Genomic DNA, 115,343 nt, shown 5'->3' on the forward strand with positions numbered 1-115,343 from the left:
ACAATCTGGGGAATTTCCTTACGCCTAGATTTCACTTGAGACACTCCCTTTGGGACAAGGCCAGTTTTCGGGCATCGTTTGGGCGAGGAAAAAGAGGAGCCAATATTTTTGCCGAAAACCAACAGCTATTTGCTTCGTCCAGAGCAATAAACATCAACAACGCAAACAACGGAAATTACTATGATCTGAATCCCGAAAAAGCTTGGAACTATGGCCTAAGCTTCATTCAAAAACTTTATATCTGGGATAGGGTCATGGATTTTTCAATCGATTTTTATCGGACCCAATTCACGGATCAAGTTATCGTAGACTGGGAGAATCCAAGAGAGGTCTCCTTCTACAACCTAGAAGGAACCAGTTATTCCAACAGTTTGCAAATCGATTTGAACTATGAGGTCTTGCAAGATTTCCATATTCGGGCTACATACAAATACTTCGATGTAGAAACGGATTATGAAAGTGGCAGATTGGATAAACCGTTGCAACCCAGGTATCGATTTTTTACCAACCTGAACTATGAGACCTTAATGGACGAACACGGGCAATGGCGTTTTGACTTTACCGCCAATTGGCTGGGTAGGCAAAGATTACCGAATACCTCGGATAACCCCCTGGAATTTCAACTGGACGGTCATTCCCCTTCCTATGTATTGATCAACGCACAGGTGACAAAGGTATTCTCAAAGAAATTTGAGGTATATGTGGGTGGAGAAAACATAAACAATTTTACACAGACCAATCCAATATTGGCGGCCAATGATCCCTTTGGAACCTATTTTGATAGTGTTATCTCTTATGCTCCGGTTTTGGAAAGTGCTTATTACATCGGATTTAGATATAAAATTTAATTTTGAACCATGAAAAAAACAGTATTTCTCTTTTTTATTCTATTGGGATTAAACCTTGCCCATAGCCAAGACAAGAACAAGTCGGTTACGTTTGAAGTAAAGGGCAATTGCTGGATGTGCAAAAATCGAATTGAAAAGACCGCTATAAAAATGAAGGGCGTTAAGTTTGCGTCCTGGAATTCTGAAAGCAAAGTGTTCAAGGCCATTATCGATGAGCGTAAATGCACCGTTGCCGATGTACAGGAAAAAATAGCTTCAGTAGGGCATGATTCGGGTGAATATGTAGCGCCTGAGGAAGTTTACCAAAACCTGCCAACCTGCTGCAAATATAGAGATCCGGCAACCTCCGAAATGGACCACGGAAACCACAAATAAAAAAGCCCCGAAACGGGGCCTTTTTTATATATAAAAGTTTGTTCTCTTCTTACATCTTGATAACTCGTTTGGCTATAAGGAGCTTTCCTGTACCATCCGTTACGCGAATTACATAAAAGCCCGAGGATAAACCGTAAAGGTTTTTAATAACCAGAGTATTGGTATTCTGAAATGCCTCTTCCCTGATTTTCATTCCCATCATATTAAATACCTCGATGATGCAATCCGTTCTTTTACTTAGGTTGATCGTAATCTTTTCGGTAAATGGATTTGGATGTGCAGTGATGATTACGGGCATATCGTCCACCAACGAATCCGTGTCTTCCCAAACAATAGGTTCAAACAATTTTTCCGAATACGGGTATGGTTTGACAACCCGGACAGGTCCTGCCTTGCTTGTTCCTCCATTCTCGGTATCTATCAAAGCTTCAAAAGTAGAACCAGCAACAGCTTCAAATCCGGGCTGCAGGTTAATCTCGTTCACAGATTCAAACCTTGCCACCGTACCATTGGGTACTAGGAAATTATCGCCCGCTTGGATATTAAATTGGTAGTAAAAAATTTCTTCAGGATTATACGTGTTGCTCACTATATAGTTGTCCAGCTCGGCCAATCCACCATCCGCGTAGAAAACTCCTAGCGATCTTGTATCCGTAATATCATTCGGATCTACGAGTGGTAAGGTTTGACCATCAAAAACGTAGGTTCCATCATAACGCAGCATGGAAGTAGTAATGTAAGAGGAACTCTGGTGAATCTCTTCCCAATCGTCCCATACTTTATCAACATGCGAGTGGTGAAAGTAGAAAACAGGGTCTCTGGGAGACAATGGGGTCGGCATGGCACCGCCTACCCAAACGTGTGCTCCCCTGTGCACAGCCTGTCTTTCCAAAATGTTTGAAAAAGTAAAGAAATCAGTTTCCGCCAATAAATTGGTAATATCCGCCGGAGTAGGCATTGGGCCGTTTCCTCCAAGGTTTCTATTGAGCGACCAATCCGCATCAAAAGGTCCAAGTAAGTCGGCTGCCCAAAGGGGTCCTGTTGTACTTTGATTGACAGCAGAATTCCAATAAGCCAAACTAATTTCTGGATTTATATCCTGTACAGCCTGTTCCATCTCGAACATCTGTCGTCTGTGCCAGGCCAAAAATATTTCCCGTTCCTGCTCTCCAGGGAGGTTAAAGTGTAAGTCGAGAGCCTCCGGAGTTGCCGTATTGTCAAAATTAAAGAACTGAGCATGGAAATCTGCCAGGTCGTTGAATAGGTCCGGCCCTGTGCGCAATTGATAAAAAGCACTGACCAATTCAGCCTTTTCATAATCCGTCATCTCGGTAAAATTCTTTCGAATACTCTGGCCCATAATTGGTTGAAAGGCGAGTATGCCAAAAATCAGGGCTATTGTACTATATATTTTTCCCATGGGGCGGTAGCTGAAATTTTTGTTGTAAATAATTTTCTTCGGTAACATCGAATGGTATCCAATTTTGAATATTATGTTTTACTGGTCTCCAGCCTTTCTGTCCAATTGGGTTTCAATCTTTTCCAATCTTTCCAAAATACTCTTGATTGCTTCATTCTCTTCCTTCAATCGGGAAATTTCCTCTTCCTGTTCCAATAAATAAAGCGTGAGCTCTTCAATTTTTCGAAGTAGTTTAGCATCCATGTTACCCAAATCGATACCATCCTCTTTTACCTTTTGGGCACTTGGGATATTAGGCAAATGTCCAAATTCACGAATAAATTCCCTTACTTCATTCAATCGCATCAAGTCATAGTCCTTTAGGAAAACAAAGTCCGGCCAGTTACCCTGCAACTCTACTTTTACTCCTTCAGCAATAACATTTCCAGCTACAGCTAGACGATATCCTTGGGTATTGGTCGTTCCGATTCCAACATTTCTATCCGCGAATAAATCCCGTGCGGTCCAATCAACAGTTGTGAGGTTGGAATTTTCAGAAGTATAGTCAATAACGCCACCTCCGGCATTGGTCAAAACAGTCTCTGTATTACTGGCAGGGGAAGTATTTCCCGCTGCATCTTCTGCCACTACTGTAAAATCATAGCTCGTACTCGGAGTAAGTCCCGTTACATTAAAGTTGGTGTTCACTCCTGAATTTCCGATGCTCACCCCATCTTGGAAAATTTCGTAATTGGTAACCCCAATATTATCTGTGGACGCATTCCAATTTAAATCTGTGCTGGTGGAGGTTGTATTGGAAGCGGTAAGGTTGGTGGGTGCCGTTGGATCTTCAGTATCCGGTACACCAGGGGTGTTAACAGTTTCCGTGTTACTGGCAGGGGAAGTATTCCCTGCAGCATCCTCTGCCACTACCGTAAAGTCATAACTATTACTGGGAGATAACCCAGTTACATTAAAGTTGGTGTTTACGCCAGAATTACCAATGCTAACTCCATCTTGGAAAATCTCATAGTTTGTAACACCTACATTGTCCGTCGAGGCGGTCCAAGTCAAATCTGTGGTTGTAGCTGTAGTATTGGATGACGTAAGATTCGTCGGTGCAGTTGGGTCTTCCGTATCGGGAGCTGCGTTGGTTACGACCGTCTCCGTATTACTCACTGGAGAAGTGTTACCCGCGGCATCCTCTGCAAAAACCGTAAAATCATAACTTATTTCTGGGGTAAGGCCTGTTACATTAAAATTCGTTGTTACACCAGTGTTCGCAATACTTACTCCATCTTGGAAAACCTCATAATTGGTAACTCCAATATTATCAGTTGATGCGCTCCAGGACAAATCCGTGGTTGTATCGGTAGTATTGGCAGAACTCAAGTCAACAATTGCCGTTGGTGCCTGACCATCTGCAAGCGTGTTAACAGTCTCTGTATTGCTAATTGCAGAAGTGTTACCTGCAGCATCTTCAGCAACAACTGTAAAATCATAACTTGTATTTGGTGTAAGGCCAGTCACGTTAAAATTTGTATTTACTCCAGAATTCCCAATGCTCACACCATCTTGAAAAATCTCATAATTGGTAACGCCAACATTATCGGTAGAGGCACTCCAAGATAAATCTGTGGTGGTTTCCGTGGTATTGGATGAGGTTAAATCACTAACCGCTGTAGGAGCCTCGGTATCGCTACCATCGGCGGTAATGGAAACGCTGTCAACTATCACAGTGTTCCCCGCAACAAACCTTTGGTTAAAGGGACTGGTGTAAATCCTGATAATTGGATTTGTGGCGGTGGCCGTAACGTTAAAAACATATTCTACCCAGTCGGTGCCTAAAATTGTCGTTGTTCCAAATCCATTCATTCCAACCCAATTGGCAAAAGCCGGGTTACCAGTTGTGGAAACCATAGGGCCTTGTTTTGCCCAAATGCTTATGGTATAATCCACTCCAATGGTAGCATTAAAGGAGTATTCCAAGGTTCTTCCATTGTTGGCAGTGGACTCCACCCTGATGGCAAAGTTTCCAGTTTGTGCTTCGGTATTGTCCGATGTTACAACTCCCAAACCTGCCCAACCAGTTGTGGCATCGGCTTCATTTTCAATCGAGGCAGCATTGGCTTGAGAATGTAAATTTTGTGAGGTTGCAGTAAATATTCCTAAACAAAAAAGAAAGGAAAAAAGTAGTAATTTCTTGTCCATACAGAACTGGCTTTAAGGTTGAATAAAAGGGAGAACAAAACAAAAGTATAGTACCTATTATAGAATCGATTATTTTGATTTAAATTATCGATGAAACGCAAAAAAATACTTTGACTGAATCATTAACCCCTGGGAGACTGGAAGAGCCAACATTCTAAACATTAATCCAAGAAGAATCCAATATTAGTTTTGGCTCAATTGACTGAGATATAGAGTTCTATCCAAGAAAACCGAACATCAATTTTATATCAATAAAATTTGGTGGGTCATTCGGACGTTGTATCTTTATCCATATTAGCCCCAGACCCTTACGCTACTTCAAATAGTGGACGTATTGCAGATAAATGATCAGTTTGGATCATTAACTTTTATGCCCCATATAAACCAAGAACTTACCCCAGTCTCTCATGAACCTTCTTTTCTCCAAACTCAGGTATATTGCCTTTTGGGCAATTGATGCCATTAAAGGTGGAACTATTCGAAAGAATCTCCAAGACATAAAACACTCCCTTTCGCTGGATTCTTACCATCTTTTACAACAAAAAAATGAGCCCGTTCTTAGGGAGTTGTTGGACAGTGCTTCCCAGCGATTTTCGTACTACGCTCACTTGAAGACTTATAAATCACTTCATGATTTTCCGGTGGTAAATAAAAACATCATTAGAGACAACCCAGCCCTAAAACTTAAAAAACCATCCAAGTTGGGAAAACTTCATTCCACTTTTACAAGCGGATCAACCGGTACACCTTTCATGGTCTATAGAACTACGCGAAAACTTAAAAGAAACATAGCCGATACCATTTACTTCGCAGGTAGATCCGGGTACACCTTAGGGGACAAATTACTATACTTAAGGCATTGGAATAGTAGCCTCAAAAAAAACAAACTAGTGGCATTTGCCCAAAATATTGAACTACTTGAAGTTGATGAACTAGAACCAAATGAAATTCAAGAACTATTAACTAAACTTGAAAAAGACAAATCTCCAAAGGGATGGCTTGCATATACTTCCGCACTAGAAAAAATCTGTGATTATTTGGACTCCATAAATTCCAAGCCCATAGAGTGCAACGTAAAATCCATAATAGGCATGTCTGAAGGTCTTAGTCCATATGTGAGAAGTAGAATGTGGTACTACTTTAATACCCCGATGGTGTCTAGGTACTCCAATTTTGAAAATGGGATACTAGCACAACAGACAACCCATAGCAACCACTTTGAAGTCAATTGGGCCAGTTATCATCTGGAAATTTTGGATTTCGAGGAGGATGTACCGGTAGAGCACGGGGCTCTTGGCAGAATAGTGGTCACTGACCTTTATAACCATGCTATGCCCATGATCAGGTACGACACCGGGGATATTGGGGCCATGATTTTTACCCCTGGTAGTAAATTCCCAGTACTAAAAACAGTCGAAGGCCGAAAACTGGATATCCTTTTGAATTCCCAAGGGGAAATGATCAGTCCCTTTAAACTAATGGCCATTCTTCCAAATTTTTCCGAACTAAAGCAAATTCAGTTTCTACAGACTGAAAAAACCACCTATGTGATTAAAATTAACATAGATGTTCCCTTTCCAAGGGAAAATGAACTCGTGAACGAAACACGTAGAATTTTGGGCAAGGATGCCCAAATTCAAGTGGAATATGTGGATGAAATTCCCTTGTTGAACTCCAGAAAAAGAAAATTTACACGAAATTTGTATACGGAACGTAGCCTACAATACGTTTAAAAGGTTCATTATTATCCACCAATCCGTTAAATGAAACATACCAACATACTTTTTACCTGTGCGGGACGAAGAAATTATTTGATCAACTACTTTAAAGATGCCTTGGGCGATAATGGTAATATCGTAGCCGTGGACATGCAGCTTACGGCACCAGCATTGGTTGATGCCGATATCGCCAAGAAAGTTCCCGGCATTTATGACCCAGGTTATATTCCCGCTCTCAAGGAAATTATTGAAAGTGAAAACATCGATGCGGTCATCTCCCTGAACGATTTGGAATTGCCCATACTGTCAAAGCACAAAGCCGAATTGGAAGCTTTGGGTGCCAGAATCATAATTTCCGACCCTGAAGTAATCTCCATTGCTTTTGACAAATGGGAGACCTTCACCTTCTTTCAAGAAATTGGTGTCGATACACCAGCAACTTACCTTAATTTGGACGATGCCCTCGCTGCTATTTCTGCTGGGAATCTAAGCTACCCGGTGATTGTTAAGCCAAGATGGGGAAGCGCCTCCATAGCCATCGATATTGCAGAAAATGAAGAAGAGCTAAGATTGGCCTATCAACTCCAACATATCAAGGTTAAAAAATCAATTTTAAGCACTGCAAGCGCCTCGGATATGGATCAGAGCATCTTAATCCAGGAAAAGATTGATGGTGAGGAATATGGGATAGATATCCTGAACGATCTTGAAGGCAACCACTACAATTCCTTCGTGCGTAAAAAAATGGCCATGCGATCGGGAGAGACGGATAAGGCCTCATCAGTTATCAATCCCGAATATGCCGAAATTGCCAAGAAAATAGCCGAAAATACCAAACATGTTGGAAATATGGATTGCGACTTCTTTGTGAAAGGAGACAAGGTGTACTATCTCGAAATGAATCCTAGATTCGGGGGTGGTTACCCATTTTCCCATGAAGCCGGAATAAACACTCCTGCTATTTATCTAGCTTGGTTGAACGGTGATTCCAATGTTGACCAATTCAATAATTTTAAGGCAGGACTCATGTTCTCCAAATGTGACCGCATGATGCCCATCAAAAACTAATCTGCGTCACATTAGAAAAGATTCAAATAAAAAGGGGAGAAAGTGCTACTTTCTCCCCTTTTTTGGCACTAATATTCCAAATCAAAATTCAATTATTTCCATCTCGGACCTTCGGTTCTTGGAATGCTTGGACTCTGGGCATCGTACCCCGTCCCCACATTCATTGGTCAACTGTTCTTCACCGAAGCCACCAAACCGTATCCTATTTTCCGGAATTCCCTGGGATTTAACATACTCCACGGTGCGTTCTGCCCGTCTTTCCGATAGCCATTGGTTATAATTACTACTACCACGGGAATCTGTATGTCCGGCAACCTTGACCACTAGGGTTGGGTTGTCTTTCAAAATTGTAACCAATTGATCCAGTAAACCTTTGTCCGTTCTAGTCAAATACGAGGAATTAAGGCTGAAGTAGATGTTTCCTAACTGCTCTATTTCGCTTCTGATCTTGGCACGCTTGGCCTCCTCAGCTTCCCGTTTTGCTTTTTCGGCAGCTGCCAGTTCAGCGGCCTCTTTTTCTTTTCTCACCTGCTCAGCCAATCGCTGGGCCTCCTCCTCTGCCCTTTTTTGGGCAATGGAATCCTGGACACGTTGCTGTTCTTTTTCCAGCTCTTCCAAGAGGGCCAACTTCTCTTCCCCTTTTCTGGAAAGTCCTTTTTTAACGTTAAATCGATAGGCCACGCCTATCGCATGTTGAATATGGTTGGTGGAGTTATCAGTATTCATGGTCCATTTTCCGGTGGAGTTAAAATCCAATCCCCAATGGTCCGAGAACCAAGTCCTGAAACCAACAACTGCATTATAGGTTCCCCTACCTTGATTATTTGCATCGGTGTATCCAACCCCGATACCTACATAAGGGTCAAAAAATCCGGTTTCCCCCAAAATCATGTTCAGGTCGTAGCTGATCCGAAAATCCAACCCCAAATAGTCCACATCTTCAGGATTAACCGCATTATCCACTATTTTTCCTTGCTTATACCGGTTGTAAGTTGCTATGGCCTCAAGTCCAACACCGCTTTCAAAGTAGCGGCCCACACTTATTCTCGAAGGGTAAGGAACCGCGTTCCATCCATCTTGTAGATCCAACAGTTTACCAAATTCGTCACCGGAATCGTCCACAATATTGGTTCCAAGGGAAACCAACCAAAAACTGTTAACAATACTGTCTTTTTTTGTCAATTGGACGTCTTGGGCGGTCAATGCCCAGGTGAATAGCACGGCCAAGGCCGTTAGTGTAGGTTTTGAAGCTTTCATTCTGTTTAGATTTGAGGTTTCCTAGAACAAAACTACACCAAGGTTTGAAGAACATGAATTTTGTGCTTTCAAATGCCTTAATTCTCGATAAGAAGATGAAGTGTTACAAAGTGCCGATAAGCTACCATCCCTTTTTCTGGATGTCCATTTTTTTGCTGGAAAGCGGCATTTTATAAACGTAAAATGGATAAGAAACAACTTCGGATTCCAAACCTTTATCCGAAGCGTTGTTGGATAGTTCCAAAGCCAGGGAAACCCCTGTTTCGGATTCATTTGACCTAGACAATACTGGCACTTTTTCTCCTTTTTGGCTCCCCAGGCACAATACCACGACCATTTCCTTTGAAAAATCGATTGTGGGCACGGGAAGACCCGGTTTACGGGTCCTGTTGATTCGGGAATAGAACTTGTTCAAAGATTTAACATCCCTAATTACCCCGGCTTCATAGTCCAAAATGCCACTAAAACCATCCTGGGCCACCAAAACAATGTCTGGGTCACCTTGGGGCTGTGCTTCTTTTTGCACCTTACAGGACATTATGCAAACCAATATTGGGACAAGTACGTATCTCATTTATCAATAGGAATTTTTGAACCTGTATTTATAGGCCTTTTCGTAAACCTCTTCGTACAAGGGCAATATATTCAGAATGTCAAACTTGGATGCCACCTTGTATGCATTTTCCTTGAACCTGTCCAATACCTGATCATCTTGAAGGATTTCAATCGCTTTTCTGGCCATTTCGTCCACATCGCCTACGTTGGCAAGGTAACCAGATATGCCATTTTTGTTCACTTCCGGAATACCTCCTGTATTGCTGGAAATAACGGCTACTTTGTTAATCATGGCCTCCAGTGCTGCCAAGCCAAAACTTTCCGATTCCGATGGAAGTAAAAATAGGTCAGAGAAGCAAAGTACCCGGTCTATTTCCCTACTATTCCCCAAAAACACCACTTTTTCCTTAATTCCCAAATCCTCGCATTGCTGCTCGGCATATTCCTTTTCGGGTCCTTCCCCAACCATGATCAATTTAGCTGGGATTTGTTGTTGGACCTTGTGAAAAATATTGATCACGTCGGGAATACGCTTTACTTTCCTAAAGTTACTGATATGCGTAATGATTCGCTCATCCTCTTTGGCCATGAGCGATCGTTGGCAATCGGTAAAATCTTGTTTGTACTTGGTGGTATCGATAAAATTGGGAATAACCTCGATCTCCTTTTCAATATCAAAGGTGTCCAAAGTATTTTGTTTCAATGCCTCTGAGACGGAAGTAACGACATCAGATTTGTTAATGCTGAAGGTAACGGCAGGCTTATAGAACGGATGTTTCCCTACCAAGGTAATATCGGTTCCGTGCAGTGTGGTGATCATCGGAATAAAAATTCCTTCTTCCTGAAGCATTTTTTTGGCCATAAAACCCGCATAGGCATGGGGAATGGCATAATGTACATGCAATAATTCTATCCCGTAAAACTTAACGGTATCCACTAATTTACTGGATAAGGCTAGCTCGTAGGGCTGATAGTGGAACAACGGATATTCAGGCACATGCACCTCATGAAAATGGATGTTATTACCCAGCAGCTCCAACCGTACTGGCTGTTTATAGGTTATAAAATGAATTTCATGACCCCTTTCAGCAAGGGCTATTCCCAATTCTGTTGCCACAACTCCACTACCACCAAAGGTGGGATAACAAACTATTGCAATTTTCATAAGAACAAATCTAAAGCAATATTTACTTTCTAATTTATAATAGAATCATAAATAGCTTTCTGGATTCTGGTTCGTAACCCAGATTTTACCAAAAGGGTATTGGAAGCGGACGGATAGGTCCGATTGGATAAAAAGACATAGACCAGCTCCTCATCTGGGTCTGCCCAAGTGTAGGTTCCTGTGAATCCACTGTGCCCAAAGCTTTTACGCGAAACACATCCACAAGTAGGCCCTTTCTCCTTTAATTGTGGCTTGTCAAAACCAACTCCGCGCCTTACATCTTTATGGCAGAAATAACAGGTGTTGAATTTTTTTATGGTCCGTTCATTCAAGAAACGGACTCCTCCATACACCCCGCCTTGTAAATACATTTGCATGATTTTGGCCACATCGTTGGCATTGCTGAACAAACCTGCGTGCCCTCCTACCCCGCCTTGCATGGCCGCACCCATATCGTGCACATATCCCTGTATGGTTTGGTGGCGGTAATAGTTATCTTCTTCTGTTGGAACAATTTCTTCTTTTTCAAACTTGTCCAAAGGATTAAAAGAAGTCCTTTGCAATCCCATCGGAACATACAGAAAATCATTCACCAATTTATCGATGGACTCCCCATAGGTTTCTTCAATATATTTTTTGAAGACATAATAGGCCACATCGCTATAGCGATACCTGTTAGACTTTAGCTCTTGTCTTCCAATACGATTATAAATGGAGTCCTTATAAGCATCCGTTAAATACAGATTATCTGCTACTTTATACGAAAATCCCTCGGTCGGTTGGTTCCGATAAAAGTCAGGTGAAGGTGTTCGGTTTTTGGTAAGCGTTTTAATGTAAAAGGCAATCCAAGCCGGGAGTCGGCCATAGTGGGACAAGGCCTTCAATACCGTGACATCCTTGAGTTCGGTCTCCTCGTATTCCGGGACCAATTCCTTAAAGGTATTGTTTAAAGCAATCTTTCCCTCCTCTTCCATCTTCATGATCAAGGGCAAGGTAGACAGAATCTTGGTCAATGAGGCCAAATCATAGATATGGGTTTGGCCAATTTCGTTTTCGGAATTGTAGGTTGGTTTCCCAAAATTCTTATGATACACAACCTTTCCCTTTTTGGCAATCAACACCTGGGCTCCGGGATACATCAACGAATCCAGACCAGCCTTGACCAGACTATCCACAGCGGCCAGTTTTCCCGAGCTCATACCAACCCTTTCTGGAATGCTATAGCCCAATCGCTGTAAAGGTTTTAGCTCGATGCCGGTATTCACCGGAAAATCCGAATGGGCCGAAACGGGAAGCTTCCCTTTTGCGCCAATGGCGCCAAAAATAACCTCGGCCACATTTTCTTGGCTGATCTTACTGTTCTGATAACCTACCACAAGTCCATCAATGGTGTCAAAATTGGGGATATCCAATAGTGCATACGGCTTTGCGAATACGGCCAATATGGTATTGCTGGTTCGCATTCGGCTGATTTCCTGTAACCAGAAAAGTTCGTTTTCCGAGAATTTGTACCCTTTCCAAGGGCTCGAATTGTCCTTGTGGAAACCGATGATCACTAAATTAAACCGCGCCAATTCCTTGCGATAACCAGACAAGTCCTTTGCTTGTATCGCAGTCACTTCGGAATATTGCTTCAAGGTTTGTAAAAAAGGTAATCCAGAGGCATCGCCAAAATGTACATAGGCGATTTTTTTGTTTTCCAATTTTTTAATGGGAAGCAAGGAAAAATTGTTCTTGACAACGGTAATGGCGTTCTCCATGGCCTCTTCATAAAGCGCATCGTTATCTACGGTGTTCAGGTCCTCGTAGAGATGCTCAAGTTCCACGGGTTTATAATCATGCAGGCCTGCCTTGTATTTGGCCATCAATATTTTCTTGACCGATGCCGCCAACCGCACTTCGGTAACAATGCCACGGTTATACGCTTCCATGAGCTTTTCCTTTGCCTGAAGTACATTTTCAGGCATGAGCAACATATCGTTTCCAGCAAGAAAAGCGTTGAGCTCCACTTCTCCCTCCGGCGCAAATTCGGAGACTGCCTTCATATTTAGGGCATCCGTAATAACAAGTCCTTCAAAGCCCATTTCGTGCTTCAATAATTCCGTGACTACCTGGTCGGAGAGTGTTGAGGGTAGCCCTTTTCTAAGAAATTCCACCTGCGGAACGTCCAAATGCGCCACCATTACGGAACTAAGTCCATTGTTTATCAACGATTTAAAGGGATATAATTCTATGGAATCCAATCGCTGTCGTGTTGATGCTATTATCGGAAGGGACTTATGCGAATCGGTTGCTGTATCGCCATGGCCAGGAAAGTGTTTTCCACAAGACAACACACCGGCCCGCTCCATACCATCCATAAAGGCAATTCCTTTGTTGGCCACATTTTTTGGGTCTTCGCCAAACGAGCGATTCCCAATTATAGGATTTTGCGGATTGTTATTGACGTCCAAGTCGGGCGCAAAATTAATGTGCACGCCCAATCGTTTTGCCTGTTTTCCAATCTGATAGCCAATCTTTTCAACAATACAACTGTCCTTTATGGCTCCCAAGGTCATATTCCATGGAAAGGCGTAGGTAGAGTCCAATCGCATTGCGAGTCCCCATTCGGCATCCAAGGCAATCAGCAAGGGAGTTTTGGAAACAGATTGGAAATCATTGGTCATTTTGGCCTGCCTACCTGGTCCGCCCGGCAAGAATACCACGCCTCCTATATGATGTTGTTTGATTAGTTCCTTTATTTTTTCTTCAGAAGAACTCCCTTTCTTGGAGGTAGTGCTGACCATGAATAATTGACCAATGCGCTCTTCCAGCGTCATATTGTTGTACTGCGTATCAACCCATGCTTTCTGAGCCAAGGTATCCCTGGTTATCAAAGGGTTGTGCTGCCCGAAGGCATTAAGGAAAACAAACAAAAATAGGGGGAAGTAGTAGTTTATCCGCATAAGCAAATGATCTAGGGGCATGAACTTATCGCTGATAAATGTATTGCATTTCGTCGAAGAATGCACTGAAATCGGGTTAATTTACAGATTTCTTCTATAAAAAACGCGAATGCCAGCTTTCGGATGCCGGTACTTCCCAGTGTTCGGAATACTCCAATTTATTGGCTACAAGGTTGTTGAAAACAGTGGTATTTTTTGAAATGGACTTGGCTTTTGCCATTTTTTTGAAGTCTTTTAGCGACTTATACGCAATGTATTCACCCTGCTTAAAAGAGACGTTCATCCGATCCATGAGCTCAACCCCATATTTTTGCTCCAGACCTTGGATAAAATGCACCGATGCATCTATGGAACAACCCGAAGCACTTGCTTGGGACTGATCCAATCCGATAACAATAAACCGCTTGTATTTTACCTCGAACCCTGCTTGTAGGGTACTTCCGTGCGCTGTCCACTCATTTAAGAACTGGGACAGTGCTTGATTTATTTCTTCCAGCTCTTCAGGCGAAAAACTGCGATTGGATTGATAAATCCATATTCTGGCCGTATCTGGAAGGGTTTCAAAATCAACTAACATTTTATAAAGAATTTGCGATAAGTTCAGCTACATCCAAAACAGTGACACTGTCTTCCTTTTCATGTGCTTTAATACCATCCGTCATCATGGTATTACAATAAGGACAACCGGTTGCGATAATGTTGGGGTTGGTCTCCAATGCGTCTTTTGTGCGCAATACGTTTATATCCATATCTCCCTTTTCAGGTTCCTTGAACATTTGGGCTCCACCCGCACCACAACATAGTGCCGTTTTTTTATGACGCTTCATCTCAACGATCTCCGCATTGGTTTTCTGCAACACCGCTCTGGGAGCATCGAAGATAGTGTTTGCCCTTCCCAAATAACAAGGGTCGTGGAATGTAATCCGCTTCTCTTTATACACTTGGCCCTTCAGGGTGAGGCGGCCGGCATCAATCAGTTGTTTGATGTACTGCGTATGGTGAAAAACCTCATAATTTCCCCCTAAACTTGGGTATTCGTTTTTTAAGGTATTGAAGGAATGTGGGTCACAGGTTACAATGCGTTTTATCTCATAACCATTCAAAACTTCAATGTTCATCATGGCCTGCATCTGAAACAGGAACTCGTTTCCGGCGCGTTTTGCAACATCTCCGGTGCAACTTTCTTCTGGCCCCAGTACGGCAAAATCCACTTTGGCTCTATTCAATATTTTTACGAATGCCCTGGAAATCTTTTTGGCCCTATCATCATAACTGCCTGCAGAACCCACCCAAAATAATATTTCCGGCTGTTTTCCCTCAGCCAAAAATTCTTCCATGGTCTTCACTGTAAGTGCTTCACTCATAGTTTTGGATTATTCGTTTACCCAGTTTAAGCGGTCCATTTGATTATATGGCCACGGTGCTCCATTGTTTTCAATGTTGGACATCATATTATTTAGTTCTGTAGGAGCAGCCGACTGTTCCATTACCAAATACCGTCTCATTTCCAAAATAATGGAAAGTGGGTCGATACTAACCGGACAGGCCTCAACACAAGCATTGCAAGTGGTACAGGCCCACAGTTCCTCGCGACTAATGTAATCGTCCAATAACTGTTTGCCATCCGGTGTAAACTCCCCATTGTTGGCATCCATTTGTTTTCCCACTTCTACCAAGCGATCTCGGGTATCCATCATTATCTTTCGAGGGGAAAGCTTTTTCCCTGTCTGATTGGCCGGACATTCTGAGGTACATCGACCACATTCGGTACAGGTATAGGCATTCATGAGTTGCACCCAATTCAGGTCCATGACATCGGAAGCGCCAAACTTTTCTGGTTCCGTCGCACCTTCTTCCGGTGCTGCATAGGGGTCAGCACTAGGGTCCATCATTAATTTAACCTCATTGGTTACGGCCTCTAGGTTGTTGAATTGCCCCTGTGGTTTAAGCTTTCCATAAAAGGTATTTGGAAAGGCCAGTATTATATGAAGGTGCTTGGAATAGTAGAGATAATTTAAAAAGGCAAGAATTCCCAAAATGTGTATCCACCAGGCACTTCGCTCAATCAAAATCAAAGTAGAGATGGAAAGATCCTGGAACAAACCTGCAATATATTGGCTTACCGGGAAGGCTCCCGCTTTGGTATAATGTGGAGCATCCAATTGCTGTAATTGAAAATCCGCAGCGTTCATGGTAAGGAACAGACACATCAACACCATTTCAATGTAGAGAATCATGTTCCCATCTTTTTTGGGCCACCCTTCCATTTCCGGCTTAATAAAACGCTGGAGTTTGATCGTATTTCTTCGTAGCCAAAACACAACCACGGCAACTATCACCAAAATGGCTAAGATTTCAAAAGAGCCGATCAAAACATCGTAGACCACTCCCAAAGGTGCAAAAACCCTATGCGTGCCCAAGATACCGTCCACGATGATCTCCAATACTTCAATATTGATGATCAAAAAACCAGCATACACAATAAGGTGCAAAAATCCGGCTACGGGTCGAACCACCATTTTGGTCTGGCCAAGGGCGATACGCAACATGTTTTTCCAACGCTGCGGTCTGTTATCGCTAACATCCACTTCTTTCCCAAGTTTGATGTTTCTGCTGAGCTTTTTTACATTTCTAGTGAAAAACCCAATCCCAATCACAAGGGCCACACCGAACAAAATATTGGGTAGGTACTCCATATTCTAATTCTGTTTTTCTGCCGCGGGATCGTTCTCCGGAAGTTCGTATTCCTTTTGTTTTTTTCCGAAAACGGAAACATTAACGTAGCGTTTGGGGTTCAATCGGAAATCCTGTAGCAATAAATCCAACTCTCGCGAGGCTGCAGCAAGATTATCATATAGCTGCTCATCGTGGGCCAGCTTGCCCAGTGACCCCTCGCCTTTTTCTATTTTCATCAAAACCGAATTCAGTTTTTCCACTGTTGTTTTAAAGTTGGACACCGTGCTTGCCAATCCTGCATTGGCCAAGGAATCGGAAAGTTTGGAAAAGTTGGATGTGATTTTGTCCACATTCTTTAAGGAATTATCAAGTTGTTCCTTGTTGTTTTCCAATAGCACGTTTAGCTTGTCTGCACTCGTCTTAAAGGAGCTAATCAACTCATTGAGCCCAGCGATACTTTGTCGCAGTTCTATTCTGGTTTGGTCGTCCAAGACCTTATTTACATTCATTAGCAAAGTGTCTGCATGGGATACGGCCCCCTCCACCTTCATTTGCAAGGGAGTCAATTTTTCCTGTACCAAAGCTGTGATCCCTGGTTTTGTATTCGATTGTAAGGTATCCCCCGACTTCGCCATTGGGGCACCGTCAAAAACAGGGTGAATCTGCACTCCCTTTCCTCCTATGATTCCCGTATCATAAATTTCAGCACTACTATTTTTAGAGAATTCATGCCCCTCATCAACCGAAAAGGTCACCACAGATTGAAATCGGGCGTTCTTGAACTCGATTCCTGTAACGTTGCCCACGACCACTCCGTTAATGGTCACCTGGGTGCCAGATTGTATTCCGCCCACATGGTCATAGACGGCATAGAGCGTTTTGGTATTTTCAAATATGGACGATGATTTTAGGTAACTAAGACCAAATATGAACGCCAGGATTCCAGTAAGTACAATAATCCCAGTCTTGATTTCCCTTGATAGTTTCAAAAGGTTCGGTTTACGGTTCTAAACAAAATTAGGAATAATTTTGACAAGGCTGCCAAGCTTTTTATCCCCTTCTACAACACCGACTTTAACGGCACCCTAGTGCCATTTTTATAGGCAACAATATACGAAGTAGTATATCCCCTAGCATCAGCACGGGACTTAAGAAGTTTAGCCTCGCTATACGAACTTGCGCTGCCGTACATATATCTGTAGAGGTTTTTATACGGTTCTTTGGACAAGGTTTCCAGTCCGTTGAAATTCTCTCCCTTAAGTGGAATATTCTTGGCGCTGGCCATAAGTTGTACCTTAAAGGTCACCCCTGATGCCGCTGCGGGTTTCTTTTCCTCTTTTTGAGCAACAACAACCTCCTTGGCCGGGACCTTTTCCTCCGCTGTTTCCTGTTTGGGCTCATCCTCCTTCTTGGTGGTCATGTGGACTGCACCCGAGGAATCCTCAATTACCACAGCGCTGGAAGCTGTCTCAATTCCAGTGGTCATATCCCTTTTATAACCCAAAACAGCATCGGCGATGGCCTTGCCCATTTCGTTTTGTCCTTTGGATGAGTTTAAATAGCTCCCTTCATTTTTATTGGTCAGGAAACCAGCCTCCACCAAAACGCTCGGCATAAAGGTCTGGTGCAGAACGATGAAACCTGCTTGTTTCACTTTTCGGTCCTTTCTTTGCAATTGTTTGGTAAAATTATCTTGAAGTCGTTTGCCCAGCAATATGCTATGCTCCAAAAACTCTTCCTGCATAATGGTAAGACCTATTACCGATTCCGGGGAATTGATGTCGTATTCCGCATAGCGTTGCTCATAGTTGTCCTCAAGGTAAATCACGGAATTCTCCTTTTTGGCAACTTCAAAATTCTGTCGGTTTTTATGCAATCCCAAAACAAAAGTTCCTGCTCCATGTGCATCGGAGTTATGGGAATCGCAATGTACCGAAACAAAGAGGTCGGCATTGGCCTGGTTCGCTATTTCCCCACGAACAAACAAATCCACAAAACTATCGTCCTTACGGGTATAAATCACTTTAACATCGGCATGTTTTTCGAGTTCGGCACCGGCTTTTAACACAATGCCCAGGGCAATGTTCTTCTCTAGATATCCATTACCCAAGTTACCAGGATCATGTCCTCCATGGCCCGCATCCAGGACTACAACAAATTTATCTTTGGGCGGTACTTCGATATCATTTTTGGTAAACGAAGTCAGGGGAACAACCACGAATAGAACGATAAGAAAAGATAACCAACTTTTATTCATAAGAACTGTACAATAAAGGCGCTCCGCTATGGTTAAAATTATTGTAATCCCCAATCAACAGAACAAAAAATATATGTAAGTTTGAGCCCAAAAACTGAGCCAAACTAGCACAAAAATAGGATTTATCGCGTTGCAATCAAATAAACATTTTTTAGTTTTCCTATTTGTTCTTCTTGGTAACACCCTAATTCTAAGAGCTCAGGAAGACCCTATAATCCCTTTGCCCATACATCCTATACAGGATAGTATAACGGCTCCTTTGATGCCCGCCAATATCCTTAACGACTCCATAGTTGTCGATTCTGTAGCGGTTGATACCGTTGCCGGCAACCAACCCTTTCTTTTGGATAAAATAAAATACAAGGCCAAGGATTACGTACGATTGAGCCAAAAGGAAAATAAAATATACCTGTTCAACGAAGCAGAAATCTATTATCAGGATACAGAACTGAAAGCAGGGGTGATCGTAATGGATTATATTAAAAATGAGGTATATGCGGGCCGAATGAAGGATTCCACGGGTACCTATAGCCAATTACCCTTCTTTAAACAAGGTACCCAAGAGGTAAGACCCGATTCCATCCGATTTAATTTTGATACCCAAAAAGCCTTGATTTGGAATTCCAGAACGGAACAACAAGCCGGTCTTGGGCAATTGGGCAGCGATGCTATGAAGGTATATGCCGAGATTACCAAAAAAGAAAACGATTCGGTCTACTTCTTGAGCGAAGGTAAACTCACCACCTCAAAAGATACAGTAGATCCCGATTATTACATCAGAATCAGAAAGGCCAAATTTGTACCAAAAAAGAAGATAATTGCCGGGTTCAGTAATATTTACATTGTGGACGTGCCCACCCCTGTGGCTTTGCCCTTTGCCTATTTCCCATTAAGTGTGGGAAGGACTGCGGGCTTAATATTCCCGACTTTCGGTAATGATCCCCAAAGGGGATATTTCCTTCAGAATGGTGGCTATTACCTCCCTATAAGTGAATATGTGGACCTGCAGGTCACGGGAGATTTCTATACCAACGGCAGCTATGGTTTCAAAGCGAATTCAATTTATATGAAGCGATATAAATTTCGGGGCAATGTGAACTTTAGCTATGAAAACCTGATTCGGAGCCAAAAGGGATTCGATGATTTTAGCCGGACCAGTAATTACAACATTCGAATACAGCATACCCAAGACCCCAAGGCAAGTCCCTATTCCAGATTTTCCGCTTCGGTTAACCTTGGTAGTAGCCAGTTCTTTACCAACTCCCTGAATCAGGTAAACCGGTCCAACACCCAGACCAATACCTTTGCCTCATCCATAAGTTATTCCAAGACCTTTCCGGCTTACCCATCGGTGAACACCAGTTTAACCTTGACCCACTCGCAAAACTCGAGAACCCAGGCCATAAACATGTCCTTGCCAACCTTTCAGGCCAGTATGGAGCGAATTTTTCCGTTTGCCAAACGGGATGGTATCAAAAAGGGTATTTTTCAGAACATCAACTTTCAATACGATGTTAACGCCCAAAACAGCATCACCACTACGGAAGAGGACTTTTTTACCAGCAAAATGTTTGAGGATGCCCGGGTGGGAGCCAGACATCGTATTCCTCTAGGCACCAACTTTAAAATTGCCAAATATCTCAGTGTTAGTTTGAACGGAAACTACGAGGATGTATGGACCTTGGAAACCATCAATCGTAGGTTCGATGAAGAAGAGCAGACCGTAGTAACAGATACCATTGCCGGATTCGACCGATTTAATAGGTATAGCATGGGAGCGAGTATCGGGACGGTCATGTACGGAACCTTCAACTTTGGGGAGGATAAAAAAATCCAGGCCATTAGGCATACGATACGCCCCTCCATTAGCTACAACTACGCACCTTCGTTTGAGAAGTTCTATGAGACCTATACGGATGGTGATGACAATGAGGTGCAGTACACCCCATTCGAATCCAGTATTTATGGGCGACCTTCCTTAAGCCGAGGAAATTCCATCGGGTTTTCCTTGCAGAACACCTTGGAAGCCAAGGTACGGGATAAGGATTCAACGGTATTGGAACCCCGGAAAGTACAGATATTGAGCAACCTTACGTTTTCCACCAATTACAACTTTGAGGCAGATTCCCTGAAGTTGAGTCCGGTCAACATCAGTGGGGCCACCCAGATTATTAAAAATGTCCCCATAAATTTCTCGGCCACATTAGATCCGTATGCGATAGACAACAACGGAAGAAGAATAAATACGTTCAACATCAACAATGGGGGAAGTCTTTTTAGGTTGACATCCGCTAGGTTGAACACTGGGTTTAGATTGGACAGCGAAATGTTCAAAAAAGGAGGCAGCAAAACCAAGGAGGACTCAAAATCCCGAGATCCAGATTACAGCTCCAACCTCTTTGAATTAAAAGGTGCCCGGGACGGAAAATCCAATTTTGGCCGGGAAGAGGAAGAGGATCCGGACGATGCGAACAACCCACTTTATGCCAACCAAGTACCTTGGGATATGCGGGTAACCTATGTAGCCACCTATAACAACAGCAACCGGCAAAAGGAGATTACCAACCACTCCATAATGTTCAATGGCAATGTGAAACTAACCCCCAAATGGGAAGTAGGTGTCACTTCGGGCTACGACCTAAAGAACAAGGGATTTGCGGATACTCGATTCGCATTTAAACGCGACTTGAACAGTTTTAGGTTGAGTTTTGACTGGACGCCCTTTGGCCGCTTTGAAAGATGGTACTTTTTTATTGGTATAAAGGCCTCTATTCTTAGCGACCTTAAATGGGAAAACCGAAGTCAACCCTTCAGGAGCGTAAGGTAATTTTGCTATCTTGGCGCCCTAGTCTTTTCAATCCTTTACTTCATGAAAAAAATTATAAATACCCCTAATGCTCCGGCACCAATCGGTCCTTACAACCAGGCTGTTATGATCAAGGACACCCTATACATTTCAGGTCAGATTCCAATAGACCCAAAAACTGGGGATTTGGTGGAAGGGGATATCAAAAAAGAGACCCGGCAGTCCATGGAGAACCTAAAGGCCATTCTGCAAGAGGTGGGAATGACTTTTGAGCAGGTGGTGAAAGCTTCGATTTTCGTCAAGGACATGCACCAATTTGCACAAATCAATGAGGTGTACGGTTCCTATTTTGATACAGATACCGCACCAGCTAGGGAGACTGTGGAGGTTGCCAACCTACCCAAGTTTGTGAATGTGGAAATTTCTATGATCGCGGTTAAATAGTATCGCGGTGGAATTCCATAAGTCCCTCAATGGGTTTTTGACGGATTACGCCCAGGATCAAATCATTGCGCTCGAGTACTGTGGCAAGTTCATCTCGTAAAAAGTGAGCGATGCTCCCCACAAAATTGATGGGCACTTTGGTGGCCAATTCAAATTGCATGATGTAATTGTTGACAAACTGCTGTAGTCCTTTGTCAATTACACCTCGGCAATAGGGATGATCCTTGTTCTCGATTATAAACCGTGCAAATGTGGCCAAATAGGTATTGGGGTTGGGTTGTTTGTACAGATTCTCCTTGATCACGTCTGCCTCCAAATTGTATTCTTTGGCAAACTTAATACCCAAATCCTGTGGCATTTTATGGAAATAATAATCCCTAAGCAGTTTTCTACCGAAGAAGTTACCACTACCATCGTCCATTAAAATATATCCTAAAGAAGTTACTTTTTGGAACAATTGGTGCCCATCGTAATAACTGCAATTGGATCCCGTACCTAGAATACATACGATACCCTGATGCCCAATTTTTGTTGTGGAATAAATAGCAGCAAAGGTGTCTTCCCTTACTTCGGTTTTGGCATTAGGGAAAAAATTCTTGAAAATATCCTTAAGGAAATTCTTCATTCTATCGGTTCCACACCCGGCACCGTAGAAATACAACTGACTAACGACATCCTTGTTTTTGGCAAGCTCAAAGTTATTGGCCAGACGGTCCTCGATAACCTCTCTGGTAAGCACCTCAGGACTAAGACCCAATGTCTGGGTCAAGAACAATTGTTCTCCTTTATCATCCAAGGCAATCCAATCTGCTTTGGTCGCGCCACTGTCAACAATCAATATCATAAGCCGTTATTTAGTTGGATTCGGGAAGAGGGGATTTCTCTTCCCGAATTCTATATTAAAGTAGTAATTTATAGACTAGCTACGTGCTCTGCTAGGTCAACCAATTTATTGGAGTACCCAGTTTCGTTATCGTACCAGGAAACCACTTTGAAAAAGGTGGAGTTTAACTCCATCCCAGCGCCAGCATCAAAAACACTTGTTCTTGCATCGGCCACAAAATCCTGGGATACCACGGCTTCATCAGTGTAACCCAAAATACCGTCCAAATCTCCTTCAGAGGCATCCTTGAACGCTTTTTTGATCTCGTCATAGGAAGTTTCTTTATCCAACTTCACGGTCAAATCAACAACGGAAACATCTGCAGTTGGAACCCTGAACGCCATTCCAGTAAGTTTTCCTTCAAGCTCTGGGATTACCTTGGTTACCGCTTTTGCAGCTCCAGTAGAGGCAGGAATAATGTTCAATAGTGCACTTCTTCCACCTCTGTAATCTTTTCTAGAAGGACCATCAACGGTCATTTGCGTAGCAGTTGTCGCGTGTACCGTGGTCATCAATCCTTCCACAATACCAAACTTGTCGTTCAACACTTTGGCCATCGGCGCCAAGCAGTTGGTGGTACAGGAAGCGTTGGACACGATATTGTCTGAAGCTTTTACATCCTGGTGGTTTACACCCATTACAAACATTGGGGCATCTTTGGAAGGTGCAGAAATAACAACCTTCTTTGCTCCACCATCAATGTGGTATTGAGCGGTTTCCAAAGTTGTGAAAATACCGGTACATTCAGCTACGATATCCGCACCTACTTCGTCCCACTTCAAGTTCTTCGGGTCTCTTTCCGCAGTAATCCTAATGGTTTTTCCATTAACAACCAGGTGACCATCCTTTACCTCTATTGTACCATCGAACTTTCCATGTACAGAGTCATACTCCAACAAATATGCTAGATGCTCCACATCCAACAAATCGTTAATGGCCACAACGTCAACGTTGTCCCTTTCTACGGTTGCCCTAAAGACCAATCTTCCAATTCTCCCGAATCCGTTGATTCCTATTTTCAAATTTGACATTTTTACTTTATTTGGTTTAAATTATGTAGTCATTATATCTGACACACGGATGAGCTCTTCATCTATGTCGGTATGCGCTTTAATAGCTTCACTTATAGGAGTAAGAATCAAGTTGTTGTCTCGAATCCCAACCATATAATTTGATTTTCCTTCCAACAGGCTTTCCACGGCCTTTACTCCCATCCTACTCGCCAAAACTCGGTCAAAGCAAGTTGGGTTTCCTCCACGTTGCATGTGGCCAAGCACGGAAACTCGAACATCATAAATAGGAAGGTGTTCCTCCACATATTCCTTGAGTTCAAAAACGTTCTTTCCAATTCTATCCCCTTCGGCGACAATGACAATACTGGAGGATTTACCAGATTTTTTACTTCGCTTTAGGGATTCGACCAATCGTTCCAGTCCCAAGTTTTGTTCGGGAATCAAAATTTCCTCGGCTCCTGCTCCCACTCCAGCATTAAGGGCAATATGACCTACATCGCGGCCCATCACCTCAACAAAGAATAGTCGATTATGGGAACTTGCCGTATCCCTGATTTTATCTATTGCCTCAACAACGGTATTGATTGCGGTATCGAACCCTATTGTATAGGTAGAGCCTAAAATATCGTTGTCTATGGTTCCTGGGATTCCCATAACCGGGAAGTTGTATTCCTCGTTGAAAATCAAAGCTCCACTGAAACTACCATTACCTCCGATAACTACAAAGGCGTCTATGCCTTCCTTCACCAGTTGATCGTGGGCTTTTTTGCGCCCTTCCTTGGTCCTGAACTCATCACAACGGGCAGATTTAAGAATGGTGCCCCCCTTATTGATAATATTATTGACACTACGGGCGTCCAATGTTTTGAAATCACCTTCAATCATTCCCTGATAACCCCGATAAATGGCCACACACTCAATTTCCAAATATGCGCAAGTACGCACCACTGAGCGAATGGCTGCATTCATTCCCGGAGAATCGCCTCCCGACGTGAACACGCCTATTTTCTTAATTTCTAAAGCCATTAAAAGATTTAAAAAGCCAAAACTAGGAAACTTTATTTAATTTACGAATGACATACCAACTAATTTGATTTCCATAAAATTCTCAAACGTTTTCGTGAAATTTTTATTGAATAATCAAAAAAAATAGGCCTATTTGAATGACTTTTTGGTAACGCTGTTTTTTGGGGTAAACCGAATTAGACTATCCTTCCCCATAATTTCCGTGGATTGTTCTTGTTTTATTTCCTCCTTTGGGGCCTGTCCTTCTTCTTTTTTACTGAAAATCCGTTGCATTAGCTCTTTAAAGCTATTGAAGTCCACTTGGTACGAAAGTCCCACGCCTTGGGTGTATCCCTGCCGTTCCACCAAAAATTGTTGTATTTGATTTTCCCGATTGAAGATTTTGGCACTCAAGGTCCCTTCGTCGTTCAAGATCACCTGGACTTCAACATCGCCTGCCACCACGGATTCCGACAATCCCCCGCCCCCAACAGGAACACCTACCCGTCCATTTACTAGGATGCGGTCGGATATTTGGGTGGAAACGGTCACCCCTATGCGGTCTTCCGTTCGCACAGCCGTTGGGTCCTCGCCACCAAAACCCTGTTCATAGGAAAGTCCTAGATTGAATTTGTCATTTTCACCCGCTAAAATCTGATTGAGCAATCCGGATGCTGTTTGAATAAGGTTCCCCGTAACTGCCTGTTGGCTTATGCCGGTGTTTTCATCCACAAAGGTGCCTTGGGCCAAAAGGAAAAAGGCATTACGTTCCTTAACCGTGGGGTCTTGGAGTCGATATTCGAGCTCTGCTTGGCGCACGGAATTGGTTCCCGGAAAATCGATGTCGAATGAGATATTCGGGCTTTCCAACTCCCCATCCAATCGAACTACCACCTCTGTGGGAATCCTAGATTGGTAAGCTTGATCATCCAACAAGGGTGCGGGATTGGCATTCAAACGATACACGGCTTCCAGGTCAAGCTGCGCTTCCAAGGGGTCTCGCTCCCATAAAATGGTTCCCCCAGGACGCACCTGGAATTTTTTATCTATAACTCCCCCATATTTGAAATTGTATTCCCCGGTCACGGCGACAAATTCACCATACATATTAAATTTTCCATTGGTATTGATCTCGATCAGAAGGATTCCTTCCCCTGTACCCTTCAAGGAGCTTCTCGTATCTTGGTCCACCACAATTTCCACCTCTGCATCTGGTGTTACTACTAGGTCAAACGCCATTTCTAAGCCTTGGTAATCTTCCAGTACCCGTTCTTTCTTGGATGCCTCGGAACTCCCCTTTTCAATAAAGTTGATAAAGGAATAGTCCCCTACGGTGGTAACATCGCTCAAGGGGATTTTTAAGGAAGTCCCTCTAGCTGTTGTGGCATCCACCGCTATGGTCAATGCATCTGTGGGGCCATAAATGCTCCCTGTTCCGTTTATAAATCCGGTTCCATAATACAGGGCTTCCTCCTCAAAGTCCGTGTTCAATATCATGAGGCGGTCATTGTTGGTATCCACATCCAAATCCAAAGACCAATCCCCAAATGCCGTATGGTTTATGGTTCCGTCCAAAGTGGCCCGGGTACCTTCGACCACATCAGAAATCCTGACTTCTTCAAAATAAAAGGTCTGATCAAATAGGCGAACCCTGGAATAGGGAGCAAAGTCATAATCCACGTTTAAGTAGGGTATGCCCAACCCGGCATCATTAAGACTGAGGATTCCATTAATAGAGGGGTTGTCCAGGTTTCCGACAATACGTGTATTGCCATTGACCTTGCCCCGGATATTGGAAATGACCCCATCGCCCAAGGGACTAAAGGGTTCCAGTTCAAAATCGGTAAAATTGGCAAAGAGATTGAGTTCTTGCTGCTTGTTCCTGTTGAACACCTTTCCGTTGACACTCATGATTTCGCGGCCATCGTTTATCAACCATGAACTGACTCCAAATTGGGTAAGGTCGTTGTTCCCAAAAATTCCAATTTCCAAATCCCCCATCCGGTTTTTGTTGATGCTAAAATCACGGACGTTTAGGCTTGAAGTCGGTAAATAGTTACCATCTTTTTGAAGGATGTTGAGGAATCCATCGACCGACCCATCCAGTCGCAAACTGTCTATGTGAGGGGTAATCTTATTCAGGGAAACAATTTTAAATTGCAGATCCAAGTCCTTATAGGTAGAATCGGCCAATTCGCCCCGGAGCCGAATCTGTTCTCTATTGTTATTGTCCATTACAACATCCTCGATACGGATACTGTCCAAGGTTTTGTTCAGGATTACCTTGTTCTTGCTATCCCCGTCTTTATTCAATACCCAAGTATTTCCTTTAAAGTTGATATCCGAAGTCTTCAACCCGATCACCGACTTGTTCTCATTGTTGAAGGTATGGTAAAAATTGAGGTTATAGCTATCGTCGTATCCCCTACCGCCCTTAAATTCCGTTCTAAAGAAAAGGGTGTCTTTCAGGGTGGTATTGATCATATTAAAATCCTTGACATCGTAATATATGGTGGACATATCGGCCACCGAAAGGAAGGTATTGAACAAGGGGTTCTTGTTATCGATTTTCAATTCGATATCATCCATGTGGTTTCCGTAGGCATGGATGCTTGGGGACTTGAAGGTAAGTTTAAAATCCCCTTCGTCCGACACAATATCGCCCCGGATAAAGGTGTTGGGGTCAAAGGCAACCTCGGGGAAAAAGACATCCACAATTTTATTGTAGATCTTAAAATTAAAACTGAGTTCCTGCCCCTCGGAAATTTCGAAGGGTTTATAATTGGTATAGATGCTTCCGATGGAATTCTGCACCAACCTGCCCAACTCGTTCACCTTAAATTTCCCACTTACATAGCCCGTTATGATATCCGGAGAATTTATTTCCACAGTACGTACCGTATCCTGGTCGAAAGAGGAAGTGATGGCAAAGTCGTCGAAGTAATAGGTTTCGTTCTTATTCTGATATATGGTATTGGAAAAGCGTACTTGCCCCACAATGTTATCCAAGGTGCTTCCCTCCACATTCATATTAAGGTCTCCTTTAAAAATGGAAACGCTGTCCTTGATGAAGTTCATTTTTTTAAGGTCCATATGATCTACGGAAGCAATAAAATTGAACTTGTTCTCGTCATCCGCAAAATCGGCCAATCCTTTAAAACTGAATTTCACATTTTGATCGTTGCTCACCAGAGAGCCATCAAAAAGCTGTTCCTTCAGTATTCCCGAAACCCTGAGGTTGGTATACATATAATCGTTGTACTCTAACTTGTACACCTGTCCAATAACCTCGGTATTGAGGTACTCGGAATTGAACCCTTTCCCCTCAACGTTCACATCCAAGGAAGTCAAGCCCAATTGCTCTTCCTCCGTAAAATTGCCCAAGTCAAAATCAATCAAGGAAATAAAACCAATATAGGATGCATTTTCATTGGTCTGGATGTTGGTCATCTGAAGATCGGCATAACTGCTTCCTATAGCTGTATTTAGGTTCACCTGTACGTCCAGGGAGGTTTCGGTGACCTCTGCATCTCCCCGAATGGTAAACTGACCCAATTTTTGAAGGGGCGGTGGTATGGTCTTCCCCAAAATATTGGGCAAAATGGCTCTCAATTGATAGTAACTCGAGGTCAAATTTTTCATCTCCGCTTGCATCACAAAGGGAGCATCCTTGCTGAACATATTGTTGAATTGGAAATCGCCCCGGATTCCCGTCCGATCGGATTCCAGAAAGAGATTGTTCACTTCCAAGGCATTCAATACACCACCAAAGTCGCCAGAAAATGTAACAGACCTATCCTTTCCAAATTCGTTATAAAAGCTATTGACATCATTCAGCGATACAGTGGACTCGGTAAACTGCGCTTTTATGTTGACTTTGTCCAAGAATTCCTTAAAGTCCTCACGGTCATATTCAAAAACCAATTGCCCCTGCAATTCAGATTCGTTGGTGCGGATATTCAAATCTTCAAACCGCATATACTCCTTGGTGTAGGTGAACTCGGTGGATAAATTTTCAAGTCTTACTCCCTTTTTACTGAGCAACGACAGCTGTTCTATATCCAAGGTGACATCAGGGCCAAGAATCTGAAAATCCTTTGCCACAACAGCTAAGTCGGCAAAATCCAAAACTTCCTGTTTTTCGGCATTCTCATCCGTAAGCTTGAATTTTCCGTCGGCAATCTCGATTTCATCCGAAGCCATAAAAAATGGCGGCGTCCCTGGAGCACGGGGCTTTCCATCGTCCAATTTTTCCACAAAAACATCAAGATTGGTATCCCGTTCCCCCTCATAGGTCTTCAGGTTAAAGAAAAGTCCGTCTATTGCTATATCCCCAAACTCCAATCTTCCATCTGTCATGTTTTTCAGGTTCAGGATGGAGGTGGTGAGCTTTTCGATGTAGACGAGTGTATCCTTTTTATAGTCCTCCACATAAATTCCCTTGATACCCGTGTTCAAGCTAAAGAGGGATAGGCTTACGCGATCAATATTGATATTGGTTCCAAACTCCGTGTTGAGGGTTTCAGTGGCATATCGGGCCATTCGGGTCTGAACAGCTGGAATGGATAAAATTAAGGACCCCAAGACCATGATCAGCAGAATTGCCAATACCAAGCGCAACAGTATTTTCCTTAATTTTTTGATAGGGCTTTATGTTTTACCTTTGCTCGACCAATTTTTGTTCCAAAACCCGTGGCTACAGAAAAAAAATACATCCTTGCCATAGAATCTTCATGTGATGACACTTCGGCGGCCGTACTTTGCAACACCGAAGTGCTTAGCAATGTGGTAGCAACTCAGGAAATCCACAAGCAATATGGAGGTGTTGTCCCAGAATTGGCATCAAGGGCGCATCAGCAAAATATTGTTCCGGTGGTTCACCAGGCCTTAGCCAAAGCAAATATCGATAAAAATCAACTATCGGCCATAGCTTTTACACGCGGCCCAGGACTTATGGGTTCATTGTTGGTGGGGACTTCTTTTGCCAAGTCCCTGGCGTTGGGGCTAAACATTCCCCTGATAGAAGTAAATCACATGGAAGCCCATATTTTGGCCCATTTTATTGCCGACGAGGATACCCGAAGACCAGAATTTCCCTTTTTGGCCATGACCATTAGTGGTGGGCATACGCAAATTGTACAGGTAAACCATTATTTTGATATGAAGGTTCTCGGGGAAACCCTGGATGATGCTGTTGGGGAAGCCTTCGATAAAAGTGCCAAACTTATGGGATTGCCCTACCCGGGCGGACCTTTGGTGGATAAATACGCAAAAGAAGGAAATCCCAAAGCCTTTCCCTTTCCCAAACCAAAGGTGGATGGACTCAACTTCAGCTTTAGCGGATTAAAAACGAGCATTCTCTACTTTTTACAACGGGAGACCCAAAAAAATCCTGAGTTCGTGCAGGAAAACATCAAGGATATTTGCGCTTCGGTACAGCACACCATCTTGGAAATATTGATGGGCAAGTTAAAGTTGGCTGTAAAACAAACCGGGATAAAGCAAGTTGCCATTGGGGGTGGTGTAGCAGCCAATTCCGGTATTAGGGCTAGGCTTAAAGGGGCCGAGGAAACCCTGGGATGGAAAACCTATATTCCAAAATTTGCTTACTGTACCGACAATGCCGCCATGATAGGAATTGTAGGTTACTTAAAATTTCTGGAGGGCAGGTTTACGGACCAAAGTGTAGCGGCCAAAGCGAGATACGCAATCGGTAGTTGATTTTCAATTAGTCATTAGCAATGTTTAATGTTCAATTTTGAATGTTGGGTGTTGGATGCCAGATGTTCCGGGATGGATTTCAGAAGTCAGTAGACAGAATTTTTGTGTTTGAGCTTGAGATTGAACTTATCTGAGTTAATCTATAGTCTTTAGGAAAATAGTCATTGATTACTGATAATTGTTCATTGTTTATTGGCAAAAAGAAAAGCCCCAGAAACAAAATTCCAGGGCCATTTTGGTAGGTTTGAAAAACTAGTTGTTATTGTTAGGTGTGGAGCGGGTATAGGAGAATGCTCCACCCGGCATTTCAAATCCTGTATCCCACGAGTTAAATGTTAGAATAAGATAAATATTATCTTTAACAAGCCATAAGGCTAATTTTTTTCCTTCTAATCTGTTGAAGCTCTTAGCTACTGCTATGTTTAGGCTTTTTTCCAATGTAAAATCATCAATAACCCCAGTAATTATGTCTTTGTCATACTCTAGCAAATTAATCATACTAAATATGTTATTAAAACTATAAAAATTGGATTTGATACCAGGAATTCCATAAAATTTAAAATTTTCCCAAGCGGTATTGTCATAATTTCCTTCTCCAGGGTCTAATATTGCCCACCTAACTCTTTGTGTCCCTCCTTGTAGATGACCTTCTGTTAAATCTTGATTAATCGCATAATCCAAATCTCCCCAGAATATGGCATCGATGTCTGATGATTCCAAAGATTCGACATGTACTGCATCCTCTCCAAAAGTTTCCTGCCACCATTGGTAATTGTAAATAGGCCCATCATTTTGGCGCGTAATTGCAACATTTTCTGTTAGTATGTCTTGATTATCAGGATCAGTCCAATCTGCATTGGCCTCCTTTTCGAAATCAAAATCAGGGCCATCCCAAATGGTAGGAGGTGTTTCCTCCGTTCCATCACAGTCAGAGTCTATCCCATCATAGGGGTCTTCATCTGCTCCAGGATGGATGTTATTGTCCGAATCATTGCAATCACCACTAATCAACACATAGTCCTTGGGGATATCACAAGAAGTGGCATCCGTGGAGACCTCCAGGCTGCCGTAACCATCTCCATCAAGGTCTTGGTATGCTGTGGTTTCATCTTGGTTTTTGTTGGCATCGGAATCATCGCAATCTGTATTGTCCGCTACATAACCATCTGGAATTGCAACATTAGGGCATTGTTTAATAGTGTTGTTTGGATCACCATAGTCATCCCCATCCTCATCAGCATAGTATGTTATTTTATCGGCTTCGGTACATTGTTCTGTGGGTTCATCATCGACTTTGTCATCATCTTTCCCACAGGAGCTATATGTAAATAGCAACAGGGTAAGGATAGCAAGAGCCAAAAATGAAGAAATCTGTTTTATTTTTTTCGATTTTCTCATAACACATAGAATTTAAATTGGAACATGAATATTTTATTTTCAAACAAAGTATTGCTGTTCCCATATTTAATTAGTTCCAAATTGACGAATGCCCATTTTGAATTGACGGATATGGGATTAGATTTGAGATTTGAGATGCTAGACATAAGATTTTCAAAACTGGATATCAGAGGTCTGAAGTCTGAACTATTGTGTTTGAACTTGAACTTGAGCTTGAGCTTGAGCTTGAACCTGGCAATTTTTAATTCTCAATTTTTAAATGTTGAATGGGAAATGAATTGAACATTTAAAATTTAAAACTCAAAATCAAACCTTCGACTTTAGGCTTTGGACTTTCAACTTCCAACCTTTAACTTTACTCCATGGCTTATAACGAAGCACTGGCAGAGCGAATTCGAGCGGCAATAAAACTTTTCCCAGAAACTTTTACCGAAAAGAAGATGTTTGGGGGCATTGCTTTTTTACATGGCGGAAAAATGACCGTGGGACCGGTTAAGGACGATTTGATGGTACGGGTAATCTCCCCAAAAATGGAAGCTACATTGCAGCAGGATTTTGTAAGGCCAATGGATTTTACAGGCAAACCCATGAAGGAATTCATCTTTGTGTCCCCAGAGGGTTTTAAAACTGAAGAGCAACTACAAGGCTGGATTGAATTGGGATTGGAACACGCCAAAAGTAAATTGTAATCCATGCAGCTATTCTACAACCCCTCTTTGGACAACAGTTTTAAACAGTTCTTTTTTAGCCCAGAAGAAAGCAAGCACATTGCCAAAGTACTTCGTAAGAAAGAAGGCGACATTCTTCAGATCACCAATGGGAATGGGTATTTGTACGAGGCCGAAATCCTGATTGCGGACCCCCGTAAATGCAAAGCACAGATTGTTTCGGAAAAGAAAAGTGTGCCCAAACGCTATAGACTACATTTGGCCGTTGCACCAACCAAAATGAACGACCGCTACGAATGGTTTTTGGAAAAGGCTGCAGAAATCGGAGTGGACGAGATCACCCCCATTATTTGCGATCGGTCCGAACGCAAGGTAATCAAACAGGATCGGATGGAGCGAGTGCTCCAATCGGCCATGAAACAATCCCTTCAGACATTTCTACCCAAATTAAATCCGGCCATTTCATATAAAAAGTACATGGAGCAGCAGTTTGGGGGCCTCACCTTTATTGCCCATTGTGACGAGGGTGAAAAAATGGAATTAAAACGAAGAGTGGCCGCAGATAAGGATGTCACTATTCTAATTGGTCCGGAAGGGGATTTTACCCAGAATGAAATCCTTCTGGCCCGTGATAAAGGGTTCGTTCCTGTTTCCCTTGGCAATAATCGGCTACGTACCGAAACGGCCGCTATTGTGGCTTGCACCACAGTGGCCATTATCAATAATTAGTACAAAGGTTCTTTGTCTGCGGCGGTAATGTCCATATTATCAGCTTCCACTATGGCCATTACGCTCATTTTATCCGAAGACACAACCACGGGCGGTTTGGGAAGGGTGGCCCTTCCGTTTTTTACTTCCAACGGAATGTACTTTTCGGAAATTACAATATTGCTATTCTTGAGCGCCCTATTTCTGTTTTCTCCTCTTTTGACTTGGGTTGTACGTTCTTCCAACACCAGCACAACCCGAAGCTTTTTATCCTCAATCTGTCCAGAAACGGCATAATCAAATTTTACTTCGGACGTAGTGGATTGCACATTCTTGAGCCTAACTTTATTGGAAGGATTTTCTGCTGCATATTTATTGATACTGGCATATAGTTTAAGGGCATCGGAACCAACAAAATGTTCCCTTCCATTCACCACCAACTGGGGTGTATAATCCGTGTAGTGGTTAAACTTCTTGGTATAACTGCTCTGCTTATCTGTATACTCCGCTTTGCTAAATGGGTCTTCCCATCCTATATAATTCCAATAATCCACATGGTAGGAAAGTGCAAAAACCTCATCGGGGAACTGGGTCTTGACCTTGTCCAAAAGCCAATCCGCGGGGGGACAACTCGAACATCCTTGGGAAGTGAAAAGTTCCAAAACCACTATGGGCTCATAGACCATGCTATCCACCCTATCCTCCACCACGGGAACGATTTCCATGCTGTCTGCTTGGTACAAAGTCGCCAAAGACATGCCCAAAAAGGCCATGGAAGAAATTATGATTTTTTTAATCATGAATACTGTACATTTGGTCCATAGGTTAATCGGAGGATTATGAAACTACTTACGGCCCGCTTGCTCTTTTTAACTTTTTTTATGACGGCCATGTGCTATGCCCAGGACATTGCCGTACTAAAATATGGAGGGGGTGGCGATTGGTATTCCAACCCTACTGCCCTACCCAATTTAATTGCTTTTTGCAATTCGAACATTGGGACCAAGATGGGTTCCGAACCCCAAACGGTTGAGGCAGGTAGTATATCCATTTTCCAATATCCCTATATTCATATGACGGGGCACGGCAATGTATTCTTCACACAGGAGGAAGCAGAGAACTTGCGGACTTATTTACTGGCAGGTGGTTTTTTGCATGTGGATGATAACTATGGCATGGAGCCATATTTGGTACGGGAATTAAAAAAGGTGTTTCCAGAAAAACAATTGCAAGAGCTCGGGGCGGACCATCCTTTGTTTGATCAAAAGTTTAAGTTTCCGGAAGGATTGCCAAAGGTACATGAGCACGACGGAAAAAGGCCGCAGGCCCTGGGCATCTTTGATCAAGGTAGATTACTGCTGTTGTTTACCTTTGAAAGCGACCTCGGGGATGGCTGGGAGGATCCATCCGTACATAACGACCCGGAAGATGTTAGGTTAAAAGCCCTGCAAATGGGATCCAACATCATAGAATACGTATTTAAAAGCTAAGCGAATGACTTCGAAAACCATTGCAAACGGAATTTTAAGGGCAGTTGCCATAATCGTAGGTGTAGTATTGATTGCCTATCTGTTATTGAAAATACAATCGGTTCTGGCCTATTTGGCCATTGCAGCGGTAATCGCATTATTAGGGAGGCCCGTTGTCCTGTTCCTCAGAAGAAAACTCAAGTTCCCCAATACCCTGGCGGTAATTGCAACCATGGTTTTTATGTTGGCGATATTTCTAGGGATCTTGGCCTTGTTCATCCCTTTGATCAACGAGCAAAGTAAAAACCTCTCCTTGTTGGATATTGATTCTTTAAAAGCGGATGTTAACACTTTATACCTCCAAATTTTGGAATACTTCGGTGCCACTACGGATAGTGTTAGCCATTTGATAGAAGATTCAGATTTGGAGAAAAATGTGCTCGAAGGTTTGGATCTTGGGTTTATTCCAAACGTACTCAATTCTTTTATGAATGCTTTGAGCAGTTTTAGCATTGGACTTTTCTCGGTACTCTTTATCTCATTCTTCTTTTTAAAGGATAGCAAACTTTTTCAGAATGGGATGTTGACCTTTGTTCCGGATGATAAGGAAAGTAACTTGGTAAAATCCGTTGACAAAATCAACAATTTATTGTCCAGATACTTCGCAGGTATCCTTTTACAATTGTTCATCCTTTTTGTGATTTACACCGTCGCCTTATTAATTGTCGGCGTGGAAAATGCCATAGTAATCGCTTTCCTTTGTGCGCTGTTCAACATCATTCCATACATAGGTCCGATCATCGGAGGAGCCATTATGCTAACGCTTACAATGACCAGTTTTTTAGGAGCAGATTTCAGTACCGTTATTCTACCCAAAGCACTCTATGTTTTAATCGGTTTGGTGATTGGCCAATTGATAGATAATTTCTTTTCCCAACCCTTTATTTTTTCCACAAGCGTGAAATCCCATCCCTTGGAAATCTTCTTGGTCATCATTATTGCCGGACTACTTTTTGGGGTCGTTGGGATGGTGGTCGCGGTGCCGGGATATACCGCAATCAAGGTTATTTTAAAGGAGTTTTTGGCTGAAAACGATGTGGTGAAAAAGCTTACAAAAAACTTATAGTATCAGTTTGAATAAATTGATATTAAATACTGGTGTTCAAGGATTTATAGAAAAAAATTGGAATACTGACATCGTGTCAGTTTTGCTTAAGAAACCTCTTTTTGAGGGCATTTCGCAAAAAGAGCTGGTTGCTCAGCTTGAGACCAAAAAGAAATGCCATAAAAAACTACCTTCCTGGTTTAACACTCCCAACATTTACTACCCCAACAAACTGAATATAGAACAGACCAGTTCGGAACGGACCGCTGCCTACAAAGCGGGTCTTATGCATGGAAAAAGGTTGTTGGACCTAACAGGTGGATTGGGAGTGGACTGCTATTATTTTGCGAAAAAAATGGAGACTGTTTTCCATTGCGAAATGGACTCAAATCTGAGCGAAATTGCCAACCATAATTTTCAGGTTTTGGGGCAAAACAATATTCACTGTATTGCTGGAAATGGGTTGGAGATTTTGGTAAGTATCCACGAAAAGTTCGATTGGGTTTTTGTCGACCCATCCCGAAGGGATGATGTAAAAGGAAGAGTCTTTTTACTGAAGGATTGTTTGCCGAATATTCCCGAGGCGCTTTCCATGATTTTTCAGAAAACTTCCAAAGTCTTAATCAAAACTTCTCCCCTACTTGATATCACCCAGGGGATAGCAGAACTAAAATTCGTAAAAGAAATTCATGTGGTCGCTGTTCAAAACGAAGTAAAGGAACTCCTGTATTTTTTGGAACATGGGTATTCGGGAGAGGTACAAATAAAAACCGTAAACCTACTTCAAGATCGGGAAGTTGCTTTCAATTTCACCTTTTCGGATGAACAACAAACCGCAGTTCAGTTTGGCAAACCTGAAGCATATTTATACGAACCCAATGCGGCGGTTTTAAAATCGGGTGGCTTCAAATCTGTAGCAGCTTCTTTTGGGCTTAAAAAATTGCACCAACATTCTCATCTTTACACCACTGATAAACAAATAGATTTTCCGGGCAGGGCTTTTAAAATTGAGCGGGTTTTGCCCTATTCCAAAAAGGAATTAAAATCCTTATCCCTAAAAAAAGCCAATATAACCACGCGGAACTTTCCGCTAACGGTTGCAGCCTTGCGTAAAACGCATAAAATCAAGGATGGCGGAGATTCCTATCTTTTCTTTACAAGAACGGAAAATGATCAATTGATAGTTTTGGATTGCACCAAGCTTTCTTAAACCCTATTGGGAATCCATCCAAGTGAGAAAGAGCTCCAACCAATTATGGAGAAGTGGATGTTCCAATCCTAAGGCAAACCCATGACCTCCGCTGGGAAAAATGTGCATGGTTGCCGGAACCTTGTGGTTCCTGAGGGCTCTGTAAAAATCCAAACTGTTTTCCACTACAACAGCTTCATCGTCCGTAGCGTGAAGCAAAAAGGTGGGTGGGGTATTTTCATCCACTTGCTTTTCATTTGAAAATCGCTCCAAAAGGTCAGTTGAAGGTTCCTCCCCCAACAATGCACTTTTGGAACCTTGATGCGTGGCAATGCTGTCCATGGAAATTACCGGATAGATCAAGGCCATAAAATCGGGCCGTGCACCAAGGTCATCAGCCTCATCTTGTCGTTCGTACGTTGTTTCATCAAAATGGGTCCCTAAGGTAGAGGCAAAATGGCCACCAGCGGAAAATCCCATAATTCCGATTTTATTCGGGTTAATTTTCCATTTGGGTGCCATCTTTCTTACCAAACGAATAGCCCGTTGGGCATCTTGCAAGGGAACCTCGTGCCTGTTTTTTACGATTGACTTGGAATTGGGGAGGCGGTAACGTACAACTATTCCCACAATTCCCTTGGCATTAAAAGCCTTGGCAAAATCCACTCCTTCCCAATTATAGGCCAAACCTTGATACCCGCCACCAGGAAATAGCAGAACCGCCCTGCCAGAATTGTTACGAGCCGCAGGAAGATAGACCTCAATGGAAGGGTTCTGTACATTTCGTACCCAGCGAATGTCCTCCATTCTATCGGATTCTTTCTCGCCTATATCCACTTGATTTGGTACTTTATTGGGCCATAGCGGGATAATGGTGTCCTGTGCGGTCATTGGGTTGAGGGTTATAAAACAAATTAGTAAAACGAAAGGGATTTTAGCCATACCAAGAATTCTTATGATTTGTCACATTTCCATTTAAAATTGGCCACCTTGTCATTGGACCCGGCCGATAGGTTGTAGTGCCACCATTCCGTTCGGATGGACCAAAACCCATGGGCTTCCATGGTCTCCTTCAGCAGTTTCCTGTTATCCAAGATGTGTTGGGGCAATTCAGTATTATCGTGATAGGCCCTTTTTCCAAAGAAATCGAAATCGGTGCCCATATCCAATTCCTTGCCATCCATATCTACCAAAGTTATGTCCACCGCACCTCCTTTATTATGAATTGATCCCTTAACAGGGTCTGCCACATACTGTGGATTGGGAACAATTTTCCACATTTTGTATTGGACACTATTGGGTCTATAACAGTCAAAAAACTTGATTTTCACACCCTGTTTCATAAAATCCTGGTTTGCCTTTATAATAGCCTTGGCAGTCTTTACCCGGGTATAGCATTCTGCACAATCGTATACCTTCGCCTTTAAGAAATTGTTCTCGGTTGCATAGCGCATATCATAGACAAAATCGGAACTAAAATCCGCGAGACGGACAAAGGTGGTATCTGCCAAACCTTCAAAGGACTTTAATTGGACTTCGGGAGGTTCCGCCACGACGGAATCAATAACCTTCTCCACAAGCGCCTCGGTTTCCCCCAGGGTTTGGACAGGCGTTTCTTTGTTGTTTTTGCAGGCAATCGCACACAGCACTAACACTACAAGTTTTTTCATTTTTTGCGTTTTTGGTTGGCGAACCAAGTATATAAGGAGTCCGTGGTATACGCCCGCTCCCAGGAATTGTGTCCAACATTCGGATATCGGGTATACCGCACTTGATAGTTCATTTTTTTAAGTTTTTCAACCATTTTATCCGACTCATCTACCGAAACCACTTCATCCTCTTCCCCGTGAAACACCCAAATAGGCATTTTTTTATCTATCCAGTGTGCATAAGGCAAAGGTGTCATTCCGCAGACCACGGCCAAGGCAGCAAACTTATCAGGATACTGGGTGGCCAGCTCCCAAGCAGCACTTCCCCCACGGCTCAACCCCGTTAAATAGATTCTGTTCGGGTCAACCCTATTTGTTGCCGTCACGGAATCCAACAATTGCATAATGGCCTGGGTATTCCACCATTTTTTCTTGTGCGGATTTTGTGGGGCCAGGACCAAAAAAGGAAATTGTTTTCCTTCCACCAGAAGTTTGGGAGGGCCATTTTGTTTGATTTCATCCAAATTTCCTCCTGATTCCCCACCCCCGTGCAAAAAAAGCAAGAGCCCAAAATCTTCCTCTTCCATTACTTCGTAATTTTCCGGATAGTACAGATAAAATCTCAGGTTTTCACGGGTGACGGTGTTCACACTGTCCTCTACAATCTGGGTTTGCGCAGCACAATTTTGCAGGAGAAGCAAGCTGCCCAACAGGATACAATAGCGCCAAGTTCTTGGGATTTGCATACCCCACAAGTTACAAAAGTTTATTTGCGATTTCCTCCCAATTATTTACCCGTTCAAACCCATTGGTGTTTACATTGTGTGGAGAAGTGTACATAAGGGAACGACCGTCGAAATTTTCAAGGTTATACGCCCTATCGTCGATAAGGATATCTCCCTTTAAAATATACTTATGTCCACATAAAATTCGCCGTTGCCAAGGAATAAATGGGAAGTATTGATCCAACCAATCGGACTTTTCCTTTAAAGAATTCGGAAACTGCATGGCTGCCGAAGCGATATACAGCTCGTATTTTTTATCCAATTCTGACATTACCTCCCGACTCCCTTCTATGACTTTTAAATCCCGAAAGAAACCCACCTGCCAAGCATGTTGTTTCATGGAAGCAGCGTGTTCTTCTGGTACACAATCCCATGCCTCCTTGCCTTGGCATTGCGCAAGGTCAAGTGCTATTCCAAACTCTTCTTCATACAATTCCAAATGGGCCAAATAGGTGTCGGCCAACACCTCATCCATATCAACAAAAATCGTCATCACGAAAAAATTAGTCTCGAAGGAAATAAAAAATGGGCAGTCGACAAATAGTTTTGAACATTATGATGATAAATTAACCCTAGCTGAAATCCTGCTCAGCTCGTCAAACCCTTTCATTGGATCAATTTGATGCTATGCTGTTGGAGCATCATAGCCAGTCTTCAGTTTCTTGGTCGATTCCCGTTCAATAAGCGTTGTTTTCACCAGTTTGGTGGTAAAGGGCATCCGGCCTTCGTATTCAATACGGTCAATTAGAATGTTTGCGGCCAATTCGCCAATATATTGGCCATGTTGACTGACCATGGTTAGCGCTGGGGTTACGTATTTGGACAGTCTTCCATTGGTGAACCCGACTATGGATATTTGATTTGGGACCTCCACCCCCTTCATTTTAAGAATATTTAGGGTGTCTACGGCGGTCATTTCATCCAAAGCAATAATGCCATCTATTTCTTTATCCGCAATTAGTAGGGAAATCAATACTTCCAGGTCGTCCTGCTTGCCCACCTTCACAATACATTGGTCATTAAATTCTTGTGCTGCTTCCTCCAGGGCCTTTTTATAGCCCTTCACCCTGAGCTTTCCCACACTTGAATTAAAAATTGCAGAGACAATGGCTATTTTCTTGCATCCTGTGCCCAGCAAATATTTGGTGGTTTTATAGCCGGCTTCAAAATCATCCACAACTACCTTGTCACAATCAATTTTGTTGGTCACCCTATCGAAGAGCACCATCGGGATTCGGTTTTTGATAAGATTTTTTAGATGCCCCATACTGTCCTTGGCCTGTGTTTCTTCAGAAAGGGACAAAATAAGCCCATCCACAATGCCCGACCCCAACAATTCCACCGTTTGAATTTCTTTTTTATAGGATTCATCCGAAATACAACTTATTATGGAATACCCTCTGGAATTTGCAGTTTTTTCTATGCCATAAAATACTTGGGTAAAGAAGTAATTCAGGATGTTGGGTACGATGACCCCTATAGCCTTGGTTCTTTTATTAAGCAGGTTTAGGGCAATCCGGTTGGGTCTGTAATTTCGTTCTTCTGCAAAGGCCTGTACTTTTAATTTTAAAGCCTCACTGATCTCTGGGCTATCCTTCAAGGCTTTGGAAACCGTGGATATTGAAACCCCAAAATGGGAAGCAATATCTTTTAAGGTCAATTTTTTCATCTTGAAGGTTTTCTGTTTCACTCGGTTCTATCCTGTAAAATACGACAGCACAAATACAACAACCGCAACCAAAACTAGAGAAAGCACTATGTCCACTGCAGATATACTATCCCTATTCTGTTGCCTGTCCTCATCTGTCAACGTACCAAGTGTGAGTCCCTTGATCAGGGTATAGTCCGGTGGATTTGTCGCCAAACTGACCCCAATACAGATAAACATCGAAAAAACAAACATAAAAATGGCCATATGGGCAAAATTTATGGTTGCGAACGACAGCAATGCGCCCGATAAATCGGCTTGATAGATTTCTGCGAGGATGCGCAGCGCAGCTACGACCAATCCACTGAAAAGGGTAACAATGGCCGCTTTGGAGTTCACTCTCTTCCAGATAATTCCCAAAAGGAAAACCGCAGTTATGGGCGGGGCAATATATGATTGTACGCTCTGCAAGTATTGATATAAAACCCCACCTCCGATTTTATTCATAATGGGAATCCAGATAATCCCTAACAACACCACTATGGAGGTTGCTATTTTTCCGATACGAAGCAGTTTCTTCTCTTCGGTAAGCGGTTTCAATTTTTTGTAGATATCGATTGTAAAGATGGTGGAGCATGAATTAAATACAGATGCCAACGAACTCATCAGGGCAGCCATTAAACCTCCTGCCACCAGGCCTTTCAGTCCTACGGGCAATAAGGTCTTGACCAAAACAGGGAATACCTCATCGCTTTTTTCATAGGTAATCACTCCTTGCTGTGCTAATGCGAATGCAATAATACCGGGAATCAAGAAAATGAAAATGGGCAGTAGTTTTAAATAGGCCCCAAATATGGCCCCGCGCCGACCTATTTTAATATTATTCGCAGCCAGTGTCCGCTGTACAATATATTGGTCCGTACACCAATACCAAATTCCTACTATGGTCCCACCAATCAGCATTCCGGTCCATGGGAAATCTGGATCTGAGATGGGGCGCCACATATTAAAATGTTGACTTCCAGCTACCTCTCGTAGCTGCTCCCATCCCCCCACTTGCTGAAGGCCCAAATAGGTAATGATCACTGAGCCGGCAATCAGGATAACGGTTTGCAGGGTTTCGGTGTAAATAACGGCTTTCATTCCGCCTATTATGGTATAGGCTCCTGTAAATACAACAATGCCAATAGCTCCATACCAAAATGGGATGCCCAAGAGTTCGGAAACCACAATGCCCCCAGCATAAATCGTTACGGAAACCTTGGTAATTACATATCCAACCAAGGAGAACACGGACAGGAACCACCGGGAACGGCTATCGAACCGTTTCTCAAGAAATTCCGGCATGGTAAAGGCCCTACTTCTAAAATAAAAAGGTAAAAACAGCCATCCCAAGAGAAGTACAATCCAAGCATGGAGCTCGTAATGCGCCATGGGCATTCCGGACTCAGCTCCTGTTCCGGCCAGACCCACTACATGTTCTGAACCAATATTGGAGGCAAAAATAGAGGCACCGATCACGAACCAACCCACATTTCTTCCAGCAAGAAAATAATCTTCCGTGTTCTTATTCTTTTGCAGCACCACCCAAACGGCCACGGCAATTAAAGCTGCCAAATAGCCTCCCAGTACCCACCAGTCGGCGGTTTCCAATATTGATTCCATTTATTCCTTAGCTGTATTGGTTTATAATGTTTTCGTAGAGCTCTTGCTTACCGCTTATTTGTTCCGGTTCGCCATGGGTATTGGCATGCTCATATAAATCATTCAAAGAAAGTTTACCTGCCACAAATTCGGCTCCTTTTCCTGATTTAAAGGAACCATATCTCTTGTCCAATAACGATTCGTAAGACGATTTTTGAAGCACCTCATCGGCCAGCAACAGGGCTCGCGCAAAAGTGTCCGCACCACCGATATGAGCCAAGAAAATATCTTCCAAATCCGTGGAGTTCCTACGGGTTTTGGCATCAAAATTCACACCTCCTCCTTGCAAACCGCCAGCTTTTAAGAAGACCAACATGGCCTCAGCAGTTTCCAATACGTTGTTCGGGAATTGGTCAGTATCCCACCCGTTTTGATAATCGCCACGATTTGCATCAATGCTTCCCAACATTCCTGCATTAGCGGCAACCTGTAGCTCATGTTGGAAGGTATGCTGCGCCAAGGTGGCATGGTTCACCTCGATATTCAATTTAAAATCGTTTTCCAAGCCATATTCCCGAATGGTGTTGATGGACGTTGCGCAGTCAAAGTCATACTGATGCTTGGTAGGTTCCATGGGCTTCGGCTCTATGAAAAACGTGCCCTTAAACCCTTGGCTCCTTGCATAATCCTTGGCCATGTTCAGGAACCTTCCAATATTATCCTGCTCCAGTTTCATATTGGTATTCAGTAGGGACATATAGCCTTCCCTTCCTCCCCAGAACACATAATTTTCCCCATTGAGGGCGATTGTAGCATCCAAGGCAATCTTAACCTGGGCACCTGCTCGTGCCACTACGTCAAAATTAGGGTTGGAGGCCGCACCGTTCATATATCTCGGGTTGGAGAAACAATTGGAGGTGCCCCAAAGCAACTTAACCCCGGAAGCCTCTTGCTTTTGTTTTAAGTACTCCACTATTTCGTGGATTCTTTTCTCGGATTCGGCCAATGAATCTGCCTCGTCGACCAAATCAAAATCGTGAAAACAGTAGTAATCAAATCCCATTTTGGTGACGAATTCGAAAGCCGCATCGGCTTTATCCTTCGCTGCCTGTATGGCATCAGAACTCACCGCCCAAGGAAAATTTTTTGTGCCTGGGCCAAAGGGATCCCCGCCGGTTCCGCAGAGGGTATGCCAATAGGCCATAGCAAACTTAAAATGTTCCCGCATGGTCTTTCCGGCCACTTTTTGTTCCGGGTTATAGAATTTGTAAGCCAAGGGATTGTCCGATTCCCTTCCTTCGTATTTGATTTCGCCAATTCCTTTAAAATATTCTTTGTCGCCTATGAGTGCCATTCCCTCTTAATTTTTAATGATTAATTCCAATTCTTTTTTCCAGTTATTGTATGCTGTTTGATAGATTTCCTTGTCTTTAAAGGGCATGAATGTCATCACGTGATCATTCTTCATAAAGTCTGAAAAACCATCATATCCTTCTTCGGCTATAGCGCAGGCCCGTGCAGCCCCAATAGCCCCTGTAGTATTGTAGATCTCAATTTCCTGTTGTATCAAGGTTGCAATGGTATTTGCAAAAATTTCGGAGCGGAAAAGATTATCGTTTCCGGCCCTGATCACCTTAGCTTCCAACCCATCATTTTTCATGATTTCCATTCCATAAACAAAAGAAAAGGCAATGCCTTCCAAAGTTGCCCGGCATACATGGGCTTTGGAATGGCGGTTTAAATTTAAGTTGACTATGCGGGTACCTATTTCCTGGTTCATGAGCATACGTTCGGCACCATTTCCGAAGGGGATAACGCAAAGTCCATCCGAACCGATTTCAACTTCGTTGGCCAAACGGTTCATTTCTTCATACGAGGCAACATCCAAATTGTTCAGCAACCACCGATACTGTATTCCAGCCCCATTGATGCAAAGCAGCTTTCCAATTTTTTTGGTTTCCCCTTTCTGATAATTTACATGGGCAAAATTATTAACCCGCGAGCCTTCCTTCATGGAAAGACTATCGGTGACCGCATATACGACACCAGAAGTTCCGCCGGTAGCAGCCACTTCACCAGGTTGAAACACATTTAAGGAAAGAGCATTGTTCGGTTGGTCCCCTGCCCTGTACATGATGGGAGTACCCTCCAAAAGTCCACTTTCCCCAGCACCTTTTGCCGAAACTTTGCTTTGAATGCTGAAGGTGTCCACTATCTCGGGAACCAATGTCTTTGGGAATCCATGGTATTCTAGGATGTCGGAAGAGATTTCATCTTGTTTGAAATCCCAAAACACACCCTCGGAAAGTCCGGATATGGTAGTGTTTATCTGGTTTGAAAACTTATACGCGATGTAATCCCCGGGTAGCATGAATTTGTCGATGCCGTCATAAATCTCCTTCTCGTTGTCCTTGACCCATCGTAATTTGGAAGCGGTAAAGTTGGCGGGGGAGTTCAACAAGTGCGCATCACATTTGTCCTTTCCGATACCGTCATAAGTTTCATTGCCAATTTCAACGGCGCGACTATCGCACCAGATAATCGATTTTCGCAACGGTTTCCCTTGATCGTCCACCACAACCAAACCATGCATCTGATAGGATATTCCAATTGCTTTTATGTTTTGTTTGGAAATATTATGCTTGTTCTTTAGACGTTGGATACCTGTACACACATGCGACCACCAATCTTCTGGTTCCTGCTCGGCCCATCCCTTTTTAACAGCCTGCATGGACATTTCTTCTTCGGGTTGTTGCACTACCGCCACACTCTTGCCACTGGTACTGTTGACCAATGCAATTTTAACGGACGAACTCCCTAAATCAATTCCTAAATAATACATGAAACTTACAGCTTGGGTTTAACCAAATGTAAAAATTGAAATGGGTAAATGGCACCTTTTGCATACAATTGGATGCCCAATGACACGATTAAAGTATCACTCCAAAACAAGAAATTTTATGCAATTAACTGATTATCAATAATATAAATTAATATGGGAATTACGAAACTTTTTCGAAAACCTTTTCGTAGGTTTTCGTAAATCAGAAGGGAAGTAGGCCAGATATTGTAAGATACTCTCCTTGAATCTTCTATAAAAAGAACTCCATTATTTCAATTCAAGCTTTTCGGTGTCCTGGTTTTTTCCACGTATCTTTTCGTACACCTGAAGCATTTCCTGAAGTTTTTCGGGATTGGCTTCTGCAAGATTTTTCGTTTCCCCTATATCTTTCTTTAGGTTATACAACTGCACTTCATTGGCGTTCCCCAATTCTATTTTCACATAGGGATTAAACGCATTTCCTGGATAAGGTGGAATCATAACCCAATCCCCTTTGCGCAAAGCGGTTCGGGTCGAGGCTTCAATTACAAGTTCTTCCCTGCCTTGGGTCTCCTTGCCCAAAAGAACATCGAGGAGTTCTTCGCTATCCTCAACCTTTACATCGCTACCCACAAGGGCAGCCAAAGAAGATACCAAATCCATTTGGCACACGAGGGCATTCGACGTTCCTGGGTTGATTTTCCCTTTCCAATAAGTAAAGAAAGGTACATGTGTTCCCGCTTCAAATAGACTATACTTCCCCCCTCTAAATGGTCCCCAAGGGGTATGGTCACCATTTTTTTCCTCGGCATCATCATAGTAACCGTCGTTGAGTACCGGGCCATTGTCGCTGGTGAACACAATCAGCGTGTTTTCAAGAATCCCTTCAGCTTCCAAGGTTTTGACCAATTCCCCAATGCACCAATCCGCCTCGAATATTACATCTCCCCTAGGGCCCAAACCGGTTTTGCCCACAAAGCGTTCATGCGGGGTTCTAGGCACGTGGGGCTGTTGCAATGCATAGTAAAGAAAGAAAGGATTCTCCTTTTGCGAAACGATATACGCTTGCGCTTCCTTTAAAAAAACGTCCGCCATGTCCTCATCACGCCATTGGGCCTTTTTCCCACCCTTCATAAAACCGATTCTTGGAATTCCATTTACAATGCTATTGTTATGCCCATGGTGCCATTTTAACTTCAACATCTCTGGATTGTCCTTACCTGTAGGCTCCCCTTCAAAGTTTTTGGCGTAATCTATTTCAATTGGGTCGTTGGGATCTAATCCAACTACATCCCCATTTTCTATGTAGACGGTCGGTACCCTATCTTGGGTAGCAGCCATAATGAATGCATGGTCAAAACCTACCTCGTTGGGGCCGGGCCCCACCTTTTGGTTCCAATCTACATTACCACTGCCCAATCCCAAATGCCATTTGCCCACAATACCGGTATGGTACCCGGCTCCTTTTAGCATTTTAGGTAGTGTCATCTGTTCGGTTCCAATAATTAATGGCGCCGTACCCGGTAAAATTTTGGCATTCTTTTCCCGCCATGGATAAGTTCCGGTAAGTAGTGCATATCTACTAGGAGTGCAGGTAGCCGAAGAGGCATACCCGTTTGTAAAGTTCAGTCCCCCGTTTGCCAATTTATCCATGTTTGGGGTTTGTATGGCCGTTCCCCCATTGAAACCTACATCCCCATAACCCAAGTCGTCCAAATAGATAACAATAATGTTGGGTTTTTCCGAAGCTTCGGTAACTTCAGCTGCAGCCTTTTTCTCTTGTTTACAACTGATACATAACAGAATCAATATCAGTAATGGCATTCTTAAAAGACTTGATTTGTACTTAAAGAAAGGGAAGTTCATTGTTTGTGGTTTTGGCTGGTATTTATAATTAGATAATGGCCCATTCATAATTCGAAGACAATATAGTTCATCACAGCTATTGAAACCAATCACTCCGCAGACTTTATTTGTTATAATTGTACCATTCAAACCTAGGTCCGGGTAACCTAGGAAATCTTATAAAACCTTCAGCGGATTTGAGATTTTCAACCCAAAATCGGACAAATAGTGCTCCCACTCCTCTTGTGAGCTAAACTGTCCACTTTTTTTCCAACCGAAACCTGCGTAATAGATTACCTTGCCATCTTTTACATCAAGATGGGCAAAGACATTGTTCAAATCGGCATGATCTCTGACGTACTTTTCATGGCCTGAAAAGATATCTGGGGAAACCACAATACCCATCCCCAGTTCGGAATCGGCATGGGGTTGCCAATAACTCAGCCATCCTTCTTTTTTGTTGACGGATACTGCGCCGTCATTTTCATGAAGACTGAGTCCTGCGGAAATGGTCTCGGTTCCTTGCAGAAATACCTCATATCTGGATAGATTGCTTCCACGGTCCAAACTGATGGTCTTGGATTCCTTTATTCCATTGCCATTGGAGTCCCAATCGCCTATTTCGATATGAAAACTGGTTCGGATGGGCCCAGTAGTAATAGTACGCCATTGCTTGAAATTCTTGGAAGAGTGATAGGTCGTGTCTTTTTTGATGGCCAATCCACCTACGCCACGACTTGCCCCCACATGAAAGTTATCCAACCCCTCTCCATCGTCTTCGTGATAGCTTCCATCAGTGTTCAATTCCTTGTTGTACCATTTGTTGATTATGGGATACTCGACCCGTTTTAACCAGGCGTCGACACCGCTGGTCAAGGTCCCCCCTGCTATACCTTCTTCGGCCATTTTTTGGGCCGTTGGTCCAAAAACCCTAAAAGCTACCCGGTTGTTTTCCCAAGTATAGTCGTCCATTCGCTCTGGCACAAAACGGGAATAGCAGAAAGCCTTGGCCCTAGGGCGGTCGGAATGGTGAATTTGGATCAGTTCAAATTTTCGTTCCGAATTGGGTTCCATTTTAGGTTGGAACAAGAGCACATCGGCATATTGATCCTTATCGGTATCCACTCCTTGGGAAACCATGACTTCCTGGGTCTCCACATCCCGAATTCCATAGTTGTTGAGATTGTCAACACCTAAAAATTCGCTGGTCAACTCTACCGTTTCAAAGCTCCTTGGTAGATCCAAATCGTTCTGGACAACGAACTTAAATCCAGAATCCTTGGGTGCACAAGACGTCACAACCACGCCTATAAGAACAAATAGTTTTTTACACATAATCCTATAATAGATTTATCGAAGTTCGGTTATTTCGGCTTTATCCATATCGGAATAGTCCAGATTTTCACCTGCCATGCCCCAAATAAAAGTATAGTTGGATGTTCCAGACCCGCAATGTATGGACCAAGGTGGAGAAATGACAGCTTGGTGGTTGTGCACCCAGATATGCCTGGTTTCGTTGGGTTGTCCCATAAAATGACAGACCGCTTGGTCCTCTGGCACATCCAAATAAAAATAGATTTCCATGCGTCGGTCGTGCACATGCGCTGGCATGGTGTTCCAAACACTACCAGTTTTTAGGGTGGTCATTCCCATTTGCAATTGGCAAGTGGTCACCACACCGCCTATGATTATTTGGCTCACGGTTCTATGGTTGGCAGTTTCCAAACTTCCTAGTTCGAACTGATTGGCGTCTGCCAAACTTATCTTTTTGGTGGGGTAACTTGTGTGGGCAGGTGCTGAATTAAAATAAAATTTAGCCGGATGTTCTGGGTTCGAACTTTTAAATACAACCAGCTTTTTACCTTGGCCCACATAAAGGGCATCTTTATGGTCCAATTGAAACACTTCTCCGTCCACTTCAATAATGCCGGAATCCCCAACGTTGATAATTCCCAATTCCCTGCGTTGAAGAAAATATTCCGCTTTCAAAGCATCAGCAGTTTCAAGCTTTATAGGCTCAAGGGGGACAACAGAACCTACAAGATATCGGTCGTAATGGGAATAGGTCATCTTGATCTCACCCGCTTGCATTAAGTCGTCAATCAAAAACTCGTCACGCAATTGCGTGGTATCGTATTGCTTAACAGCTTCTGGGCTGGATGCATATCTACTTTCGAAAATTGGATTCATGTTGAAGTGTGTTTAAAGGTAGCGCACAAAACTAGCAAAATTAAGAATACAATCGATTGTATTTTTTTATATATTTAGACCCACGGCCTGGTTCAAGGGCCTGTTTATGCAAAACAATACTATAACCATACACGATATTGCAGCGGCTCTTAAGATTGACAGTTCCACGGTCTCAAGGGCCTTGAACAACAGCCCCAGAGTGACCCAAAAAACCAAGGAGCGTATTTGGGCAAAGGCCGAGGAAATGGGCTACCAACGCAATGTCCTGGCCTCAAATCTTAGAAAAAGTAAGACCAACACCCTAGGCATCATTGTACCCAGGATTTCAAGATATTTCTTTTCCTCCGCAATTGCAGGTATCGAAGAAACCGCCTTTGAAGCGGGTTACAATGTGATCATCTGCCAATCCCTGGAAAAGCTGGAACGAGAAAAAAACTTGATTCAGACCTTGGTTGCAAACCGGGTTGATGGGATCATTATGTCCATTTCCATGGAAACCATGGATTACGACCATTTGGAAGGTGCCAAAAAAAATGGTATTCCTACAGTTTTTTTTGATAGACATTGTGACATTCCTGGCAACAACAATGTACTGCTGGATGATTACAAGGGAAGTTTCGATGCCACGCAGCATCTCATCGCCCAAGGATGCAAGAACATTGCACATTTGGGAGGCCCAAAAAGTTTGTTGCTCTATCAAAATCGATTTAATGGCTATAAGGATGCACTTGTTCAAAATGGCTACCCCTTTCGACAAGAATTGGTCTTTGATTCCAGATTAATGGAAAAGGACGGTGCGGAGGCGGCCCAAAAAATTCTAGGGACCAATACTGAAATTGATGGGATATTTTCAGCTAACGATGTTGCTGCCATTGGGGCCATGCAATACTTAAAAGGTAGAAATGTCAAAATTCCGGAGGAAATTGCAGTTACTGGTTTTAGCAATGGTCCAACATCTGCTGTTATAGAACCATCATTGACTACCGTTGATCAATCTGGGGAGAAAATGGGAAAATTGGCTACCGAACTGTTGATCAAACAAATCAACTCAAAACCCAAGACCCTGTCCCCAGAGACCATCATCCTTGAACCCTCCTTAATTGAACGTGAATCGACAAGAAAAAAAATAACCAACCCAACAAAATGAAACACTCCCAACTTTTAACGGTATTCGTACTTTGCAGCTTGGCCGTCTCATGCGGTAAAAAACAAAATTCCATTGATGCCGATGCACTTATTGCCAAAACCGAAAAGCAATTGAACCTCCTGCTTGGGGAAGCGGAAAAAGCCAATCGAATTCCCAGGACCCTTAATGCAGAAAGAGAAATTCATTGGACCATGGAGTCGTTTGACTGGACAGAGGGTTTTTTTCCGGGTAGCTGCTGGTATTTGTACCAACATACCCAGAACGACTTATGGAAAAAGTCTGCGGAAAAGTTTCAGGCGCAGTACGAATCCCATAAATACAGCATAAACAACCACGACCTTGGATTTATTTTCAATTGCTCTTATGGACATGGTTATAAACTTACCCAAAATCCCAGTTTTAAGGAGGTTATGATAACCGCCGCAGACTCACTTATCACAAGGTTCAATCCCGAGGTTGGTTGCATAAAGAGCTGGGATGTTGACCGTGGATGGCAATCCCAACGAGGGTGGAAATTTCCTGTTATTGTGGATAATATGATGAACCTGGAGCTATTGTTCGAGGTTTCAAAACTTACCAACAATTCCAAATATGCAGATATCGCCATTAGGCATGCGAATACCACCCTTAAAAACCACTTCCGAACTGATAACAGTTCCTATCACGTAGTGGATTACGACCCTGAAACTGGTGAAGTACGAAGTAAACAAACGGCACAAGGCCATTCCCATGAAAGTTCATGGGCCCGCGGGCAGGCTTGGGGCCTTTATGGTTTTACCTTGTGTTATCGGTATACCCAAAATCCAGCATATTTGGAGCTTGCTGAGAAAATAGCCCGTTTCATCGTCGAGCATAAAAATCTTCCAGATGACAAAATTCCGTATTGGGATTTTGATGCTCCCAGCATTCCAGAGGAACCCAGGGATGCCTCTGCTGCAGCAATCATGGTTTCTGCTCTGTTGGAACTTGACAGCTATAGCGAACAGTCCTATACATCCACAATTGAACAAATGTTATCTTCGTTGGCCTCCCCTTCCTATACATCTGGTGATGGTGAGAACAAAGGTTTCGTATTGGATCATTCGGTGGGTAGTATTCCACATGGGGCAGAAATTGACGTTCCCTTGAACTATGCAGATTACTATTATTTGGAAGCATTAAGCCGTTATAAAAATCAATATTAAGGTATGGTAAAACGTAACCACATTCATAAAATCTTAATCCGTTCGTTGGCTATTGTCACTACATTAACGATGTTTCTTGCTTGCGATACGAGCGGTGGGATAAGGACAATTAAATTGGCCCACGGCTTGGACGTTAAACATTCCGTACACTTGGCCATGGTGCAAATGGGAGAGGATCTAGACAGCATTTCCAATGGACAAATGCGTTTGGAAATATACCCCAGTCAGCAATTGGGTACCGAACGGCAATGTCTGGAATTGCTCCAACTTGGGGCTTTGGACATGACCAAGGTTTCCGTTGGGGTTCTCGAGAATTTTGCCCCCAAAATGAAGGTGCTTGGACTTCCTTTTATGTTTCGTGACAGGGAACACTCCTTCCAAGTATTGGACGGACCTATTGGACAACAGCTGTTGGACGAAGGCGAAAAATATTGGCTCAAGGGGTTGGGTTACTACGATGCAGGTTCCCGTAGTTTCTATACCAAGGACCGGCCTGTATATAAACCTGAAGATTTGGACGGGCTCAAAATCCGGGTTATGGAAAGTGTTACGGCCATGGAAATGGTGAATGGCCTTGGAGGTGCAGCTACGCCTATTTCTTGGGGAGAGCTTTATACCTCCTTACAACAAGGTGTGGTGGACGGTGCGGAGAACAATCCTCCCAGTTTCTATCTCTCGAGACATTACGAGGTCTGTAAGTACTACTCCCTTGATGAGCATACGGTACTGCCCGATGTGGTTTTAGCAAGCACCCACACCTGGAACAAGCTTAATTCCCAAGAGCAACAATGGCTTAAGCAAGCGGTGGACCTTTCGGTGGTGCACCAAAGAAAGCTTTGGGCCTCATCGGAACAAGAGGCATTGGAAGCCGTGCAAAAAGCGGGCGTAGAAATCATAAAGCCCGATAAAACCTTATTTGCCGAAAAACTTAAATCCAACATGGACAAATACAAGGAGGACGAGACATTTCGCGAGTTAATCATTAAAATCCAGCAAACCCAATAGTTATGGAATTACGCAATAAAGTGGACCTGGTCATAGGCAGGGCCTTGATTATAATCATGGCCATAATGGTCGTTAATGTGCTATGGCAAGTTTTTAGTCGGTATATCTTGGGATCTCCCAGTTCCTTCACGGATGAGCTTGCGCGTTATTTAATGATTTGGCTCGGGGTTTTGGGAGCGGCCTTCGTGGCCGGAAAAAATGGACATGTCGCCATTGACCTTATCCCTTCAAAATTGAATGCGAAATCGCAAAAAACAGTCAAAAAGGTTGTTGCCATTTTAATCATTCTATTCAGCTTAACGGCCTTGGTGATAGGAGGCTCCCGGCTAGTGTACATAACCTATGTGCTTCAACAATATTCCCCAGCCTTGCAACTGCCTTTGGCCATAGTGTATTTGGTGCTTCCCATAAGTGGAATGCTCATCATTTATTATAAAATTCTTGACCTAAAAAACCTATAAGCATGGAGTATGTTCCCATTTTAACCCTCGTATTGAGTTTTATTGTACTCCTGTCCATCGGCACTCCTGTGGCTTGGAGTATCGCCATTTCTTCCCTATTGACCATGTTGGTTAGTATTCCTGTACTACCTGCCTTTACAGCCGTGTCGCAACGGATTGGAGCTGGGCTTGATAGCTTTGCCCTGCTGGCCATCCCCTTTTTTGTTCTATCCGGAGAATTGATGAATAAAGGAGGTATCGCACATCGCTTAATCGCATTTGCCAAAACCTTGGTGGGTGCCCTCCCAGGAGGGCTAGCCCTGATCAATATTATTTCGGCCATGTTGATGGGCGCCATTGCTGGTTCGGCCCTTGCTTCGGCCTCAGCAATGGGAAGTATTTTAGGGCCTGAAATGGAAAAAGATGGCTATTCGAAGGAATTTGGGGCCGCTGTGAACATAACGTCGGCAACTACCGGCCTGTTGATCCCTCCAAGCAATATTTTGATCGTGTACTCCTTGGCCAGTGGGGGCGCCTCTATTGCAGCCTTATTTTTGGCCGGGTACATTCCCGGGATACTAACGGGGGCATTCCTTATGTTGGTGGCATCCATTTGGGCAAAAAGAAAAGGGTATCAACTTGGGAAAAGGAGTTCCATGAAAAAAGTGGTCAAGAACTTTTTTACCGCGCTGCCCAGTCTTTTTATGCTGGTTGTGGTAATCGGTGGTATCGTTACAGGAATATTTACTGCCACTGAAGCTTCTGCCATTGCTGTGCTTTATAGCCTTGTCCTAGGGTTTATTTACAAGGAAATTTCATTTAAGAAGCTTCCAAAGATTCTGTTGGATTCCTCGGCGACAACCGCGGTGGTAATGTTGCTAATTGGAGCTTCGATGAGTATGTCCTGGGCCCTTTCCTACGAAAATATCCCTCAGGACATAAGTACCGCCTTGTTGGCCTTGAGTGACAACAAGATTGTGGTGTTGATCATCATCAATCTATTGCTGCTTTTTGTTGGAATATTTATGGATATGACCCCGGCCGTTTTGATATTTACGCCAATCTTTCTTCCGGTCGTTGCCAAATTGGGAATTGACCCCGTTCACTTTGGAATTATTATGATTTTAAACCTGTGCATTGGACTTTGTACACCCCCGGTAGGGTCGGTCCTGTTTGTTGGGGTCGGAATTGCAAAGACCACTATTGAAAAGGTTGTCCGGCCTTTGCTACCCCTATTTGTAGCAATGATTGTGGCCTTGCTCTTGATTACCTATTTCCCCCAATTAAGCCTGTGGTTACCCAAACTTTTTGGTCTAATGTAATGTTGAAATTTTTTGGAAATGGGTTTCACCCATGCTGAGTATAGTGAAAATTGATAATCTTGACCAAATCATCAGGCTTATCAATAGACAATTTATGTTCCTTGATATATGCCTTCATAGCTTTGGAATTATGGTCGAAAAAGGAGATAAAGGACTTCATCTTTTGTGGTATCCGCAATAATGGAGCGCCAGGGTTTTTCGAGATATAAAACTCACGCCTCATTGTCTTAAAATGTGCAGGCTGTTCATCCGCATATCCTTGCGCCTGTACTTTCTTCATAAACTTTTTGCTTTCCTTTATATAGAGCTTTCGGCCCTTTATTGCGTCAAGTAACTCAAAGAAGGAAACTTCTGTTTTTCCTTTGGAATTTATGAACCTATGTGTCTCGTACGTTCTATTGGAACCGTCCTGCAGAGTAACGGAATACGTTTTAGACTCATCAAGGACCACGACTTGTTTTTCCCCCATTAGAACTTCAATGGTTCCTTCCACTGCATTGAACCGTACCAAATAGGTCTTTTGGAATCCTTCAATTTTTGCTGGTGAAAACTTTTTGGTCAAATACGGAGAGCCTTCTGGACCTCCATACTTTTGAAGATAGAAATTAGGTTCATAATAAACGTCCCCGAATTTGGTCCTTAATTGTTGTCCAACAGAGGAAACGTAGCTCAATACGAATAGGACTAGCATCAGTTTTTTCACAATAGTCAGTATTTGATTTTTGTTCGTTTTTTGTTGGTTTAGGCACATATAATGTTCCTGAAGGATTCACATACCCAATCCCTTAAAATTATATCAAAAACCGAACCAATCAAACTTGTTGGCTTGGCAAAGTGTTGGCAAAAAGCTGAATACTCATTTCATATATTTGATAAAAAAATAGTTAATGTTATCCAACGCAAGCAAATACGCTATTCGGGCCATTCTTTACCTAGGCATGGAGACCAAAAGAAAGGAGAAAATGGGAGTCAAGATAATCGCTGAAGCCCTGGATACACCACAACCCTTTTTAGCCAAACTACTACAACAACTTGCCAAAAACAATTTGGTATCATCTTCCAAAGGTCCAACTGGTGGTTTTTTCTTGGAGGATTCAAACTTGGAAAATTCTATTTGGGATATTGTGAAATGCATTGATGGAACCGAAAAATTTGAGCGATGTTTTCTGGGCCTTCCGGATTGTAATGACGCCAATCCATGTCCGGTTCATTTTAGTGTGATTCCTTTCAAGAATAAAATCTATCGGGATTTTAAGGATAAATCCATCAAAGAATTTGTTGAAGAAATAAAACAGCGTGGAAGTTATATTTCGCTAAAGGACTTTGACGCAATTCAAAAGTAGTTTTACCAAATTTTCCTTGTTCCTAGGACTGGTGTTTGATTCTTTCGTACAATTTGACCAAAGATTGCAATAGTTCCACAGGGGTGGTGAGGATTTGATAGTGGTTTTGGCCAAACATTTGAGGGAGGTAGTATTTTGCCTGGGCCTCAATGGCCAAAGCATAAGTGTTTATGCTACGCTCATTGAGTTCCCGAAGCGCTTGTTTGATGTCATTTATTCCGTATTTCCCCTCATATCTGTCGTAATCGTTGGGTTTTCCATCCGAAATAAGAATAATCCATTTGTTTCTGGTGTCCCTGTTATCCAGTAATGCTCCGGAGTGACGTAAAGCCGGCCCAATACGGGTATAGCCCTTGGGTTCCACTGCGCCAATCTTAAATTTTGCAGTGTTCCAATCCTCATCAAAACCCTTCATAGTGATATAGGCAGAATGGTTTCTTGTTTTGGAATAAAAGCTATTGATAGAGAAATCGATATTGAATTCGGACAAAATCTCCCCAAACAATATGGAAACCTGTTTTTCAACATCTATGACCCGGTTTCCAGCCGCATAGCCATCACTGGACAAACTACTATCCAAAAGCAGCAAGATGGAAAGATCCTTTTCTTTTTTTCGTTTGGACAAATAGATATTTTCCGAAGGGGTGTGACCAGAATTTACATCCACGAACAGGTCGGTTAATGCATCCAGGTCAAATTCCTCCCCTTGGGTCTGCCTGCGTTGTTGTTGGTATCTGTTGTTTACCGTGGTAAGCATCTTACGAAGCCCCATTAAGGTAGACCTATTCTGGGAAATTGCTTCATTATAATATTCTGGACTGATCTTTAGAATATTCTTGGGATAAACTTTACAAAAGTCCTCTTTGTAAACCCGTTTGACATGATCCCACTCGTCGTACCTTACAAAATGGCCTTTATCATCACTTTCAGCACTTTCCGCTATGGTGGTATTCTCGACAAAATCTGCCTGGTAAACCGAATGCGTGGTGTCGTCCACCCTTACCGTAAATTTCATACTTAGGTCCTCCAGAGCGTTGGCATGGTCGTCCAATTCATCATCCCCATCCATATTCCTAAAGTTCCCACCAAACTCATCGGCAGTTTCCACCTTTTCAAACTGATGCTGTAGAACGGCGTCTTCCACCTGTTTTTCATCAACCTGGACGGATACTATTTCTTCCACCGCATTGGCTTTGAGCACAGTGGTTGGTTCCTTTTGGGCAGCCTTTACTTTTTCGTCAAAATTCTCTAACCTATCCGCTTCATTATCCTCAGTATTGTTCCGCATCCATTTGCCATAAATAAACGAAAGGTCGGGAGTTTTGCCCGATTTAGTCATTTCAGCATAGTGGGAAACAAACTTTTGATGGTATTGTTCGGTTATCGGGAATTCTTGGAACAGGGCGCCCAGTACTTTAGGAGCCGTAATTTTCGCTTTTTCTTGGGAGTCTCCAAGGGAATAATCCCCAGTTTTTTTCCAGTTGAAACCCAGTTTTTTTTGCGTAGCCAAATAGAGTATCCTAAAGAGATAGAAGGACAAATTCTCTTCAACCGTAGGGAATTGGGCATATTTAGCGGGAAGAAAAAAGCTGTTCTTTTTATACCCCCCTTCCCTTTCAGCCGCGTAAAGTTCAATGGGCTCGCCTGTCACCGCACGGGCCAAAATGGTAAGTCTGGGCTTTATTCCATGTAGCGTGACGGTATAGGGCAAGTTAGCTTCCTTTCTCCTTTTTCGCCTTTTGAAATAGTGGGCAAACTTTGTAAAAATATACTCATCTGGTTCAAACTCGAACATGGTTTTTCTTTTGGTCTTATAAAGGTTAAGGACTCTGATTAAAGGTTGAGGGGAAGATTCATTCCCTTTTGGCTTCCCTTATATCATCAAATCACATAAATCCTTTAAGGCGCTTATAACCTCTTCATCATCCGAAAGCGGTTCCACAACTGCTACATGAACGGCCGAACGCTTGGGTAACCCTGAGCGAATAAGTTTGGCGGCATCTACCAACAATCGGGTCGATACGGTTTCTGTAAGGCCTAATTCCGTCAAATTCCGAATCTTGTTTCCAATATCCACAAGTCTTTTGGCATCGGCATCCAGAATATTGGTTTCGTTCTGGACGATATCAGCTTCCACCCTGGGTTCGGGATAATTAAAAGAAACAGCGACAAAACGCTGTCTTGTGGATGGTTTTAGCTCTTTAAACCCTCTTTGGTATCCGGGATTAAATGAGGCAACCAACATAAAATCTGGGTGGGCCTTAATCGTTTTGCCCAACTTATCTATAAAAAGTTCACGACGGTGATCCGTTAAGGAATGAATGGCCACAACCACATCGGGTCTTGCCTCCGCCACCTCATCCAAATAAAGAATGGCACCGGTTTTAACAGCAAGGGTCAATGGGCCATCCATCCAAATGGTCTCGGCTCCTTTAATAATGTACCTCCCTATTAAATCGGTGGACGACGTTTCTTCATGGCAGCTGACCGTGATAAGATTTTGGTTCAACTTGTGGGCCATATATTCAATAAAACGCGACTTACCTGTTCCTGTAGGTCCCTTAAGCAAGAAAGGAAGTCTACAGCTATGGGCATGCTCAAAAACATCGATTTCCTTTCCGACAGGCCGGTAGTATGGAGCCTTTTGTGCCATCATGGCTTTGGTTCCTGGTTTTTGTTCAACGGAATTGATCATAGAACATATTTTTTGGCCTAAAAAGCAATCAGAAATAAAGCAATCCTAAAAATTTGGTATGAGTAAGATGAGTACTTTACAACTGGTTGGTATTGCTAATTAGGCCTTGTTTTAATAGTTCAAGTATTTTACCCTTTGTCCTGGGGACTTTTAACAGGGGTTCATTGTATTGTGCTTGGTTCCAAAGCCTGGTCCGTAGGCTTACCGTGCTTGATAAAGTCGATTATGTACAGGGCAATTCCGAAGGTTAGGACAGCTGCACAAATAAGGAGCACCACAAAGTGGATACTTATTTCGTTTTGCACCTGCATAAACTCCATTTTAAACTTCCGCTCCAGATACACCTGAGCCACTCCTGCAACACCAAATGCCACCGTCATTCCAATCATTCCAATATTCGACAACCAAAATGCTGCCCGACCCCTAGCACTCAAGTACAATTTCCGACCAGTCATATTGGGCATACTATAGCTAATAATCGCAAGCACAATCATGGCATAGGCTCCCCAGAAGGCCAAATGTCCGTGCATGGCCGTTACCAAGGTCCCATGAGTATAGAGGTTGGTTTGCGGAAGGGTGTGCGCAAAACCTAATAAACCTGCGCCCAAAAAGGATACAATGGCTGCACCCAAAGTCCAGAACAAGGCCAATTTATTGGGATGCCTTTTTTCTCCTTTGCGATACATGTTTACGGCAAATAAGGCCATGGCCAAGAATGCCAAGGGTTCCAATGCTGAGAAAATTCCTCCTACGATCAACCATATCTTGTTGACACCAATGTAGTAGTAATGGTGACCTGTTCCCAAAACACCGGACAAAAAGGTAAGACCAACGATTACATAGAGCCATTTTTCTATTACCTCCCGGTCCACACCAGTAAGCTTGATCAACAGGAAGGAAAGAATACCCCCCATGATCAGTTCCCAAACACCTTCTACCCAAAGGTGAACTACCCACCAACGGAAAAAGGAATCCATTACCTGACTATCGAAGGGCAACATCCCTGGCAGGTACAGGAGAGCAGCAAACAACAGTCCCATAGAAAGCACCAGAGCCGTTGTTGTTCGTCTTTTTCCTTTAAAAAGGGTGACCAAGATCAGTCCTAAAAACAACAAGACGTTAACCACTACCAAATAATCCAACTGTCTGGGGATTTCCAGGAATTTACGTCCTTCCCACCAGTTAAAATGGTATCCAATTATGGCTGCAACCCCTACCAAAGCAAGGGAAATCAACTGAACATAGGCCAGTTTAACGTTGACCAGTTCCCGCTGAGCCTCTTCAGGAATAATGTAGTATGCGGCTCCCATAAATCCGGACAGCAACCAAACCACCAATAAATTGGTGTGAACGGCCCTCGCCGTGTTAAAGGGAATAAAATCGTGAAGCCCATCGAGGCCAACCCGAGCAAATCCCATGATAAATCCATAAGCCAATTGCAAAACGAGGAGTAGCATGGAAAGGGCAAAAAACCAATAGGCTACTTTTTGTGATCTGTATTTCATAATGTTAGAGTTAGTTGTTGGTTTTATCTTTGGCCAAAGGAGATACGACGGTGTCAAAACCATTGAGGTCAATATCATCTATCCAATCAAAAAAGGCGATAAGATCTTCCGCCTCTTCGTCCGAAAATCCATAGGCAACCATTTTTCTACCGTTTGGTGCCCAGGCATTAGGAGTGGTAAGTACGGCCTTGATATACCCCTTACCCCTTCGGTCGATAACCTTGGTTAGTTCTGGTGCATAGTAAGCGCCTTCCCCTAAAATGGTATGGCAGCCCATGCAGTTGTTGGCTTCCCATAATTGTTTTCCACGAACAACCTGTTCTGTAATGTTCTCGTAATTGGATTGATCTTGTTCCTTGCTAAAGGAATAGATCGTGAGCCCTATGAAAATAAGAAACGTCACAACAGTTCCCCCAAGAAAAAAAGTACGTGCTTGTTTTTTTGATAACATGGTGAATTGATTATTATAATATTAAAAGATATTTTTATCCTTTATTTGATAAAAGTAACAGAGAAGACTGCTCCTGCACATGATTTTTATCATGTTTGGATAAAATCACCATATTCAATCAAAACCGAGCAATGGGAACGGTTGATTTTAATTTCTGAAAAATGAAAACTGGGCCTTGGTGGGCCCGTCTCCCCTACTCTTTTAGGAGCACTTGCATCATGGCCTTGGCAGAGGTGGCACCTATTTCTGCAATTCGGTCCCTCGGGGTATGGTCCCCAATCTCATAGGTTATTCCCGTGGCATTTTGGCCATACAAGAACCATCCTTTGGAAACGGGCATTGTACTATTGGCAGCAGCTTCGTTTACCATATACCCCTTTATATCCCTTTCCAAAATTTCAAACCAGTCGTCGATGAAATTCGGTAAGGTGGTTCCCTCCCGCTTTACATTGGTATAAAAAACATCTTCATAGGTAGAATGGAAATCCAGACCCAAAACGATCCCGCCCTTGTCCTTTTTACTGGCTTTGGTAATGTAGGTAACAGCATTTTTTATTTCTGGCTGACGGTATTTCGACCAATCACGGTTAAGGTCTATGCCATTGGCATTGTGTCTCCAATGTCCCAAGTCTACCCCGTCAGGATTAAGGATTGGAAAGGCCAATACCCTATAGCTATTCAAAAATTGGGTGGAAAGTTCCGATTGATCCACAATGGCCTTAAGAAAATGTTGAAAAGCAAAGAATCCGGTTACCTCGGGTGGGTGTTGCCTAGTCATTAAAACAATGATAGGTTTCCCTTCCGCATCCCCGTGGTGGATATCCAAAACCGGGAGGTTTTTCCCCATTTTTGATACCCCTGCACTACCTAAGCGGACAAAGTCCCTGTCCTTAACTATTTCTTGCCGAATCCAGTCCCCAACATCCTTGGAGGAGTTTATTTCCTGGGCCGCTATTGTCTGGGGCTCTTTTTGCAGTTCGAGTTTGAGCAAGGGCCCATTTTCAGTATGGATCAAATCCAGGGAATCAATTACCGTCCATTCCCCATTTATCTTTCGTTTTGGCTTGTATCTGTGGTCAAATCCCTCTGGGTAGGTGAATGCAAAGTAGACCTTGTTTGGAACCTCCGACCATGTCTGAAAAGCGTAGTACGGACTTTTATTTATTGGTGTATTTTCAGGATAAAACTGCAGGGTAATTGTAGAGTCGTTAAGTTGATAGGCCCCATTTAGTCGGGCCCCGTCGAACTCATTACTGACCCAAACCCCAATATCCTTAAATTCGTACGTTTTCTTGGTTTGATAGACAATCTGTTTGTCCGTTGTATCCACCGACTTTTCAGACTTTACCTTCTTCACGGTGCAACCTGCCATAAAAACCAGAGCTGCGCCTACAACAAACAACAAGCCTTTCTTTCTAGATAATAGGATTCTTTTTTTCATTTTAGTCTTGTTCTTATTAAAATTACTTGGCCTTATTTTGTTCGTAATTGTCATCCCAATTTTTGATTTTGGGCTCCCCTAACTTCCCGACCGATTTCGCAACCAACATGGATACTGCACCATCACCTGTAACATTTACCGAGGTCCTCAGCATGTCCAAAGGTCTGTCCACCGCAAAAATCAAGGCCAGGCCAGCCTCCGGAATTCCAGCATAGCCCATCACCCCAACCAACATCACCATACCTGCACCTGGCACTGCCGCAGAACCAATGGATGCCAAAGTTGCGGTGGCAATTATGCCCAGTTGGGTAGCAAAGTCCAAGTCCATGCCAAAGGCTTGTGCAATAAATACCGCGGCTACGGCTTGATATAGGCTTGTACCATCCATGTTGATGGTGGCTCCTATGGGTAAAACAAAACTGGCGGCTTCCTCCTCAACGCCCAAATGTTCCGTAACCCGTTCCATGGTAACGGGTAAGGTTGCAGCGCTGGAACTTGTGGAAAAGGCCAAAAGTTGAGCCGGGGAAATCCCGTTGATGAAAAAACGGGGAGTACGCTTGGTGAAAAAATAAACCAACAGGGTATAGATGGCAATCATTACCAACAACCCCAAAATCACGGTTGTGGAGTACCAACCCAAGGCCTTGAACAGGTCCGCACTAGGTGCTTCCACCACAATTGCCGCCAATAGGGCAAATACACCATAGGGTGCGGCCAACATTATGAGGTCCACCATTTTTAAAATGACCTCATTAAATCCGTCAAAAAAGTGCTTTACCGTGCTACCTACTTCTGGGGGAATCAAAATAAGGCCTATTCCAAAGAAAACTGCAAAGAATATTACCTGGAGCATATTCCTGTTGCTGGTTGCGGAAGCGAAAATGTTGTCCGTAACCAAATCCTCCAAGGGCTTTAGTGGACCTTCTTCTTTTCTACTTTTTGCAGTGTCTTTGTAGGTTTGGGTGCTCTGGGTATAGTTAGAGACCATTTCGGTCCGCGTGGTTTCGCTTATGGACGTCCCCGGGCGGATCAGGTTTACCAAACACAACCCAATGCTAACCGCCATTACCGTTGTGGTCAAATAAATTCCTATGGTCCTCCCTCCCATTTTGGAAAGCTTTGAAATATCTTTTAAATCGGAAACTCCTTTAATCAGTGCGGCAAGAATCAATGGAATAGCGATAAGTTTGAGCGCATTGATGAATATTTTGCCGAAGGGTTTTATCCAATCCTGAACAAACCCTTTGCCCCAACCAAAGTTGGAAAGGGCCAGCCCTAGGAGAACCCCTAGTACCATACCAATCAATATTTTCCAGTGGAGTGCAAGTTTTGGTTTCATAGTGGTGAGGTTGGTTAAATCTTGCTTTCTTCTTTAAGGTCCTTTGTCTTCTCGCTTGTTTTATTGAAATGCTGCATCAGTTCATAGACATAAGGAATCTGCTTTTGGAAACGCGATAAAATATCCGCTGAAATGTTGTCCCTGCTAAAAGGAACCACCTTAACATATTCCTGAATTTCCCCAGCCTTCCTACCGTATTTAAAGTCGTAGGGGAATCGACCCGATTGGTCAATCACGTTGGCCGCATTGTCCCTATTGGCCACACTGATGTAAAACTCGCTTTCGTCGATGTTTCCATTGGGGTTAAACAAGGCTTGTCCTTTTAGGTGGGCGAAGAGTTCTTTGGCCGTATCTACAGCGGGATCAATGAGCTTTACATCCTGAACCATTAAATCGCGGTATAGAAATTTACCATTCTTTCCCCTGTAACTATAAAGTTCCTCTAGGATTTCGGAGATTTCTTGGGTCATATAGGGGTAATGGGTACATCCCAAAATGATGGATTTAAGTTTGTTTGTTGTCTTTGACTGGCGAATTTGTTCCATCAATGTTACCAGATGGTAGCGTACATAGTTTTTGGCATCATTTATCTGAAGGATGGAGCAATCATCCGATTTTTCACTATCGCACAGCATTTTGCTATCGTCAAAATCGAAGTTGTAAATATCAAAAAGGGTTCTATCTATTTTCACCTCCCCGTCCAAACTGGGTCCCTTGTATGCCTCTCTGGGTTTTTTAAGATTTTTATCGAAGTAATCTGGATCCTCATCCACAGCTTCCGCGATGCCCACACCTCCTTGGGAAAAGACTTCAATTTTTCCGGTATAACCCAATTCGTCCTTCATTCTTAATAGGGTATTGCGATAACCTTTTGAAGCCACCGTGCCGGCCGTGGCCAAAACACCCACAATAGCATCCTCATCTTTTGACATACTCTCCAAAGTGCCCCGCACCCCGGCATCGATGACCCCGATGACCTTAATATCCGAGTTCGCCTTTTTTAGGAATTCCTCAATATAATCTTTACCATAGGCCGTTGCAGTATTACAGGCAATAACAAGGGCTTTTACAGGTTGTTTGTCCGTATTTACGCTTGGGTCCAATGCGTTGGAGTAGTATTTATTGCCCAATAAAAACTGGGCATCCTTAATAATGTGTTCGTTCAGTAGATCTCCTTTCCCTACCCCGGAATAGTTCCCATAGGGCATATTGGCCTGATCTCCCAAATAGATGAAGGATTCTTTGTTAAAATCCAATTCCCCGTCACTCCCATTTTTGTGGGAATCGTTTTGGTTTTCGTCATAATTCACAATGGCTTTGAGCACCGTAAGTCCACCAGTACCCGAATCGAAGACACCAATGGGAAGTGTTTTGTCATTGCTGGGATAGTTCTTGAAATCGATATGATAAAAATTGTCCTCATCATTTATGATGGTGTTGACTATGTCACCCTTTTTGGAAGGCTGTTCGGCAGATTTTTGTGTGCCCGTATTTTGTTTGCAAGACGTCCATAGGGCTACCGCCATTATTGAAGTGATGATTTTTATGTGTCTCATAATTGCTGATTTTTGTTTTGGTAACGACTATTTTGTCAAAACCTTACCGTTTAGTTTTTGCGTGAACTCCCCCTGTTCCAAAGCTATCTTCCCGTTGATAATGCTGTATGCCAAACCTTCAGCAAATTGAAATGCGTCGGTATAGTCAGCTTTGTCCATAAACTTTTCTGGATGGAAAGCAATGATATCTGCAAAGTATCCTATTTCTAACTTCCCTCGCTGAGGAATCCTGAAAATTTCTGCAGTCTTTGAAGTACTTCCATTGATAAAATCCGCTACCCCAATTACACGATCGGTTTTAACGTATTTGTGGTATTTTCTTGGGAAGGAACCATATTTTCGGGGATGTCCTGTATTACCGTCCGAACCCGTTACCACCCAATCCTGTTTCATAAAATTTTCAATATCGTAGGGATTCATATTAAAGGAAGCCACACGGACATATCCACTTTGCAAAATGGAATACACGGCTTGCTCTGGGCTAACCCTTAAATCTTCCGATATTTCCAAAAGTGTTTTTCCCAGAAACCTATCGTCATCACATTTCACGATCAATAGTTTATCTGGACCGCCCCTTTTGGTAATGTTCATTTTGGTATCCTGAAGTACCTTTGTTTTATATTTCGGGTCATTTGCCCGAATCAACAGTGAATCTTTTCCCCCACTTTCGGCCCATCTTGGGGATACCGCCGAATTTAAACTTGTTGCCGAAGCGTCGTAGGGGTATTGATTGGCGGTTACCTCTATACCTACTTTGTGAGCATTATTAACCAAGGTAATGATGGAATCGCTCTGCTTCCAAACATCCACTCCCAAGCATTTTATGTGCGAAATATGAATGGGCAATTTAGCCTGTCTCCCAATTTCAATAGCTTCTTTAATAGCGGTAATCAGACCAACGGTGCTGGAACCCTCATCCCGTAAATGCGTATCGTAAACACCATCATTCTGGGCGACCACTTTCGCAAGGGCTATCACCTCATCGGTTTGGGTATAACTCCCTGGGGCGTAATACAGGCCCGTTGACATCCCGAAGGCTCCTTCCTCCATTTCTTTCTGCACTAGTTCGCACATTTTTTGGAGTTGCTCGCTTGATGGTCGGGTATCGCTGTTGCCAATAACCGATTTTATTACCTCATGATGCCCCAAAAGTGGTACCACGTTGGTCCCAATACCTTGTTCCAAATACAGCTTCTTATATTTTGACAAAGGATAGAAACTGTCTCCATCGTTACCAACCACGACGGTGGTCACACCTTGCATTAAAAATGGGAGGTTATGGGCTTCATCCGGTTTGTTCAAATCCCTATCGGCGTGCGTATGGGGGTCGATAAAACCTGGGGAAACGATCAACCCGGTTGCATCTATCGTTTTCTTTGGGTTGATGTGGTCTGTTGCTGTTCCAATAAAAACAATCTTATCGTCTTTGATGCCAATGGCATTTGAAGCAGGGTTTTGATCTACACCATTGTACACCGTCCCGTTTATAATGAGCAAATCAACATTAAGCTTTGGGTGGGAACAGCCTATCACACCGATAAAAACAAGGGCTATATGTAGTAATCTACTCCGAAAAAGCACCATTGTTTTGTTTTTCCAATAAGGTTTTCATGAGTTGTTCGGCATAGACCTCGGCCTTTTTTCGAATGGTATCCCTGTTGATTTCGTCTCCATCTTCGTAGGTTACCGCTTCAGTGTTAAAGGCATTGATAAAGTAATTGTAGCAATATGGCAGTTCTTGACTTCTTCGTCGAGCCTCCACTGTGAAGGAAGATGTGGAATCGATTTTCTTGATCCATTCTGGGATAACACCAATAGTTTTGACCTCGTTTACCGAATCGAGAACCAAAATATAGGGACCACTATATGAAGTATGGAAGTCCAGCGCAAAACGGATTTTTTTACCTTGTTGGACCTTATCCTCCACAAACTGCTTTACAGTTTGGGTTTCAGGCTGTGTAAAATCAATCCAATCCCTATTCAAGTCCACTCCCTTGGCATTGTGCCTCCAGTTGCCCATGTCGGCCCCATCTGGATTCAACAGGGGGAAGGTATAAATATTGAAAAATTTCCTAAACGCCTTTGCTGTTTCGGCTTCCGAGAAAAGGGTCTCATAGAAGCTTTTAAATCCGATGGTTCCTCCAGGGATCTCCGGTGGATGTTGTCTTGCAACCAATACAATGGCGTTATTTGCATTCTCTGGTTCATGCACTATGGCATAAATATCTTTACCTAATACCGTTTTCCCAGCTACCACAATTTGCGTTTGATCAAATGTTTTCATCCAGGCATAGGTATCGTCCGAAGTTTCAATTTCTTGGGCCGAAACATACAGTTTTTTAGGAGATACCTCTAATTGTAAGGTAGCCGTGTGGTCAAGTGTATCAATTTCGATCTTCGAACTATCCATGGGTTGCCAATGAATTTTATCCGTGCTCAGCTTGGGTACGTAACGATGTTGGTACGCTCCATAATCCAAGGTTAAATTGATTGTAGTATTGCCCTTGGCTGTTACTGCAAAGGCATACCACGGACTTTTGTTTACCGGTTCAAATGCGGGTAGAACCTTTGCTCTATAGGCATTCTTCCCGGTAACCTCTACCGCTGCCAACCGGGCACTTTTAAAGGAGACATCAAAAATGACTTCATCAGAATCCTTTTTGCCACAGGCAACAAGCAGGACAAGGGTAAGTATCCCTAAAAAATATTTTGCTGGCATTTTAGTATGGCAAGGATTGGTCTAAACGATTACTAACGGTTTGAATTAACAGGCTGTCCAGGGTTGATTGAACAGCCTGTTTTCAGAACAACACTTAATTTTAAAAACTAAACTTGAACTAACTCAATCCTTTAAATTACTGGTTCACAGGGGTTTTTACAAAAATATCAGCTATATCCGGAACATTGGCCTCGTTGGTATTTTCCTCGGAGAATGGGTATAGAAATCTCTCTGGATGCTGGCTTCCCACATTGAACGGAACTCCTACTTGTATGGCTACTGGGTCCTTTTTGGTCCTACGTAAATCGGTGAAGCTCACCAATTCGGCAAAGAAGGAAACATAGCGTTCCTGGATGATTTCCCTTAACAGGGCATCTTCCATAGATAGGGAACCATCCACATTTTCTATGCCCCCCGATTCGAAATCGGCTTGAACATAATCGTCATAGATTCCGGTGGTTATTGCAAAATGTTCCCCATTTCTAAGATTACTCCGATGCTCGTTCAATTTCGTCAATGCAGTGGCGAAGTCATTGGACCTAATAGCGGCTTCTGCCCAGGTCAGTAAACTTTCCTGAACCGATACAAGATTCATAGGCTCGTCCACCCCGGCAATACCATTTAAGTTTATTTGGGTGCCATCAAAATAATAGGCCGCCCTGTCCACCTCGTCTGTCTTGGCATTGTTCCTGTTGTTTACACCGGTCATCAATTCAATTAAATAGGTGCCCTCGGTGGTCAGATCATCGGGAAAACTCCCGGTAAAGAACTGGTTCAACAAGTTGGTATCTCCGGTGAGCACTACCGCCGGAGGCGTATATTGCATGGATTCGGAAGCCATTGAAACCCCATTTTGGACAGCTCCAATAGCGCTACCATAATCTCCTACCTCAAGATACAATCTTGCTTTAAGGGTATAGGCCGCCCTAATCCAACCATTGGAATCCCCTCCAAAAAACAAATCCTCTGAAATTCCTCCACCTGTTCCCGCAGCTTGTAAATCTGCAATGGCTTCATCCAGTAAGCTCTGTAGGCCACTGTAAACCGCCAATTGTCCATCATAAGCTGGAGTTGGGATTTCTGGATTTACCGCTTCGGTAAAAGGTACATCCCCAAACATACTAGCCGCCGTACCAAGGGCATGGGCCTCCAAAACCTTGGATGCACCAAAGAAAAAGTCCTTGTTGGTTACTGGAATACCACTTCGCAACTCTCTTGCTTGTTGCACAACGCCCACGTAAATATTGAACCATGGGGTATCCGAGTTTGTATTTCCATACTGATATTCTTGAATGGGGGCGAATCGCCCACTTCCTGCAAAATTGCCTGTCCAAACTCCTGCTGCCCAGTTTAAATATCCCAATTGGGCTGTGATATCCGCCAATTGCATTCCCGTGAATAGGGTTTGTCCATCGACGGTGCTAATGGTGTTCGGGTCGTTGTCGTTGATATCATCTACAATTTCCTGACATGCGAGGAAACTGGAAAGAATTACTATTGCTGCGCTTATTTTAAATACTTTCATAACTCCTTTTTTAAAATGTTAAACTCAAGTTGAACAAATAGGATTTGGTAGATGGATTGGTGTAGTAATCCAATCCTCTTGAGTTCCCAACCCCGGCAAAATTTTTGTCCGGGTCATTACCGATTACATCTGTCCAAAGCACAAGGTTTCTTCCTGTGAAGCTCAGGTTCAAATCGGAGAGTTTTAATTTTTCCAATACCTTCTTACCAAAGGAATAGGTAAGGGTCAACTCCCTTAAACGGGTCCAGGTGGCATCTTGCAGCCATAGTTCACTGAATCCTCTGTTTCCAGCGCCATTTCCGCGGTACCAGTTCTGCTCTAAAAGAACCGGACCAGCACCAAAATCGAATAGGTTACCTCGAACTACGTCTCCTGCGGAATAGGTTGCCCCGGTCACATCGTTGATTCCATCTGATGGAATGGTCACTTTGTTTCCAGATTCCCTACTAAATCCACGTTGGGAATTGATTTGACGGGTCATATCATAGAAATCTCCGCCCTGGGAATGTTCAAACAAAACATTCAACGCCAAATTTTTGAACCCTAAATTGAATCCTAGGCCCCCGGTCCAGTCCGGGTTTGGATCTCCAATAACATCGTATTCTGGAGTTCCGACCGGAAATCCATTTGCATCCAGTTGGATACTTCCATCTGCATTGCGCGGTAATTTTCCGCCAAAAATAGCTCCCATTTGGTATCCTACAGCAGCAACTGAATCACCCGTGCCAAATCCTGTTAGCGTTTGAACATCTGCTTCGGCCAAACTTGTCACCTCGTTTTTGTTGGTTGCAAAATTTCCGTAAGGGGTAAAAGTCCAAAACTCGTTATCTCGCAAAATGTTGGCACTAAACTCAAATTCAAACCCGTGGTTTTTCATTGAGGCCCCATTGGTATAGATGCTCGAGAAGCCACTGGAAGGTGACCTATCCAATGTTAAAAGGATATCTTCAATATCGTTGGTGTAATAGGTAAAGCTGGTATTCAACATGTTCTCGAAAAATCTAAACTCCAAACCTCCTTCAATTTCAGTTTTGATCTCCGGCTTAAGGTTGGCGTTCCCAAGTCTATTATCTAGTCTAAAACCACCTCCGTGGTTGGTTGCGGACAGGTTTCCAAATATTCCATTACTATAGGTAAAGTCCCCCTCATAATTTGTGGCACTTCTATAAATATCGGGTTGGATACCCACCTTACCCCAGCTCAACCTTGCCTTGGCAAAGCTTACAAAGCTATCTTCGGGGAAAAAATCGGCATCAGAAAATTGCCAAGCCACACTGGCCGATGGGTAGAAAAAAGGATCCTTAATGGTTGAAGCGGCTTCAACGGTACCGGATAGGTCGATATAAAGTTGCTCATACAATCCAAAATTGGCCGTGGCAAAGCCTCTATTGGACCTTCTATGACTGATAAAATTATCTCCTTGGATTATTCTTGAGTTGTCCAAAGTGTATATTTCATCGTTCACAAGAAAATCGCTACCAACAATTGTTTCTCTATTGAACTTCCTATCGTTGATATTCCATCCCAAAATAAAGGAAGAAGTAATGTCATCGGTAAGGTTCCTATCATACTTGGCGATGGCATCAAAATTCAATTCTGTTGCCCCGATGCTCTCAAAGGTTAAATTTCCTTCCAACCTAGGAATAAGCCCAGTCCGAGCCGAACCGCGTGGATATAAATAGGTTCGATCATCACTATAAGTATCCACACCTCCCCTAAGTTTTATGTTCAAACCTTCCAATGGGTACACATCAAGCTCTGCAGAATAAATATGGCGGTTCACAATATTTGGGGCTTTTTGTTTGTTGGTGGTCCAAAGTGGGTTGTTGTAAAATGGACGTTCGGAAGCCCCTACCGGATTTCGGTAAGACCTATGCCTACCACTAAACTCAGCGCCTGTGTCACTAACATAGGTACCCGTATAGTCCCTAATATCAAAATCGGCAATGTTCCTGTAAAACCCGAGAAGCAATCCTGCGGTATTGGAGTTTTGCTGAATTCTATTGGCACTAATCCTGGAGTATTTTCCCTTTAATTTTAGGTTGATGTAATCGTTGAATCTATGTGAAGCACTCAGGTTCACTGTATGTCTTCTGTAGTCATTATTCTTAATTATCCCTTCTTGATCAGTATTTCCCAAGCTGAAGAAGATATTACTCTTTTCGTCGCCCCCGCTCACACTCACAGATTGTTCCAAGAGCACCCCGGTCCTAAAGACCTGGTCAAAGTTTTCATCCAAAAAGGTCTCTTGGGAATTTTTACCACCGTGAAGGTTGTCTGTAGTTCCATCAGGAATAGGATAATAAGTCCTTCCCGTTTGATCACCGATAAAGAAGCCTCCCGAAGTATCAAAATTGTCCTCTCCGCCGGAACGCGTGGAAATTTCATCCCCCCATCCATGCAGATAGCCATACCTAAATCTTCCATCAAGTCCTTGTCCGTAGTTAGATTGTAGAGGCGCAATGGCGTTAACTTCATCTAAGGAAACAGCGGTTTTTAGATTGACCCTAAAACCTCTCCTACCCGATTTTGTGGTGATAATTACCACCCCATTGGAGGCCCGAGATCCCCAAAGGGCAGCTGCAGATGCACCCTTTAGCACTTGTAAGGTCTCAATATCGTTAGGATTGATATCGTTCAACCGCGACTGCTGGGAGGTACCGTTACCCGTTGCACTACTCGCCCCACCTTGGGTGCTGCTGTTACTAATGGGTATTCCATCAACAATAATCAAGGGTTGGGTACTTCCAAAAATGGTGTTGGCACCCCGAATTCGGATATTGGAGCCAGCTCCCGGATCACCATTGGACCGAGTGATGTTAACCCCAGCCATTTTACCTTGAATGGCATTGGCGACCGAGGTTTCCCCAGAACGAACCAAAGCCTCGGGTTTTACGCTGGAAACCGCGCTACCCAATTTATCGGTACGTACTTCAAAACCCAAAGCGGTAACCACTACTTCATCCAAAGCCTGTGCATCTTCCTTTAATACAACATTGACAGTGGACTGTCCGTTTACGGGAACCTCCTGAGTGAGGTATCCAATATAACTTACCACCAATACGGCGTCCCCACTTGGCACTTCAAGGGAATAATTTCCATCAAAATCCGTAGTGGTCCCATCCGTGGTTCCCTTGACCACAATACTGGCTCCTGGTAATGGTCCAACATCATCGGTCACCGTACCCGAAACCGCCAATTGTGGTGCTTCTTTGGTGGCCCTTGGTTGGGTTTTAATCGCATTTTTTTTCAACACGACCTGTCTTCCATTAATGTGGTAGTCAATACGGTTGGGCTTAAAATGCTTTTCCAGTGCACCTTCAATGGTCTGGTTCTTAATTTTAAGATCCCCTTTTCTTTCATTCAAAGTTGGCAGCAAATCCTCACCGTACATAAAAACAAACTCACTTTGCCTCTCAATGCTATAAATGATATCCAGCAATGTGGCATCCTTTAAATTGACCTTGAGCTTCGTTTTTTGTGAGTAAGCGTCTGTGTAAGAATAAAGTGTGAAGAGCAATAAAAATAGTGTCAGAAACCTCATCACTTTTTTGATTTTGTCCATAAAATCGCCACGGCGATCATACGGAAACCCCATTTTTTCCATAATTTAGTTAGTTGTTTGTTTAAACAATTCCTGTTTTTACAGGTTACCCGCCAGAGCATGGTGCGAACATGCTCTGGTTTTTTATTTGGTAATCAAATATCCATTGACTCCATTTTTTTCATATTTGGCCGAAGCCGATACGGCTAAATTCTCCATGGTTTCTTCCATGGTGTCATTAAGGTCCAGTTTACCGGTCAGCCTAAATTCTTCGTTAATACTTTCAGCCAATTCAATCTCGATGTTGTAATAGTCTTCCACGCGTTTCACAACATCTTTCAACCTTTCCCCCCTGAATATCAACAATCCCTTGGTCCAGGATATGTAGATTTCGGTATCGACCTGCATTTTGCTTTGCACGGCTTTAGCCGATACACTCCACTCCACAAGTTCGCCAGGTTGCATAATGGTTTTCTTGTCCTTTCCAAATAGGCTGTTCTTGGCTTTGTTGACCAAGTGAACCTCACCTTCGGCCAATACGGTGGTAACCCTATCGTTTTTGCCATAGGAATTCACGTTAAACTTGGTGCCCACCGCGGTCACGGAAAATGCTTCGTCTTTTAGCACCTTGACCGTAAAGGGTCTGCTGGCGTCCGACTCCACCTCAAAAAAGGCCTCTCCATCTAGATAAACTTCCCTGGAATCTCCTAGGAACTTCTTTGGAAATACCAATCTGGAACCGGAGTTTACATGCACAATGGAACCATCCGACAGGGTAATTTTACTATGCTTCCCGAAAGGCACGATGAGTTGGTTCATTTGAACTTCTTCAACAGCAGTGCCCGCACTGATATCCAACGTATCCTTTTTGTTGATTACCAAATTGTTGTTACCGGAGTAATTGATGATAGACCGTTTTTCATCAATGGCAATCTCTTGGTCGTTTTCAAGTATAAGTTTGGTATCAGTGACCGAATCTATGGCCACTTGCAACAAGGAATCTATATTGACATTTTCTTTTTCGGAAGATTCAATAGTTAAATAATAGGCAGTACCAACAAGGACCAAAAAGATAGCTGCGTATTTTAAGAAATTCAGGTATATCGGTCCCTGACCAGATTTCGCCAGAACTACCTTGTCGTAAATCCTATCTAAAATTTCCTGCTTTTCGTTTTGGGATAGTTTGTCATTGGTCGCCTGCAAGGCTCCCAAGTATTGTCTTAATATTTTAATTTTCCCTTCCTCCTCAGGATTTTGACTGATGTATGTTTCCCAATAAGCGTTTTTTTCATCCGTGGGATCAACAATCCAATCCACAAATTTTTCGTCATCGAGATATTTATTGAAATCGTTCAATGCTATGCTATTTACCTCATAGGGACAGAAGTTTTCATTTTGTGGACACTTTTTTTAAACTTTTTTCGATTTTTTATCAGAATTGTTTCATTTCCGGCAATTAAATAAAGCCCGGATACCATCAAAAAAGGTAAGTGGAATTATAGTATGCGTAGCATGGAATAGAACAGGACAATGCCCTTGTAGTCATCAAAAGCTTTGCTGTTCCTAAGTTTTTTAACCGCCCTGTAGACTTGCTTTCTGACCGAGGCATGATCTATGCCCACGATTTCAGATATTTCCTCATAGGCAAGGCCCACACTAAAGCGTAGGTACATGATCTCTTTTTGTTTTGAAGTAAGGGTTTGAAGGGCCTTCGTAACCAGCTGTTTCTTTTCCTCGTCCAGTTCGGACAAGATTCTTTTATCCTCGAAATTGTGACCGGCACTAAAACTCACCAAGGGCTGTTCGTGAAGTTTTAATTTTTTTCTTTCCTTTTTCTGCTTTTTGAAAATGGTATGCTTTAATGCCTTGAGAATATAAAATTTGATGTTGTAGGGTTCGGAAACTGCGTTTCTGCGTTCAAATATGTCAATGAAAACCTCTTGGATACTATCTTTTACCAATTCTTGGTCGGATTCCAATTTTAGGCCATAGGCATACATGTCATCAATACATGATCTATAGACGGATTCGAATGCTGTCTTGTCACCAGCTTTAAATCTTGACCATAAGTTGCCCTGATCCATAAATTTTTTAGTGCACGTTGGAACCCAATCTGGCCCCTACCTTTAATTGATAAAAACAAACTTAAAAAATAAATTTTACCTTGTTGTCGGGCACTAATTCATAACCCTTCCAAAAATCTATGTGATGCTGACCTAAAACCTACTGCGGTGTATTCTCGCCATAGAACTTGAAACTTGGGAAGACTATGTACAGGAATTTAGAACTTGAGATTCCCATCCTTGTCCCAAAGGCCCCAATAGGCACCTACATCGCCTTCGGCCCCAACTTTCCAGGACTCATCGAAGGAGGAGAAATAAAATATTTCAATATCATCTTCCTGTGACCATTTTTGGGTGTTCATAAAGTATTTTAACGCATTTTCCAGAGAGGGGAAGGCACCTTCCAAGTTGGTACCTTGACTGGGCCACCCGGTTTCCGAAATAATCACTTTTTTGCCGTTTCCGGCCCGAAGTGCGCGTTGGTACATATCTTTCATATACAATAGGGAATAATCCAGGTCACACCCTTCCCAAAAGGGATAACAATTGGCCAAGATCACATCGCAGGCTTCGGTAATTCTGGGGCGTTCCGAAAATTCGTAGTAGGCATCAACGTAGCCCACCGTGGTATTCGGAATGGCATCCTTGACCAAATGGATAAAATCGAGCAATTCATCTTCGGTAAGATCCCCGCGGTACATTACCTCGTTTCCAACGGCAGCAATATCGACATAACCTTCGTTGGCCAATTCAATAAGTCCAGCAATCTCCCTTTCATTGATTTCAGGATTATCGCCCAACCACGCACCCACAAGGGTCTGGATGCCATACTCCTTAGCAATCTTGGGAATAATTTCATTGCCATCGGTACAGGAAAATGATCGTACCCATTTCGTATAGGGCTTAATAATTTCCATACGCTCACGAATTTGTTCCTCGGTAAGTTGGTCTCCTGGATTTTGTCCTTCCACATACGGGCTAAAGCAAATGCCGTGCATGCCATCCTCAAGAGCCTGTCTGCCCAATTTCTTTAGTTCTTTGACCGACTTGCCACTATAGTCCAAGGCCGCCAGTGCCAAAAATTTCTCTTTTCTTCCTGAAGACATATTAGATATTCTTTTTGTTTGTTCTGTATGTTTAGGTTGCTTTGTTTCTTAACCGTGCCGTACCCAGAAATCTTAAAAAACCCCTCTACAGTTTTTACTGGTATAAATAACAAGGCGTTCCACTTCTTTGGCTCCTGCAGGCATTTCTGCCAATTGTAGCCCGGGGTAATCATCCACTTCCTTCCATTTTTCGATAGTTGTGCTGAAAAAGGTAGAGGCCGCGGCATCTGCTTCGTAAATGATCAAATCATAGGCTTCTCCCTTATCACCACCAAAGCGGGTGATTACCTGCCATTCCCCATCTCTTTTATAGGAGGTATTCGTATGATCGGATTGCGGGTAGTACCTGTCATCAGTGGGCCTAATGACCACCCAAATATCCTTATCGTGCCCCTCGGGGTAGACACCCTTGGTTAAAATGCGGCAATCCACCGAATCCTTCTCCATTGGGGAAACCACTTTAACGGTCTCTACGGGTCCACTTATCTTCAACTTTTTACCGATGGAAACTTGCTCCATTTGTGTGTTATAATTTATCAAATCGGATGAGTAGCTCCCGTAGATCATCATTAAGATTCCAATGATCCAAAATGCAGTGACCAATTTACTATTTAAAAATCCCTTTTCGGATTTCCCCTTTCTGTTGCCAATTATGGCGACTAGAATCAGAAAAACCCCTATTACTATGATTATTATTTTTGTTGACATCTCACTTTTTTTTATCTCCTTAAAACTTATAAAACTCCCCGTCTTTCCTCCAGCTGAGCCTTAATATCCTTTGCTCGCTCCTCTGACAAACTGTATTTCCACATCACCCAAATGGCCAAACCGGCGGTTACCACAGGGATAACAATATCGGCTATTCTTAATTTTGTCAAAGTCTCGACTGTTTGGGTAGCGGCATTACCATCAAACCCTATTACTTTTAGAACCAAGCCTCCCAGAACCAGTGCCAAACCTTGTCCAAGTTTCACGACCCACCAATATAGCGCACCAAAAGTCCCTTCCTTCCTTGGCATGCCATTGCGAAGTTCATCCAAATCACAAACATCGGCCGTCATACTCATCATCAAGGTAAACAAGCTACCTAATCCAAAGGACATTAAAGGTATGGGAATAAACGAGAGCCAAATGTTATCAGGTGTAAAAGCCCACCATTTTAGGATATAACCTACAATGGAGAGTGCTGTTGAAATAATAAAGGCTTTCTTTTTACCCCATTTTGTGGCCATGGCAGAAACAATGGGAATCACCAAAAACGCGGACACCAATGCCCCGATTGAGCTAAACCAAGCCGGCCAGGTCGCGGTAGCTTCGTAACTTCCATTGAAAATATAAAAGACAAATATGAAAAAGCTAAAGGAAGCCACAATCTGATACCCATTAAATACCAAAAATGTAGCACCACATAATTTCATAAAAGGCCTATTCTTTACCGCTTCCTTTATACTGATGAACAGGTCTTTCAAATTACTAAATATCGATGTGAACGTTAATTTTTTTCTGTTTCCCATGTGAGATGCATCAATACCACGACAAAAAATGGCTGGCAACAAGCCCAGAAACAAGCAAGCAACACCTACATAAATGGCCATGGTCCTGACGCCTTCAGCCTGATTAACAAATATATCTGGGTCAGCAATGATTACCCAAAACCAAGGAACGATCACCCAGGCCAATAAACCTACTGTTTGTGAAAATGCCATCAATCGTGTCCGCTCGTTATAGTCGGAGGTCATTTCATAACCAAGTCCAACCAATGGAGTTGCAAACATGGTGTTTCCAATCAAAAACACCATCGACATGATTAGGAAGTACCAGAAATTATAGTTCGAAGAATTGGTTTCATCCAATTGCCAAAGTAGTACAAATGTTATGGCACTTATGATTCCCCCAACCAAAATATAGGGTCGTCGTCTACCCCATTTAGAGCTTGTATTATCAGAAATAAATCCCATTATAGGGTCGGTAATTGCATCAAAAAATCGGGGCAATCCACCTAAAAGGCCAGCCAAAAATGGGTCCATTCCAAAAGCAGTCAGCAGGAAGAACATAAAGAACCCCAGGGCTCCAGGGTAAAGGTTCAAAACCAAGTGACCTGCTCCAAAGGCGGCTTTTTGACCCAAGGGGACCTTGTTTATTTTCACAATTTTTTCATTAGACATAATAGTTGTTTTAGTTTGTTGGCGTTGTTAGCTTCGCTTCATTCCCCGGTATCACAACAGTCTGCAAGGCCTGGGGGCTAATTGTAATCCCTACGGAACGTTTTCCTAGGGCTAGGATCGTATGTTTTGATTTTTTATCTTGATTTAAAAGGATGGCCACAATAGACCCATCAGGGTTTCTGGCAGCAGTTACTTGCAAGGACTCGTCGGTATTCGTAAAACCAATCCGTATTGCCCCAGGTCTTATAAATTTACTGAAGTGTACCATGGTATGGAAAAGCGGGGTAAAATAGACCTCATCTTTTTCAGGGTCCACAATGATCGGGGCCACGCACCAATTTTTAAACCAATTGGGACCTCCCTGGGTATCCAGCACCATGTTCCAATCTATCCAGCCATCTACCCAGTAGTTTAAGCAGCCAATTATATCCCTTGCATAACGATAAACCGGGACATATCTGGGATGCAGGTATTTTTGGGCTTCGGGCGCCCAGTCCCAACCCCAATCTGTCGCTTCTTTGGACCAATACCACAAATCTTCTTTCCACTTTGGAACCTGGGCATCCACGCAAGCTTCGGTTTGAATCAAGAATTTATCCGGTGCTTTTTTATGTGCGTACTGCAATGCTTCGGGAAATACGTTGTAGGTACTTGCATACCAATGGATAGCTGTTCCATCAAAGTACTTGGAGCTTGCCTCAGTGGCAAACATTGCATCCACCCATTCCTCAAGGTGTTCCCTATTCTGATCGTATCCCAATATCTTAATCCCCCTTTTGCCATCCTTCTCCAGTTGAGGACCTAGATGGTTTTGCACAAAATGGGTCATTTCCGCAGGGGAAAAGTGCATGCTTTCCCAATTGTTCCCGTTGCCCAAGGGCTCATTCTCAACGGTAATGCCCCAAATGTTGATACCCTCGGCTTTGTAGGCATCAATGTATTTGGAGAAAAACAAGGCCCATGTATCGTAGTATTTCGGTAGTAGTTTTCCTCCTGTCCAATGTTTGTTATCCTTCATCCATGGCGGAGCCGTCCATGGGGATGCCAAAATTTTGAAACCATCGGTGGACACCGCCATGGCATCCTTAATACATGGAATGATATCACCTTGATCCTCCTCAATGGAAAAATATTCCAATGCTACATCTTCCTCAACTGGGGCAAAGGAATAATTACCCAAGGCGAAATCGCAGGAATTTATGTGCGTTCGGGTCAAAGAATATCTTGCCCCATCATCCCCAAAATAGGCTTCAATGATTTTATTTCTGTTTGCTTTGCCCAACTTGTTCAGCAAATGTGCGGAAGCCTTTGTAAACGACCCACCAAACCCAGTTATGGTCTGATATTGTTTATCCGGAAACAATGAAATCTGTCCAGAGGCATTTGTTTCCAAAACCGCAGCAATTGGGGTCAATTTGTTGCCCGCAGCGGAGGTTTCATAAATGTCCACCTTCAATTTCCCTTGGGTTGAAGGGTCGATGGTTAAAACCGGTTCTTGTATATAAGCACCTTTGTTGAACATATTTTTCTTTTTCACTGCTCTGGAGGGCAATTGCACTTTTATGCTATTGCATTACCTCGCGTTCTTTCTTTAACGGGGGAGCCTGCACTTCCTTCATTAAGGCTTCTTCATCCCCATTGTATGTTTTGGTGATTGGGTTTCCATTTCGGCTTAGGCCTTCAAAAATTCCTTGATCCACCAAATCCCAAAGAGCGTACTTGGCCTGCCCATCCAAGGTGAACAATCCGAAGTGGTTCTCTGATCCATTCTTGTTTTGTGCATCCTTCCATTTTTCATTGAAGGCTTCAAAGTAAAAACAGGAAATTCCAGCTTTATTGGTCCATTTACGGATGTGCTGGTGGTACAGGGCTTCCTTGTATTCGTCGGTTGCTTTGGAACCTTTTGGTCCATAATGCCCATTGGAAACCGTGGCCCATCCTGTTTCACCAATGTGGATAGGTTTGTTTAATCCGAGGCTTTTTAAATAGTTGGTAACCGAATCGTACTGGGCAATGGCAAAGGCTTTGGACCTAAGCATGGCTGCCTCGATTTTTGCCAAATCGGGAAGTTGTTCTTCATCCTCGGGTACCAACCAGAATTCTGGATTGTAGTGGGAATTGTGATAGGCATAGGTGTGCATGGAAATATAATCCACAGCCTTTACCAATTTCTCTAAATCTTCGGTATGGTAACTGGAATCACCGCCTCCCCATGAGGAAAAGTCATCGGAACTGGTAATCCATAGGTCTTTGGGGAGTTTTCCCTCCTGTTTTAGTTGTTGTAGGTGGGTCACCCATTTTAGGATTACCCCGGGCTGTACGTAATAACTTGTGGCCCATCGGACCATGGCTTCATTACCAACCGCCACAATTTTTACAATCTCAGGATATTCGTTGGCCAATGCTACCGCCCTGGCGATTTCCCCTTCATTCTGTTCGCTTTCCACAAAATGGTCTGGCTCCAATCCCGTCCAAGCATTCTTGCAGTCTATCCAAGCTCCCAACATCACGTACATCTCAAACTTGGGGTCTTCCTTTTTTAGTTCCCTTATAGCTTTCAGTAAATTGGATGCCTGCTGCAATTGCACGTTATAGGTCCGCACAATTTTAATACCCATTGCGGATAGGATTTTCATGTCTTCTTTGAGCTCGTCCAATGTAGGTTGTATCTCACGGGTAACCGCTCTATATCCGCCATAGGAGATGGCCAAATAATCTGGGTTGCCTAATATGTCCTTAGCTGTCACTTCTTTTTCTATTTGGGATTTGACTTCTTCACTATTTTCTTTCTTGTCCTTACATGATTGGCAAAGGATCAACGCCATTGCAACCATAGTAATTCTGATAACTGCCCTCATTATATTCCTTTTTTTTCATCTTAGTTTTTTGGCCCTTATATTTACCCGGATTTGATTTACATTACCGGTTCTTTTGAATATTTTTTCACTTGTCTCCCTGTCCAATTCCAGAGTCCCAAAATGGGATACCTTATTGTCCTTGAACAGCACATCCGTTCCTTCCTCATCCGATATCTTATAAGTTATCGGGACTTGGCAATAGGTAAAACAAAGGGAGTCCTTGTCTAGCACAAGCTGTCTTGAAAACCCCTCAACATCAATATAATCGAATGTATCAACCCCGTTTTTAAATTCTTCCTTGCGCAGCAAACCAGGATTAAAACATAGTTTTCCTTCCTCCACGTAAACCCCAAGTTCGCCAAAGCGGCTCAGGATATCCTCCTTCACCTGCCCAGTCATACCCGGTTGTTGGGCCCCTTTGCCCGCTGGGGTATGCGAATAGGGATCCGTTGGAAATGCCCCATATAGTGATGGGGATTTATGAACACCTATACCTTCATTTATTTCATAAAAATGTTCCAACAAGCGACCAACAACCACCTCGTCGGCTTCCTCGGAAATGGCCTTTAAGCACGATTCTTGCACTGCAAGCAACAATTTGGAAACCATGTGCCAATAAATGGAACCTAAGCCCTCATAACCGAAAAACGTTCCAGAGCGTCCTGTAAAGGACTTGTGATCAAATTCGTTCTCAAATGCGTGTAATATGGCCAGTCTGTCTACCTCTACCTGTTTTCCAAATTTTGTGTTTGCCAACAAGTCCAAAGCCTCCTCAAGGTCATGGGCATTCCTGAAATTCCCGTTAAAATGGAAATCACCGTTCCCATCTTTTTCTATGATCTGCTTGTTGTCGTCATCCAATAACTGGGAAAGGAGTTTGATACCAAGAACCGTCTCTTCCGGAATACTGTTTTTCTCTGAAAACAAAGGCAATTCCTTATTTGGATATAATAGATAGCTGTACTGATCTTCCCTAAAGAGTTTGCTCTTCTTAAGGCCATCCAAAACCTCCAGAGCCTCCTTGGACGACAAATACCCAGAGCTTAATACGGCTACTTGGCCCTCCAGCATTTCACTGAGGTTGGATATTGAAATTCCTTCATTGCCTTCAACGGTCATCAGGTTATAGGCATGATATAAATTATCCGCACGTTTGTTATTATCTATGGAATGTTCCAAGTATTGAAGCCCTAGATCCACGAACTGTTTTAATTCCTCAAGGGAAATCCGACTTTTCTCTCCTGAAAAGGCACTATTGTATATCAACTCCCTGAATTCGCTCCCGGCACCCCCAAGACGATCGGTAATCTGCCTGCGGGCCGTATTGTCGATGGTCGAGGATAACAGCTTTTTATGCGCCTCAAATGTTTTTTTGATATCCTCAAAAAGTTGGCCCAGTTCCAATGATATCGTAAATTCCTCCGAGCTGGAATCAGTCAACACCTTATTGAGAAAACTCAGAAAACGTCTTAAATAATAAAGGGTAACCATGGATACCCCGTTGCCGACCAAAGCATTGTTGGCATCGTTCCATTCTGGACGTTGGGTGTTCATCCAAATACCCCCCTCAGGTATAAAATTGGAAAGCTTGGCCAATACCGTAGCCAACAATTTTTCGATAAAATTCACGCGATAAATACCACGGTCCCGATCTTGCAACAACGCTCCATCCGCTCCCAAAGTCTCCCTTCTCGACCGGATTTGGGCATCCATATCGTGGTCAAAATCTATAGTATCTTTTGGGTTTTCCAGGATTTTCCCATAGTTCTTTATTCTGTAAGGTACATTGGCATAGACAAATTGATCTTGGGTAAAATACTCATCCAATTTTCCTGGATAATGATTTTGCAAAAACTCTAAAAACTTGAGTAGATATATAATCTGATGGTCTCCCCAATATCCAATGTATGACCAAGGGTCGTCGGGCTCAATAATCTCCCAATCAAAACCATCCTTGGTCACCCTATACGGGTTGTAACCGTCAAAGGTTGTAGCGTTCAGGAATTTATTGATCATGCTTTCGATAAACTCTGGATACGAATGTGCTAGGGCTTCCCAATTCTGGAAGATATCCCGCCAATTCCCTTCGTAATCCAAAATTTTAGATCCGTCATTTTCATTTTTTGTGTTGATGGAGAATTTGTTCCACGGTCTACTGGGATCTCCATGCCTTCTACTAAATTTCAAAGGCATATATTCCAAACAAAGTCTTTTGAAGTCCTTATCCCCGCTTTTTTCAGCCAATTCTTTTAGGTCGGAGAGTGCAAAAACTTCGGGGAGGTCTTGAATTAGTGGTTCTGTCACTTTAAAAACCTCTTTGTTCGCTTTGGACATATAACTGGAGAAATCCCACTTTTCAATTTCATAATTGTTATCGAAAATCCCTCCACGCATAATGTTGAAGAGCGTGTTGGAGAAATGCCTAGTATCCCGTAATCCATCTGAAGTAAGTTGTAATCCATCGGAGGCGGCAACCAATTGAATCAACTGCTCGGTTCCTTTGGCGATATCTATTTCGATTTTTTCTTGAAGTTCCTTATCCTCTTTAATTTGATTCGAAATGGCAACAATGGAGGAATGATTTTGGTTAACGTTTGCTACCAGCATCCAATTTTCTTCTTCCTTGGGTGGTAAGGTCAAGGTAGTCTGCACAAAATATGCCCCTTTTTCGGCCTTTATATCGGTTTCGGGTTGAAGCGGAATTCCTTTTCTAAAATTGGAAAGCTGTAATGATGACAACAAATAACCCGCATTTTCCATTCCCAAGGACCACACAATGTTGGCCTTAAGTGCCTCACTGGGCTCTGCCCTGTCCACAATAATTGCACTGAGCGCATAGATTCCCAATCCAACGTCCTCGACCAATTCACTACGCTTATAGGCATCGACCAAATTACTCTGCCTGTTTTGCAGATCACTACCCGCACCATAAGGAATAATATTCTGAAGGCCATCCAACAAGGAAATGGTCTGCTCTTTATACCCATCATTGACAAGGGTACAATGTCTAACAAATCCATAGGTGTCACTGGAACTCCATTGATATCTGAAAGTCATTTCCAAATGATGATTGACCTCTTCAAAAATGATTTTGTCCCCATAAACGCTTTTGTACAGGTTTCTACTTATCCAATGTGTTCCCTGAAGCTTATCAGAAAAAGGCTCCCAAAGTTGGGGTTTGTCCCCATTGTCTACCCTAATAATGGTTTTACAGCCGGTGGTCTCAATGGACTCCGTGATCTTATCATCTGTGTAGTATGGAAAAAGGGAATATTCAGCATTTTTTCGCCCGGCAGTAAGTCCCCCATTGCTTGAAATAAACATCCAATGGTCAGAATCACTTACAATACTCATGAAAAATGGACGAAGAGCATCACTATTCGAAATTTTAAAATAGTGCTCGGTTCCAATTTTAACTTGTTCCATATCCCTAGTGTCGTTCCCTGTAAATTCCTGCATTATAATTTGTTCAGTCATTCAATTGTAATTCTTGATGTGCTATGCTCTTATCAATGATTGCTCTATTTCTTCCAGTGTCTTTCCTTTTGTTTCAATCACATATCTTTTTACAAAAAAGAATGCCAAAAAGGACAATAAGGCATAAATTGCAAAGGTTAGGGTTGGTCCCAAATTGGATAGTTCCCATGGAAATATTTGAGTCACGGAAAAACTAACCAAGGAATTGAAAAAACCCACCACCGATATTGCAATTCCCTTTATTTTACTAGGAAAAATTTCTGAAATCAAGGTCCACATCACCGGACCCAGCGAAATCGCAAATGCTGCCACATATAACAGAATGGCAACTAGGACCAGAGTAGCATTTATGTTGATAAAGTTGGTGATCTCGTTTCTTTTGAAGTTTAAGAATTGTTCGTCGTCCAGCTTTTCCCTAACTTCCTGAAACATTGCGGATTGGCCATCAAAGGATTGTCCTTTCATTTCCTGTAAGACTTGATGCATCTGTGGATCACTAACCCTATTTAGGGCATCTCCGCTAAACGTATATGTGGCATTGTTGAATGCCATGGTTGCCATAAGCAATGCAACGGTCATAGCACCTGTGCCGATGAGCAAAAGTGGTTTACGACCCAATCGGTCGATGAGCCAAATGGCGACCAACGTAAACAACAAATTGGTGAGCCCAACCACAATGGCTTGCAAAAATGAGGAGTCCGTATTGCCTCCCGCTTGCTCAAAAATGGTGGGTGCATAGTAGAAAATGGCATTTATCCCGGTTATCTGTTGAAAAAATGCAATGCCCAATGCGATAATCATAATAGTGGCATACTTTCCCTTCAGCAAATCCGAAAACCTGCCTTTCTCTTCCTTTTTCTTCAGACCTCTTTGGATCTCCGCTACTGTAATTTCGGCATACTCCTCCCCCCCAATCTTTTGCAGTATTTTACGAGCAAGTTTTACCTTGTTCAGTTTTAGAATCAACCATCTTGGACTTCGGGGAACGGTAAACAACGAGGCAAAGTAAATTAGAGCTGGTATAGCTTCAACCCCCAGCATCCATCGCCAGCTTTCATTCCCATAATTCACTAAAAAATAGTTGGAAAAATAGGCAACCGAAATACCGATTACAATATTCAATTGATTGAAGGAAACTAAACTACCACGGAGTTTCGGAGGGGCTATTTCGGCAATGTATATGGGAGCGATTAAGATAGCTCCACCAATTCCAATGCCGCCTATGATTCTTGCTATAATAAATTCCGAATAGCTGGTCGCCATTGCCGACCAAGTAGCCGAAATGGCAAAAAGGGCCGCAACAACAATTAGCACTTTTTTTCTTCCGAACCTATCTGCAAGGGGCCCTGCCAATAAATTACCTGCCATGGCGCCAAAAATGACACAGCCCACTGAAAATCCCAGCATGGCGTCGGTCATATTAAAATACACGGTAATGCCCTTGACAGCCCCAGAAATAACTGCACTATCAAATCCAAGTAGAAAGCCGCCCAAGGCAACTATCAAACTTATCAGTACCGTGTACGACTTATTCATTTTAACTATTTGCGAATTGGATTGCAAAGCGTATTTCTTTTTGGGTTAGATTTTTTGGAAACTGAAATTCAGTTAATGAACGGGCCGAAAAAAAGAGCTTCCGACCCATCCATATCCAACCAAACTTCATAGTCACCCATACTCCCAATGCGTATTGGGAATACAGTCAATTAGCATTAAATCTCTGTTACAACAACATCGTCTATTAATATCTCTCCTGCGCAAGTGCCAGCACCCCCGCAAGTAGCCTGAATCAGTAGGGATATTCCTTCCTCAATGTTAACATCTGTTGTAAACGTACCAGTATAGTCCTGCCAGACATCTACGGTACTAACATCGGAGGCATTACCCAAATCATGGGCAATAGCCGGGTCCGTTGCAAACTCCGAAAAGGCCAAAACTTGTAGAATTGCGCCATCTACGAAGCTTGTGGTGACCTTATACCTGAATGTCACCTGAACACCCTGATTCCCTGCAATACCGGTAGCAAATCGCTCTTGCTTGATGTTTGGTACCTGGGCAGGTCCGGAGGTCATACGTACAGAATATGTGCCTGAATTTGCATCCGTATCTATTATGGTCACGGCTCCACCTCCGTCGTTCAATTGCCAACAAGCAGCATCACCGGAATTGGCTTCAAAACCACCATTGGAGAGTAATTCACCACTTGGAGGTGCAGGGCATCCTCCACCGCCACCACTGGCATCTCTATAGAAATAGATATTATCCAGATAGATGTCCTGTGGGTCAGTATTGGCACTGCCATCCCCGTTGAACTGTCCGTCGAACTTCATTTGAATCACACTGTCCCACGTCATTCCTGTGAAATCCGCGATGGGAAGATCCACACTGTTCCAAGATCCCGGAGTTACCGGAACCACTACAAGTACCTCTCCGGCCCCAGTTCCACTGTTGATAGGGCTAATTTTTACTTGACGATCAGTACCCGAGGGCACCCAGATGTCCACATGGAGGAACTCCATGGCAGAAGCGTCTTGGGCATTGCCCGAGAAATCCGTACCCTGATAGTTGAAGGTTGGGTAGGCCAGGGCTAGATTGCCGTCTCCTGGATCAAAGGCTGTGTTCACCAAGCCGAAACCGGACTGTCCCCAATTGGGATCGTAGTCGATTCCGGTAACATTGGTATAAGCTTCCCCATAGACAGAGATCACATCTCCCGCATCCCTAGTTGGAGGCACAGGTGCCGAAGTGGTCGGTGCACTACCGCCACCCCCGCTGGGTTCCCTATAGAAATAGATATTGTCCAGATAGATATCATGTGGGTCGGTATTGGCACTGCCGTCCCCGTTGAACTGTCCGTCGAACTTCATTTGAATCACGCTGTCCCACGTCATTCCTGTGAAATCCCCGATAGGAAGATCCACACTGTTCCAAGATCCTGGAGTTACCGGAACCACTACAAGTACCTCTCCGGCCCCAGTTCCACTGTTGATAGGGCTAATTTTTACTTGACGATCAGTACCCGTGGGCACCCAGATATCCACATGGAGGAACTCCATGGCAGAAGCGTCTTGGGCATTGCCCGAGAAATCCGTCCCTTGATAATTGAAGGTTGGGTACGCTAGGGCTAGATTGCCATCCCCTGGATCAAAGGCTGTGTTCACCAAGCCGAAACCGGACTGTCCCCAATTGGGATCGTAGTCGATTCCGGTAACATTGGTATAGGCCTCTCCATAAACGGAGATCACATCTCCCGTATCCCTCGCTGGGGGCGCAGGTGCCGAAGTGGTCGGTGCATTACCGCCGCCCCCGCTGGCTTCTCTATAGAAATAGATATTGTCCAGATAGATATCATGTGGGTCGGTATTGGCACTACCGTCTCCATTGAACTGTCCATCAAATTTCAATTGTACAACTTCATCCCATGTCATTCCGGTGAAATCCCCGATGGGAAGGTCAACACTGTTCCAGGAACCTGGGGTGAGTGGAACCTCCGCTAGGAATTCCGCAACACCGGTACCTCCACCTCCATTAATGGGGCTAATTTTTACTTGTCGGTCAGTACCTGTCGGCACCCAGATATCCAAATGCAGGAACTCCATGGCCGAAGCATCTTGGGCATTGCCCGAGAAATCCGTCCCTTGATAATTAAAGGTTGGGTACGCTAGGGCTAGATTGCCATCCCCTGGGTCAAAGGCTGGATCCACCAATCCAAAACCGGACTGTCCCCAATTGGGATCGTAGTCGATGCCGGTGATATTGGTATAGGCCTCCCCGTAGACAGAGATCACATCTCCCGCATCCCTTGCAGGTGGAGCAGGTGCTGAAGTGGTCGGTGCATTTCCGCCACCACCGGCGCCTTCTCTATAGAAATAGATGTTGTCCAGATAGATGTCTTGCGGGTCAGTATTAGCACTGCCGTCTCCATTGAACTGTCCGTCGAATTTTAGTTGGACTACCTCATCCCATGTCATTCCAGTGAAATCCCCGATAGGAAGGTCAACGCTGTTCCAGGAACCTGGGGTCAGTGGAACCTCCACTAGGAATTCGGCATCGCCGGTACCTCCACCCCCATTGATGGGGCTAATTTTAACTTGTCGATCGGTACCCGTCGGCACCCAGATATCCAAATGGAGGAACTCCATGCTAGAAGCATCTTGGGCATTGCCCGAAAAATCCGTTCCTTGATAATTAAAGGTTGGGTACGCCAGCGCTAGATTGCCATCTCCTGGGTCAAACGCAGGATCTACCAAGCCGAAACCAGACTGTCCCCAGTTGGGATCGTAGTCGATGCCCGTGATATTGGTATAGGTCTCCCCATAGATGGAGATTACATCGGCAGCATCCCTTGTTGGTGGTGCTGGTGCCGAAGTCGTGGGCGCATTTCCGCCACCGCCTGTCATAGTCTCCACTTGCTCAATGTCGTCTATAAAAAATGTACCTGCCGTGGTTCCAGGCCCATCCACAAATAATGTGAATCTTGAAAAACTATCTGCAGAGTCAAAGTCAAAGGAAATGGATTCCCAACCAGAACCGCCATGGCTGGCAGTTTGCTCTACGTTTGCGCCAGTACCTTCTTCTAACTTCAATAAGACATCCACCGCAGCCTCTGCCCATAAATTCATCTTTATGGTTTTGTCTTCCGATAGATCAATTGCCGTTCCCAAATCGAAGAAGAATCCTTCAAATTGACTTCCGCTATTGGTTATGCTTCCTACCTTGGAAGCTTTATCATTTGAACCACCAGGTGCTGGGTTGTCCACTATATCGAAAGCTACCCCATTGAAGGTGGTTGCATTATAGTTTACATTGGCACCATCAAAGGTAATGGGCAACATTACTGGTTCTGGAACCACAATGACCAGTTCGTCATCAAAAGTATCCGTACCTCCAGCAGCATTGGTAGCTGTTAAACTTACTGTATACGTTCCTGTGGAAAAGGTTTTAATGGGGTCTATTTCCGTAGACGTAGTCCCATCTCCAAAATCCCATTCAAAATCTTCAGCATTTTCGGAGGTATTGATGAAAGAAACTGTACCTGTATCCTCGCTAATCAAATGTGAAAAACTAGCCAACACTTCTGGTAGCGCATTGCCTTCATCGTCTTCTTCGCATCCTAAATAGGAAATTGCCAAGATCATCAGGAAAATGACCTTTGCTCTGTTAAATAATAGTTTCATCGTTCTGAGAGTTAGTTTAGTCTGTTAAATTATTTTCGTACACCCTTACGTAGTCCACCAACATGGTCTGGGGGAAGGTGGTCTCATCATTGGGGGAACCTGGAAAGGTACCTCCAACGGCCACATTCAAAATGATATAAAAGGGATGGTCAAAAACCCATTCCCCTGCTACATCCTCTGGGGTTATTTGGTTATACAGGTCCCCGTCCACGTAATAATTGATGTATTCCGGTGACCATTCAATTCCAAATACATGAAAGCCCGTATCAAACCTATCGCCGGTCAATTCGTATTCCTTGGTTTCGGCTTCCCCGGCGGAATATCCTGGTCCGTGCACGCTTCCAAATACCACAGTTGGGGAATCCCCGAGGTATTCCATGACATCGATCTCTCCACATTGGGGCCAGATATTTTGATCACAATCGTTCCCTAGGAGCCAAAACGCTGGCCAAATTCCCTTGCCATAAGGCAGTCGAATTCGGGCTTCGAAGCGTCCATAAGCCTGTTCGAAAAGGCCTTGGGTTGTCAATCTTGCTGAAGTATAGGAAGCTCCTTCAAAGGATTCCTCCCTAGCAGTAATCAACAAAAAGCCATTATCAACTTTTACATTTTCGGTTCTGTCGGTGTAAAATTGTAATTCTTGATTACCCCATCCATCACCATTGGGTCCCCGCCCAATATTGTAATTCCATAGGGATGGATTCGGGGCTCCTTCGGTATCAAACTCATCCGACATCACAAGTTTTGTAAGTGTTGTCACCGTTTGGGTTTCTTCCGTTTCGCAAGCTGTCATTGCAAAAAGCAATAGGATCAATAGCATCGGAACCTGTACGGCTATCGTATGCTTAATTTTATATGAATTCTTCATTGTAATTGTTGTTTTAGATGAGATTGACTACTTGTAGTAATAAATGTTGTCCACAAAAATGTCGGCTATGGTTCCATCCGAAATGAAGAACAACAATCCGATCTGGGAACGATCCCCCAAGTCGGCAAAATCAGCAAGTGGTATATCCAGGCTAACCCATTGATTGGCCACAAGAGTGCTGGAATCGATGGTCACAGACCCAGAAGTTTCATTGTTTCCTACGGAATTTAAAAGTTGTAGCCTGATGAAATCGTCAGCATCTACGGCCTCATTAACCTTAATGTCCACATGCAAGTGGGTCATGTCGGTTAGATTAAGCGGGGCAACATCATTAAAGGTGCCAATACCCACAAAATTCAGCAAGGTGTAGTTGATGATCATATCGCCGTTGACATCGATTGGGGGTGCTCCCCCTTCGGTAGTCTGGAAACCATCGGTAAAGAATCCGTTATAGTAATCCACAGGAACGTTGTTATAGGCATCGCTAAAAACGGAGATAACATCCCCAGCATCCCGAGCGGGAGGCGTTGGGGCAAAATCGAATGTTCCTGCAACATCCAAGGCCAAGGAACCAGCGGCAGCTACGTTGGCCAATGTGGCCGTTATCGTTGCCTGACCTGTACCTACAACCGATACAACCCCCAATTCGTTCGACCTGGCCACATCCACATTGGTGGATTGGAAATCGAAATAAGAGGGTTTGGCAATTACTGTGATATTTTCACCCGATCCGGAATTGAAAGTTTGCGTAAGGCCAGTCAAGGTAATCGGAATATCTATGAACGCGTCCTGTTCAACATCCTCTCCATTTAAAATGGAGGGTTGCGCTTGGGCAATGGTCCCCAAATTTTCAAACCTTACCTCATCCAACCAAAATGTATAACCGAACCCTCCTGTATCGTTGGTGCCAGCTGCGTACCAGAGCATTCCCTTTTCTTCTATCAATTTAGAGGCATCAGGAATTGGAATCACGTATTTGGCCCACTGGGTTCCCAAGCTAACATTGGTTCGGGTTACCTGGAATTTGTTTTCTCCAAAGTCCTGTCCAAATCCAATTTCACCAATGTTAACCCCTTGAGATGCCTTGGCCCAAAAAGTGAGGGCATCGAATCCGGTTAAATTACGGCCAGAACCATCAATTCTAAAGATGGCACCAGCAAAATTTCCATTGGGGTCATTGGCATTGGGCACGTCAATCCTAATCGATGCTTGGCCTTCGTAAGCGGTATTTTCGTCTACAGAGAAAGCAGTCGCCTTTGACCCCAAAAATGGAAAGTAAAAATTGCTGCCCAAACCAACCGGTAAATCTGTAAATACGTCTCCAGTGGTTGAGAATGTGGCAAACTCGGCTTCGTCGGAGAGATCTCTCTCACATCCGAGCAATATCATAAAAACCAAAACCGAAAGGATGGTTTTCCCATTTCGTTGTTTTCTATTTTTCATGTCCATTTTTTTATTTTCCAATGTTAATATGCACGTACGTCCTAATTTCCCATTCCTGTCCTTCATCAAAGCCAACCGGACTTAGCACGGGTTCTGGCGGAAAGGTATTCGGGGGAATTGCGTTAGGCGAATAGCGAGGAGAAAACTCATCGAGTGAACGCCAAATACCCCTAATTCCAATTTTGGTGTCGGGTAAAAGGAACCAATCCGGCTTGCTTACAGATGTGGAAATATCCAGCATCAATTGAACTGGGTAGGTAAGGTTGAAATCCCGGTGATAATCATAGGGGCCCCAATCGTTTACCTTGAAGGCATGTTCCAATTTCCATTTCTTGTAGATCACACGAACATCCCCTCCAAACCGTTCAATAACCCGAGGGTCGCTACCGTTTGACTGTGCATTTCCTCCATACAAATTGGCTATCAGTGCCAAATCTGGACCAACCTTGGAAACTATTCGCGAGCTTGCTTCCCATAAATCCTTGGCGGGTACCGCACTTGGGAAGGCAAAAGGATTCCGATCAGCTCCAAATCCAATAGCAGCATCTTGTGTTGTTGGAAGATGTCGGAACACAAATCCAAGGTTGAAGGCCAACTTGGCATCTTCACTGCGATCGTTGTCCCATTGATAAAACCATGTGCCGGGTGTTGGATCAAAAGTCAGCAACAATTCACCCGCGGTGGTTTTTCTGTTACCACGCACGGCAAAGGGGTCATCTTGAACATTCCGTAGGACTGCAGGGCCACCCGCATCTACCGGAACCGGACCCACTAATGGTTCTTGCCATAAGAAATTAGGTGCTACTTGAAAGTTGCCAAAGGTATAAGTGAACCCAGAAAGAAAACTGTTCTGGTTACCACTTCCGTTGTCCTTCAATTTCCAACCTGTAAAGGTGACTGTTTGATCTACGCCTCCGTTGGCCACCAAACCTGTGGAAGCACCAAGGGCATACCAATTGAATTTTCCTTTGGAATAGGTAATCCTAGCTTTGGCACCCCAATTATCGTCGGCATTTATTTCGTCATTGTAAATCACATAGTTCCCTGGTCCGCCTTCCACAAATTGGAAATCCCGACCATTCAAGGGCTGTCCGCCCCAAATTCCCCCAACTTCTAGTCCGAGGTTGCCAAATTCCCGTTCGATATGGAGCGTTGCTCTACGTGTTTTTGGTAGTGGAATGGCTCCAGAGGTCTGGGTATTTCTTCTTTGCCCTAAATCCTCATGATAGACTCCAGTTAAATCAAAATGTCCAAGTTTGGTATGGTATTTCAATAAAATTGCTGGGTTGGCTCCCCACCACAATTGATCTCCAAATGCAGCTTTTAAGCCTTTAAAAGCTTTTTTGCCATCCACTTCCATTCCCAGGATTTCCCCATTGTATATATCCAGGTTGGGACCATAATTGGCTTCTGGATAGAGTCCAAAGAAATCCCCTTCATAACCCCAATGGTAATGACCAGTTCTATAAAACCCTCTTACATCGGCCTGTTTGGTCTGCCAATCAAACTCCGCATTATACACCCTTACTCTATTGTTATCGGCAAAGGTTACCTCTCCATTGTCTGAGTTCACAGCAACGGGGCGACCTACATTTTCATAAAATATTTCGTTAATGGGATTTGTGGCAATATTTCCAAGAATGTTGAAATTGACATTGGCCCTCATATTGGAGGACGGCTCCCCTTCGATACCTACATAGTAGGATTGCATATGGTCAAAGCCCCTTTCGTCAGGAAAGTTATTTGCTGTTGGGTCGGCTATTGCGGGAGTGGTAATCAAACTACCTCCAGTACTAAAAGTGGTGAATTCGGCCCTAAGTTTACTTACCCGAATTTTGCTTCCACTGTTAGCTTCCAATGCCGCTTTATCTCCTCGAGCTTTTAGCACGGCATCCATTAACCCTATGCCATCAAAATAATCGTTAATGAACTCCGAGGTTACTCCATCTGCATATGGATTGAGTTGATGGGCTTCCTTTAAGGCGTAGTAAGCGGCCCTTGGATAAAGATCATAAAGTCCCCTTTCGCTGGTTGGACCTTTGGCACAGATACCAAACCATTCCTCGTTCATGTTGTTCTCACCTGGGGCTGCTAAATCCCTGGCGTAACCCCCATTGGACCATGAGGCATTGTTATCATGTATATCTGCATTTTCTCTATCGTCAAAACCGTATTTCCACCATCCATCACTAAACTGAAAAGTGAAGCCTCCAACGGAGTTTCCAACCTTCCCCAAACCAGCGGCGTTATCGTAGATTTCCTTCCAGTTACCCACCATGTAGTAGGCCTGGGAGTATTGATCTTCCTTATTTTCCATAGCATTATAGGCGTCGGCACCAAACTCCGTGAACATCACAGGTTTGTTCAGCTTGTCCTTAACGACTTGGAACATATCACCAAAGGAAACCCCTCTATAGGTGTTGGTTCCGTAGATGTCCACATCTTTACATTCCTCAGCTACAATATCAATGAACAACACATCGCCATTACATATGGCCACTGGGTGTGAGGGGTCCATGGCCTTCATTTTCTTTGCAGCCTCGTTCATAAGTCGGTACATTGGTCTTCCCCGACTTTCCCCTATAAACTGGATCCTTCCTTCATCATCCGGAAAATCTTCGGTCTCTGCCCCGGCCCAAAACAATCCATAGTTGTTTTCGTTGCCCAAGAGGTAGAGTAAAAGTCCAGGGGTGTTTTTGTAGCCCTTGACCAACTCCTCCATTTCTGACATTAAAAATTCTTGGGTTTTGGCATCGTCGTAAATGGTTACAGGGGTCCATACCCCATCCAAAGTGAGACCATACCGCCCGAAGGAATGATTAAGCATGGTGTAGATACCATAGTTCTCGTAGATATACTGTATCCACTTTGCTGGAACTCCGGTGTATTGCCTAATAACATTTACCCCCATGTTCTTTAGAAGGGACATTTCTGTGTCAAGTCCCGCCTTGATCACATCGTCCGACTTCTTCCAGAAATTTGCATTTACGGTATTTGTTCCGATTGGGATGTAGTCCCAATTCATACCGTTGATCATGAAATCCTCGCCATTGACGACCAATTTCATTCCTTCTTCGTTGCTAACGACCGATACTTTATCGGCTTGTGCATTTACGCTAAGGACAACCAAGAAAAATAGGAATCTGAATAGATAGTTTTTCATAGTAATGTTTAGTTTAAGTTTCTCCGAACCGGTGGGTTGCTAACCCTTATGCTGTAAAGCCTCTTGTCCTAAGACGACTAAACGACCGATTCTGGGATGGTTAAACTTATCTTAATTAAATGCGAAATCCTTAAGAAGCACCTCAACAAAAAATATACATCTCAATATTTTGACATATTTTTTGAGTTATTCTCAAAACGCTTGTTTTTAAAGGGGTTTAGAGGAAAAAGGGAAATAGTTGTTTGGCAGGGAAATTTGCCGTTGTATAGGTAATGTTGAGGTGTTTGGGGAAGAATGCTGCGGTTTATAGCTTAAGAATATAATCCACTAAATTGTCATCATGGGTCAAATTCATCTTTTTACGCAATCTGTAGCGTTTAATTTCCACGCTCCTGGGAGAAATATTGAACATGGGAGCTATCTCTTTGGAAGACAAATTCAAACGTAGATAGGCACACAACCTGATATCGTTTGGGGATAAATTGGGGTGTGCATTCTTGAGTTTCTTTAAAAATTTTCTATCTGCATTATTAAAGGCTTCTTTAAATAACTCCCAATCGTCATTTTGTTTCAAACTTTTGTCAATTATGCCGATTATGGATTGCACGGAATCCTTATTATCTACACTGGCGACCAACTGCTCTTTTACTTTGGACAACAACTCATTCTTTTTGATGATACTCATGGTTGAAGCGGCTAGTTCATTGCTCTTGTTTTTAAAGTCCTCCTTGAGTTGTTGGTTTTTAAGTTTAATGATCTCCTTTTCGTTTTGAGCCTTGGCCAGGGCCATTTCCCGTTGATTCTTTTCTATCAATTTCTGTTGCCGTCTGTGATAATATCTACGGTACGCATTATGAATAGCAATGGAACCCAATATGAACGCAAATAGATAGATGATCAAAAAAAGATTGGAACGATACCATGGCCGAGCTATGGTAAAACCGTAGGAAGCAATATTTTCGGAGCTTCTTTCTCCTATTTTAGCCCGTACATTGAAAATGTACGAACCAGGAGGAAGGTTTTCAAAAGCCACGGACGAATTTCCCGTCAAGTCACTCCAATTGGGGTAAATTCCTTCAAGTTGATACTGATATTGGGGCTTAATGTACTTGTTATAGGAAGGAACGAAATAAGTGAATTCCAGGTTGTTTTCGGACGGCAGAAAATCTCCCTCGGTATTTTGGTCAACCAAATTTTCATCGGTTACCGGTAAGTTTTTTCCAGCCTGTCTTATGGTTTCAATACTCACGAAGAACTCTTCTTCCTCAAAATTTTCGATGTCAACGGTGAGGTAGCCCGAACGTGCCCCGAATAAATAAGTATGATCATCTAGTGCTGTAGCACTTTCGTACCCAATTATCCCATTTCGCATGTCCTCGGTTAGTGGAATTTGTTTAACACTGGGCGAACTCCCCACTCCCCCTCGGAGCACAAATCCAACACTTGAGTTGGAAAAAGTCCACAAATGTCCATTCCGCTGATCCAGGACCATTTTTCCGGAAACATACTCATCCTCAGAATAAAGCCTACTAAGGACGGAGTCCTTGTCGAACTTGTTTTTATCCCAGTTGTATTTTAGGATGCCTTTTTTATAGGCATACAACAAATCTCCTCCATATTTTAAGATCCCCGAGTTAGAATCCTTGATCAGGGTATCTACATCTTGGATGGTAATCCCAGAATAGTTGGCATCGGGCCTTAACCTAAACACTCCTTTATATTCATGATTTACAAAGATATCCTCCTTAAAAACCTCGAAATATCTTGCAGAATGATCAAATCCTCCTAGTCTATTTCTTAACTGCCAACTGTTGTTGTTCCTCTGTAAAACATACAATCCGTCGTAATTCCCCTGCAAGAGAAGGTCGGTTTGCCCAGGTATTTTGCCCACCTTCCAGGTGCCCTGTATATCAGATATTCTATTGGCCTGATCATTTTCTACCAAAAAAGTTCCTGTATGATGACCACAGAACAAGTTGCCGTCAATTTCTTCCAATGACCACACTTGGCCATGGGTTCCTTCCACAAATTGGAAATCCGACCTACTATCTTGTTCCTTATAAAAGAGCCCTTGGTTTGTCCCCAAATACAGATACCCTCCCTTTATTGCCGAGGCGTAGACACTCCCCACTAAACCTTTTTTATCAGGGTAAATTCGAAATGGTGAACCCCGATTTATGAAGCTAATCCCAACATCCAATCCCAACCAAATATTGCCATCAATATCCTCGTACAAGGCCAAGACCGTATTGTTTTGTAGTCCCTTAACTTGATCTATATGATCCACCAATTCCCCAGCTTGATCCAAAAGGACCAGACCATGCGAAATGGTACCCAAGGCCAAATCCCCATCCCTTAATTGCAAACCACTATATAAGCTGATTTGTGACAGAAGATCATCAGCTTCAGTATTCCATTTGGCGATGGATTGATTTTGTGTCTGGAAAAAACCCTTGTTTTTGGTCAGGATCAACAATTCCCTTCCAATCGGAAAAATATTGATAATCTCGTCATCCATGATGGATTCCTCTGCATATACCAAAACTGCCCTACCATTTTCAATCTTAAAAATTCCTTCTCCAACTTTTTGGAAATAAATGGTCGTACCTACCTGGAACATTTTGGGTAAAAAGGAATCCGACTTAATCACATTTAGTGAATTGTCATCAAGCCCATGGATATAAATTCTGCTATGCGACTGAAATACCACGTAACCCTCAAGTTCAATAATGCTCCAGAACTCTTCATCTTCAAGCATTTGTTGCTTCAATTCCCTAGATAAACTAGTGTATTCCAAGGCCCCGGTCTCCGAGCTTTCCCAATAGCCAAACTCCATATAACAACCGATATAGGCTCGTTCACCAACCACCTTAACCGATCTTATAATGGATCCATTTGGAGAGGGGTACAGCGTCCATAAAGCCCCATTGAATTTTAACAAACCATTGTTGTTAGCTATAAACATGGTTTTGTCCTCTCCCTGGGAAATAGCCCAATTTTGACTTTCAGAGCCATATTCGGCGGGAGAAAAATTCTGAATTGGAGGGATTTCTTGGGAATAAGCACCTTGGCATACTATGAAATATGACATGAGTAATATTTGCAGAGGCCTTTTTGCTAAATCCCAATTCAAGAATGTTGTATGGTTTCCAAGGCGATCAAATAAAACTCCCATAGGTTTAAAATACACAAAAACATTTTAAGTCAATTCCGATTTCCAATTCAGGAATGCAGAATCGGAATGCAAAAGGGTCCAAAATTTTATCTTTTATCTAGGCTATTATCACATAAAAAAAGAAGACAATTATCTAGGAGTCAAAAATTTGCAATGTTCTGCTTAATTTTAGCTGACAGGAATAAAATTAATTTGGTACGGCTTCATGGGTAAATTTGGTTTTTTGATTGGGATATTGGCTGCTTTTTCCATGGTTTCCTGTGGGGATCCGGATTTGCCCGAATATGTCGCAATCGAGTACGCCAAACTTCCAGAAAAACTGGATTTTAACCAACATGTAAAACCCATACTTTCGGATAAATGCTTTATCTGTCACGGCCCGGACAAAGCCAAAGTCTCTGCCGGCCTGCAATTGCACACCCCCAAAACTGCCTATGCCGAATTGCCCGAAAACCCAGGGAAATTTGCAATAAAACCGGGGAGTTTGAAAAATTCTGAGTTGTTCTATCGCATATTGCAAGAGGATCCCGATTTGGTGATGCCTACCCCAGATTCTCACCTAAGTCTGACTCCAATTGAAAAAGCCACTCTGATAAAATGGGTCGAGGATGGAGCCGAATACAAGGATCATTGGGCTTTTATTGCTCCCCAAAAAACAAACCTGCCCGAAGTATCTATAGATAGTTTAACAGCAAATCGCATAGACCATTTTATACTGGCAAAATTGGAGGCTAAGGGGTTATCCTTTTCCAAAAAAGCAGAGAAGGAGATTCTTTTGAGGCGCTTGTCGTTTGATCTTACCGGAATGCCTCCATCCATTGAGGAAATAGATGACTTTATGGCTGACGACAGTCCGAATGCCTTTGAAAATCAGGTCGACCGCTTATTGGCCTCCCCCCGTTATGGCGAGCAAATGGCATTGGGTTGGATGGATGTGGCCCGATTTGCCGATACCCATGGGTACAGTGTTGACCGTTATCGTGATATGTCGCCATGGCGCGATTGGGTCATAGGTGCTTTCAACAAAAATCAACCTTATAATGAATTTGTAAGCTGGCAATTGGCCGGTGATCTTATGGAAAACCCGACCAAGGAAATGAAACTGGCAACTGCATTCAATCGAATTCATCCCCAAAATATGGAAGGGGGAATCGTGGGCGAGGAATTTTTAATTGAGTATGCAGCCGATAGAACCATTACATCGGGTCAGGCATTTATGGGATTAACCTTGGATTGCGCACGATGTCACGACCATAAATACGACCCGGTCACGCAGAAGAATTTCTATGAAATGACTTCTTTCTTCAACAATATCAATGAATCTGGTCAAATATCCTTCAACAACGCCCTACCTACCCCGACCATGCTTTGGACCACTGAGGAAGAAGAACAAATGTTGGATTACATGGAAGGATTAGTCAAAGAAAACGAAGTTGAACTAGCAAATACAATACAAAAAATCCTGCCCGAAGCTCAAAATTGGATAGCAATGGGTAGGTATTCCAGCATAAAAGTTTCCAAACGGGGCTTGATTGGCGAATTCGACTTGGATGACAAAAGTTTGACAAATAAGGTTAGACCTTCACAAAAAGGTACCATGAAACGTGAATACGCAGAAGGACAACCCATAGATTTGGTCAATGCCCGACGTGGACAGGGGATTCGTTTTGATGGAGATGCTTGGTTGGATTTAAAACAGGTGGGGGTTTTTGGTCGACATCAACCTTTCACCGTTGGGGTTTGGGCAAAAATTCCCGAAGAAGTGACGGACGGGAATATTTTTCACAAAGGGGACGGGGCCGTTTTGTATGCCTGGCGCGGTTTCCACTTGAAAATTGTGGACAACAAACTTGAACTGCTGATGGCGCATACTGGGCCGGACAATGCCATCCGCGAACACTCCAAAATGGAAATACCCAAGGACGAATGGATACATTTTGCCGTAACCTATGACGGGTCCAGCTCGGCTGCTGGATTTAAAGTCCATGTGAATGGCAACGAGTGGCAAACCGAGGTCATCGATGATAACCTCTATAAGGGTATTCTCTTCGGAAGAAAAGTGGAACCTGGACTTCAATTTGGTGCCCGATTGCGCGGAAAAGGTATCGGCGGTGGTATAATAGATGATATTAAGGTGTACGGCAGGGAACTTTCGCAAGTGGAATTGATGCAAATCGCTGAAAACAAATCCGTTCAAAAACTATTGGACAAAGACCCGAAAAACCTCGGTGTTTCTGAGCAAAAACTTTTGGAACAGCACTTCCTTTTAAACAGCAAGCCCATACAAAAACAACAAAAGCAACTGGCTAAGATCAGAAAAGCCTTTGTTGACAGCCTGGAGCCCATAAAGGAAATTATGGTTATGAAGGAAACCACTCCGGTCCAAGCCCATGTGTTGGAAAGAGGGGCTTATGATGCCAAGGCCGAGGAAGTATTCCCAAATACTCCAGAGTTTTTGCCCGGTATGGATAAAGACTTTCCCAAAAACAGGCTGGGTTTTGCAAAATGGCTGTTCCACGAAGACCACCCGTTGACCTCCCGAGTCACCGTTAATCGGCTGTGGCAACATTTCTTTGGCGTCGGATTGGTGAAGACCGCCGAAGATTTTGGCAATCAAGGGGAATTGCCAAGTCATCCAGAATTATTGGATTATTTGGCCTTACATTTTATGGAAAGCGGTTGGGATTTAAAGGCCTTCAACAAAATGATCGTAATGTCACATACCTATCAACAAGATTCCCGCTCCTCAGAAGAACTCAGGGCAATAGATCCGGAAAATAGATTGCTTGCCCGAGGACCGTCTAAGCGGATGACGGGGGAAATGCTGCGCGACAACGCATTGGTAGCAAGTGGATTACTAAACGAAAACATCGGAGGAGAAAGCGTAAAGCCCTATCAACCAGCCGGACTTTGGAAGGTGAACGGGTACACCTACACCCCTGATAAGGGCGAAAAACTATATCGTCGTAGCATGTACACCATTTGGAAGCGTTCGGTGCCCCACCCGACCTTGTCTACATTTGATGCTCCAGCTCGCGACGTATGCACCGTTCGTAGACAAGAAACCAATACCCCCTTGCAGGCATTGGTGTTGCTGAACGACCCCACCTATGTGGAAGCAGCCAGGGTTCTCGGAAAGAAAATGGCGGATACTTCGGATGCCCAAGAAGGGCTTCAAATGGTTTTTAGGAGCCTCACCGGACGGAGACCAACGGCCACAGAATTGAAAATATTACTGGAGTTAAAGGATAGCGAATATCAAAAATTCAAATCGAAGGAAGCAAAAACCAAAGGTTGGTTGAACACCGGGGAATTTAGGATTGATGATGCGGATGAAAAAGCATTGGTTGCCGCCAATGCCGTAGTAGCAAGTACCATAATGAATTCTGATGCGACCATAACCAAAAGATAGCAATATGTGCGATCATCACGACAAGCTTAGATCCAACAACAAAGACCTGCAGCAGGTGGAAAAGATGTGCGACCGCAGGGAGTTCTTGACCAAGACCTCTTTGGGATTGGGGGCAATGGCGTTGGGCTCACTATTGAACACGGAAAAGGCATGGAGCAATGTAAAAAACCAAGTGCAACCCGATTTGGGGATGTTCGGTCGAAACGATTTAGGCCTTCCCCATCATATGCCCAAAGCGAAACGTTGTATCTACCTGTTCCAAAGTGGAGGGCCTTCACAATTGGAACTGTTTGACTACAAACCAAAATTGCGCGACCTTTTTGGCCAAGACCTTCCAGAATCGGTGCGCCAGGGACAACGATTAACTGGAATGAGTGCTGATCAGACCTCCTTTCCAATTGCTGCTTCCACCATCAACTTTAATCAATATGGGGAGTCACGGGCTTGGGTAAGCGATGCCATGCCCTACCTATCGGAAATGGTCGATGATCTTTGTTTTATCAAGAGCATGCAGACCGACGCCATCAACCATGATCCAGCGATTACCTTCTTCCAGACCGGAAGTCAATTGCCAGGTAGGCCCTCTATAGGCTCATGGATAAGTTATGGCTTGGGTTCAGACAATGAAAACTTACCCACATTCATCACCCTGATTTCCAAAAATGGAGGAGGACAACCTTTGTATGCCCGCTTGTGGGGTAACGGTTTTCTCCCAACAGAACATCAAGGGGTGCAATTTCGCAGTGGGAAAGACCCGGTACTCTACCTTACTGATCCCGAAAATTATGATGGCCATGATCGTAGAAATATGTTGGATTATCTTGAGAAATTGAATGCTGTTCAACATGACACCTACGGGGACCCAGAGATCAATGCGCGAATGGCACAGTACGAAATGGCCTTCCGTATGCAAACTTCTGTACCGGAAGTGACGGATATGAGCAAGGAACCCGATTACATTTTTGAGATGTACGGAGAGGATAGTCGGGACCCAGGTACCTATGCAGCAAATTGCTTGTTGGGCAGAAAACTGCTGGAGAAAGATGTGAAATTTGTTCAATTGTACCACCAGGGATGGGATCAACATGCAGGATGTCCTGGAGGTGTGGCACTGAATGCCAAAAAGACCGATCAAGCCAATGCTGCCCTGATCAAAGATCTAAAGCAAAGGGGCATGTTTGAGGACACATTGATTATATGGGGCGGGGAATTTGGCAGGACCGTGTATTCCCAAGGGAAGTTGACCACCACCGATTATGGACGAGATCATCATCCAAAGGCATTTACCATGTTTATGGCCGGTGCAGGGGTGAAACCTGGCTTCACTTATGGCGAAACGGATGATTTTAGTTACAACGTGGTCAAAGACCCTGTGCACACCCATGATTTTCAAGCTACCCTAATGCACCTTTTCGGCATAGACCATGAGCGTTTAATCTACAAACACCAAGGAAGACGGTTCCGGTTGACCGATGTACATGGGCATGTGGTCAAGGATATATTGAGTTAAAGGATTGGAAGACCCATCAGTCGCAATTTGAAGCATCAAAGAAAATACCTAACAAGCGATTAAATGAATGAAACATCGGACATTATTTTGTTCTTAGGAAGATTCCATCCGATGGTGGTGCACCTCCCCATTGGGTTTTTACTTTTCGCTTTTATTCTTGAGGTATTGAGCCGTTGGAAAAAGAATCCAGCTTTGGCTATTGTGGTACCCTTGGCATTGCTATTGGGGGCAATTAGTGCGTTGGTTGCCTGTATTTTGGGCTATCTACTTTCACTGAGCGGGGACTACGAGCAAGGCGCTTTGGATATCCACTTTTGGTTCGGCATCATTACCACAATTATCGCCTTTATGGCCTGGCTGATCAGTGCCAACAAAGTGACCATACCAAAATTGCAACACGGAAAACCCTATTTGATCACGCTGACAGTTGTGATAGTTTTGGTGGGAATCACGGGTCATTATGGAGGCAATCTCACACATGGCGCCGACTATTTGACCGCTTACCTTCCATTTGGTCAATTTAAGAAGGAAAAATTGGCACCTGTGGCGACTGTTGAGGAGGCCGGAGTGTTTGCTTATCTGGTCGATCCTATTTTAGAAGATAAATGCGTTAGCTGCCACAATGCTTCAAAAAAGAAGGGCAAACTCTCTTTCGCCAATGTGGAGTCCCTATTAAAAGGAGGAGAATCGGGACCAGCGTTTGTAGCCGGTAATCCGTCAGCATCCGAAATGATACGCAGGGTTCTCCTAAACCCAGAAGATGAGGAAGTTATGCCTCCAGAAGGTAAAACACCCTTGACCGAAGAAGAGATTGCCATTTTGAATTTTTGGATACAAACTGGAAATGGCAGTTTTGAAACTAAAATGGGTGAACTTGAGGTATCTGAGGAGGTACAAACCATCGCTAGCACCATGTTGGGCCTAACCCCCAATCCCGGTGAACTAATGCTCGCCCCTGGTCCAGTGGTAGCTGATTCTACCCTAAATAAACTCCAAGATTATGGGTTTAAAATACGGGAATTGGTGGCTGGCACAAATTTGTTTGATGTGGCCGTGACGTCGAACAATCCGAAGATTACGGCTACTACCATGCCGGGCATGATCAGGGAACTGGCTTTAATTAAGAGCAATATCATATGGTTGTCCCTACCGGATAACAAGGTGAATGATGACGACTTAAAAACTATCGCCACCTTCGAAAATCTAAGAAAACTACGTCTGGAGAAAAATCCGATAACCGATATCGGGGTAGGCCATCTTTCAACGCTACAAAATTTGGAATCTTTAAATCTGTACCAGACTAAAATCACCCAAAAATCGATTCCTGTGTTTTCGTCCATGCAAAACCTCCAAAGTGTCTATGTTTGGGGTACGGAAATTCAGCAAGACGAGTTTTCCAAAAAAGGTTCAGACAGGCTTGAAATTATATTATGAGATTCCGATTCAAATTTCAATGGTCAGGCCCTATCAGATTTAATACGACATCGATTTTATTAGAAAACAAGGTTTTCTTTGTCAAACAAAGCTGTTCAACAAATCCTGAAATCGTTAATCGAACACCAATTCGTCCACTGTTATTTTCTGATCGGCTATAAAATCGAAAAGTGTCAATTTTCTCAACAGGTAGTAATCCGACCAAAACCGTTCCAATGAATTCAGATAATCGATAATGGCCTTGTCCTTTTCTTGTTGCGCCAAGTTTAGGTCAGTAATCGTGATCTTACCCAGTACGTAGCGTTTTTTGGTAATCTCATAACGCTTGAGTGCCACTTCTTTGGCTTTCTCCGCAGTGACAAGAAACCCTCTTTGATTGGACCAGTTTAAGGTATGGAGATATATTTCCTGCTCAAACGCCTGCCGCTCCTGTTTAATGTTCGTATCGGTCAAATCAAGGTCTGCTTCGGCCATTTTTCTCTTGGATTTGGAAACTCCCCAATCAAAAATTGGGATTTCGAGCCTCGCGCTAATATTCTGCTGCTGGTCATAATCCTGGAAGAGCGTGTTGTAATCATCCGATTGCCCATTGAGTCCAAAATTCGCGTTTACCCGTAAGCGCAGTCGATTGTTGCCCCTTGCCTCGGCCAACTGCTTTTCCATTTCCAACCTTCTTCTCCTAAATTCTATGACCGATTTCCTATTGTCATAAGCTTCTTCCAAAGCCTTTTCCACACTAACACTGAATTGAGTAAGTTCTTCCGGCTCGTACAATGCCAAATCCTCGGTATCCAGGTTCAAGAACCTGGCCAAGTCCTGGGAAGCCCTTTTGAATGTAATTTCGTTGGTGGTAACTGTATTCTGCGAATTTAGGTGCCTTAATTCCATTTGTAAAAGGTCGTTTTCGGCAATTTTTCCAATATCGAACCTACCCTTCGCTATCTGCAACAAGGTGTCCTGATTGGAGAGGTTCCTTTTGGCAATTTGCAGCTGTTCTTGGGCCTTTAATAGGTCAAAATACCGCCTACATGTGGTCAAGGATATGTCTTCCATCCTTTCAATAAACTCCCTCTTGGACTCCTCGTACATCAAGGGTTCTATTTTTTTGTCCCATTTAAATGGATTGTAAAACACGGAGTTCTGGAAATAACTTATCGAAAAAGGAACCACGGAATAACTAGTGGAATTGTTATCCCCAAACCTATCAATTCGCTGAAGTTGGGAATTCACAGCAAATATCCCACCCGTATAGGGAACCTGTTGGGTTAGGCTGAGTCCCGCATCAATAATGGATTGGTTCTGGCTTACAAAAATATCCTGCCCCAAATCGTTGGTAATCCTGTTCACTGAGTTGGCATAGGTCGGTGAAAGGTTTAAACTGAGTCCGGGCAAAAAACTGGCAAGATAATTTCTGTACCTCCAATACTGCCTTTGGGTGGTGTTTACGAGAGCTTGGTATTCTGGAGAATTGCTTTGGGCTAAATGAATGGCCTCGGTCAACTTTACCTCCCTTTTTTGGGCATATCCCGACATGCAAAGGCTAACGGTAAGTAAAAACAGGATTTTTTTCATAGATAGGATTTATAGAATATGGACATTATGAAACCATTATTATTCTTGTCTGATGGCTTCAATGGGTCTTTTGTTCGCTGCAGAACGCGCTGGAAAAACACCAAACACCAGCCCCACCAGGGTCGCTACAAAAAATGATAGCAGAATAGAACCTGTGGTGAGAATGGTCTCAATACCGGTCAATCTCTCCAAGCTGAAAGAGGCTATTATACCCAGCACTACTCCTATTATTCCTCCTCCTAGACTGATCAAAATGGATTCGGACAAAAACTGCCAAATCACATCCTCACGCGTTGCACCTATGGCACGTATAATGCCTATCTCCTTGGTACGTTCAAGAACCGATGCCAGCATAATGTTCATGATGCCTATTCCCCCGATCAAAAGTGAAATTCCTGCTATGATACTCAGTACAATATTGAAAATCTGCTTCGTCTTCTGTTGTTGTTTTAGAAGATTTATGGGGATGGAGATTTCAAAATCTAGAACATCATTGTGCTTTCTTTTTAGCATTTTGCTGATGACCTCGGCGGTGGCCTTGAGTTCCGAGGAGTTGTTGACCTGCACGGTCAATCTATCTATCTGGTGGTAGTTGCCCCTGGGAATCCGCTTTTGTGGTCCGCCCTGCCGTTGTCCTATAATTTGATTGTAATCGATGGCCTTATCGGTGATGATTTTCCGGTCCTTGTATCGTACCAAAAAGGTTTTAATGGGGACATATACATCTTGGTTAAGATCCCGAATTCCGAGATTTTCCTGAGCCGTTTCCGAAATCAATTTTTCCTCAATTATTCCGATTACTTTGAGCCATACATCCTTGACCTTGATTTGTTTTCCCAATGCGCTTTCCCCTGTGAAAAGCTTTTTTTCCACCTTCTCGCCAATGATACAAACTGGCATGGCACCGATCAGTTGTTGATCCGAAAACTTGCTGCCCCGGCCCAAATGTATATTTGCGGTCTCGAAGAAATCGTTGGTAATCCCAATAAGCTTTACATTGTTCTGCTTTCCCCTATTGATGACATAGGTGTCCAAAATAATTTCTGGGCTGGTCTTTTTTACCGTTGGAATATGGTTCTCGATGCTTATTACATCCAACATATCAAGTCCTTTGGAAAACCTTTTGGTCTCCATCGCGCCAGCACTAGCATTCTCATCCTCGTCATCGGCACCTTCATCTTCCTCGTCGGGTATGGGGGTAATTACGATATTGTTTACACCCACCAATTCCAATTGTGCCAATATCTCTTTCTCGGCTCCGTTACCAATGGCCAACATGGTTATTACGGCCGCAACGCCAAATATGATACCAAGTGCTGTAAGGAATGTCCTGACTTTGTTGATGGCTATGACCCGTAGGGCCTCACTAAAATTGGACTTAAGCTTGTCCAGGAATATTCTATCCATCATTCCAATGATTGGATATTCTTATCTTCCAGTCCCTCGGGTTTGTTCAGGTATACGATGTCGTTTTCTTCCAAACCCTTTTGGACAACAACCTCATCCACATTGGAACTGCCAAGTTCCACTTCCTTTTTTACTACCGAAAGGCCAGATTTGGTATAAACGTAGCTTATGGAATCTTTTGAAAAAATGGCCTCGAGGGGAACAATAAGGACGTCCTCCTCTTTCCCGATAAGAATCTTATTGGAAGTGGTCATACCCGGGCGGATATTGTCGTTGGTTTCGTTGAACTTGATCAATACCTGGAACAGGTTTATATCCGACCCACGTTTCTTCTCTCCCACATTGGCCACATTGGTAACCACCCCACTTATGGTTACTTCAGGAAATGCGTCAAACCCAATGGAAACCTCTTGTTCCTTAATAATCTTACGGATGTCCACCTCATTGGCATAGGTCTTGGATTCCATTTTAGTGAGATCAGGTAAAGTCGCTATAGTTGGGTCCCATGGACTTATGCTTGATCCCACTTTTCTTTTGGAACCATCCCAGTTTTTTGCATACGTGACCATACCGTTGGCGTCAGAACGAATGGTAAACGACCTTTGCAGCGTGGTCAGGTCTTCCAATTGCTTTTGGATTTTGGACACTTCCGTACCCACTTCAACCATTTTGGCAATGGCCTTACGTTTTTTGATCTGATAATCCTCTTTTTTCTCCTTAAGATCCCGTTTTGCCCTTTCGATCTTTATTTCAAGTTGTTTGATGGTGCTGGGAGGCTCATAAACGGAGCGTTCAAGCTCCAGCCTATCCTCGGCCAGTGTAAACTCGAGGTCCTTAATGGCCGTTCGCTCTTGTTTTAGGGTTAAGGTGGTGTCCAATTGTTCTTGCGTAAATTTGGACTGCGCATTTTCCAAATTGAGCTGAGCATCAATTATCTGTCCATTGAGTTCAGATGGATCAAGTCTGCCTACATAATCCCCTTTTTTGATAACCGTTCCCTCGGGAATCAAGTCCTGTATCTTGACATTGTTCAAGCGGTACTTTCTTATATCCGTTGGCCCGTTGATTTTTTTTAAACTGGTGGACTGTGCTTCACCAGAAATTACGACTTCATCTAAAAATACTCCCTTTTTCACTTTTGTGGTCACCGAAACATTGTCTTCGGAACCTGAAGAAAAAAAAGAGAATAAAAGAATAATCAGGACAAGGGGGGAAGCAATGAGCAGAAGCTTTTTTCGGTTCATTTGTTGGTTGGTTTTAGTAGGTGATTTCATCAAAAGTAGTCAATGAAACCAAACAACTTCTGTACCAAATGTTATTCTTTTCACAACAAAATTTAAATTTTCTAAAAAAAGTGTTTAATCCGGCATCAAGCTATTGGAATTCTATAACCATCGTTTGCCATATTCCAATATCCTGGGCCTTTTGGTAAGTTGCATAGATCAACCCTCAATGGAATCCAGGACCAAAATCAATCCCACAAATTCCAAATTGGGTAACTCGGATTGATTCCGCTGATGAACTTTATTTGGGAAAGGTTCGCTTAATTAGCTTCTTTCCATTCGCAAGATTACAAAAGCCTGGTCATCACTACCATCACCATCCACATCATATTCAACAGGTCCGGTAATTGTAAAAATACCATCGCTAACCGAGCCCTGTAAGGTTTCGAGTTCGTTGGGTGCATCATCGTACCGAACGGTAAATAATCCTTCACAAAATGCCAAATCTCCTGTTGTTGATTCGCTTGCCGCCCCACTTTCCGTAATCAACAGCGTAAATCCACCATTGCCCTGGATATTGAGCGTAACCGTACCGCCCTCGGCAACAACGTCAATTTGTTCCGACGTTCCTGGAATATCAAAATTGGCCTGCGTAGCGGTCCAGTTTCCAGTCACATCCGATATTGAAAAATTTGGTCCGTTGAGGGAGCAATCGGAAAAATTAATCCCGTCTTCTTCATCCCCATCGCCCCCACAGGACAAAATGGGAATGCAAAGTGTCAGCAGCATCGAAACAAGCAGAACTTTTTTCATTATCCGAAATTTAAGAGTTTCCTATTTAATTCTAAATCCAACTGCCTATATTGTTTTTGGGATGGAATATAAGCTGTAGGCAACAAACCGAAGAAGGTTTCAGCGCACTTTGACTATAAGGTACAAAAAATGCAGTAACTATTTGCTTTTTAACAATTTAAAGGGTGGGCTTTGCATTCCTTTAATCCTCCTCACTTCGAGTTATGATAGCATTAAAAAACTAGTAATACCAGGATGTCAAAAATGTAATCGCAGAAAAGAGAGTTCGGATTACAAATGAATAAAAATGGGTAAGTATTATCGCCGTATCAAAAAACAACAAAATTCTTATCACTAAAAACGTCATACAGCCCAAATCCATAATTTGAACTTTTGAAGCTCCTTAAGCAAAACAGTTCGGAATTTGAATGCAGCTTAGAGCAAATTACATCTGCAATGCTTGGTCACGGCCAATTGATGGTAAAGAAAATCTAATTCACCTTAAACTCAAAGGTGTCGGATTCGGAAATGTTTCCTTGGGAATCGAAAGTTCTCACATACCAATAATACGTTTGCCCAGCACTGATTTCTGCTCCCAAATTGCTTTCGGTCAACACGCCTAAACTGGTTGTTGGGGGATTATTTGAACCATAAAAGATTTCAAACTCCACAATATCCCCGTCGATATCATTTCCTTCCCATGTTAAGTTGACCGTGCCAGTTTCAAGGTCAATGCTTTCCCCCATTTCGGGGTTCACCGCTTCCGCTGGAAAAGGGGCATGGCTCACTTCTCCATTGCCTGCATTATAAAACTTCCATGTAGCACTTTGGGCAACGACTTCACTGCTGTTCGATTCTGATGTTACGTACCATTTGTATGGCGTTGACCTATCAAGGGTAATTTCAGCTTCGTTGGTATGCACATCCTTAATAGTTTCCGACGTGGTTTCAAGATTTGTTATGTGAACCGTATAGGAATCGGTATTTGTCGAGGCTTCCCATTGAAAGGTAATCGTGCTTTGTTGGTCATTGATAACGGTTCCCTCCTTACACTCCGAATTGTTCTCGGGAAAAATTAAAGTGGCTGGTAAGGGGTCCTCCGCTTTGTCTTGTGCAACAGGTTCTATGGAACCCCCACAGGAAAACATGGCAAGGGCACTTATTAAAAGAAAAACGCGACTCAAATCCCCCATAATTACTTTTTAATTATTTTTCTGGAATACGACTTTATCCCATTTTTAATATGCAATGAGTAAACACCAGAGGGCAATCCATCCATATTTATTTTGACGATTGAATTTGCAGCTTCATGCTCTTTTTGCCTTACCAACTTTCCGTCATTAGTAAACAAGGCTGTTTGAATCTTTCCATCTGGAATTCCACTTAAATTAATGGTAATATCTCCTTTTGTAATGGGGTTGGGAAATACCACCATTTCATTTGATATTGAAATTAAATCCTCATAAACTCCCTGACATTCTTTACCTGTTTTTACAATTAGAGCATTTTCCGGTTGTGTTAAAGGGAGGGTAATTGCATTGTCACCTGTCTGGTAGGTTGTGCCATTCAATTGGATATTATAATACTTACCCCCATTTAAATTAAGGGTTACCGTCTTTCCTGTAAGATTCACCTGGGCGAATACCGATAAGGGTTCAGGCTCTGAAATATTCAGCATAAAACACTTGCTATATGCAGGCTCCTCCTCCACGGTTATACATACTTCGTAAACACCAGCCGACAATCCGTCAAAGTCCACAGCCGTTGTGAAAGCAAGAGTTTGATTAATAGCACCTCCAGTCAATACTGCCGTGTAATTATAAGCTTCCAATGCTTCTATTTTGATACTCCCATTATTACTATCCCTACAAGATTCACCAACTGTCTGAATGGTAAAATTATTGGGTGGCAGACTGAAGATCTCACATCCGTCAACATTTACTGTTGCGCCGAGAACTGTATCAGGGCATAGGTCATTTTCATTCAATACCCCATCTCCGTCAATATCTTCATCGCAAGAATCCCCTATTCCGTCGTTGTCAAAATCTGTATCGGTTGGTTCCTCAATCAGAATTTGCGTTTCAATTTGAATACAATCGGTTTGGTCTTTTAAGAATACTATATACAGGCCTGCCGTAAGTCCGGAAAATGTTTTTTCTTCAACATAGGTCACCCCATCTAGACTATATCTATGGGGAGTTTGTCCACCTATGCCGGTAATGGTCAAGCTTCCATCATTCAGCCCCATACAGGATACGTTGGTTGTCGCTATTTCAACTAACTCCAAAGCTGGCGGTAGGTTTACCTCGACCGAGGCATTGGTTTCACACCCATTGGAGTCGACCACCCTAACATCATAGCTACCCGAAGGTAGCCCTGAAAATAAGTTCGCGTTGGTAAGTTCATTCCCATTTATCCCATATTGATATGGGGCCACACCTCCTGAAGCTGTGACTTCGATAATTCCGTAATTTGATCCCCAACAACCAATTTCGGAAACTGTTGTTATAATGGAAATTTCATCTGGTTCTGAAATTGCGATGATATTGCTTTCATTCGTATCCCCTACATCGTCAATGACCCTTACCGAATAGTTTCCGGGAGGTAGGTTTTCAAATAGGTTGTCCGTTACACTGACAAGGGTATTACCGTTTTCGTCAAGCAAATGGTATGTGAAGGGCGGATCACCTCCGGTTATATCTACTCTAATGGAAGCGTCATCGGCTCCATTACACGTACTACTATTTACAACGACATCCAATGAAATTGGGCTTACATAAGGATTTGAGCCATTTTCAAATTCTTCTCCGTTCAAAACCCCATCACCATCGCAGTCAGCAGCTGCCCAAATGGGGTTATTGGCATTATAGCCGGTATAATTCTCCGGTTGAATGGGCAGACAAGGATCTAAAGGATTCTCAATATCCGCTAGATCGTCCACCCCATCCCCATCAGTATCTGCATCCACCGGATTCATGCCATTATTATATTCTGCTATATTGGCCAAGCCATCCAAATCGCAGTCCATAACCATCCAATCATCATCGGGGATTGCTTTCTGATTGTTCCATAGAAAATCACAAGTATCAGTTTTGTCAGTTCCATCGGCATCTTCGACACTATCGACCACCCCATCACCATCTGTGTCTATCATAAATGAATACGCTGCCCCGCTATGCAATGAAGGTACATTGTCGTCTACATCCGGATGATCTTCATCAGGACTGTCTTCGCCCGGAGCGCCTCCTATAATGGCATTGGCCGTAATAACCACGGAAGACCCAAATTGGTCGCCAAGACCACCGTTATCCGCAAACAAAATTTCCTTTTCTTCCCAAACGTTTCCTTCTTTTGAAAAAATATGTACCGATCCCGAATACAGACCCAGAAAATTGGATAATGACGCCCCAACCACCAATAGATCGCCTTCCAAATCTAAAGAAAGACCAAAATTCTCTACGTATTGGGTGTTACTGGGCTTTATAACAACTGGTGCAGTCCAATCATCGCCGACTTTCTCCACAATTGAAACCTCCGTATTTACGCCATAAGCAATGGTATTGTTGGAAATTGAAACTACCCTTCCGTCCAAATCTCTGGTTATGCTAGAATAAAGATCGAGTTTTGTCTCAATCCAATTCCCATTTTCCAATTGGTATACATACGGATTTCCCCGGCTTCCAACCACCAGGGTATTACCTTCCATATCTAGAGAGGAACCAAAGCCCAACGATTCTACCCCGTCAGAAGCAGTTAATTTTTCGCTCTCGGTCCAGACACCATTGTCACGGGTATATATGTAAACTGACCCGGAATTATTTCCCGTATCATCATCCAGCTGTGCGCCAACCGCGATAATATCATCAACAATGGTCACAGACCTTCCGAAAAAATCAGCTAATGTATTATCAGCTGGAATAAGCTTGGTGTTCAATACCCACGAGTCACCCTGCTTATCAAACACAAAAGCAGACCCTGAGGAATTTCCATTTTCGTCGTCCCAATATGCTCCAACAACAATGGTCCCATTACTAATTGCAACATCGGACCCAAATTTTTCGTGCAAATCGTTGGTGCCAATTAACTTAGCTGTTTTTACCCATTCTGCTCCAATCCTCTCAAATACATAAACTGCGCCTTTGTCCCCTAGGCCATCCACAAAATGATCGGGTGCCCCAATGACCAAAATATTGTCTTCATAGGCCATGCTGCTCCCAAAACCTTCACCATCATCAATTAAAAAATTCAGCTTTATAAAATCTTCTTGGACATATTTTAAATCCTGGCCGTTTAAAAATACAATCGAAAGAAATAAAGCAACTAGTAGGGGCTGTTTATTCATTGGTTTGGATTGGGTTGAGTAAGAAAAGTTTTGGTTTTCTGTAAATAACTACGTGGCTACAATTTAAGGTAAAGCTATCACTTATCACTCGAAACTGAGCTGTTCTCCTATGAACTATCCTATGTTTTCGATAAAGTTGCCAATAAATTTGTTTTAAAGAAAGATTTACGATTGACTCTTAACACTATTAGCGATAAAAACGTTGGATCATTAGCATAGAATCCCCATTTCAGTAGGATTATCCTCTGTTAAACTTTGCGCTTCATTATGCCTATTGAACTTCAAAGGCGGAAATAAGTCCGAAATATTTTTTGATATTCTTACAGATTAATTGAATCGTTCGTTGATTTGGCATGAATCAATAAAAATGAATCCTTCCCCCTTATTAAATCAATTGATATCCCATCAAGTCATCTGTTTTTTTACAGGTTTGTTTTAAAAATTCACCGATCAGAGAATCCTAATATTACATTGGAATTGCTGGTCGGTATCGCAAGGTCGAATGAAATTATAACATGGCAATAACAAAAACGCAAAATAAACTTGGAGCATATTGCGTAATATGTTCTGATTTCAAAAGCTTTAACTTTATTACAGACATCCCAACGAAGAGAATGCAAAACCTGAAAAGCAAATATGTGTCTCAATATGATGGGGAAAGTCTCTATACAGAAATTGAATGCGAAGTTGTAGTGAATGATTTTAGACCGCAAACATAGGATGAAAGGCGAATTCAATAATGTTACATGGGGTTTGATAGACATCTATGCTTTCAAAGGCACAAAATCAATACTAAGGTAAATGTTTTGTAATAGTTGGTTTGGAAATGTTCATTTTGAGAGGAATTCATATGACTTACAGATACTTAGCTTTGAGATTTAATTGTATTATGACCAGACATGATTAGATCAGTATACTTATCGGGAATAGTATTTTGGGTTTCTGTACTATGCAGTTTTGGGCAGTCACAACCAGTCTTTGATAAGATTGACCGGACCAATGGATTGTCGAATAATAGAATCAATTCAATTGTAAAGGAATCTGAAGGGTTTGTTTGGATAGGTACAAACAATGGCCTTAACCGTTATGATGGCCTTGATATAAAAATATACAACCAACAGAATAGTAATCTGGCCTCAAATGATATTACGGACATCTTAATTGACTCTACCAAAAAAATGTGGATTGCAACAAGTGATGGCGGCCTGCATCTTTATGATAACATTAGTGATGATTTTGATGTCTTTCGAAGTGACCCAAATGATAAAACCTCCATTCCCTCTAACAAGATCAATGTACTTTATGAGGATTCCAAAGGTAATATTTGGATCGGTACAGAAAATGGATTTTGTCTTTTCGATAAAGAATCCAAAAAGTTCATTTCGTGGCTGAACAGCTTCTCAAGTGGAGTTACTTGTTTTTTAGAAACTGAACGAGGACTGCTTATAGGGACATTTGGCGATGGGCTTAAATTT

82 protein-coding genes (2 of these 82 only partly in view) are annotated in these 115,343 nt (G+C 43.1%); 22 read left to right on the forward strand and 60 right to left on the reverse strand.

The window, feature by feature from the left end; genetic code table 11:
* Positions 1–848 carry the 3' end of a TonB-dependent receptor gene (locus tag M3P07_RS07110; RefSeq protein WP_249969203.1) on the forward strand. Its footprint begins 1,393 nt before the window's first position, so the window shows 848 of its 2,241 coding nt (coding positions 1,394–2,241); its start codon lies off the left edge, out of view; the stop codon is at positions 846–848.
* Positions 849–857: 9 nt separating this feature from the next.
* On the forward strand, positions 858–1,223 hold the full coding sequence (locus M3P07_RS07115; protein ID WP_249969204.1) for a heavy-metal-associated domain-containing protein: 366 nt from the start codon (positions 858–860) through the stop codon (positions 1,221–1,223).
* A 49-nt stretch (positions 1,224–1,272) separates the two neighbouring features.
* Here the strand turns inward: M3P07_RS07115 and M3P07_RS07120 are convergent, their stop codons facing one another.
* Both M3P07_RS07120 and M3P07_RS07125 read right to left on the reverse strand, forming a co-directional pair.
* The gene (locus M3P07_RS07120) at positions 1,273–2,643 is read right to left on the reverse strand and encodes a tyrosinase family protein (protein WP_249969205.1); all 1,371 of its coding nucleotides are present in this window, start codon (positions 2,641–2,643) and stop codon (positions 1,273–1,275) included.
* A gap of 78 nt (positions 2,644–2,721) precedes the next feature.
* The gene (locus tag M3P07_RS07125; RefSeq protein WP_249969206.1) at positions 2,722–4,833 is read right to left on the reverse strand and encodes a fibronectin type III domain-containing protein; all 2,112 of its coding nucleotides are present in this window, start codon (positions 4,831–4,833) and stop codon (positions 2,722–2,724) included.
* A gap of 407 nt (positions 4,834–5,240) precedes the next feature.
* On the opposite strand from M3P07_RS07125, the gene M3P07_RS07130 reads away from it, so the two are divergent.
* Together M3P07_RS07130 and M3P07_RS07135 are read left to right on the forward strand one after the other, a co-directional pair.
* A complete protein-coding gene (locus tag M3P07_RS07130; protein WP_249969207.1) occupies positions 5,241–6,566 on the forward strand; it encodes a phenylacetate--CoA ligase family protein in 1,326 nt (441 codons plus the stop codon).
* 30 nt (positions 6,567–6,596) lie between these two features.
* Positions 6,597–7,619, forward strand: a complete 1,023-nt coding sequence (locus M3P07_RS07135; protein WP_249969208.1) for an ATP-grasp domain-containing protein — start codon at positions 6,597–6,599, stop codon at positions 7,617–7,619.
* A gap of 81 nt (positions 7,620–7,700) precedes the next feature.
* Here the strand turns inward: M3P07_RS07135 and M3P07_RS07140 are convergent, their stop codons facing one another.
* The 9 genes from M3P07_RS07140 to M3P07_RS07180 all read right to left on the reverse strand — a co-directional run bounded on the left by M3P07_RS07140 (position 7,701) and on the right by M3P07_RS07180 (position 18,474).
* A complete protein-coding gene (locus tag M3P07_RS07140; RefSeq protein WP_249969209.1) occupies positions 7,701–8,876 on the reverse strand; it encodes an OmpA family protein in 1,176 nt (391 codons plus the stop codon).
* A gap of 121 nt (positions 8,877–8,997) precedes the next feature.
* Complete coding sequence (locus tag M3P07_RS07145; protein WP_249969210.1) at positions 8,998–9,450, reverse strand: hypothetical protein; 453 nt, start codon at positions 9,448–9,450, stop codon at positions 8,998–9,000.
* A 3-nt stretch (positions 9,451–9,453) separates the two neighbouring features.
* Positions 9,454–10,596 (reverse strand): N-acetyl-alpha-D-glucosaminyl L-malate synthase BshA, encoded by a 1,143-nt coding sequence (bshA, locus tag M3P07_RS07150; RefSeq protein ID WP_249969211.1) that lies wholly within the window; start codon positions 10,594–10,596, stop codon positions 9,454–9,456.
* A 29-nt stretch (positions 10,597–10,625) separates the two neighbouring features.
* The gene (locus M3P07_RS07155) at positions 10,626–13,541 is read right to left on the reverse strand and encodes a glycoside hydrolase family 3 N-terminal domain-containing protein (protein WP_249969212.1); all 2,916 of its coding nucleotides are present in this window, start codon (positions 13,539–13,541) and stop codon (positions 10,626–10,628) included.
* Between the two features lie 94 nt (positions 13,542–13,635).
* Positions 13,636–14,118 carry an ABC transporter ATPase gene (locus tag M3P07_RS07160; RefSeq protein ID WP_249969213.1) on the reverse strand — a complete coding sequence of 161 codons (483 nt, stop codon included), beginning with the start codon at positions 14,116–14,118 and terminating at the stop codon, positions 13,636–13,638.
* A 1-nt stretch (position 14,119) separates the two neighbouring features.
* A complete protein-coding gene (locus tag M3P07_RS07165; RefSeq protein WP_249969214.1) occupies positions 14,120–14,905 on the reverse strand; it encodes a (Fe-S)-binding protein in 786 nt (261 codons plus the stop codon).
* Positions 14,906–14,914: 9 nt separating this feature from the next.
* Entirely contained in the window at positions 14,915–16,237 is a 1,323-nt protein-coding gene (locus M3P07_RS07170) for a 4Fe-4S dicluster domain-containing protein (protein ID WP_249969215.1), read from the reverse strand.
* 3 nt (positions 16,238–16,240) lie between these two features.
* Positions 16,241–17,206 (reverse strand): MlaD family protein, encoded by a 966-nt coding sequence (locus tag M3P07_RS07175; RefSeq protein ID WP_249969216.1) that lies wholly within the window; start codon positions 17,204–17,206, stop codon positions 16,241–16,243.
* 71 nt (positions 17,207–17,277) lie between these two features.
* Positions 17,278–18,474: an N-acetylmuramoyl-L-alanine amidase family protein gene (locus M3P07_RS07180; protein ID WP_249969217.1), complete on the reverse strand. Its 1,197-nt coding sequence runs from the start codon at positions 18,472–18,474 to the stop codon at positions 17,278–17,280.
* 262 nt (positions 18,475–18,736) lie between these two features.
* Between M3P07_RS07180 and M3P07_RS07185 the strand changes: the two genes are divergently transcribed.
* The gene (locus tag M3P07_RS07185) at positions 18,737–21,301 is read left to right on the forward strand and encodes a putative LPS assembly protein LptD (RefSeq protein ID WP_249969218.1); all 2,565 of its coding nucleotides are present in this window, start codon (positions 18,737–18,739) and stop codon (positions 21,299–21,301) included.
* A 42-nt stretch (positions 21,302–21,343) separates the two neighbouring features.
* Positions 21,344–21,724 (forward strand): RidA family protein, encoded by a 381-nt coding sequence (locus M3P07_RS07190; RefSeq protein WP_249969219.1) that lies wholly within the window; start codon positions 21,344–21,346, stop codon positions 21,722–21,724.
* On the opposite strand, the gene M3P07_RS07195 is transcribed toward M3P07_RS07190, so the two are convergent.
* From M3P07_RS07195 to M3P07_RS07210, 4 genes are all read right to left on the reverse strand, one after another.
* On the reverse strand, positions 21,717–22,568 hold the full coding sequence (locus tag M3P07_RS07195) for an N-acetylglucosamine kinase (protein ID WP_249969220.1): 852 nt from the start codon (positions 22,566–22,568) through the stop codon (positions 21,717–21,719). The two genes, M3P07_RS07190 and M3P07_RS07195, sit on opposite strands and share 8 nt — an antisense overlap.
* Before the next feature lie 68 nt (positions 22,569–22,636).
* Positions 22,637–23,638 carry a type I glyceraldehyde-3-phosphate dehydrogenase gene (gene gap, locus M3P07_RS07200; RefSeq protein ID WP_249969221.1) on the reverse strand — a complete coding sequence of 334 codons (1,002 nt, stop codon included), beginning with the start codon at positions 23,636–23,638 and terminating at the stop codon, positions 22,637–22,639.
* A 21-nt stretch (positions 23,639–23,659) separates the two neighbouring features.
* Positions 23,660–24,646 (reverse strand): 6-phosphofructokinase, encoded by a 987-nt coding sequence (gene pfkA / locus M3P07_RS07205; RefSeq protein WP_249969222.1) that lies wholly within the window; start codon positions 24,644–24,646, stop codon positions 23,660–23,662.
* Positions 24,647–24,775: 129 nt separating this feature from the next.
* Entirely contained in the window at positions 24,776–29,215 is a 4,440-nt protein-coding gene (locus M3P07_RS07210) for a translocation/assembly module TamB domain-containing protein (protein ID WP_249969451.1), read from the reverse strand.
* Positions 29,216–29,317: 102 nt separating this feature from the next.
* Between M3P07_RS07210 and tsaD the strand changes: the two genes are divergently transcribed.
* On the forward strand, positions 29,318–30,346 hold the full coding sequence (tsaD, locus tag M3P07_RS07215) for a tRNA (adenosine(37)-N6)-threonylcarbamoyltransferase complex transferase subunit TsaD (RefSeq protein ID WP_249969223.1): 1,029 nt from the start codon (positions 29,318–29,320) through the stop codon (positions 30,344–30,346).
* A 252-nt stretch (positions 30,347–30,598) separates the two neighbouring features.
* On the opposite strand, the gene M3P07_RS07220 is transcribed toward tsaD, so the two are convergent.
* On the reverse strand, positions 30,599–31,744 hold the full coding sequence (locus M3P07_RS07220) for a putative metal-binding motif-containing protein (RefSeq protein WP_249969224.1): 1,146 nt from the start codon (positions 31,742–31,744) through the stop codon (positions 30,599–30,601).
* Between the two features lie 362 nt (positions 31,745–32,106).
* On the opposite strand from M3P07_RS07220, the gene M3P07_RS07225 reads away from it, so the two are divergent.
* Together M3P07_RS07225 and M3P07_RS07230 are read left to right on the forward strand one after the other, a co-directional pair.
* On the forward strand, positions 32,107–32,433 hold the full coding sequence (locus M3P07_RS07225) for a TfoX/Sxy family protein (protein WP_249969225.1): 327 nt from the start codon (positions 32,107–32,109) through the stop codon (positions 32,431–32,433).
* A 3-nt stretch (positions 32,434–32,436) separates the two neighbouring features.
* The gene (locus M3P07_RS07230; RefSeq protein WP_249969226.1) at positions 32,437–33,141 is read left to right on the forward strand and encodes a 16S rRNA (uracil(1498)-N(3))-methyltransferase; all 705 of its coding nucleotides are present in this window, start codon (positions 32,437–32,439) and stop codon (positions 33,139–33,141) included.
* Here the strand turns inward: M3P07_RS07230 and M3P07_RS07235 are convergent.
* Positions 33,138–33,920: a DUF1223 domain-containing protein gene (locus tag M3P07_RS07235; RefSeq protein ID WP_249969227.1), complete on the reverse strand. Its 783-nt coding sequence runs from the start codon at positions 33,918–33,920 to the stop codon at positions 33,138–33,140. The genes M3P07_RS07230 and M3P07_RS07235 overlap by 4 nt on opposite strands.
* Positions 33,921–33,959: 39 nt before the next feature.
* On the opposite strand from M3P07_RS07235, the gene M3P07_RS07240 reads away from it, so the two are divergent.
* The 3 genes from M3P07_RS07240 to M3P07_RS07250 all read left to right on the forward strand — a co-directional run bounded on the left by M3P07_RS07240 (position 33,960) and on the right by M3P07_RS07250 (position 36,904).
* Positions 33,960–34,610 (forward strand): DUF4159 domain-containing protein, encoded by a 651-nt coding sequence (locus M3P07_RS07240; RefSeq protein ID WP_249969228.1) that lies wholly within the window; start codon positions 33,960–33,962, stop codon positions 34,608–34,610.
* 4 nt (positions 34,611–34,614) lie between these two features.
* Positions 34,615–35,715 (forward strand): AI-2E family transporter, encoded by a 1,101-nt coding sequence (locus M3P07_RS07245; protein WP_249969229.1) that lies wholly within the window; start codon positions 34,615–34,617, stop codon positions 35,713–35,715.
* A gap of 73 nt (positions 35,716–35,788) precedes the next feature.
* Positions 35,789–36,904, forward strand: coding sequence for a class I SAM-dependent methyltransferase (locus M3P07_RS07250; RefSeq protein WP_319946564.1), 1,116 nt, complete (start codon positions 35,789–35,791; stop codon positions 36,902–36,904).
* A 3-nt stretch (positions 36,905–36,907) separates the two neighbouring features.
* On the opposite strand, the gene M3P07_RS07255 is transcribed toward M3P07_RS07250, so the two are convergent.
* The 11 genes from M3P07_RS07255 to kduI all read right to left on the reverse strand — a co-directional run bounded on the left by M3P07_RS07255 (position 36,908) and on the right by kduI (position 49,465).
* Complete coding sequence (locus tag M3P07_RS07255) at positions 36,908–37,774, reverse strand: alpha/beta hydrolase (protein ID WP_249969231.1); 867 nt, start codon at positions 37,772–37,774, stop codon at positions 36,908–36,910.
* A 62-nt stretch (positions 37,775–37,836) separates the two neighbouring features.
* Complete coding sequence (locus M3P07_RS07260; RefSeq protein ID WP_249969232.1) at positions 37,837–38,553, reverse strand: M15 family metallopeptidase; 717 nt, start codon at positions 38,551–38,553, stop codon at positions 37,837–37,839.
* Positions 38,550–39,278: a carboxylesterase family protein gene (locus tag M3P07_RS07265; protein WP_249969233.1), complete on the reverse strand. Its 729-nt coding sequence runs from the start codon at positions 39,276–39,278 to the stop codon at positions 38,550–38,552. The genes M3P07_RS07260 and M3P07_RS07265 overlap by 4 nt, the downstream gene beginning before the upstream one ends.
* A 10-nt stretch (positions 39,279–39,288) precedes the next feature.
* A complete protein-coding gene (locus tag M3P07_RS07270) occupies positions 39,289–39,810 on the reverse strand; it encodes a 5' nucleotidase, NT5C type (RefSeq protein WP_249969234.1) in 522 nt (173 codons plus the stop codon).
* Between the two features lie 132 nt (positions 39,811–39,942).
* Positions 39,943–40,986 (reverse strand): LacI family DNA-binding transcriptional regulator, encoded by a 1,044-nt coding sequence (locus tag M3P07_RS07275; RefSeq protein ID WP_249969235.1) that lies wholly within the window; start codon positions 40,984–40,986, stop codon positions 39,943–39,945.
* Positions 40,987–41,013: 27 nt separating this feature from the next.
* Complete coding sequence (locus M3P07_RS07280) at positions 41,014–42,630, reverse strand: sodium:solute symporter (RefSeq protein WP_249969236.1); 1,617 nt, start codon at positions 42,628–42,630, stop codon at positions 41,014–41,016.
* Between the two features lie 7 nt (positions 42,631–42,637).
* Entirely contained in the window at positions 42,638–43,963 is a 1,326-nt protein-coding gene (xylA, locus tag M3P07_RS07285; protein ID WP_249969237.1) for a xylose isomerase, read from the reverse strand.
* A 6-nt stretch (positions 43,964–43,969) separates the two neighbouring features.
* Positions 43,970–45,451 (reverse strand): xylulokinase, encoded by a 1,482-nt coding sequence (locus tag M3P07_RS07290; protein ID WP_249969238.1) that lies wholly within the window; start codon positions 45,449–45,451, stop codon positions 43,970–43,972.
* Positions 45,452–45,718: 267 nt separating this feature from the next.
* Entirely contained in the window at positions 45,719–47,296 is a 1,578-nt protein-coding gene (locus tag M3P07_RS07295) for a sulfatase family protein (RefSeq protein ID WP_249969239.1), read from the reverse strand.
* A 156-nt stretch (positions 47,297–47,452) separates the two neighbouring features.
* Entirely contained in the window at positions 47,453–48,610 is a 1,158-nt protein-coding gene (locus tag M3P07_RS07300; RefSeq protein ID WP_249969240.1) for a DUF4861 family protein, read from the reverse strand.
* A 15-nt stretch (positions 48,611–48,625) separates the two neighbouring features.
* On the reverse strand, positions 48,626–49,465 hold the full coding sequence (kduI, locus tag M3P07_RS07305; protein ID WP_249969241.1) for a 5-dehydro-4-deoxy-D-glucuronate isomerase: 840 nt from the start codon (positions 49,463–49,465) through the stop codon (positions 48,626–48,628).
* 106 nt (positions 49,466–49,571) lie between these two features.
* On the opposite strand from kduI, the gene M3P07_RS07310 reads away from it, so the two are divergent.
* The 5 genes from M3P07_RS07310 to M3P07_RS07330 are packed head-to-tail and all read left to right on the forward strand — an operon-like array spanning position 49,572 to position 54,563.
* Complete coding sequence (locus tag M3P07_RS07310) at positions 49,572–50,612, forward strand: LacI family DNA-binding transcriptional regulator (RefSeq protein WP_249969242.1); 1,041 nt, start codon at positions 49,572–49,574, stop codon at positions 50,610–50,612.
* Complete coding sequence (locus tag M3P07_RS07315) at positions 50,609–51,796, forward strand: glycoside hydrolase family 88 protein (RefSeq protein WP_249969243.1); 1,188 nt, start codon at positions 50,609–50,611, stop codon at positions 51,794–51,796. Before M3P07_RS07310 ends, M3P07_RS07315 begins: the two co-directional genes overlap by 4 nt.
* 3 nt (positions 51,797–51,799) lie before the next feature.
* A complete protein-coding gene (locus M3P07_RS07320) occupies positions 51,800–52,801 on the forward strand; it encodes a TRAP transporter substrate-binding protein (RefSeq protein WP_417952409.1) in 1,002 nt (333 codons plus the stop codon).
* Between the two features lie 2 nt (positions 52,802–52,803).
* Positions 52,804–53,262: a TRAP transporter small permease gene (locus M3P07_RS07325; RefSeq protein ID WP_249969244.1), complete on the forward strand. Its 459-nt coding sequence runs from the start codon at positions 52,804–52,806 to the stop codon at positions 53,260–53,262.
* 2 nt (positions 53,263–53,264) lie between these two features.
* A complete protein-coding gene (locus M3P07_RS07330) occupies positions 53,265–54,563 on the forward strand; it encodes a TRAP transporter large permease (protein WP_249969245.1) in 1,299 nt (432 codons plus the stop codon).
* A gap of 25 nt (positions 54,564–54,588) precedes the next feature.
* Here the strand turns inward: M3P07_RS07330 and M3P07_RS07335 are convergent, their stop codons facing one another.
* Entirely contained in the window at positions 54,589–55,254 is a 666-nt protein-coding gene (locus M3P07_RS07335) for a hypothetical protein (protein WP_249969246.1), read from the reverse strand.
* Between the two features lie 196 nt (positions 55,255–55,450).
* Between M3P07_RS07335 and M3P07_RS07340 the strand changes: the two genes are divergently transcribed.
* Positions 55,451–55,906: an RrF2 family transcriptional regulator gene (locus M3P07_RS07340; protein ID WP_249969247.1), complete on the forward strand. Its 456-nt coding sequence runs from the start codon at positions 55,451–55,453 to the stop codon at positions 55,904–55,906.
* Between the two features lie 22 nt (positions 55,907–55,928).
* On the opposite strand, the gene M3P07_RS07345 is transcribed toward M3P07_RS07340, so the two are convergent.
* The 25 genes from M3P07_RS07345 to M3P07_RS07465 all read right to left on the reverse strand — a co-directional run bounded on the left by M3P07_RS07345 (position 55,929) and on the right by M3P07_RS07465 (position 98,092).
* Positions 55,929–57,701: a nitric oxide reductase activation protein NorD gene (locus tag M3P07_RS07345; protein WP_249969248.1), complete on the reverse strand. Its 1,773-nt coding sequence runs from the start codon at positions 57,699–57,701 to the stop codon at positions 55,929–55,931.
* Positions 57,702–57,779: 78 nt separating this feature from the next.
* Entirely contained in the window at positions 57,780–58,601 is an 822-nt protein-coding gene (locus tag M3P07_RS07350) for a CbbQ/NirQ/NorQ/GpvN family protein (RefSeq protein WP_249969249.1), read from the reverse strand.
* Between the two features lie 161 nt (positions 58,602–58,762).
* Positions 58,763–60,106: a cbb3-type cytochrome c oxidase subunit I gene (locus M3P07_RS07355; RefSeq protein ID WP_249969250.1), complete on the reverse strand. Its 1,344-nt coding sequence runs from the start codon at positions 60,104–60,106 to the stop codon at positions 58,763–58,765.
* Between the two features lie 10 nt (positions 60,107–60,116).
* The gene (locus M3P07_RS07360; RefSeq protein ID WP_249969251.1) at positions 60,117–60,557 is read right to left on the reverse strand and encodes a c-type cytochrome; all 441 of its coding nucleotides are present in this window, start codon (positions 60,555–60,557) and stop codon (positions 60,117–60,119) included.
* A gap of 193 nt (positions 60,558–60,750) precedes the next feature.
* Entirely contained in the window at positions 60,751–61,998 is a 1,248-nt protein-coding gene (locus M3P07_RS07365) for a M14 family metallopeptidase (RefSeq protein WP_249969252.1), read from the reverse strand.
* Between the two features lie 22 nt (positions 61,999–62,020).
* On the reverse strand, positions 62,021–63,337 hold the full coding sequence (locus tag M3P07_RS07370; RefSeq protein ID WP_249969253.1) for a dicarboxylate/amino acid:cation symporter: 1,317 nt from the start codon (positions 63,335–63,337) through the stop codon (positions 62,021–62,023).
* Between the two features lie 14 nt (positions 63,338–63,351).
* Entirely contained in the window at positions 63,352–64,893 is a 1,542-nt protein-coding gene (locus tag M3P07_RS07375; RefSeq protein WP_249969254.1) for a glutamate racemase, read from the reverse strand.
* A 27-nt stretch (positions 64,894–64,920) separates the two neighbouring features.
* The gene (locus M3P07_RS07380; RefSeq protein WP_249969255.1) at positions 64,921–66,390 is read right to left on the reverse strand and encodes an N-acyl-D-amino-acid deacylase family protein; all 1,470 of its coding nucleotides are present in this window, start codon (positions 66,388–66,390) and stop codon (positions 64,921–64,923) included.
* Positions 66,391–66,457: 67 nt separating this feature from the next.
* The gene (locus M3P07_RS07385) at positions 66,458–67,612 is read right to left on the reverse strand and encodes a M14 family metallopeptidase (protein WP_249969256.1); all 1,155 of its coding nucleotides are present in this window, start codon (positions 67,610–67,612) and stop codon (positions 66,458–66,460) included.
* Positions 67,613–67,748: 136 nt separating this feature from the next.
* A complete protein-coding gene (locus tag M3P07_RS07390; protein ID WP_249969257.1) occupies positions 67,749–69,137 on the reverse strand; it encodes a SusD/RagB family nutrient-binding outer membrane lipoprotein in 1,389 nt (462 codons plus the stop codon).
* A 10-nt stretch (positions 69,138–69,147) separates the two neighbouring features.
* Positions 69,148–72,744, reverse strand: coding sequence for a SusC/RagA family TonB-linked outer membrane protein (locus M3P07_RS07395; protein WP_249969258.1), 3,597 nt, complete (start codon positions 72,742–72,744; stop codon positions 69,148–69,150).
* Between the two features lie 81 nt (positions 72,745–72,825).
* Positions 72,826–74,037: a FecR family protein gene (locus tag M3P07_RS07400; protein ID WP_249969259.1), complete on the reverse strand. Its 1,212-nt coding sequence runs from the start codon at positions 74,035–74,037 to the stop codon at positions 72,826–72,828.
* Positions 74,038–74,177: 140 nt separating this feature from the next.
* Complete coding sequence (locus M3P07_RS07405) at positions 74,178–74,765, reverse strand: RNA polymerase sigma factor (RefSeq protein WP_249969260.1); 588 nt, start codon at positions 74,763–74,765, stop codon at positions 74,178–74,180.
* A gap of 197 nt (positions 74,766–74,962) precedes the next feature.
* Positions 74,963–75,850 carry a glycoside hydrolase family 17 protein gene (locus tag M3P07_RS07410; RefSeq protein ID WP_249969261.1) on the reverse strand — a complete coding sequence of 296 codons (888 nt, stop codon included), beginning with the start codon at positions 75,848–75,850 and terminating at the stop codon, positions 74,963–74,965.
* 72 nt (positions 75,851–75,922) lie between these two features.
* Positions 75,923–76,558 (reverse strand): hypothetical protein, encoded by a 636-nt coding sequence (locus M3P07_RS07415; RefSeq protein ID WP_249969262.1) that lies wholly within the window; start codon positions 76,556–76,558, stop codon positions 75,923–75,925.
* Positions 76,559–76,584: 26 nt separating this feature from the next.
* Positions 76,585–78,015 carry an MFS transporter gene (locus M3P07_RS07420; protein WP_249969263.1) on the reverse strand — a complete coding sequence of 477 codons (1,431 nt, stop codon included), beginning with the start codon at positions 78,013–78,015 and terminating at the stop codon, positions 76,585–76,587.
* A 10-nt stretch (positions 78,016–78,025) separates the two neighbouring features.
* On the reverse strand, positions 78,026–79,537 hold the full coding sequence (locus tag M3P07_RS07425) for a glycoside hydrolase family 30 protein (RefSeq protein ID WP_249969264.1): 1,512 nt from the start codon (positions 79,535–79,537) through the stop codon (positions 78,026–78,028).
* 43 nt (positions 79,538–79,580) lie between these two features.
* Positions 79,581–80,873 (reverse strand): glycosyl hydrolase family 17 protein, encoded by a 1,293-nt coding sequence (locus M3P07_RS07430; RefSeq protein ID WP_249969265.1) that lies wholly within the window; start codon positions 80,871–80,873, stop codon positions 79,581–79,583.
* A gap of 15 nt (positions 80,874–80,888) precedes the next feature.
* Positions 80,889–84,350, reverse strand: coding sequence for a hypothetical protein (locus M3P07_RS07435; RefSeq protein WP_417952420.1), 3,462 nt, complete (start codon positions 84,348–84,350; stop codon positions 80,889–80,891).
* A gap of 21 nt (positions 84,351–84,371) precedes the next feature.
* Positions 84,372–85,886: a sugar porter family MFS transporter gene (locus tag M3P07_RS07440; RefSeq protein ID WP_249969266.1), complete on the reverse strand. Its 1,515-nt coding sequence runs from the start codon at positions 85,884–85,886 to the stop codon at positions 84,372–84,374.
* Between the two features lie 176 nt (positions 85,887–86,062).
* Positions 86,063–89,527, reverse strand: coding sequence for a PKD domain-containing protein (locus tag M3P07_RS07445; RefSeq protein ID WP_249969267.1), 3,465 nt, complete (start codon positions 89,525–89,527; stop codon positions 86,063–86,065).
* A gap of 16 nt (positions 89,528–89,543) precedes the next feature.
* Positions 89,544–90,395: a glycoside hydrolase family 16 protein gene (locus tag M3P07_RS07450; protein ID WP_249969268.1), complete on the reverse strand. Its 852-nt coding sequence runs from the start codon at positions 90,393–90,395 to the stop codon at positions 89,544–89,546.
* A 27-nt stretch (positions 90,396–90,422) separates the two neighbouring features.
* Positions 90,423–91,838, reverse strand: coding sequence for a carbohydrate-binding protein (locus M3P07_RS07455; protein WP_249969269.1), 1,416 nt, complete (start codon positions 91,836–91,838; stop codon positions 90,423–90,425).
* Positions 91,839–91,848: 10 nt separating this feature from the next.
* On the reverse strand, positions 91,849–95,001 hold the full coding sequence (locus M3P07_RS07460; RefSeq protein WP_249969270.1) for a glycoside hydrolase family 2 TIM barrel-domain containing protein: 3,153 nt from the start codon (positions 94,999–95,001) through the stop codon (positions 91,849–91,851).
* Between the two features lie 304 nt (positions 95,002–95,305).
* A complete protein-coding gene (locus tag M3P07_RS07465; RefSeq protein ID WP_249969271.1) occupies positions 95,306–98,092 on the reverse strand; it encodes a helix-turn-helix and ligand-binding sensor domain-containing protein in 2,787 nt (928 codons plus the stop codon).
* 289 nt (positions 98,093–98,381) lie between these two features.
* On the opposite strand from M3P07_RS07465, the gene M3P07_RS07470 reads away from it, so the two are divergent.
* The 3 genes from M3P07_RS07470 to M3P07_RS07480 all read left to right on the forward strand — a co-directional run bounded on the left by M3P07_RS07470 (position 98,382) and on the right by M3P07_RS07480 (position 104,532).
* Positions 98,382–101,588, forward strand: a complete 3,207-nt coding sequence (locus M3P07_RS07470) for a DUF1553 domain-containing protein (RefSeq protein WP_249969272.1) — start codon at positions 98,382–98,384, stop codon at positions 101,586–101,588.
* 4 nt (positions 101,589–101,592) lie between these two features.
* Positions 101,593–103,098 (forward strand): DUF1501 domain-containing protein, encoded by a 1,506-nt coding sequence (locus tag M3P07_RS07475; RefSeq protein WP_249969273.1) that lies wholly within the window; start codon positions 101,593–101,595, stop codon positions 103,096–103,098.
* A 63-nt stretch (positions 103,099–103,161) separates the two neighbouring features.
* Positions 103,162–104,532: a c-type cytochrome domain-containing protein gene (locus tag M3P07_RS07480; RefSeq protein WP_249969274.1), complete on the forward strand. Its 1,371-nt coding sequence runs from the start codon at positions 103,162–103,164 to the stop codon at positions 104,530–104,532.
* Positions 104,533–104,646: 114 nt separating this feature from the next.
* On the opposite strand, the gene M3P07_RS07485 is transcribed toward M3P07_RS07480, so the two are convergent.
* The 6 genes from M3P07_RS07485 to M3P07_RS07510 form a co-directional block, all read right to left on the reverse strand.
* Positions 104,647–106,104: a TolC family protein gene (locus tag M3P07_RS07485; protein ID WP_249969275.1), complete on the reverse strand. Its 1,458-nt coding sequence runs from the start codon at positions 106,102–106,104 to the stop codon at positions 104,647–104,649.
* Between the two features lie 39 nt (positions 106,105–106,143).
* Entirely contained in the window at positions 106,144–107,514 is a 1,371-nt protein-coding gene (locus M3P07_RS07490) for an ABC transporter permease (RefSeq protein WP_249969276.1), read from the reverse strand.
* The gene (locus M3P07_RS07495) at positions 107,511–108,755 is read right to left on the reverse strand and encodes an efflux RND transporter periplasmic adaptor subunit (RefSeq protein ID WP_249969277.1); all 1,245 of its coding nucleotides are present in this window, start codon (positions 108,753–108,755) and stop codon (positions 107,511–107,513) included. Before M3P07_RS07495 ends, M3P07_RS07490 begins: the two co-directional genes overlap by 4 nt.
* Before the next feature lie 303 nt (positions 108,756–109,058).
* The gene (locus tag M3P07_RS07500; protein ID WP_249969278.1) at positions 109,059–109,547 is read right to left on the reverse strand and encodes a hypothetical protein; all 489 of its coding nucleotides are present in this window, start codon (positions 109,545–109,547) and stop codon (positions 109,059–109,061) included.
* Positions 109,548–110,017: 470 nt separating this feature from the next.
* The gene (locus M3P07_RS07505) at positions 110,018–110,719 is read right to left on the reverse strand and encodes a fibronectin type III domain-containing protein (RefSeq protein WP_249969279.1); all 702 of its coding nucleotides are present in this window, start codon (positions 110,717–110,719) and stop codon (positions 110,018–110,020) included.
* A gap of 2 nt (positions 110,720–110,721) precedes the next feature.
* A complete protein-coding gene (locus M3P07_RS07510; protein WP_249969280.1) occupies positions 110,722–113,868 on the reverse strand; it encodes a T9SS type A sorting domain-containing protein in 3,147 nt (1,048 codons plus the stop codon).
* Positions 113,869–114,767: 899 nt separating this feature from the next.
* On the opposite strand from M3P07_RS07510, the gene M3P07_RS07515 reads away from it, so the two are divergent.
* A protein-coding gene (locus tag M3P07_RS07515) for a hybrid sensor histidine kinase/response regulator transcription factor (RefSeq protein WP_249969281.1) crosses the window boundary here: on the forward strand, positions 114,768–115,343 show its 5' portion. The gene runs 3,426 nt beyond the window's last position; only the first 576 of its 4,002 coding nucleotides appear in the window; its start codon is at positions 114,768–114,770; the stop codon falls past the right edge of the window.

The organism is Flagellimonas myxillae (assembly GCF_023502235.1).
GTDB lineage: Bacteria > Bacteroidota > Bacteroidia > Flavobacteriales > Flavobacteriaceae > Flagellimonas > Flagellimonas myxillae.

Coding starts and splice junctions, on each gene's coding strand:
- M3P07_RS07170 (WP_249969215.1), bottom strand. CDS start 16,237: ATGGAGTACCTACCCAATATTTTGTTCGGTGTGGCCCTTGTGATTGGG.
- M3P07_RS07210 (WP_249969451.1), bottom strand. CDS start 29,215: ATGGTCTTGGGGTCCTTAATTTTATCCATTCCAGCTGTTCAGACCCGA.
- M3P07_RS07505 (WP_249969279.1), bottom strand. CDS start 110,719: ATGGGGGATTTGAGTCGCGTTTTTCTTTTAATAAGTGCCCTTGCCATG.
- M3P07_RS07220 (WP_249969224.1), bottom strand. CDS start 31,744: ATGAGAAAATCGAAAAAAATAAAACAGATTTCTTCATTTTTGGCTCTT.
- M3P07_RS07185 (WP_249969218.1), top strand. CDS start 18,737: ATGCCCGCCAATATCCTTAACGACTCCATAGTTGTCGATTCTGTAGCG.
- M3P07_RS07490 (WP_249969276.1), bottom strand. CDS start 107,514: ATGATGGATAGAATATTCCTGGACAAGCTTAAGTCCAATTTTAGTGAG.
- xylA (WP_249969237.1), bottom strand. CDS start 43,963: ATGGCACTCATAGGCGACAAAGAATATTTTAAAGGAATTGGCGAAATC.
- M3P07_RS07430 (WP_249969265.1), bottom strand. CDS start 80,873: ATGAGGGCAGTTATCAGAATTACTATGGTTGCAATGGCGTTGATCCTT.
- M3P07_RS07440 (WP_249969266.1), bottom strand. CDS start 85,886: ATGAATAAGTCGTACACGGTACTGATAAGTTTGATAGTTGCCTTGGGC.
- M3P07_RS07145 (WP_249969210.1), bottom strand. CDS start 9,450: ATGAGATACGTACTTGTCCCAATATTGGTTTGCATAATGTCCTGTAAG.
- M3P07_RS07320 (WP_417952409.1), top strand. CDS start 51,800: ATGGTAAAACGTAACCACATTCATAAAATCTTAATCCGTTCGTTGGCT.
- M3P07_RS07270 (WP_249969234.1), bottom strand. CDS start 39,810: ATGACGATTTTTGTTGATATGGATGAGGTGTTGGCCGACACCTATTTG.
- M3P07_RS07180 (WP_249969217.1), bottom strand. CDS start 18,474: ATGAATAAAAGTTGGTTATCTTTTCTTATCGTTCTATTCGTGGTTGTT.
- gap (WP_249969221.1), bottom strand. CDS start 23,638: ATGTCAAATTTGAAAATAGGAATCAACGGATTCGGGAGAATTGGAAGA.
- M3P07_RS07330 (WP_249969245.1), top strand. CDS start 53,265: ATGGAGTATGTTCCCATTTTAACCCTCGTATTGAGTTTTATTGTACTC.
- pfkA (WP_249969222.1), bottom strand. CDS start 24,646: ATGGCTTTAGAAATTAAGAAAATAGGCGTGTTCACGTCGGGAGGCGAT.
- kduI (WP_249969241.1), bottom strand. CDS start 49,465: ATGAATCCAATTTTCGAAAGTAGATATGCATCCAGCCCAGAAGCTGTT.
- M3P07_RS07350 (WP_249969249.1), bottom strand. CDS start 58,601: ATGATCAATTCCGTTGAACAAAAACCAGGAACCAAAGCCATGATGGCA.
- M3P07_RS07165 (WP_249969214.1), bottom strand. CDS start 14,905: ATGAGTGAAGCACTTACAGTGAAGACCATGGAAGAATTTTTGGCTGAG.
- M3P07_RS07435 (WP_417952420.1), bottom strand. CDS start 84,350: ATGACTGAACAAATTATAATGCAGGAATTTACAGGGAACGACACTAGG.
- M3P07_RS07295 (WP_249969239.1), bottom strand. CDS start 47,296: ATGAACTTCCCTTTCTTTAAGTACAAATCAAGTCTTTTAAGAATGCCA.
- M3P07_RS07230 (WP_249969226.1), top strand. CDS start 32,437: ATGCAGCTATTCTACAACCCCTCTTTGGACAACAGTTTTAAACAGTTC.
- M3P07_RS07140 (WP_249969209.1), bottom strand. CDS start 8,876: ATGAAAGCTTCAAAACCTACACTAACGGCCTTGGCCGTGCTATTCACC.
- M3P07_RS07455 (WP_249969269.1), bottom strand. CDS start 91,838: ATGAAAAATAGAAAACAACGAAATGGGAAAACCATCCTTTCGGTTTTG.
- M3P07_RS07480 (WP_249969274.1), top strand. CDS start 103,162: ATGAATGAAACATCGGACATTATTTTGTTCTTAGGAAGATTCCATCCG.
- M3P07_RS07450 (WP_249969268.1), bottom strand. CDS start 90,395: ATGAAGAATTCATATAAAATTAAGCATACGATAGCCGTACAGGTTCCG.
- M3P07_RS07465 (WP_249969271.1), bottom strand. CDS start 98,092: ATGTCATATTTCATAGTATGCCAAGGTGCTTATTCCCAAGAAATCCCT.
- M3P07_RS07385 (WP_249969256.1), bottom strand. CDS start 67,612: ATGCCAGCAAAATATTTTTTAGGGATACTTACCCTTGTCCTGCTTGTT.
- M3P07_RS07240 (WP_249969228.1), top strand. CDS start 33,960: ATGAAACTACTTACGGCCCGCTTGCTCTTTTTAACTTTTTTTATGACG.
- M3P07_RS07265 (WP_249969233.1), bottom strand. CDS start 39,278: ATGCAAATCCCAAGAACTTGGCGCTATTGTATCCTGTTGGGCAGCTTG.
- M3P07_RS07120 (WP_249969205.1), bottom strand. CDS start 2,643: ATGGGAAAAATATATAGTACAATAGCCCTGATTTTTGGCATACTCGCC.
- M3P07_RS07365 (WP_249969252.1), bottom strand. CDS start 61,998: ATGAAAAAAAGAATCCTATTATCTAGAAAGAAAGGCTTGTTGTTTGTT.
- M3P07_RS07355 (WP_249969250.1), bottom strand. CDS start 60,106: ATGAAATACAGATCACAAAAAGTAGCCTATTGGTTTTTTGCCCTTTCC.
- M3P07_RS07460 (WP_249969270.1), bottom strand. CDS start 95,001: ATGAAAAACTATCTATTCAGATTCCTATTTTTCTTGGTTGTCCTTAGC.
- M3P07_RS07370 (WP_249969253.1), bottom strand. CDS start 63,337: ATGAAACCAAAACTTGCACTCCACTGGAAAATATTGATTGGTATGGTA.
- M3P07_RS07195 (WP_249969220.1), bottom strand. CDS start 22,568: ATGATATTGATTGTTGACAGTGGCGCGACCAAAGCAGATTGGATTGCC.
- M3P07_RS07310 (WP_249969242.1), top strand. CDS start 49,572: ATGCAAAACAATACTATAACCATACACGATATTGCAGCGGCTCTTAAG.
- M3P07_RS07300 (WP_249969240.1), bottom strand. CDS start 48,610: ATGTGTAAAAAACTATTTGTTCTTATAGGCGTGGTTGTGACGTCTTGT.
- M3P07_RS07375 (WP_249969254.1), bottom strand. CDS start 64,893: ATGAGACACATAAAAATCATCACTTCAATAATGGCGGTAGCCCTATGG.
- M3P07_RS07255 (WP_249969231.1), bottom strand. CDS start 37,774: ATGACCGCACAGGACACCATTATCCCGCTATGGCCCAATAAAGTACCA.
- M3P07_RS07290 (WP_249969238.1), bottom strand. CDS start 45,451: ATGTATTATTTAGGAATTGATTTAGGGAGTTCGTCCGTTAAAATTGCA.
- M3P07_RS07425 (WP_249969264.1), bottom strand. CDS start 79,537: ATGTTCAACAAAGGTGCTTATATACAAGAACCGGTTTTAACCATCGAC.
- M3P07_RS07225 (WP_249969225.1), top strand. CDS start 32,107: ATGGCTTATAACGAAGCACTGGCAGAGCGAATTCGAGCGGCAATAAAA.
- M3P07_RS07485 (WP_249969275.1), bottom strand. CDS start 106,104: ATGAAAAAAATCCTGTTTTTACTTACCGTTAGCCTTTGCATGTCGGGA.
- M3P07_RS07470 (WP_249969272.1), top strand. CDS start 98,382: ATGGGTAAATTTGGTTTTTTGATTGGGATATTGGCTGCTTTTTCCATG.
- M3P07_RS07390 (WP_249969257.1), bottom strand. CDS start 69,137: ATGAAAGTATTTAAAATAAGCGCAGCAATAGTAATTCTTTCCAGTTTC.
- M3P07_RS07245 (WP_249969229.1), top strand. CDS start 34,615: ATGACTTCGAAAACCATTGCAAACGGAATTTTAAGGGCAGTTGCCATA.
- M3P07_RS07345 (WP_249969248.1), bottom strand. CDS start 57,701: ATGTTCGAGTTTGAACCAGATGAGTATATTTTTACAAAGTTTGCCCAC.
- M3P07_RS07280 (WP_249969236.1), bottom strand. CDS start 42,630: ATGGAATCAATATTGGAAACCGCCGACTGGTGGGTACTGGGAGGCTAT.
- M3P07_RS07190 (WP_249969219.1), top strand. CDS start 21,344: ATGAAAAAAATTATAAATACCCCTAATGCTCCGGCACCAATCGGTCCT.
- M3P07_RS07500 (WP_249969278.1), bottom strand. CDS start 109,547: ATGAAAAAAGTTCTGCTTGTTTCGATGCTGCTGACACTTTGCATTCCC.
- M3P07_RS07160 (WP_249969213.1), bottom strand. CDS start 14,118: ATGTTAGTTGATTTTGAAACCCTTCCAGATACGGCCAGAATATGGATT.
- M3P07_RS07115 (WP_249969204.1), top strand. CDS start 858: ATGAAAAAAACAGTATTTCTCTTTTTTATTCTATTGGGATTAAACCTT.
- M3P07_RS07275 (WP_249969235.1), bottom strand. CDS start 40,986: ATGAAAAAATTGACCTTAAAAGATATTGCTTCCCATTTTGGGGTTTCA.
- M3P07_RS07340 (WP_249969247.1), top strand. CDS start 55,451: ATGTTATCCAACGCAAGCAAATACGCTATTCGGGCCATTCTTTACCTA.
- M3P07_RS07235 (WP_249969227.1), bottom strand. CDS start 33,920: ATGATTAAAAAAATCATAATTTCTTCCATGGCCTTTTTGGGCATGTCT.
- M3P07_RS07510 (WP_249969280.1), bottom strand. CDS start 113,868: ATGAATAAACAGCCCCTACTAGTTGCTTTATTTCTTTCGATTGTATTT.
- M3P07_RS07135 (WP_249969208.1), top strand. CDS start 6,597: ATGAAACATACCAACATACTTTTTACCTGTGCGGGACGAAGAAATTAT.
- bshA (WP_249969211.1), bottom strand. CDS start 10,596: ATGAAAATTGCAATAGTTTGTTATCCCACCTTTGGTGGTAGTGGAGTT.
- M3P07_RS07445 (WP_249969267.1), bottom strand. CDS start 89,527: ATGAAACTATTATTTAACAGAGCAAAGGTCATTTTCCTGATGATCTTG.
- M3P07_RS07130 (WP_249969207.1), top strand. CDS start 5,241: ATGAACCTTCTTTTCTCCAAACTCAGGTATATTGCCTTTTGGGCAATT.
- M3P07_RS07395 (WP_249969258.1), bottom strand. CDS start 72,744: ATGGAAAAAATGGGGTTTCCGTATGATCGCCGTGGCGATTTTATGGAC.
- M3P07_RS07405 (WP_249969260.1), bottom strand. CDS start 74,765: ATGGATCAGGGCAACTTATGGTCAAGATTTAAAGCTGGTGACAAGACA.
- M3P07_RS07335 (WP_249969246.1), bottom strand. CDS start 55,254: ATGCTAGTCCTATTCGTATTGAGCTACGTTTCCTCTGTTGGACAACAA.
- M3P07_RS07125 (WP_249969206.1), bottom strand. CDS start 4,833: ATGGACAAGAAATTACTACTTTTTTCCTTTCTTTTTTGTTTAGGAATA.
- M3P07_RS07420 (WP_249969263.1), bottom strand. CDS start 78,015: ATGTCTAATGAAAAAATTGTGAAAATAAACAAGGTCCCCTTGGGTCAA.
- M3P07_RS07475 (WP_249969273.1), top strand. CDS start 101,593: ATGTGCGATCATCACGACAAGCTTAGATCCAACAACAAAGACCTGCAG.
- M3P07_RS07410 (WP_249969261.1), bottom strand. CDS start 75,850: ATGTCTTCAGGAAGAAAAGAGAAATTTTTGGCACTGGCGGCCTTGGAC.
- M3P07_RS07495 (WP_249969277.1), bottom strand. CDS start 108,755: ATGAACCGAAAAAAGCTTCTGCTCATTGCTTCCCCCCTTGTCCTGATT.
- M3P07_RS07325 (WP_249969244.1), top strand. CDS start 52,804: ATGGAATTACGCAATAAAGTGGACCTGGTCATAGGCAGGGCCTTGATT.
- M3P07_RS07415 (WP_249969262.1), bottom strand. CDS start 76,558: ATGTCAACAAAAATAATAATCATAGTAATAGGGGTTTTTCTGATTCTA.
- M3P07_RS07360 (WP_249969251.1), bottom strand. CDS start 60,557: ATGTTATCAAAAAAACAAGCACGTACTTTTTTTCTTGGGGGAACTGTT.
- M3P07_RS07260 (WP_249969232.1), bottom strand. CDS start 38,553: ATGAAAAAACTTGTAGTGTTAGTGCTGTGTGCGATTGCCTGCAAAAAC.
- M3P07_RS07315 (WP_249969243.1), top strand. CDS start 50,609: ATGAAACACTCCCAACTTTTAACGGTATTCGTACTTTGCAGCTTGGCC.
- M3P07_RS07155 (WP_249969212.1), bottom strand. CDS start 13,541: ATGCGGATAAACTACTACTTCCCCCTATTTTTGTTTGTTTTCCTTAAT.